A 111,014-nucleotide genomic window follows, 5' to 3' on the forward strand; every position below is an offset into this window, starting at 1 on the left:
TGGTCCACCCCCAGTCCATCATCCACTCCCTGGTGGAGTATGTGGACGGCTCCCAACTGGCCCATCTGGGCATGCCCGACATGCAGGTGCCCATTGCCCACTGCCTCGCCTTCCCCCGCCGCATCGAGGTGGACGTGCCCCGGCTCGATCTGGCCCGCGTGGGCAGCCTGACCTTCGAGGAGCCGGACCTGGCCGCCTTCCCCTGCCTCAGGCTGGCGCGCGAGGCATTTGATGCCGGACCGAGCCACCCGGTGGTGCTCAACGCGGCCAACGAGGTGGCTGTGGCCGCGTTCCTGGACGGACGCATGGGGTTTGCCGACATCCCTGCCACCATCGGCAACGCCCTTGACCGCCACCAGCCCATGGACGTATCCACCCCGGAGGCCGTGCTCGGCCTGGACCGGGCCGTCCGGGAGGAAATCCGCCACGCCCTCTGGCCTGACGCGGATTCATGCTTATCTCTTTCAAAGCCGCGATAACACAACAGCGGGCGGCCGCATGAGGATTCTATGCTGACAAGCGCAATAGCCATCGTCCTGGCCCTGGGCGGCCTGATCTTCTTCCACGAACTCGGCCACTTCGCCGTGGCCCGGCTGTTCGGCATGGGCGTTCGGTCCTTTTCCCTGGGCTTTGGCCCCCGGCTGGCCGGGTTTCGGTCAGGTGCCACGGAGTACAAGCTTTCGGCCATCCCGCTTGGCGGCTACGTCCAGCTGGCCGGAGAACAGGGCGAAGAGGAAGAGGACTTCCCGGACGACCAGCTCTTTTCCAAACGGCCCCCCTGGCAGCGGCTGTGCGTGGTGGCCGCCGGTCCCATCTTCAATTTCCTGCTCGCCTTCCTCATCTACTGGTTCCTGGCCCTGGCCCAGGGCCAGGGAGTGGTCATGCCCACGGTGGGCGAGGTCATGCCAGACAGCCCGGCCCTTGCCGCCGGCCTCAAGAAGAACGACCGGATCATCAGCATTGACGGCAAGCCCATTGATTCGTGGTCTGAAATGGTCGAGACCATCCGGGCTGGCAACGACACCTCCCTGCGCTTTGTGGTGCAGCGCGGCGACGAGTCGCTGAGCCTGGACGTGACCCCAAAGGTGAACACAGTCAAGAACCTGTTCGGCGAGGAAGTGACCGTGCCCATGGTCGGCATCGGCCAGGGCGGGGTCATCGAATACCGGCCCGTGGACGGCGTGGGGGCGCAGATCGCCCTGGTCCACACCTGGACCATGTCCACGGTGGTGGTCAAGGGGTTCGTCAGCATCATCGAGCGGCTCATTCCGGTGGAGTCCATCGGCGGCCCCATCATGCTCGCCCAGATGGTCCACAACAGCGCCCAGTCCGGGTTCTACGACCTGCTGGCCATGGTGGCCATCATCTCCATCAACCTGGCCATCATCAACCTGCTGCCCATCCCGGTGCTCGACGGCGGACACATCGTCTATTTCCTGCTGGAAATGATCTTCCGCCGCCCCATCAGCGACCGTTGGAAGGCGGCAGCCACCCGCGTCGGCATCCTCATCCTGCTGATGCTCATGAGTCTGGCCATTTTCAATGACGTTCGCCGCCTGCTCTCATAAGCCGCACGGCCTGACCCTGGCCATGGCCGGGGCCGAACAGCGCCTCCAGTTCGTCCTGGGAGAGCCGACAGCGGACGGATGGGTTCTGCTCGCCTCCCGCGAGTGGACCGTGCCGGGGCAGTCGCTGCGCTTCCTGGTGCCGGGCCTCAAGGAGACGCTGGACGGATTCGGCATCACCGCCCAGACCATCGACCGCATCGCCTGCGTGCGCGGCCCTGGAAGCTTCACCGGGTTGCGCCTGCTCCTGGCCGCTGCCCAGGGCATGAGCGCGGGCACGGGCGCGCAGTTGGCCGGGATCGACTACCTGCCCCTGCTGGCCGCAGGCCCCGGCCCGCTCCTCGACACCGCGCTCCACGTCCTGACCTATGCCCGGCGCGGACTGGTCTACCTCCAGAGCTTTGACGCCCCTTCCCTTGCCCCGCTCTCGCCCCTGTCCTCCTGCACCCTGGCCGAGGCGGCGCAGCGCATGGCCTCCCTGGGCAACACGGCCCACCTCATGGGCAGCGGATTGCGCAGGAATCCGGATTTCTTCGCCAGCCTCGTGGCCGAAACCCCAGGCTTCAGCCTGCTCCCGGCCCGATGGGACACCCCCTCCTGCGATCAACTCCTCGACGCGGCCCAAACAGCCCGCTACCAGACCGACCCCTTGGAACCGGCCTATGTGCGGCCTTCGGACGCCGAGACCAACCTGCCTCAGCTCGCCCGGAAACGCGGCCTCGACCCGGACGAGATGGACCAGCGACTCAAGACGCTCAGACAGAAACAAGCCTGACCACCTGATTTCACAGCCACCTGACAGGATTGAAGCACGAGACCCGCCGCCCCGGAGGGTGGCTTCGCCATTGCCTGCGCCCAAAAAAATCTCCCGGACGCTCTCTGAGCAGCTGCGTCAGAGGGCGTCCGGGAGCGTCCAGAAGCGTCCGGATGCGTCCGGAAGGACATGCGGGGGCGGAAAGCGGCCCGCAGGGATTACGGAGTGAGGCGGTCGGCGGTCTGCTCGATCTGGCGGCCCAGAGGGGTCTGAAGCGATATCTCGCGCTCCACCTTGGTGATGCCCTTGAGCACGGTGGAATGCCTGCGTCCGAGCTTGTCGCCGATGTCCTTGAGGGAGAGCTCGGTATGCTTGCGAGCCAGATAAAAGGCGGTGTTGCGGGCCAGGACCACCTGCCGCTTGCGGCTCTTGGATTTCAGTTCGTCCTCTGACAAATCGTAGCTCTTGCAGATGAATTCGACGATGTTGAAGAAATCCGGGGCGGAGTTGTAAACTGCGTAGTTGTCGAGCACTTCCCAGGCCAGGTTCAGGGTCACGGCCCGGTTGAGCAGTCGCGCCTTGAGGACCAGGTTGCTCAGGCAGCTCTCAAGCTGGCGGATATCCGTGGTGATCCGCTCGGCCAGCAGTTCGGAGACCTCCACCGGGACCGACACCTGGAGCTTGCGCGCCTTTTCGAGGACGATGCGGCGGCGGGTCTCAAGATCCGGACGGTTGATATGGGCCAGGAACCCGGAGCAGAACCGGGAGACAAGACGGTTGTCCACGCCGGAGAATTCCTTGGGCATGAAGGAACTGGTCAGGAGCACCTTGCACCCGCGCTCGCGCAGGGCCGTGAGGGTGCATAGCAGCTCCTCCTGCATCTTCTCCTTGCCCTGAAAGAAGTGGACGTCCTCAAGGAGCAACACATCGAGATTCTCGCGGAACTGCGCCTTGAACACGTCCACCTGCCGGGATTTGATGGCCAGCACCATGCGGGTGGCGAAATCCTCGGACGACAGACAGGCGACTTTGAGGTTTTTCCGATTGGCCGCCCGGCACAACTGGTTGCCCACCGAGTGGAGCAGGTGCGTCTTGCCCAGGCCGGGGCCGGAACTCAAAAAGAGGTGATCCGAGGAAAAGGCGCTGTCGCACAGGCTCTTGCTGGCCGCGCAGGCCAGTTCGTTGGACGGGCCGACCACGAAGTCGTCAAAGGAGAAGCGCCAGTTGTGGACCGGGATCGGTCGCGGTCCCTCGACAATGGGCAGCCCCAGGTGGGTGGCCCGCGGCTCTGCGGCCACGGCTCTGCCAACCGGGGCAACCGGTTTGGCCGCCTTTTCCAGGTTCGCCACGATGGTGATCTTCGGATCGCCGCCCATGACCTCGGCAGCGGCCTCCCGTATGACCTGGAGCAAACGGTCGCGCACCCAGTTGGCCACAAAGTCGTTGGGGGCGCTCAAGGTCAGCCTGCCGCCCTCGACAACGCCGTCGAGCGGTTTGATCCACACGGCGAACAATCCGGGGTTGAGACTCTTTTCAAGAGAAGTACGTATTTGCATCCAGGCAGCTTTCATCATGCAGAGTGAGATAGTTGATTGGCGCGGCCAAGACAATTCTTGAAATTCAAACGTGCGCACAAAGCCGGGTCAGGGTTCTCGACAGTCGCAACCGTCAGAGAAAAGACATAACAGCTTGGAATAACTACAGTATAACAAGAAACGGCTCATGCAGACGATTCCCGGTCTCAGCCCGGTGAAACAGGCGTGTGACAAGGCTTCCCAGCATCTTGAAATTTTCTAGATTTTCTAGTTATCAACAGCTTGTTTATTTCTTTTCAACAGCTATAAAGTCCTATTTCGACGAATTTTCGAAATTTCTGTGATTTTTCTCGCTGTCAGAAAATTTTTTATCACTTGACGCTCTTTCACCTAAAATGAGCGTTCATGCCCTACTCATTTTAACGACTCAGAATAATTGAAATAATTGCCACAGTATGAATAATCATTACCATCCGGTGAAGCCGGCATTATCTCCAGAAGGCTCATAACCCCGCACAGCGCAAGGGCTAGCTGACTCCGGCCCGTTATGAACACAAAAAATTCCTGAAAAATCGAGCAAAAAACACCTTGACACAAAATGTGCAAGGGTTTCCGAGTCCGCAAGGGGTGGGAAGAAATCCCAAGCTGTTGGAAATTTTCTATTGGCCGGGCGTGCGTGTCGGATACTTGCCACAGGCGAATTTTGGCGATTCCGGGCAATAGCCGAGCTGTTCGCACCGGGCTCCGCCGTTGATGAACAGGGCGGGCAGCGTCTCCTTGCAGATGGCCAGCATGGCGTCGGCCATGGCCCGGACCTCCCACTGCGCCCTGTTGCAACAGCGCAGGTGAAAGAAGTGGTGCAGGCTGCGGCAATTCATGGTCATGACGATCTTGGTCTCGGCAGCCTGGGGCAGGACAAACCGCGCATCCTCATTAGCCTTGGCTTTGCGCCCGTGGTCCACGAGGATGGCGCGCAGGTCGCTATAGGCGGACTGGACCTCGGCCATGAACCGCTCGAACCGTTCGCGCGCCTCTGGTATCCTGGCTATGGCCGGGGGCAGGATGTAGTCCATGTCGTTCTCGGCTACATAGCGCTGGCTTTGCTGCGAGTAGGACGCGATGCGGTGACGCACCACCTGGTGCGAGCAGGCCCTGGAGATGCCCTCCACGGCAAAGGTCAGGGAGACGTGCTCCACCGGGCTGTCGTGGCCGGACTCCATGGTCTTGCGCACGAAGTCCGCCTGGGTCTCGCGGTCGATCTCGCCGGAGAGGAGCCTGGGCCACATGTCGCCCACGAACCCGGCGTGGTAGCATTGCCGAAAGGCGGCGTAGATGAGCGACAGGGCATCCGGGGTCATGGACAGCAGTTCGACCCTGAGGTTCTTTTCGGGCATGGGCTGGGCTCCTCTTGGCAGGTGATGTTCACGCGGTGTCACTGTGTAGCGCAAACCGCTCCGGCTGTCACCTTCGACCAGCTTTTTGCCCTTGACGAGCCGCCTGGAATGGGAGCAAAGAGGCCTCATGGAAACCACATACCTCGTCAACATCCTTCAAGCGTCCATTGCTCCCTTTGTCCTCATTTCGGGCATTGGCCTGCTCGTGCTCTCCATGACCAACAGGATCGCCCGACCGACCGACCTCATCAGGCGGCTGCTCGACGAATTGCCGAACGCGCCAGAACGGGACGTGAAATTCCTCCTCAGCCAGGTGGCCGTGCTGCGCAAGCGCTGCTCCATCATGCGCTGGGCCATCTTCTACTCCATCATGGCCATCATCTGCGTCAGCTGCGTCACCCTGATCCTGTTCGCCAGCCAGGTTCTGAACATGCGCCTGTACTTCATGGTGGAGCTGCTGTTCGGGGGCGCGCTCGTCAGCCTGATCACCAGCCTGGTCTTCCTCCTTGAAGACATCCGCATCACCCTGCACTCCCTGGACATCGAAATCGAGCGCCGCAAGGGCAACCTGGGCTAGTAGGCGATCTTCTCCAGGGCGTCCTCCACCAGCGCCTCGGGCGGATTCGCCCCCTGGAGGATGAAGTGGAGCACGCCGTAGAAAACCGGCTCCATGACCGCCAGCCGGGCCGACAGTTCGCGCCACGCCTGTTCAACATCACCGGTTTCCAGCCCCGATTCCGCCTTGGTCGTCCTTTGGGCCAAGGTCCGCGAATCGACCATCAGGTAGAAGACCTTGCCCGCGCCGTGGATGCGCGGCTGGATGTCCTGGTCCGCCACCAGCGCATCGTCCAGGATGATGATGGCGGGCGGCCCGGCCAGTGCGGCCAGGGCCTCGCCGCCATCCGCAGGCCTGACCGCGCCCAGCCCGGTGCGCTCGGCCAGCAGCCCGGCCAGGAGCGCCCGGTTGCTGCCGGGCAGACCCACGAGAATGATCCGGCCCGTGTCCGCCCAGGCGTCCGGATAGTCCTCGCGCCGCTCCCCCCTGCCATGTTTTCTGGTCGCCCCGGCGTCCTCCACCTCGGCGACTTCCCTGATCATGTGGTCATATTGCATCTTCACGTGCTCCATTGTGACAAGAGTTCCCTTTGCGCAACCGAGGATATCAAGTAGAGTGGCGCAAACGCAAACGGTTTGAGGACGGCCATGCCCAAGGATCTGATACACTTCTCCATCGCCGAGCGGACAGCCGCGCTCCTGGACGGGACACGCCTCGCCCCCTGCCTTGCCGCCGAGCGCCACGGCCTGCTCCTGGGCGCGGTCCTGCACGACGCCCTGTTCTACGCCACCCCGCCGGGCGGCGCCCCCCTGGAGCGGCTGGCCCACAGGCTGCACGGCGCAAACGGCGAGGACACCTTTGCCCTGATCCGGCTGCTCACGGACCACGCCGCAGATGCCTGGGCCAGACAGGGCGCAACACTGCCGGTCGCCCTGCTCGTGGGCGCGGTCTCGCACCTGTATGCGGACGTGGCCATGCACCCCATGGTCTGGCACCTGAGCGGCGACTACTACTCGGCAGACCCCACTGCCAGGTCCGACGCCCGGCAACGCCACCGCGCCCTGGAATCGCTCATGGACATGGTCGCCTGTCCGGCAATGCTTGGCCGGGCGCGCTCCTCCCTGCGCCTGATGCTGCGCCGCTGCCCCAACCTGCTCGACCAGGGATTGCCCGTGGCCCGGCTGGGGACCATGGCCGACATGACGCCCGAGGCGGCCACCCGCGCCCTGGCACGGGCATGGCGCACCTTTGCCCTGTTCCAGGCCGCCTACTCGACACGCGCCCTGGCCAAGGCCGCCTTTGCCCTGCGCCCCTGGCTGCCGCGTCCGGCGGCGGAGCTGGCCGCCCTGGCCTACGCGCCTCAGCTCCTGGCCCAGGCCGCATTCCTGTCCGGGCCCATCCCCTATTGCCACCCGGTCACGGGCAAGCCGCGCACCGCCACCCTGGACGCGCTGATGGACGAGGCCGCGACCAGGGCCGCTGCCCTGTGCCAAAGGCTTGAACCCGCGATATTCGACCAGCAGCAGGCAGTCCCGGACGAAACCGGCCCTTCCATGGACACCGGGCAGCTTGGCGTGTCCACCCGCGACATGCGCCACTTCGCGGACCCGCCCTTCCCCAATCTCGCCTGACCAGCATCTTTTGCCGCGAGCGTTGCACTGGTCGGCCAAATGCCTTAGGCTCACGGTACTGAAAGACCTTCTGCACAGGAGTGCGCATGAAAAAGATCATTCTCATCGGCGTCGGGGCAGTGATAATCGCAGTTATCGCCATGATCGTTTTCGCCATCCTCAACCTCGGCTCCCTGGTCAAGGCAGCCATTGAGACCTACGGGCCGCAGATCACGAAAACCGAAGTCAGGCTCGATTCGGCAGACATCTCCATCCTTTCGGGCTCCGGCACCCTCAAGGGGTTTCTGCTCGGCAATCCCGAGGGATACTCCATGCCCAGCGCCCTGGAGTGCGCCACCATGCGCGTCACGATGGTTAAGGAGTCCCTGACCACGGACAAGATCATCATCGAGGAAATTTTCCTGGACGGCCCGGTGGTCAGCTACGAGAAGAAGGGCAACACCGACAACTTCAAGGCCATCCTGGCCAACATCAAGCAGACCGTGGCCAGCGAAAAGAAGGAAGCCAAGGCCGAAGACACCCCCACGGACACGGGCTCGGAAAAGACCATCCAGATCAATAATTTCATCGTCAGGAACGGACGGATCAATCTGGGCGGCTCGTTGCTCGACACCTTTGGCAGCGACAAGGGCCTGGGCATCCCCATGCCCGACATCCACATGAGGGACATCGGCAAGGAGAAGCAGACGACCCCGGCTGAGGCGTTCGCCATGATCCTGACCGAGATGACCGGCGACATCACGGGCACTGTCTCCCAGGTCGCCAAGCAACTCTCCGAGACCCTGAACAAGGCCGTGGAAGGCGCGGCCAGCGGGGCCGGCTCTGCGGGCGGTGCCATCAAGGGGCTGTTCGGCTCGGAATAACGGACGGCGCGGGCCGCGTCCCGGCACAGGGGCGCGGCCCTTTCATTACATTATACTATGGGCACCTTGCCTGCCCGGCGCTTCATGCGGTACTGGATTCCACCATGCCTACCCGCACACCATACACAGCCCATCCTCTGACCGGGCCGGACGGCCTCTTTGATGTCCGCCTGCTGGTGGGCGGCAAGACCTGGCACCTGTGGGGCCGCAACGGCCCCGGACAGGAGCGCGATCTGGCAGGGAGCATTGCCGACCAAGCCCTGCCGGTGCTCGTCGGCGCGGGCCTTGGCCACTGCCTGCGCGCCCTTGGCGGACGCCCGGTGGCAGTGGTGGACCGGGAGGCCGGAATCGAGGCGGTCACCGGCGTGCGCCGGGAGTTTGGCAATGCCCCCTCGGTGACCTGGATCGACGAGGCCACGCCGGAGGCGGTCATGGACCGCCTTGGCCGGTGGCAGGCCATGCACGGCCACGCGCCCCTGGCCCCCATCGTCATGCCTCTCTATCCGCGACTGGACAAGGCCTACTACGGCCCCATCGCCCAGGCCCTCAAGGCTGCGGCCCAGGCCGATTTCCGCAGCAAGGCCGCCTATCCGAAATTTCGCTCGACCATGCCGCGCGTCCTGTTCCTCGACTCCGGCTATTTCCTGTGCGGCGAGATTCTCGCGTCCATGGACCGGCTCGCCATCCCCCACCACGCCCTGACCCTGGACCGGCAGGCCAGGGGCAGCAGCGCATTCATCGAAGCCCTGCTGCACGGGATCGTCGAGTTCCGCCCGGATTTCGTCCTGACGGTCAACCACTTCGGCCTGGACCGCGAGGGCAGGCTGGCCGGGCTCCTGGCTGACCTCGGAGTGCCACTGGCCTCGTGGTTCGTGGACAACCCCGCGCTCATCCTCCACGACTACGCCCACCCCGGCACGGACAACACGGCCATCTTCACCTTTGACGCCGGAAACCTGGAGGCCATGCGCGCCAGGGGGTTCGCCCACGTCCACCATCTGCCACTGGCCACCGACCCGCAGCGTTTCCGGCCCGGCCTGTCGACCTCGGCCCCGGCAACCTGGGCGAGCGAGGTTTCCTTTGTAGGCAACTCCATGACCCGGCCCGTGGCCCAAACCCTGGACGACGCGGACCCGGATAACGCCCTGCGCGCCGGGTATCAGGCGGTTGCCGCCGCGTTTGGCGCGTCGGGCGAGACCGATGTGCGGACCTTTCTCGCGGCCCGGCACCCGGACTGGCGCGCGGCCCTCGACAGGCTGCCCACCCCGGAGCGCAGGCTGGCCCTGGAATCGCTCCTGACCTGGGAGGCCACACGTCAGTACCGGCTCGCCTGCGTCCGGGCCACCCTCGGCTTTGCCCCGCTCATCGTGGGCGACCAGGGCTGGAGCGAACAACTGGGCACGGACGCGGGCTGGCGTCACCTGCCCGGCCTCGGTTATTATGACGACCTGCCGCGCTTCTATCCCCTGTCCGCCGTCAGCCTCAACTGCACCAGCCGCCAGATGAAAGGGGCGGTCAACCAGCGGATCTTCGATGTCCCTGCCTGCGGCGGATTCGTGCTCACGGACCACCGGGAACAGATGGAAGATCTCTTCGACCTTGAAACCGAGGCCGCGGTCTACCGCAACCCGGAAGAAATTCCACACCTGCTGGCCGCGCTTCTGGCCGATCCGGCCCGCCGCAGCAAGATATCCATGGCCGCCCGCAAGCGCATCCTGGCCGAGCACACCTACGAGATGCGCCTGCGCCGCCTGCTCGCGGTCATGCGCGACACCTTCGCCTCCTAGTGTGGCGACCGCACAATGCGCAAAGCCGCATTGTGCTGTGGACCGCTCCGCCCAAAAACGTGGTTTTAGCTTGCTCACGCCGCCTATGGCAACAGAGCCGGACATTCGTCCGGCTCTTGTGTCGCACCTTTTGGTAGGGATCAAATTTGAGGGCGCTACACGCCCCCCCGGCTTCCGCTTTCACTCCCCCTGCCAGCCAGCGGCGCGGCTGTCTGCGCGCCCGCTTTCGAGACGCATTTCCAGCCACAAGCCTTCACGCAACCTTTGGAATAAAAAAAAACATTCACACAACCTAAAGTTTTCGCATGACCGGACGATCAGTAGGGCAACACAAGAGAGATTTGCCCGGCAATCCCCGCCGCCGGAAAAACAGATCTCAGGCAAGGAAGCCGAAACACTTTCAAGGAGGAAACTATGTCCCTTATCATCAACAACAACCTGATGGCGATGAACGCCGCCCGCAACCTCGGCACCTCTTACGGCGCCCTGGAACTGTCCACCAGGCGTCTGTCCTCTGGTCTGCGCATCACCCAGGCTGCGGACGACGCCGCCGGTCTGGCCGTCCGCGAGCTCATGCGCGCCGACATCAGCTCCCTGCAGCAGGGCATCCGCAACGCCAACGACGCCATCTCCCTCATCCAGACGGCTGACGGCGCCCTGGGCGTCATCGATGAAAAGCTGATCCGCATGAAGGAACTGGCCATGCAGGCATCCACGGGTACCTACAACTCCGACCAGCGCCTGATCATCGACTCCGAGTATCAGGCCATGGCCTCGGAAATCACCCGTATCGCCAACTCCACGGACTTCAACGGCATCTACCTGCTCAACGGCAACCTCTCCGGCACCCACGACGGATCGACCCTGGCTGTCACCGGTCAGTTGAAGGTCCACTTCGGTACCGGCAACGACTGCTCGGAAGACTACTACTACATCCAGATCAACAGCTCCACGGCCTCGGCCCTGGGTGTCGGCCTGGGTGCAGGCACCGGCGCAGGCGCGTCCATCTCGACCCAGGCGCTGGCCCAGCAGGCTCTTGACGTGCTGAACACCGCCATCATCTCCAAGGACAAGATCCGCGCCAGCCTCGGTGCCCTGCAGAACAGGCTGGAGAACACCGTGACCGTTCTGGAGATTCAGTCCGAGAACGTTGCGGCTGCGGAATCCCGCATCTCCGACGTGGACGTGGCCAAGGAAATGACCCAGTTCGTTCGCAACCAGATCATGACCCAGGCCTCCGTCTCCATGCTGGCCCAGGCCAACTCCCTGCCGCGGATGGCCCTGTCCCTCATCGGCTAGGCGTAACCCAGGTCGCAGACACTGCGCACACAGGCCGGGCCCTCCCTCAGGGGGCTCGGCCCTTTGATTTCAACAAGTTGGCACAATAGCTCTCTGGCACCGGGCTTGCATTCACCACGGCAACCCAGTGCAACCAGGAAAAAACTTCCGACAGGGACAACGCCATGGCAGACGGAACATACACTTCCGGCTCGATCAACTTCACCGGCCTTGGAAGCGGCACCGACTTCAACAAGCTCATCGATGGCCTGATCGATGTGGAACGCACCCGCATCACGAGGCTGGAGACGTGGAAATCGTCGTGGAAATCCAAGAACGACCAGTTCGCCAGCCTGAACACGCAGATGCTTTCCCTCAAGACGACCCTTGAGGATTTCGACACCATCAACGAGTTCCTGAAGAAAACGGTCACCAGCTCCGACACGGCCCGGCTCACCGCCAGCGCCGAAAGCACCGCGATGGAAGCCAACACCTCCATTGAGATCGGCCAGCTCGCCGCCAACGACGTGCACATCACGGCGTCGGGCACCAGCTCGCTCAAGACCGCCATCACCAGCTCCAACACGTCCTTCACCTTTTCCTACGCGGGCAAAAGCTACACCATCAACGACATCCCGGCGGGCACGACCCTGGAAGGATTCGTCAACCTCGTCAACAACCACCCCGACTCGCGCAATCTCATCCGCGCCTCCACGGTATACGACGGCTCGGTCTACCACCTCCAGTTGAGCGGCATGGGCCAGGGCAGCAAGAACCAGCTGGTCATCTCGGACGACGGAGGCCTCATCTTCGGCGGGTCGGACTTTCTGCAGAGCCAGGAGGCAGTCAACGCCCAGATCCGCGTCAACGGGTTCCCGTCTGCGGGCGGCGGCTGGATCGAGCGCTCGTCCAACACCATCAACGACGTGCTCGAAGGGGTCACCCTCAACCTCCGCGAAGCGGAGGTCGGCAAGACAATAAAGCTGACCACGGCCACCGACGCCTCCGGCATCAAGGACACCGTCAAAAAGTTCGTCGATGCGGTCAACACCGTCCGCGCCCAGATCATCAAGATCACCAGCGTGGAAGAGGATGACTCGGGAAAAGCCACGGGGTCCCTCCTCACGGGCAACTACGGCGTTGACATGATCGCCCAGAAAATCAAAAATATCACGGCAGAAATGGGTCTCGGATTCACGCCGTGGGATGCCGACACCATGACCGGCGACCGGCTCTCGGCCCTGTCCCAGCTTGGCATCATGACCGATGCCGAGCAGGGCTCGCCGACCTACGGCCTGCTCAAGATCGATGAGGAAGTCTTTGACAAGGCCATGAAGGAGAACGACCCCGAGGACATCGCCAAACTGTTCTCGGCCAAGAACTTCGGCGAAAGCCAATCCACGGATTTCACCTTCTCCTCGCTCATCGAAGGGACCACCAAGCCCGGCGCGTACGACGTGAAGATCGTCAGCGACGGCAGCAAGATCATCAGCGCCACCATCAACGGCGAGGAGGCGTCCATCGACGGATGGGAGATCACGGGCAAGACGGGCGATGCGCTCGGTATGGCCATCCGCCTGGACAACATTTCGGCGGGTACCCACAACGGGACCGTCACCGTCAAAACGGGCAAGGTCGGCGAAATGATCGACGAGCTCAAGCAACTGACCAAGCCCTACAACAAGTACACCTACGAAGGCGGTCCGCTGTCGGTCCTGCAGGACAACTACAAAGACATCATGGAGTCCATCGACGACAAGATCGCCTATGAGACGACGCGCATCAACAAGATGGAAACCAATCTCAAGCTCAAATTCTCGCGTCTGGACGCCCTGCTCGGCCAGTACGAACTGTTGCAGGGACAGCTTGAGTCTTCCATCGCCCAGTTGACAGCATAGGAAGATCAGGAGGATGACTGAATGACGAATCCCGCAAGGGCCTATCTCGCGACCCAGGTCGAGACGACCACCCAGGGCGAACTGCTGATCATGCTCTACGAGGCGGCTATCAAATTCCTCAAGCGCGCCAAGGTCGAGATCGACAACAAGGACTATGCGAAAAAAGGCATATACATCTCCAAGGCCATGGCCATCATCCATGAGCTGGCCGAGAGTCTGAACAAGGAAAAGGGCGGGGACATCACGCCCAGGCTCAACCAGCTCTACATGTTCTGCACCTCGCAGCTGATCAAGGCCAATATCCGCCTGGACAACAAGATGGTCGACGATGTCATCAAAATCCTGGATGGCCTGCGCTCGGCCTATGCCCAGATCGTGCCAGGGCACGACGGCAAAAAGACCCCGGCCCAGGCGGCGACCGGCCTCGGCCCGCTGCCGACGATCCCCAATGTCCCGGCCATGCCCAAGGCCCCGCCCTTGCGCCCCACCTCCTATGCGGGCATGAAGCCGGGCCAGCCGCAGGGAATGCCGACGCAGCCGATCACGCAGCCGATTGCTCCGCAACCGATGGCCCCACAGGCTGCTCCGCAACCGATGGCGCAACAGGCTGCTCCGCAGCTTCCAGCCCAGGACCAGGAAACTGCAACGCCGCCCGCTCCGCCCCAGGCCCAGCCGCAGCAACAGCCGCCGGTCCAGGCCCAGGAAACGGTCCAGCCGCCCAAACTGCGTTCTGCCGTCAACACGGCCCGGCTCCGTGCGGCCAACGCGTATAACAGCAACAACAGGTAATCACGGACCGGCCCGAAAGGGCCGTTTCCACGCTTGCAGTTTCACCCAACCCGGCTGGTTGTGTTTACAATACCGCCGCCTTGTGTCACCTTTCGCCCATGCCTGACACCCCTGTCCGCGTTCTGCACGTCGTCAGCTCTCTGGGGCTTGGCGGCACCGAAAAGGCGATGCAGCTGCTGGTCGCCCACCTGGACAGGTCCCGGTTCGAGCCAACCGTGTACAGCCCGGTGGACGGCGAGCGGGGCGTTCAGCTACGCGCGATGAGGATATCCACCCATGTGAGCGACGACCTGCTGACCGTACTCATGAAGGTCAGACCGGACATCGTCCACATCCACAGGGCCGGCTGGCCGGAACCCCACGCCCTCAGGTCCATCCGCCTCGCCAACGTGCCTGCGGTGGTAGAGACCAGCGTCTTTGGCAGACCCGACCCCAGCCCACAGGCAGGCGTCATCGACCACACCCTGTTCGTCTCGCGATTCTGCCTGGACCGGTTCGCCCAAACCACGGGCATCGACCCTGATCCGGCCCGCTACTCGGTCCTGTACAATCCGGTGGACACGGACTTTTTCGCCTCGGCCACGCCTGACGAGCGGGATTTCTCCATCCCGTCGGCAGGCCGCATCTCCCGCGCCGATCCAGGCAAGTGGTCCTGCCTCGCCCTCGACTTCCTGCCCGCCGTGGTCCGCGCCATCCCGGATTTCCGCTACCACGTCATCGGGAGCATCCCGGCGGCTGCCGCCTTTGTGCGCGAGCACGGCCTTGACCGCCATGTCGCCTTCCACGAACCCGTGACCACGGACCGGGAGATCGCCACATTCATGAACTCCATCTCCCTGCTGGCCCACGCCAACGACGCGGGCGAATCCTTCGGGCTGGTCATCGCCGAGGCCATGGCCTGCGGCCTGCCGGTGGTCACCCACCCCTGCTCCGGCCTCAAGGACAACGCCCAACTCGAACTGGTGGAGCACGGCGTCACCGGCCTGGTGGCCGCCACGCGCCAGGAATACGCGAAGGCCGTCATCTTTCTCCTGACCAATCCGGACGCAGCCCGGCGCATGGGCCAGGCCGGACGCGAAAAGGCCGCAACCCTCTACCGGGCGCAGACCATTGCCGCCAAGCTCGAAACCCTCTATCAGGAACTCACCATTCGCAAAGGAATCCACCGATGAACCCGACCCTCATCGCCTACCATACCGAGGCTGTCCTCGCCTTCGACTTTGCCGACGCCGCGCCTGTGGCCCGTGCGTCCCAGCCTGCGGGCGAGGACACCGAGACCTTTGTCCGGCGCACCCTGCGCATCGCCGGGAAAAGCGGCGCACAATGGCTCATCCTCTTCGGCATCGGCTCCGGCGAAGTTCCCCTGGCCCTGGAGGCCGCATTGCCGGACTGCCTGCAACTGGTCGTCTGCGAGGCCGACGCCGCGGCGGCACGGACCTTTCTCGCGGCCAATCCCGGCTGGAAGGACGGCTCGGGCAAGGGCTGCGTCCTGGCCGACAGCTCCCCGTGGACGCAACTCTATCTGCTCGCCCTGTCCGGCGCGACCCCACAGAACAGCACCACCGCGCTCTGCCCGGACCTTGACGGCGAGGAGCGCGCGCACTGCCAGGCCGTGCAACGGCTGTTCATCAGCGCGCGTCCCCATCAGGCCATCAACAGCTCCTACCTGAGCCACGTGGCAGTGCAGGCCCCGGACGTAAGCGTGGGCGTCATCCTCAGCCCGGACGAGCCGCAGCTCGACACCTTTTTCGGCCAGTTCCCGGACTGGGTAAAGGAGGTCGTGGTGGTCTGGGACGCAGAATGCGTCCCAAACCGGGAGTTCGCATGCGCCGCACCCATGCGCCATCTGGCCCGGCCCCTGGACGATTTCGCCGCCCAGCGCAACTGCATGCTCGACCACTGCACCGGCGACTGGGTACTCTATCTCGACGGCGACGAATGCTTCAGCGACGATGTCTGGAGCCTGTTCACGGCCATCATGCTCATCAAACGGCTTGAGGCGTGCTACTTCCCGCGCATGACGCTCTTCCCGGACGAGGACCACTGCAAGGTGGGGTTTGGCCTGTGGCCGGACCTGCAACTGCGCCTGTTCAGGAACCGGGAAGGCGTCCGGTTCAATCGCCCGGTCCACGAGCGGCTGACCAATATCACGGGCCGCGTTGCCCTGGCCCTGGACGCGCCCATCCTGCACTTGAGCCGGTTGCGCAAGACCCCGGAAGAACTGGCGGCCAAGCTGGAGCGGTTCCGCGAGGTGGGCGGCCAGCCCCACCGGCTCAACGCCGACTACCCGCACCTGCCGCGCAGCCTGTTCCCGGAGGCGGCCTTCATTTCCGGCTCGCTCCAGATGCTGCTGCTGGAGGAGAACCCGGCCTGAAACCGGTGCAGCGCATTGCACGCCGCTTGATTCTTCCATATAAAGTGGATACGAGCATGCAACATTGACCAAAACGTCTTTCAAGGGATGACGATGGAAATACTCTGCCCGGAATGCGGCTTCAGCCGCGAAGTGGACGAAACGAAGATACCGGCCCGCTCACAGGTTGCCACCTGCCCGAAGTGCAAGGCGAAATTCAAGTTCCGGGAGCTGCCGGAGGAAGAGTTCACGCTGGACGACCCGGACGCCGATGCCACGCAGGAACCGGCACGCGGCAGCGACGCCCAGGTGTCGCCTCCCCGCGGCCCGTCTGCAGAAAGACAGAAACAGCAGGCGTTTCAAGATTTTACTGGTGACGACGATGCTGACGACGATGTGGTCGAGAGCCTGGGCAAGGGACTGGACGCGGACCATGACGACGACATGCCCATTGATGACGACCTGCCCATTGACGATGACATGGTCCGCGACGAAGACCTGGACGACGACATGGGCAGCCGCCTGGACCACGACCTGGGTCACGACGCACACGAAGCGCCGCGCGCCGCAAAAGGCGCAGACTCCGGAGAGGAGCTCTGGGACAAGCTCGGCGACATGCGCCCGCCCACTCCCGGCCACGGGCCGCGCACCCCGGCCACGGGCAGTGAGGCCAAGACCAGTGCCGCTCCCAAGCCTATCCCGACGCCCAAACCCGCCCCCAAACCGGACTCCGGCCCCGCGCCTGTCCGGGAGCGCGAACCCGCTCCGGAGCAGACGCCGGTCCCCGGCTGGACAGGCGAATTCAACGCCGACTTCCCCGATCCCATGGACGATGCGGTCAAGGCCGGGCATGACAACCCAATGGATGCCGACGATGACAGCGGCTCCCTCGGCCTTTCCAAGGACAGCTACGCAGACGACGGGCAAGGCCCCAAGGTGCCGCCGCCCTTTGAGCAGCTTGACCGCTACGGATTTTTCCCCGGCCTGTTCATGACCATCAGGCTGATCCTGTTTTCGCCCCGGCTCTTCTTCTCGGTCATGCCCGTGGGCGGCGGGCTGGCCAAGCCCCTGACCTTCGCCATCCTGCTGACCATGATCCAGGGGCTGTTCCAGTATTTCTGGGAGTTGGCCGGACTATCCACCACTGCCATCGGCCCAGGCGGAGCCGATGGCGTCGACGGCTTCTCCGGCACGGCGGGCGCGCTGATGATGCTCTTGCTCATGCCCGCCTTCATCGCCGCCGGGCAATTCATAGTCACGGGCATCTACCACCTGCTGCTCATACTTATGCGGGCCGACAGCCAGGGATTCGAGGGCACCTTCCGCGCCCTGGCCTATGCCAATGCCCCGCTCATCATCGGCATCTTCCCCATGCCAACGGCGGGCATCGAGATCGGCTGGATGATCCTGGCCGCCATGTGGGGCCTTTCCCTGACCATCATCGGGCTCAGACACATCCACAGGGCGCCCTATTCCAAGGTGGTGCCCGTGGCCCTGATCCCCCTGCTGCTGGCCACCATTGGTGGCGTCATGGCCTTCTACAGCCAACTGGCGACCATCTAGGCGGGCGGCATGTTCGGCTGGTTCAGGGACAGGATCGAGACATGGAGGGCCAAGCGCAGGCTGGTCCGCGACATCGACCCGCGCGCCATCAAGCGCATGGCCCAGGAAATCCGCGACCTGGCCATGCTCGCAGCCCAGCTCGGCCCGCGCGGCAAGGACATCCGCACCCTCATCAGGAACATCCTGACCGAGATGGAACGCCTCTCGGATCTGACCGACCGCCCGGAATTCCGCAAGCTCTCCCCTGGCAAGCGCCTGCTGCTGCGCCAGGGGCTGATCGAGTCGCGCGAACAGCTCCTCGAATCCATCGAATCCAGCCCGTCGCCCACCCAGACGCTCCAATAGCGCAGCGCCCCCCGCCGGACGTGCCGGGCGGCATGCTCCTTGCTCACACCCCAGGCATGAACCGGGGAGCGTCGCCAAGTTGGCGCGCATCCCGCGGCGGCTGCAACCAATACCCGGTGTGAGTCATGAAAAAAACAATTCTTTTCGCTCTGTTGATCGCATTGTCCGCGTGTGCGCACATAGACCCGTCCATCACGGACCAGACCAAGGTCTACACCGACTCGCCTGTCAGGAAATCGCCACTCCAGGTGGCGGTCCACCCCAAGGGCAGGCAATACAGCCCGCTGACAGCCTATTTTCACTCCTTCATCATCCAGCAGGAAAACAGCGACTCCGCCCAGCTTTCCATCGCCTTTGCCCAGATATTCAGCAACGCCTGGCTTGAGGAGCGGCTGTTCACCGTCATGGAGTTCAATCCCGACAACACCTACCAGGGCGTGAACACCGCCCTGCAACGGGCAAAGCGGCTCGGCGCGGACCTGACCATTGTCGGCTTTGTGCCCTATTTCTACTCCGGGCACACCCTGGACGACACGGCCATCACCATCCAGATCAACATCTACGACACCAAAAGCGCCACCCTGCTGTGGACCATGCTCCAGGCCGGGCGCATCGAGACCAAGCGGCCCGATGACTACTTCTACTTCATGCACGAATACCGGATGACCGACGCGCCCTTCAACAAGATCATCCGCGCCATCGCGGCGGACATGGCCGTGCCCCTCAAGGGCTGGCTGCCCTCGCCCGACTCCAACTACAACTTCGCCCGCACGGCAAGCGACGTGACCGCCAACCTCACCGGCGCGCCCGTGGTAGTGCCTGCGGCGACGGGCCAGGACCTGCCCCCGGACATGTCCGCCCAAACCACACCCGCCCCGGCAGCGCCCACAGGCCCGGCAGCCGATCTGCTCCGCCCCCAGGTCAACGGCGTCAATCTCGACATCCAGTTCGACTTTGACAAGGACACCATCCGGCCTGAATCCTACCCCCTGCTCGATGCGCTGGGCGAGGCCCTGAACACGCAACAGCTCAAGGGACGCAGCATCATCGTCGGCGGCCACACCGACTCACGCGGCGACGACGCCTACAACCTCGCCCTGTCCAAACGACGCGCCAACGCCGTCAAGGCCTACCTCGTCAACAAGTGGGGCGTGGCCCAGGATCTGATCGAGGCCGTGGGCTTCGGCAAAACCAGACCCATAGCCGCAGGCTCCACCACCGAGGCCATGCGCAAAAACCGGCGCGTGGAGATCCGGCTGGCTGGATGACGTTCCCCCTTGCCTTCCGTTCTTGACATTTCGAGAACAATTCCTACATACTTCCCTGAACGCTAGGGGGGCGCGAAGCCCCCCTTTTTTGCGCTTTTACACTGCCCGCAATGTGTGCTACCTGACAGCTTCACTTCATCAGAGAGGTTACATCTACATGATAGGCATTTCAAAACTCTTTTGCGGCGCCGTCGAGCCGTCAGACGCTCTGCGCTATGGCCGCGAATCCGGGCAGCTGCCCTCCCACCTGCTCCAGTTCTCCAAGGACAAGAAGCCCGTGGTGGTCTGGAACATGACCCAGCGGTGCAATCTCAAATGTGTCCACTGCTACGCCCAGGCCGTGGACCCGAGCAGCCAAAAGGACCCCATCTCCAACGAAAAAGCCAAGGAAATAATTGACGATCTCGCCCAGTTCGGCGCGCCGGTCATGCTCTTTTCCGGCGGCGAACCCCTGGTGCGCGAAGACCTGGTCGATCTGGCCAAGTACGCCACCAGCAAGGGCATGCGCGCGGTCATCTCCACCAACGGCACGCTCATCACCAAGAGCAAGGCCAGGGAGCTCAAGGAAGTGGGCCTCTCCTACGTGGGCATCTCCCTGGACGGGGCCGAGGAGGTCCACGACAAGTTCCGCGGCGTCAAAGGGTCCTACAAACAGGCCCTCAAGGGCGTGGAGAACTGTCAGGCCGAGGGGCTCAAGGTCGGTCTGCGCTTCACCATCAACAAGCGCAACGTGCAAGGAATCCCCCACCTCTTCGACCTCATCGAGCAGCTCGAAGTGCCGCGCATCTGTTTTTACCACCTCGTCTACTCGGGCCGCGGCTCGGAGCTGATGAAGGAAGACCTGGACCACGCCGAGACCCGGCAGGCGGTGGACCTGATCATGGACCGCACCCGCGCCCTGTTCGACAAGGGACTGCCCAAGGAAGTCCTGACCGTGGACAACCACGCCGACGGCCCCTACCTCTACTACCGCATGCTCAAGGAAGACCCGGCGCGCGCCGCCGATGTGCTCGAACTGCTCAAGATGAACGAGGGCAACTCCTCGGGACGCGGCATCGGCTGCATCTCCTGGGACGGCAAGGTCCACGCCGACCAGTTCATGCGCCACATCACGTTTGGCAACGTGCTCGAACGCCCCTTCTCCGAGATATGGACAGACCCGAACATCGAACTGCTCCACAAGCTCAAGGACAAGCGCCCCCATGTCAAGGGACGCTGCGCCACCTGCCGCTTCCTCAACATCTGCGGCGGCAACTTCCGCGCCCGCGCCGAAGCCGTGTACGACGACTTCTGGGCCCAGGACCCGGCCTGCTACCTCACCGACGAGGAAATCACCGGCGAGAAGCTGTAGGCACCAAGGAGTGCCTCCGGCGCCCGGGGGAAGGGGGAAAAGACCCTTTGAAAAGGGTTCGTTTCCCCCTTCCCCCGGACCCCCATCCCCCTTTTTCCCATACTTTTTGGGACCGCTTCGCGGAGAGGGAGGGTGAACAGGGTGTGCACCGTTGGCGGACGGGCGGGGATGGTGTAGAGACAATTCAGGATCAATGATTTTGAGAGGGAGAATGCCATGATTCCTTCGGATTTTCATCGCGGGCGCAGGCTGCGGTCCAGCCTGACCCTGCGCGAGATGGTGCGCGAGAACGAGGTCAGGCCCCAGGATCTGATCATGCCCTATTTCGTGGCCGAGACAGACGACGAATCCTTCATCAAGGAAATCTCGTCCATGCCCGGCCAGTATCAGCTCTCGCTCAAGCAGCTGGAGAAGAAGGTGGGCGAGGCGGTGACAAACGGCCTTCGGTCCTGCATTCTCTTCGGCATCCCGGCGCAAAAAGACGAGACCGGCTCCCAGGCCTATGCCGATTCCGGCATCGTCCAGCAGGCCATCCGCCTGCTCAAGGACCGCTGGCCCGACCTCATGGTGGTGGCCGACACCTGCCTGTGCGAATACACCTCACACGGCCATTGCGGGCTGGTCAAAAACAACGAGGTGCTCAACGACCCGACCCTGAACCTGCTGGCGCGCACCGCCGTGGCCCAGGCCCGCGCCGGGGCCGACATGGTGGCCCCCTCCGACATGATGGATGGCCGCGTGGCCGCCATCCGCGCCGCGCTCGACGACGCGGGCTTCCTCAACACGCCGATCATGGCCTACGCAGTCAAATACGCCTCGGCCTTCTACGGTCCCTTCCGCGAGGCCGCGGAATCCGCCCCCCAGTTCGGCGACCGCAAGACCTACCAGATGGACCCGCCCAATGGCCGCGAGGCCATGCGCGAGGCCGCCGCCGACCTGATGGAGGGCGCGGACATCCTCATGGTCAAGCCGGGCCTGCCCTACCTCGACATCATCCGGCAGGTGCGCGACGCCTTTGACGCGCCCGTGGCCGCCTATCAGGTCAGCGGCGAATACTCGATGATCAAGGCCGCGGCAGCCAACGGCTGGATCGACGAGCGGGCCGTGGTCATGGAATCCCTGGTGGCCTTCAAGCGCGCCGGGGCCGACCTCATCCTCACCTATTTTACCGAAGACGTGCTCAAGACGCTCAAATAACGCCATGACCAAACACCAAGGACACCCCGGCGGCCACCCCCACGGCAAGGGCCATCCCGGAACCCGTCCCGGAACCCATCCGGGAGCGGAAACCGCGCCCAAACGGTTCCTCGACGACGGGGTCACGCCCATCTGCCGCCTCATCGCCTGGGAGGTGACCCGCTCCTGCAATCTCGCCTGCAAGCACTGCCGGGCCGAGGCGCACCCCGAACCTTACGAGGGCGAGCTTTCCACCACCGAGGCCAAGGCGCTCATCGACACCTTCCCGGACGTGGGCAGCCCGATCATCATCTTCACCGGCGGCGAGCCCATGATGCGCCACGACGTGTACGAGCTGATCGCCTACGCCAAGGCCAAGGGGCTGCGCTGCGTCATGGCCCCCAACGGTACGCTCATCACGCCCGAAACTGCGAAGATGATGAAGGATGCCGGTGTCGAGCGCTGCTCCATCTCCATCGACGCGCCCGAGGCCGCCCAGCACGATGAGTTCCGGGGCGAGCTCGGCGCTTTCGACGCCTCCATGCGCGGCATCCAGCATCTCAAGGACGCGGGCATCGAGTTCCAGATCAACACCACGGTGACCAAGAACAACCTCCACCTGTTCAAGGACATCTTCAACCTGTGCGAAAAGATCGGCGCGGCCGCCTGGCACATCTTCCTGCTCGTGCCCACGGGCCGGGCCGTGGAGCTGGGCGCCGAGATCATCGCCGCCACCGAGTACGAGGATGTCCTCAACTGGTTCTACGATTTCCGCAAGACCACAACCATGCAGCTCAAGGCCACCTGCGCGCCCCACTACCACCGCATCCTGCGCCAGCGGGCCAAGGAGGAAGGCATCCCGGTCAACTTCGAGACTTTCGGGCTCGATGCCGTCAGCCGCGGCTGCCTGGGCGGCGTAGGCTTCTGCTTCATCTCCCATCGCGGCCAGGTGCAGCCCTGCGGCTACCTCGATCTCGACTGCGGCAACGTCCGCACCACCCCCTTCCCGGACATCTGGAAATCCTCGCCCCAGTTCCTCAACCTGCGCAACCCCGATGTCTACGAAGGCAAGTGCGGCCACTGCGAATACGAACGCGTCTGCGGCGGCTGCCGCGCCCGCGCCCAGACCATGAACGGCCACTACCTGCGCGAAGAGCCCCTGTGCTCCTACGAGCCGAAAAAGGCGAAGAAATAATGTCTCCGACGGCTGGGGGAAAACTCTTGGAAGAGTTTTCCCCCAGACCCCCTTTCAGAACTTTTTAGGGCTCCGCCGCCTGAAAGGGAAAATGACAAAGGAAGACTGGATGGCGGCGGAGAGGGGCGCACGGACTCGGGAAGTCGCACCGCTCACTTGAGGAAAGAAGACGAAACGGCGCACACGGCATCCACAGGCTGGCAAGGTCGACCAGCGCCGTTTCACACAAAAAGTTTTGGAGAGTCTAGAGAACCTTTTTCAAAAGGTTCTCTGACCACCGGAGGCACAACCCCATGGACAGTTACGACAAGCGGATACTCGACATCATCCAGTCCCATTTCCCCTTGGTTTCGCGGCCTTATGACGAGGTCGGAAGGCAGGTGGGGTTGAGCGGGGACGAGGTGCTGGTCAGGGTGCGGGAGATGAAGAAATCCGGGCTCATCCGCAGGATGGGGGCCAATTTCAACTCGCACACGCTGGGGTGGCAGTCCACGCTGTGCGCGGCCTCGGTGCCCGAGGACAGGCTCGACGCCTTCGTGGCCGAAGTGAACAAGCATGACGGCGTGACCCACAACTATCTGCGCGAGAACGAGTACAACGTCTGGTTCGCGCTCATCGCGCCGGACATGGACGCGGTGGAGGCCATCCTCGCCTCCATCACCGAGGCCACGGGCATCAAAATCCTCAACCTTCCCGCCAGCACGCTGTTCAAGATCAAGGTTGATTTCAAGATGGACAAATAGGCGGAACTTGGGCAACAGGGGAAACATGGACATTTTCATCAAGGCCCTGCTGCTCGGCATTGCCGCCGGGATCATCGATGTCATCCCGCTGGTCTTCCAGGGATCGGGCTGGCAGATCTGCATCGCCACCCTGCTGCGCTGGCTGGGGCTTGGCATGATCATCACCTACGCCAGGATGCCCTTTGTAGGATGGCTCTCCGGGTTGCTCGTCGGGCTGCTCACGGGCATCCCCTTTGCCGTTCTCGCCTCAGAGGCCGCGCCTGCTACGGTGGTCCCGCTCCTGCTCACATCCCTGGTGCTGGGCGGCCTGCTGGGCCTTGCCGCGGACAAGCTCATCACCAGCCAGCCCAGGCGGAGATAACCGCGCCGGGCCGGGAAGAAGCGGGTCGAAAAACTTGCGCATCCGGGGCGGAGCGGGTACACCTCTCCCAGCAGACAATCCCTACCCGGAGCGAGCGCCATGATCCTTTCCCCTTCCATGCTGTCCTCGGATTTCGCCAACCTGCAATCCGAGCTGGCGGCCCTGAAACAGGCGGGCCTCACGTGGGTCCACCTGGATGTCATGGATGGCATGTTTGTGCCCAACATCACCTTTGGCCCGCCCATCATCAAGGCCATGCGCGCCCGGTCGGACCTGTTCTTTGACTGCCACCTGATGATCCGCGAGCCGGGCCGCTACATCCGCGATTTCGCCGATGCCGGAGCCGATCTCATCTGCGTCCACGCCGAGGCGTGCGACCACCTGGAACGCGTCTGCGCCCAGATCGCCGAGACCGGAGCCAAGCCCGCCGTGGCCCTCAACCCGCACACCCCGCTTGATGTCCTGCGCTATCTCATCCCGCAGCTTTCCATGGTCCTGATCATGTCCGTGAACCCCGGCTTCGGCGGCCAGAAATTCATCCCCTTTTGTATGGACAAGGTCCGCGAGCTCAAGGGCATGATCACCGCCGCCGGGAGCGGCACGCTCATCCAGGTGGACGGCGGCGTGACCCTCGACAATGCCCGCGAACTGGTCGAGGCGGGCGCGGACGTGCTGGTCTCCGGCTCGGCCTTTTTCGGCCACCCGCCCTACGATGTGCGGCACAGGGCGTTCCAGGACGCCTGCAAGTAACCTCCTTCCGGCTCACGCCGCCCTCCGGGGAAGGCAAGCCATCCGCATAGCGCAAAAAGAGAATCCATGGCCGTCGTCAGTCTTCGCGATATAGCAATCAATTTCACCGGCACGGCGGTGCTGGAACGGGTGTCCATGCAGATCGAGCCGGGCGAACGCGTCTGCCTGCTGGGACGCAACGGCGAGGGCAAGTCCACCCTGCTCTCCATCATCGAGGGCGTGCTGGCCCCGGACACCGGCAGCGTGGATTACGCCAAGGGCGCGCGGGTGGCCATGCTGCCCCAGGAGGTGCCCAAGGGCCTCGACGGCCTAGTCTACGACATCGCGGCCCAGGGCATGGGCGAGACCGGCAGGCATCTGAGCGCCTACCATCACGCCTCGCGCCTGCTGGCCGTCGCATCGGACGGGGATCAGTCAGGGCTGGTGGCCCGGTTCGAACACGCCCAGCATGCCCTAGAGGCAGCCGGAGGCTGGCCCGCCCATCAAGCCATCGAAACCGTGCTCTCGCACCTCAAGCTCGACGGCGACGCGCCTTTCGACTCGCTCTCCGGAGGCACCAAGCGGCGCGTCCTGCTCGCCCGCGCCCTGGTCAGCCAGCCAGACCTGCTCATCCTCGACGAGCCCACCAACCACCTGGACATCGAATCCATCAACTGGCTTGAGGATTTCCTGCTGCGCCAGAGCGCGGCAGTGCTCTTCGTCACCCATGACCGGGCGTTCCTCAGGCGGCTGGCCACACGCATCGTGGAGCTGGACCGGGGCAGACTCTTTAACTGGGACTGCGACTACGCAACCTATCTGGCGCGCAAGGAGGCAGACCTGGAGGCCGAGACCAAGCAGAACCACAACTTCGACCGCAAACTGGCCGAGGAAGAGGCGTGGATCCGCCAGGGCATCAAGGCGCGCCGGACCCGGAACATGGGCCGCGTGCGCGACCTGATCAAGCTCAGGGAGGAGCGGCGCGCCCGGCGCGAGCGCACCGGCTCGGCCAAGATGGTCATCCAGGAGGCCGAGCGCACGGGCAAGCTGGTGATCGAGGCCACGGACCTCTGCTTCGGCTTTGGCGACGCACCCCTTGTCAGCGACTTTTCCATGACCATCATGCGCGGCGACAAGGTCGGCCTGATCGGGCCCAACGGCGTGGGCAAGACCACCCTGCTCAAGCTCCTGCTGGGCGAGATCAAGCCCCAGGCCGGGTCCATCCGCCACGGCGTCAATCTCCAGATCACCTATTTCGACCAGCTTCGCGGCCAGCTCAACGAGCAGAAATCGGCCAGGGACAACGTGGCCGACGGCAACGACTTCATCGAGATCGGCGATGGCCGCAAGCACGTCATGGGCTATCTCAAGGATTTCCTCTTCTCGCCCGACCGGGCCAGGGTGCCGGTCTCGGTGCTCTCGGGCGGCGAGCGCAACAGGCTGCTGCTGGCCAAGCTCTTCACCAGGCCATCCAACGTCCTGGTCATGGACGAACCCACCAACGACCTGGACGCCGAGACCCTGGACCTGCTTGAGGAACTGCTCATGGACTATCCCGGCACCCTGCTGCTGGTCAGCCACGACCGCGCCTTCCTCAACAACGTGGTCACCTCGACCATTGCCTTCGAGGGCCAGGGCATGGTGGCCGAGTATGTGGGCGGCTATGACGACTGGCTCCGCCAACGCCAGGACAGGTCCGCCGAATCGGCCAGGGTGTGCCGCCCCAAGGCAGGAACGCAGGAAGCACCTGCAAAAAGGAAGCTGAGCTACAAGGAAAGATTCGAGCTTGAGCGGAAACAGGAAGCCCTCAAGGCCCTGCCCGTCCGCATTGAGCGGCTGGAGGCAGAGCTTGGGGCCATCCAGGCCCGGATGTCGGATGCCGACTACTACAAGACCCCCGGCAACACCATGACAGCCGATCAGGCACGGCTCGAAGCGGTTGAACTGGAGCTGAAAAATGCCTATAGCAACTGGGAAGAACTTGAAGCCGCCCTTGAGGGCGTCGAACTGGACTGAGAACACCATGGACACCATCACCATCCGCATGGTCGAGCCCGACGACCTGACCGCGTGCCACACCATCGAGGCGCGCTCGTTTCCGCCAGCCGAGGCGGCCTGGACCACGGCCCTGCGCACCCGCATCGAGACCTATCCCGAAGGCTATCTGGTGGCCGAGCTGGACAAGCGGGTGGTGGGCCAGATCAACAGCGGCTCAACCCACAAGGAAGACATCACGGACGAGGAGTTCAAGCATCTGGTGGGCCACGACCCGGACGGCGAGAACATCGTCATCTTCTCCCTCTCGGTGCTGCCCGAATACCGCAGCCAGGGCATCGCCAGCAGGCTGCTCGACGGCTTCATCAACCACGCCCGCGAGATGGGCAAAAGCAAGGTCATGCTCCTGTGCAAGCACGACCTCGTCCCGTACTACCAGCGGCGCGGCTTCATGGACGGCGGCCTCTCCTCCTCCACCCACGGCGGTGCCAGCTGGCATGTGATGAGCATGATGCTGTAGGCCCATCCGCCGGGCGCAACGCCAGATCCATTCCCGACAAAAACAGGCCGGGCCGGAATCATCCGGCCCGGCCTCTGTTTGACTTTTGTTGGCAAGGAGGGGCTGACTAGCTCAGCCAGTCGTCGTCCTCTTCGATGGGGGCAAAACCGCGACGCATGGTGTTTTCGCAGACCAGACGCGGGTCGAGAAACTGGAGCAGGTAGTCCGGGCCGCCCGACTTGGAGCCCACCCCGGACATCTTGAAACCGCCAAAGGCATGGCGCTCTACCAGCGCGCCCACGCTGGGCTTGTTCAGGTAGAGGTTGCCGACCCGGAACTCACGGGAGGCGCGCTCCAGGTTGGCCGGGCTGCGCGAGTAGATGGCCCCGGTCAGGGCGAAACGGCTGGAGTTGGCGATGTCGAGCGCCTCGCTCATGTCGCGGGCGCGCATCACGGCCAGGACCGGGCCGAAAACCTCCTCCTGGGCGATGCGGTGCTCCCTGGTGATGCCGTCCACGATGGTCAGGGGCACGTAACAGCCGCTGGCCTTGAGTTCGTCCGAGACCTCGCGCCTGACCAGCACATTGCCCTCCTGCTCCGCGATCCTGACATAGCGCAGGACGTTCTCCTGGGCGTGCTTGTCCACCACCGGACCCATGGCGTTGGCCGGATCCTCAGCCGGGCCGAGCTTGACGGAGTTGGCTGCCTCGGTCAGCCGCGAGACGAACTTATCGTAGATGGCGTCGAGCACGATGACCCTGGAGCAGGCCGAGCATTTCTGCCCCTGAAAGCCAAAGGCCGCGTAGAGCACGCCGAGCACGGCCTCGTCGAGATCCGCGTCGTCATCGATGATGATGGCGTTTTTGCCACCCATCTCGGCAATGACCCGCTTGCACTGCTGCTGGCCGGGGCCGACCTTGGCGGCGCGCTCCTGGATGCGCAGGCCGATCTCCATGGAGCCGGTGAAGGCGATGACCGCGACGGACGGGTGATCCACCAGATAGTCGCCGATGACCGATCCGCGCCCCGGCGTGTAGTTGAACACGCCAGCAGGCAGCCCGGCGGCCTTCCACATCTCCACCAGCCCCTGGCCCACGCAGGACGAGCTGCCTGCGGGCTTGTAGACCACCGGGCAGCCGGAGACGATGGCCGCCGAGACCATGCCCACCGAGATGGCCAGAGGGAAGTTCCACGGTGCGATGACCGCGGCCACGCCCTTGCCCTGGTAGAAGAGATGGCTCATCTCGCCCGGAGCCTGCCCCATGCGCCGGGGCTTGCCCAGGCGGATCATCTCGCGGGCGTAGTATTCGAGGAAGTCGATGGCCTCGGCCACGTCGGCATGGGCCTGATCCCACTGCTTGCCCACTTCGAGCACCTGGATGGCCGAGAAGTCGTGGATGTTGTCCTTGAGGTACTGGGCAGCCCGCAGCAGCACGGCGGCGCGCGCCTCGGGCGCCACGTCGCGCCAGGAGAGATAGGCGGCGGAAGCGGCCTCAATGGCCCTGTCCACCTCGTCCACGCCCGCCTGACAGACGCGGCCAATGATCTCGGCGGGGTTGGCCGGGTTGTAGGAGTCGAGGAAATCGCCGGTCTCCACGGCCTGACCGTTGATGAACAGCGGCACCGTGCCCCCTGCCCTGGCCCGCACCCGCTCGATGGCCGCCGGGAACGCCGTGCGCTCCGCCTCAAGAGTGAAATCAACCATGGGGAAGTTGCGGAATCTGCCAAGGCCCTCCTGGGAGGCGGGGGCCTTGCACTTGCTCTCCAGCTGGCGGCGCAGGGTGACCTCCGGATTCTCCAGCAGCCGATCCCGGTCTGTCTCGTCGGCAAAGGTCTGCTTGAGGAACGACTCGTTGGCCGTGTTCTCAAGCAGGCGGCGTACCAGATAGGCCATGCCGGGCAGCAGGTCGCCGTAGGGGCAATAGAGCCGGACGCGCCGGGCCACGTTCTTGAGCCCCTTGCGCACCGGCTCGGCCATGCCGTAGAGCACCTGGAACTCGTAGCGCTCTTCCGGAACCTTCAGGGCCGTGGCCAGCTCCATGACCGCCGCAATGGTGCGGATGTTGTGCGAGGCGCAGGCAAAGTGGCAGATGTCGCTGTTTTCGAGGATCACCTTTGACACGCGCTCATAGGCGGCGTCGGATTCGGGCTTGTAGGTCCAGACAGGCACGGGCCAGCCGTTCTGCTTGGCCATGACGGTCTCGTAGTCCCAGTAGGCGCCCTTGACCAGCCGGATGGAGACCGGGAACTGCTTCTCACGCGCCCAGGCCAGGAACTCGCTGACATCCTGGTCCACGCTCTTGAGATAGGCCTGGAAGACGATGCCCAGGTGGGGGTAGTCGGGATATTTGCTGCGCAGCCGCTTGTAGAGCTCGACCGTGGCCTCCTTGTACTTGAGCTGCTCCATGTCGATGCACAGGAAGCCGCCCATCTCCATGACCTTGCGGTAGACCGGCTCAATGCTGGCCAACATGCCCTCGGCAGTGCCGTCGAGGTCCACGGCCTTGGACTGGGAGTAGAAGGCCGAGGGTTTGACCGCCACGTTGACGCGGGGCGCGTGGCCCCAGTCCGCGTTGCCGCTGCCGCCGTCCAGGGCTGGCCATTTGTCCAGCTCCTTGTGGATGGCGTCGAGCACCTCCAGGTAGCCGTCGCGGTAGGCGGCGGATTCCGCCTCGCTGACCGTGGCCTCGCCCAGCAGGTCGATGACAAAGGCGAACCCGTCCTTGCGCAGCTTGCGGATGCCCTTGACCGCCTCCTTGGCCGTCTGGCCGATGATGAACTGGCGGGCCATGGACTCGATGTTCGAGCGGATGGTCATGTTCAGGACCTTGGCCACCAGCCCCCCGCCCAGCTTGGTCTTGGTGGCGCCCCATTTGAGCACGTCCGGGATGTTGGAGTCGTCGCCCGCAAAATATTCTTCGATATGGCGCGAGAGGGACTCCGAGGTGTTCAGGTATGGCAAAACATCAACAAATCGGAACATCTGGACCTTGAAATCCTCGTTTTTCATGGCCCAATCCATGACCTTTCCGGTCCACCACCCCTTATTGAAAACCGAAGGAGATTCGCCGGAAATGGACGCAAAAAACTCCCTGCCCCGAGTGATGATTCTCGGGTCCAGGGAGGAAATGTCTGTAGTCATCTGAGACTCCTTGAAGTAAGGCTATTCGTCGTTAACAGGAAGCGGGATGACGCGGGATTCCTTGACCGTGGTCAACACGATGGTCGAATTCGTGTCGCGAACCGCGCCAATGGTGCCGAACTTGGCCAGGGTGGCCTGGAGCGCCTCGGTATCCTCCACCCGCACCTTGACCAGATACGAGTCGCGCCCGGCAGTGTAGTGGACCTCAAGCACCTCGGGCAGCCGGGCGAGCTTTTCGCCCACCTCGGTGGCCCCCACGCCCTCTTCCACGCGAATGGACGTGAACGCGGTCAGGCCGCGTCCGAGCTTCTTGTGGTCCACGATGCACTCGTAGCCCTTGATGATACCGCTCTTGCGCAGCTTGCGGACACGCTCAAGCACGGCAGACGGAGCCTTGCCGACCTTGCGGGCGATTTCCGCGTTGGAGACCTTGCCGTCCTCCTGAAGGATATTCAGGATTTTAAGATCGAGGTCGTCAATTTTTCTGTTATTCATAGTTTAAAAAAATAATGTTCTTTTTTCTCTTTGTCAATAGGATGCGGGCCAGGCCGGGAAATTTTTCTCCCGCCGCACTTTTCATTTCGCAAGAGCTCAGATATCTTTGTCATTCCCATGAACCGGGCGGACCGCCCACAACCGGCCCCAGAGACACCATCGTGCCACAACACCCCCTGCCGCCGGGCCACCCCGGAGCTTCCGTCCTTGCCGTGACTGGCGCAGGTCAGCTGCGTTTTGAGATCAGGGGCAGGCTCGACGCACCGGGCACGGCCCATGTCTGGGACGAGGCGAGCCGGGTGGCCAGCGCCGGATCAGGCGGCGCGGTGGAGGCGGACTGCTCCGGCATCGAGTACATGGACGGCTCGGGCATGGCCCTGCTGCTCAAGCTGCGCGAGGTGGTGGCCGAGGCGGGCGGCACCCTGTCGCTGGTCAACCTTGCCCCACGGCACCGCCAACTCATCGACCTGACCGGGGACCGCCCGCTCCCGGGCTGGAACCCGGCAGACTCGGAGCGGCGCGGGCTGGCCGAGCGCGTGGGCCGGGCGACCCGGGACGCCCTGACCGGAATCCGCGAGATGGTCGAATTCGTGGGCGAGGCCTCGGTCATCATCACCCGGTCCCTGCTCCACCCCTCCAGGGTCCGCTGGAAGGACGTGCTGCTCTCCTGCGTCCATGTGGGCGTGGATTCCCTTTTCATCATCTCCCTGCTCGGCTTTCTGATGGGGCTGATCATGTCGTTCCAGTCCGCCATCAGCCTGCAGCGGTTCGGGGGCGAGATATTCGTGCCCAACATGCTCGGGCTGGTCATGTTCCGCGAGATGGGGCCGCTGGTCACGGCCATCCTGCTGGCGGCACGCTCCGGCTCGGCCTTTGCCGCCGAGATCGGGACCATGAAGATCAACGAGGAGCTTGACGCCCTGACCACCATGGGGTTGTCGCCCATGCGCTTCCTGGTGGTGCCAAAACTCCTGTCCGCCCTGGCCATGGTCCCGCTCATGACCTTGTTCTTCAATCTGGCCAGTCTGGTGGGCGGCGCGCTGGTCATGCTTTCCCTGGGGTTCCCCCTGGTGACGTTCACCTCGCGCGTGTTCAGCTATGTCCACTATAGTGATTTCTTCGGCGGCATGGCCAAGGCCCTGGTCTTCTCGATCCTGGTGGCGGGCGTGGGCTGCCTGCGCGGCATGCAGACCCGCAGCGGGGCCAGCGCGGTGGGGCTTTCCACCACCAGCGCAGTGGTCACGGGCATCATCTTCATCGCCTTTGCCGACGGCCTCTTTGCCGTGGCTTTCTACTACCTGAAGATATGAGGCAGGGCATGGAAACGGACATGGACACCACCCAACCGATCATCAGCGTGCGCAACCTCACCTGCGGCTACGACGACACGGCCATTGTCGAGGATGTCAGCTTCGACGTCATGCCGGGCGAGGTCTTCGTCATCCTCGGCGGGTCGGGCTGCGGCAAGAGCACCCTGCTCAAGAACATGATCGGCCTGTACACGCCCATGGCCGGGCAGGTGCTCATCGACGGGCGCGACCTCGTGCGCGCCAGCGGACGCGAGCGCGACGAGATCATCCGGAAATTCGGCGTCATGTACCAGATGGGCGCACTGTTCGGCTCCATGTCCCTCTTTCAGAACGTCATGCTCCCCCTGGAGGAGTTTACGGACCTGCCGCGCGAGGCCATGGCCATGATCGCCAAGTCCAAGCTGGCCATGGTCAACCTGGAGGGCGCGCTCTACAAGCTGCCCGCCGCCATCAGCGGCGGCATGAAGAAGCGGGCGGCCATCGCCAGGGCCATGGCCCTTGATCCCACGATCCTCTTTCTCGACGAGCCGGGGGCCGGGCTGGACCCCATCTCGTCCGCCGAGCTTGACGAACTCATCCTCAACCTGTCACGAACTCTTGGCATCACCTTTGTCATAGTCACTCACGAGCTGGAAAGCATTTACAAAACGGCTGATCGCGTTATCATGCTCGACAAGGACGTGCGCTCCATCGTTGCCCAGGGCGACCCCAGAACCCTGCGCGACACATCCGAAAACATCTACGTCAAGCGATTCTTCCACCGCATGCCCTCACCGGGCCGAAACGGCTCCGTGGCCGCCGCCCCGGCCTCTGAATAAGGACAGCAGATGATCAGGAAACAGGATTACTTCAAGCTTGGCGCGTTCATCATCGTCGGCACCACCATCCTCGTGGCCGTGATCATAATCCTGGGAGCGGGCAAATTTTTCAAGACCACCTACACCATCGAGACCTATTTCAACGAGTCGGTCAACGGCCTGGATGTCGGCTCGCCGGTCAAGCTGCGCGGGGTGAACATCGGGCGGGTGGTGGATATTGACTTCGTCCTCAACACCTATCCTGGAGCGAGCCAGGAAGAACGCCGCTACGTCTACGTCAAATGCGAAATCGAGCCGGACATCTTCGGCGAAATAAACAAGGAGAAATTCAGCGAGGCGGTGCGCGAGGAGGTAGCCTACGGCCTTCGCGTCCGGCCCACTTCCCTGGGCCTGACCGGCCAGCTCTTTCTCAACCTGACCTACGACAGCGATGACAACACCCCGCTCCTGCCCGTGGACTGGATTCCCATCAACAACTACGTCCCGTCCGTGCCGAGCACCATGGGCCGCATCGAGGCGACAGTGACCGCCATCAGCAAGACCTTGAGCGGCATCAGCCAGGAAGACCTCGGCGGCATCATCAAGGACATCAAGTCCATCACCGGAGCCATCGACGATTTCATCAAGGCCGAAGGCGGCAAGGAAGCGGGCCAGAAGGTGCTCTCCATCCTTGAGGAGACCCGGATGATCCTGGCCCGCACCAACCAGATACTGGCCGACCCGTCCACCACGCGGATCATTCCCCAGGCCGCCCAGGCCATCGCGGGCATCAACCGGATCGTCACAGAATCCGGTGACGAAGCGGTGGAGGCTGTCAGGGAGACGCGGGGGGCCATGGCCAGCTTCAGAACGGCCTCAGACGTGCTGGCAAAGACCCTGACCGACCCGCGCATGGACAAGGCCATGTCCGAGATCGCCCCGGCCCTGGAAAATATCGGCAGCGCCGCCCGCGACATGGCCGCAGCGGTGTCCAAGATCCACGCCCTGGCCAACCGGCTCAACGCCCTGACCGCCAGCGAGGAAGCGAACCTCCACGCCATCCTCGAAGACACCCGTGTGATCCTGGAAAACATCAAGGATATCAGCATCGAAGCCAAGCGCTACCCATCGGGCATGATCTTCGGCGGCCCGCCGAACCAGGCCAAACCTGAAACCGATTAACCGGAGCGCGACCATGAAGAAACCCCTCCTCCTGCTCCTTGTCGCGGTCCTGGCCCTGGGCTGCGCCGCCTGCGTCAAGATGGGCGGCAAGCCCCTGGACAAGCACTACTACCGCCTCGCCCCGGTCCGGGCGCAGTCGCTGCCAGCGCCGCAGGACGGCATCGTGCTCAACGTCCGCAGGCTGGCCGTGTCCGATCTTTACAACACCCGCGAGATCATCTACCAGCTGGCCGACGGGCGCATGGAGTCGGATTTCTACAACCTCTATTTCATCACGCCGGGCAGCATGCTCACCTCGGAGCTGCGCGACTGGCTGGCCGCATCGGGCCGGTTCTCGCACATCATCACCCCCGGCAGCATGGTCGTGCCCGACCTGATTCTGGAAGGTGCGGTCAACACCCTGTATGGGGATTTTTCGTCCACCCCGCCGGCAGCGGTCATGTCAATGCAGTTCTTCCTGGTGGATGAATCCACCCCGGACAACACCATCCTCTTTTCGAAAAACTACACGCAGCGGATTCCCTTAAGCCAGCCCACCGCGCAGGAACTGGTCCAGGCCCTGACCGAGGGCACCCGGACCATCTTCACGCAGCTGGAGAGCGACTTGGCGCAGGCACCGCTGAAAAGGTAACCCATGAGCAAGAAGAAACCCCTGTACAGGCCGGAAGAATTCGACGACCGCGAATTCGGTCCGAGCAAGTCCCAGCTCAAGCGCGACAGCGTGGAACTCCAGAACCTCGGCACGGAATTCGCCGCCCTGGGCGACAAGGTGATCCGGGAGGCCGAACTCCCCCCGGAACTGGAAGCGGCCCTGCTGCTCATCAAGGCCCTGACCAAGCACGAGGCCCGGCGCAGGCACATGCAATACGTGGGCAAGCTCATGCGCGCCTTTGACACCAGCCGCATCCGCCAAATCGTCGAGGCGGCCCGGCAGGGCCACGCCATCAGGAACGACTCCTTCCACAAGCTGGAAAAACTCCGGGACAGGCTGGTGGACGGCGACGACGACCTGGTGCAGCAAATCTTCGAGGCCCATCCGGACCAAGGCCAGCGACTGCGCCAGCTTGTCCTGGCCGCGCGCCGGGAAAAAGAAACAGACAAGCCCCCGGCCTCGGCCCGCGCCCTGTTCAAACTGCTGCACGCACTGCCCGCCACCGAGGATTAGGCCGCGCCCCGAAGCTTTCAACACGTGAACGCGGGCAAGAATAATCGCCCGCCCCCTTGACGCGGGCGGCTGCGGAATTATCTTCACTGCAATCGAACCAAACCGCAGCGAATCGCACCGGATAAGGAGATAGCATGGTCATTCACGAATATGCCGGAATCGTCACCGAGCTTGAGGATCACGACTGCCCGCATTGCGGCAAGCTCATGGAGCCCTGGCTCACCCCGCCTGAAACAGGCTGGGGCGTCATCCTGGTCTGCAGCAACAACGGCTGCCCCTTCTACCTCGACTCTGAAACGGACATCGAGAACAAGCGCGACGACTCCCATCTGGGCTGCCGCTTTGCCCTGGACCCCGGCAACAAGTACAAGCCCGTCAACGTCCTGGCCGTCTGCCCCCACTAAGCGCGACCCCCAGACACGATGAAACGGCCCCGCCCGGCATGCCTTGGCGGGGCCTTTGCTTTGTGCCTCCGTTAACCCAGGCCGATGACGACGATAACAAGAAATGATGGCTCGGCCCGTTCCCAAGCCGGTCCGCAGGTGATAGACCTGCCTACCCGCTGACAAAAGGAACATGCAATGTCGGATACGCAAGGCAAGGGTTTGGCGCTGCTGGCGCTGCTGCTGGCAGTGACGCTCTGGGCCAGTTCGTTCATCGTGCTCAAGGTGGCCTTCACCCGGTTCGACCCCATGGTGGTCATCTTCGGACGCATGGCCGTGGCCTCCCTGTGCTTTCTCTTCGTCTTCCGGCGGCTGGTCCGGACCGTGGAATACCGGCCCGGCGACTGGAAACTGCTCCTGTTCATGGGCGTGTGCGAGCCGGGTCTCTACTTCATCTTCGAGGCCATGGCCCTGACCTACACCGACGCCTCCCAGGCGGGCATGATCTGCGCTCTGCTGCCCCTCATGGTGGCGCTTGGCGCGCGCTTCCACCTGGGCGAGCACACCTCGCGGCGCACCTTCGCGGGATTTGCCCTGGCCATTGTCGGCGCGGTGGCGCTGTCCGCCGCCGCCACGCCCAGCGCCACCGCGCCCAATCCCGCGCTGGGCAATTTTCTCGAATTCCTGGCCATGGTCTGCGCCACCGGCTACATGGTCACCCTGAAGGGGCTCATGCCGCGCTACTCCCCCTGGTTCCTGACCATGATCCAGGCATTCATCGGCTCCATATTCTACTTCCCGCTGCTCTTCCTGCCGAGCACCGCCATGCCCACGACCTTCGATCCCCTCGGCATCGGCGCCATCCTCTTCCTCGGCGTGTTTGTGACCATCCTGGCCTACGGCTTCTACAACTTCGGCATGTCCAAGATCCCGGCCAGCCAGGCGTCCGCCTTTGTCAACCTGATCCCGGTCATCACCCTGGTCTTTGCCTGGTTCATGCTGGGCGAACGGCTCGCCCCGCTCCAATATGCGGCATCCGCCGTGGTCCTTACCGGGGTCTTTCTGAGTCAGGACCGGAAAGCGGCGCAACCGGCAACGGCCTGAGGAACACGGCCCGAAGCCGGTCCGGGTCCGCCCCGGGCATTGCCTCGGCCAGCAGCCGGGCCATGGCCCGCTCCCCGGCCTCGCCCACATCCAGGCTGTGGTCCGTGACAAAGGTGCGGATGTGTTCCCGGATGATTGCCTCGTCCATCTCCTGGGCATGGCGCCTGATGTAGCCCCACGCCCCTTGCGAGTTTGCCAGCGCCGCCAGCAGGCTTTGGCGGATCGCCGTGTTCATGGTCTGCGCCGCTCCCTGGCCCAGCGACCGCCGCATGGCAATGGCCCCCAGCGGGATGGGCAGGCCTGTGTGCGCCTCCCACCACGCCCCCAAATCGAGGATGCGCGCCAGCCCATGCTCGCCGTAGGTGAACCGCCCCTCGTGGATGACCACGCCCGCGTCCGCCCGGCCTGCGGCCACGGCAGGCATGACCTGGTCAAAGACCATGGGCGCGAGCCGCACCGAGACCCCGGCCTCGCGGCAGCACAGGCCAAAGAGCAGGGCCGCCGTGGTCCGCTGGCCGGGAATGGCCACGGTCTTGCCGTCGAGCGCAGCCAGACCGCCAGCCCCGGCCCGGCCCACCAGCACCGGCCCGACCCCGTACCCCATGGCCCCACCGGCCCGCAGCAGCACATAGGCGTCCAGAATCCCGGCCACCGCCGCTGCCGAGACCTTGACCACGTCCAGCCGCCCCTCGCTGGCCATGGCGTTGAGTTCCTCCACATCGGCCAGGGTCACGTCCAGACCGCCGGGCCAGGGGATGGTCCCTGCGGCCAGTGCATGAAATATGAAGGTGTCGTTGGGGCAGGGCGAAAAGCCGATCCGAAGCGCGTCAGGCATGGTATCCCTCTATATTTTCTACGCTCTTTTATCCTGTTGACAGGCCACCATGCCGGAGATACACATGGTGACCACCTGGTCACCATTAGCGCACCCGGCCCCGGAGGGCAAGAAGGACCAATATGGGAATGTCGCCCAACACATTCGAGAACCTGCCGGACGACAAGCGCGAGCGCGTGCTGGCCGAGGCCGCCCGAGAGTTTGCAGACCACGGCTACCATCAGGCCAGCGTCAACCGCATGGTCGGGCGGCTGGGCATCGCCAAGGGGTCGATCTTCAAGTATTTCGGCTCGAAGCAGGGAATCTTCGAATACCTTTTCGGCCAGACCGTGGCCGACTTCAAGAAACCCCTCAAGCAGATCAGGGACAGCGCGTCCGGCGACTTTTTCGAGCGCATCGGGCAGAGCCTGCTGGCCGGGGCCGAATTCATCACCGCCAATCCGCTCATCTACCGCATCTACCTGAAGATGGTCTACCAGGAGGGGTTCCCCCTGCGCGACAGATTCCTGGGCGAGATCAGGCAGGCTTCGGACAAGTACCTGCGCGGGCTGGTCACAGACGCCATGGCAACAGGCCAGCTGAGACCCGGCATCGACGCGGACATGGCCGTCCATCACCTGGACGCGGTCATGGACCGCTTCCTCCAGGCCTGCGCCATCCCGGCCCTGAACGCCAGGGGCGCGTCCCCTGGCAACACCCCGGACGCCCTCAGGACCAGAGCCGAAGCCGTGGTCGATTTCCTGCGCCATGGGCTCGGCGCGCACACCCAAACCCCGGAACACCAATGCAGATCCTGAAAAGCGATTTCTTCGACAACATGGGACTTGGCGACATCCGCACCAAGGTCGCCAACCGTGAGCGGCTGACCTTTGACGACGGCATGCGCCTGTTTAACTGCCCGGAGCCCCTGGCCGTGGGCGCGCTGGCCCAGCAGGTGCGCGCCCGGCTGCATGGCGACAAGGCGTTCTATGTGGTCAACCGCCACATCAATTACACCAACATCTGCGTCAACGGCTGCGCCTTCTGCGCCTACCAGCGCGAGGAAGGCCAGCCCGGCGGCTTTGTCCTCTCCCTGGACGAAGCGCTGGCCCGCATCGACGCCTCGCCGCTCCCACCCCGCGAGATCCACATTGTGGGCGGCTGCCATCCCCGCCTTGGCCTCGACTACTTTGAGGCCCTGCTCCAGGCCATCCGCCAGCGGCTGCCCGAGGCCGTGCTCAAGTGTTTCACCGCCGTGGAGATCGCCCATTTCGCCCGTCTCGAAAACATCGCCACCCGCGAGGTGCTTGAGCGCCTTCAGGCCGCCGGGCTGGGCATGCTCCCTGGCGGCGGGGCCGAGATATTCGCCCCAGCCGTGCGCGAGCGCATCTGTCCGCGCAAGTCCACCGCCGACCAGTGGCTCGCCATCCACGAAGAGGCCCACGCTCTGGGCATCAAGACCAACTGCACCATGCTCTTCGGCCACATCGAGGCGCGCGCCGACCGCATCGATCACCTCATCCGGCTGCGCGAGAGCCAGGACCGCAGCCACGGCTACACCTGCTTCATCCCCCTGCCCTTCCTGACCGAAAACAGCACATTGACCATCGACAAGCCCCTGACCGGCCTTGAGGAGCTGCGGACCATCGCCATCAGCCGGTTGATGCTCGACAACATCCCGCACATCAAGGCCTACTGGGTCATGCTCGGTGTCAAGCAGGCCCAGGCCGCGCTCAAATTCGGGGCCGACGATTTCGACGGCACCGTGGTCGAGGAAAAAATCGGCCACGAGGCCGGGGCCACCAGCGAACAGGGACTGACCCGCGCCGGGCTCGAAGCCATGATCCGGGGCTGCGGCTGCACCCCCATCGAACGGGATGCGTATTTCAACGAGGTATAGGAGTGCCTCCGGCGGCCAGGGGGAAGGGAAGGGGGAAACCCTTTGAAAAGGGCTCTCCCCCTTCCCTTCCCCCTGGATCCCCATCCCATCCCCTTTCCCAAACTTTTTGGCGGGGGGGGGGTGAAGGAGAACGAGAAGAAAGGAATGAAAGTGATAGAGAGAATTTTCAAGAAGGTTCTGGATGGGGAGCGGATCGGGGCGGACGAGGCCATGATTCTGCATGATCACGCGGAGCTGGCCGACCTGGGGTGGCTGGCCCACCGGGTGCGGCTGACCAAGCATCCCGAGCCGGTGGTCACCTATGTGGTGGATCGCAATATAAATTATTCAAACATCTGCGTGTGCTGCTGCAAGTTTTGCGCGTTCTACCGCGAGCCGGGGCAGGAGGGCGGATATGTGCTCTCGCTGGACGAGATCAGCCGCAAGATAGAGGAGACCCTCGCCCTGGGCGGCACGCAGATCCTCATGCAGGGCGGACATCATCCGCATCTGCCTCTGTCCTGGTATGAGTCGATGCTGGCCCATATCAAGGCCAACCACGACATCCACATCCACGCCTTTTCGCCGCCGGAGATCGTCTTCTGGAGCGAGCTTGAGCACATCCCGGTGGCCGAGGTCATCGCCCGGCTGCGTAAGGCAGGGCTCGATTCCATCCCCGGCGGCGGGGCCGAGATCCTGGTGGACGAAGTTCGCTCGCGGGTCGCGCCCAACAAGTGCCCGGCCCGACAGTGGCTGGCGGTCATGGAGGAAGCCCACGCCCAGGGGTTGCGCACCACCGCCACCATGATGTTCGGCCACCTGGAGACCGTCAAACAGCGCGTGGAGCACATGCTGGCCGTGCGCGACAGCCAGGACCGCACCGGCGGATTCACGGCCTTCATCCCCTGGACCTTCCAGCCGGACAGCACCGGGCTGGCCCACTGCCGCAAGCTGACCAGCGTCGAATATCTGCGCACCCTGGCCCTCTCGCGCATCCTGCTCGACAACGTGGACAACATCCAGGTCTCCTGGGTGACCATGGGGCCAAAGATCGCCCAGCTCGCCCTCTTCTTCGGCGGCAACGACTTCGGCTCGACCATGATCGAGGAGAACGTGGTCAGGGCCGCCGGGGTCTCCTTCAGCCTCTCGCGCAACGAGATCCACCGCCTCATTGAGGACGCGGGGTTCGCTCCCAGACAGCGGACCATGACCTATGGGCTGGTGGAGGCCCGGCCATGACCGTGCGCATCGGCAAGATCGGCTACCTCAACGTCCTGCCCATCTACCATCCCATCGAGTCCGGGATCATCGGCCACGGCTTCTCCATCGTCTCCGGGCCGCCCTCGGCCCTGAACCGGCTCATGGACGCGGGCCAGCTCGACATCTCCGCTGCATCAAGCATCGAATACGCGCGCCATCCGGAAAAATACTACCTCGTGCCGGACATCGCCATCGGCAGCCGAGGCCCGGTGCAGAGCGTGCTGCTCCTCAGCCGCTGCCCGGTCGAGGAACTGCACGGCCAGACCATCGTGGTCAGCGCGCAGACGCACACCTCGGCTGCCCTGCTGCGCGTCCTGCTGGCCGAGTGGCAGATCGAGCCGACCTTTGTCACCGGGGACGCCACGGCCATGCTCTCGACCGGCCACAGACCCCAGGCCATTTTGTGCATCGGAGACGAGGCGCTCAACCTGCGCTTTCACCCCGACTACCCGGTGCGCACCGACCTCGGCGAGGCGTGGCGCAACCTGACCGGGCTGCCTTTCATCTTCGGCGTCTGGATCGTGCAGCGCACCAGCTTTGAGCGCAACGGTCCGGCCATCAGGCAGGCCTGCGCCGCCCTGCTCGCGGCCAAATGCTGGGGCGAGTCCAATATTGCAGCCATGTGCGCCCTGGCCGCAGAGAGCAGTTGTCTGAGCCAGGCGGAAATGTGCTCGTACTTTGACGGGCTGGTCTATGACCTCGGTCCCGAGGAAATTGCTGGCATGACCCTCTTCTACCAGCGGCTGGCGCATAACGGCTTCATCGACGCGGTCCCTGCGCTGCATTTTCTCCCGTAATCCCGGCCCTGAAAACGCCAAAAGGCCCGGACGCTCACCGCCCGGGCCTCTATGGTGACAAATTCCAGCCGCTACCGGCTCAGGCAAAAATCCACAAACGCCTTGTACGCCGGGAACATCTGACGGCCCTTGTGATAGATGAGGTGGAACCGGCGGCGGCCCATCAGCTCGGGCACGTCGAGACGCACCAGGGCTCCGCTTTCCACCAGCTGCCGGGTGGCCAGTTCCGAGGTCACGCTGAGGCCCACGCCGCTCAGGACATGGGCAACCGCCTCGCAAGTGCCATCGACCCAACAGCGGACATTGATATCCTGCAAGCTCAGACCGATGCGACCCAGTGTATCCTCAAGGGCTTGCCGGGTAGCGGACCCTCTCTCGCGCATGACCCAGGGCAGCAGGGCCAATTGGCTGACAGGCACCGGCCCGGAGGAACGCGGCAACCAGGACGCGCCGCGAGAGGCCACGACCACGGTTTCGTCCTCAAGAAGCGCGTGCGCGGCCAGATCCTCGCCCTCCGGCTTGTGGCCGACAATACCCACCGGCCACTGGCCCTCCGTCACCTTGGCGATGACATCGCCGGAGTCGCTGGTATGCACAGTGAACGAGACCTGGGAATACTGCGCGCCAAAGACGGCCAAGTATTCCGGCAGCATGTGGTGGGCCGGAATGGTGCTGCACCCGATGACCAGCTCGCCCGCGACCGTGTCGCGCAGCACCTCAATGGAGGTCCGGGCCTGCTTGACGTTCTCGAAGATCGCCACCGCGCTGCGGTACAGGATTTCCCCGGCCTGGGTGGGAATGACTCTGCGCCCGAGACGGTCAAAGAGCTTAACCCCAAGCTCGGCTTCCAGATTGGCGACATGGGAGCTGATGGTCGGCTGCGAAAGGTACATCACTTCGCCAGCCTTGGAAAAATTCTGCAACTCGTAGACATTGTAAAACGCTTCGAGTTTACGGATGTCCATATGGCCCCCCCTGTCTGCAATCAAGACAGCCTCTGGCTGACAAAAAAAAAGGGCAGGTCCAAGACCTGCCCTTTGAGACTGACTTAGGCTTCCTTCGTGGTCCCGGATTCATCAGGCGCCGCGGCAGGGGCCTGCTCCGCCTTGTCAGCCGGTTCCTCGGCCTTCTTCTTGGCAGGGGCTTTCGCGGCTGCCTTCTTGGAGGTTTCCTTCTCAGGGGACGTCCCCTTCTCCTCCGCCTTGACGGGAGCGTCTGCGGCCTTCTTGGTCAGCTCGATGATGACCATGGGGGCGCAGTCGCCGGTACGGGGTTGGGAGAGCTTGACGATGCGGGTATATCCACCCTGGCCGCCCTCAAAACGGGGGCCGATCTCGTCAAAGAGACGCTGCACAAGCTGATGGCTGCCCAGGACCTTGTAGGCCTGGCGGCGGCAGTGCAGGTCGTCGCGAAGAGCCAGGGTGATGAGCTTGTCGACAACGCGACGCAGTTCCTTGGCCTTGACTTCAGTGGTGCGAATTTGCTCGTAGGTCAAAAGCGCACGGGCCATGTTCTTGAACATGGCGGTGCGGTGAGCACTGTCCCGATTGAGCTTGCACCCGGACTTTCTATGCCTCATTTTTCTCTTTCCTCTTCAACCATTCCTGGTATTTCTTGTCAAAATCCTCGACACCCATGCCGAATTTGAGGCTCATGGAATCCAGGACGCGACGGATTTCGTCCAGAGACTTGCGACCAAAATTCTTGGTCTTGAGCATGGCCTGCTCGGTGCGCTGAACCAATTCGCCAACCAGTTGGATGTTGGCCGCCTTCAGGCAGTTGGTGGCCCGAACGGAAAGTTCGAGTTCATCAATGCTCTTGAAGAGATTCGGGTTCAGGTCAATGGAGCTGTCCACTTCCTCCATGGTCTCGGAGGAAAGTTCATCAAAATTGATGAACACGGACAACTGGTCCTTGAGGATCTTGGCGCTGTATGCACAGGCATCCTCAGGGGTGACCGATCCGTCGGTCCACACTTCGAGGATGAGTTTGTCATAGTTGGTCATCTGGCCGACACGAGCCTGCTCCACGGAGTACGCGACCTTCTTGACCGGAGAGTAGCTGGCATCCAGAATAACGGCGCCGATCTCCTCGGTCAAACCTTCGTGCATGTCCGCAGGCACATAGCCCTTGCCCATGCGCACTTCGAGCTCCATCTTCAGGGGACGGTCCTCGGTCAGAGTGGCTATCAGCTGATCGGTGTTCAGAATTCTGACGTTCTGATTCTCCTGGATCATGCCGGCAATGACCTGACCCTTCTTATCGGCTTCAAGGACCAGTCTCTGGGGCTCGTCGGTGGTCATGGCAATGCGGACCTGCTTCAGGTTCAGCACAACCTCCGTCATGTCTTCGAGAACACCCGGCAGCGTCGTGAACTCGTGCTGCACTCCCTCTATGGAGGCGGCAACAATGGCACACCCCTGCATAGAGGAAAGAAGAACCCGGCGCATGGCGTTGCCAATGGTGGTGGCATAGCCGCGCTCAAGGGGTTCGCAAATGAACTTCCCGTATCTGATGTTCGACTTGCCGTCGCGCATCAGCTTCTCGGGTTTTACCAGTTCACTCCAGTTGCGGGTGTTGATGAGTTTGTCGCCGTTCTCAATAAGCATGAAGTCCCCTATTTACTTGGAGTACAATTCAACAATCAGCTGCTCGTTGATCGGGAACTGGATATTGTCCCGGCTCGGCATGGCCTTAACCGTGCCCTTGAAGTTGGCGCCGTCGGACTCAAGCCAGTCGGGGCAGCCACGGCGTGCGATGACTTCCTGGGCCTCATTGATCACGGGGATCTTGCGGGCTTCCTCGCGGACCTGGATGACATCCTCAGCCTTGACCTGCATGGACGGGACGTTCACCCGGCGGCCATTGAGCTGAAAGATGCCATGACGCACCAGCTGGCGGGCCTGGTCGCGGGAGTTGGCAAAGCCGAGGCGGAAGATCACGTTGTCGAGGCGACGCTCGAGGAGCATCAACAGGTTGTGACCGGTCACGCCCTTCATGCCGTCGGCGCGCTCGTAGTAGGCGCGGAACTGGCCTTCGAGGATGCCGTACATGCGGCGGACCTTCTGCTTCTCGCGAAGCTGGACGGCGTAGTCGCTCATCTTGTGGCGCATGCGTCCGGCGTGTCCCGGAGGGTAGGGACGCTTCTCGTACGCGCATTTATCGGTGTAGCAGCGATCGCCCTTGAGGAACAGCTTGGTCCCCTCACGGCGGCACAGCTTGCATTTTGCTTCAGTATATCTAGCCACGATTCATCTCCTTCATTAGACCCTGCGGCGTTTGGGCGGACGGCAACCATTATGGGGAATCGGTGTGATATCCCGAATGAAGGTCACCTTGAAGCCTGCGTTGCTGATGGCGCGCATGGCGGCCTCACGTCCGGAGCCGGGGCCCTTGACGTAAATGCCGACGGTGCGCATGCCGGAATCCTGAGCCCGTTTGGCCGCAGATTCCGCGGCCATCTGCGCCGCGAAAGGAGTGGACTTGCGGGAGCCCTTGAAGTGAGCGCCTGCAGAAGCCCAGCTGACGACATTGCCCTTGACATCGGTGAAAGTCACGATCGTGTTGTTGAACGTGGCTTTGACGTGTGCGATGCCAACGGGAATGATCTTCTTCTCTTTCTTTTTCCCAGATCGACGGGGTTTAGCCATTGCCTTGATCTCCGTTGAATAAAAGTCATTAAAAACGCGATTGCGGCTCACGCAGAGACGCACGCGCCATATTCATTCGTACCGGCGCTATTTCTTCTTGCGGCCCATGACCGAGCGGCGGGGACCCTTGCGGGTACGGGCGTTGGTCTTGGTTTTCTGCCCGCGAACGGGAAGACCGCGACGATGGCGCAGGCCGCGATAGCTGCCAATGTCCATCAAGCGCTTGATGTTGCTCGTGATATCACGACGCAGGTCGCCCTCGACCTTGTGGTTGTTTTCGATCTCGGTACGGATGACGTTGACTTCGTCGGCGGAAAGATCATCAGAGTTCTTTTGCCAGTCAACTTTGACGGTATCGAGAATCTGCAGGGCCATGGTCCGGCCGATGCCGTAAATGTATGTCAGCGCAATGTCCATGCGCTTGTTTCTCGGCAGATCAACACCAGCTATACGTGCCATAGTTATTACCCTTTATCCTTGACGCTGCTTGTGCCGGGGATTCTCACAAATGACCCGAAGCACGCCGTTGCGCCTGATGATTTTGCACTTGGAACACATTTTCTTAACAGAAGGTCTGACTTTCATGACCGACTCCAGACTGTCTTAATAAACATAATGCCTAAGCCCCAGTGGGGGCTGGCCATTGAAAACGAAGCTGCGATTAATACAGCGTTTCGATATAAAGAGCAAGCCCGAATCACACCCCTTAAAGGCTAGTCGGACAAACTCAGGATCCTGGGTCCATCGGAGGTGATGGCCACGGTGTGCTCGAAATGCGCGGACAGCTTCCTGTCCTTGGTCACCGCGGTCCATTTGTCCTCAAGGACTTCAACTTCGTGGCTCCCAACTGTGACCATCGGCTCAATGGCGAGCACCATGCCGGCTTTGAGAGGGATACCGGCCATGCCCTTGGGGACGAAGTTGGGGATCTCGGGCTTCTCATGGAGATGGCTTCCGATCCCGTGTCCGACAAATCGACGGACTATACCGAAGCCGAACCCTTCAACATATGACTGGATTGCCGCGGAAATGTCATAGAGGTTGTTGCCAGGCACGGCCTGTTCGATACCTATGTTAAGCGACTCACGGGTTATGTCCATGAGCTTTCTGGCCTCTGCGGAGACAGTCCCCACCGCGCAGGTGCGGGCGGAATCCCCGAAAAAACCCTCGTACACCACGCCCATGTCGAAGCTGACTATGTCGCCTTCGACCAGGATGCGCTCCCGCGAGGGAAAGCCGTGTACGATCTCCTCATTCACAGAACAACACAGGGCAAAGGGGAATCCCTGATAGCCCAGGAACGCCGGGCGAACCCCGTGCTCTTCGCACCTGGCCCGGCATATCTCCTCGAAGAGCATGGTCGGAACGCCTGGTTTGACGTTCTCTCCCAACTCGTCGAGAATCAGGGAGACAATGCGATTGGCCTCGCGCATGAGGCCAATCTCCTTCTCATTCTTGAGGAAGATTCCCCTGAATTTCTTCAAGACTATCTTCCCTTGCCAGCCTTGCCGAGCAAGCCCTCGTACTGACGCGAAATCAGATAGGACTCGATCCGCCCCATGAAGTCCATGGCCACACCGACCACGATCAGCAGCGAGGTGCCGCCGAAGTAGAAGGGCACGCCGAAGTTCGAGATCAGCAGCATCGGCAGAACGCAGACCGCGGACACATAGAAGGCGCCCCACAGGGTGATGCGGGCCAGCACCTTGTCGATGTACTCGCGGGTGCGCGCGCCCGGACGGATGCCCGGGATGAAGCCGCCCTGCTTCTGGATGTTCTCCGCTATTCCCTTGGGATCGAACATGATCGCCGTGTAGAAGTAGCAGAAGAAGATGATGATGCCGATGAACAGCAGGTTGTAGATTATGGAATCCGGGCTCAGAAAGGACGAGAAGTCCTGGAGCCACTGCACGCTGGAAAACTGCGCCAGCGTGGCCGGGAACATCAGAATGGACGACGCGAAGATCGGCGGAATGACGCCCGCGGTGTTGATCTTGAGCGGCAGATGTGTGGTCTGTCCGCCGAACATCCTGCGCCCCATCTGCCGCTTGGCGTAGTGGATGGGTATCCTGCGCTGGCCGCGCTCCATGAAGACGATGAAGCCCAGGGTGGCCACCATGAAGACCAGGATGAACAGGAGGATGAACAGCGAGATCTCGCCAAGGGTCATCAACTGCACGGTGTTGATGGCAGCGGCGGGAAGCCCGGCCACGATACCGGCATAGATGATCATGGAGATGCCGTTGCCGATGCCCTTCTCGGTCATCTGCTCACCAAGCCACATCAAGAAGACGGTGCCGGCGGTCAGGGTGAGGATGGTCATGAGCTTGAAGCCAATGCCGGGAATCAGCACCATGGGCGCCCCGGTGGGGCTGGACGCGCTCTCAAGTCCGGCGGCGATGGCAAAGCCCTGCACCACGGTGATGAGCACGGTCAGATACCGGGTGTACTGGGTGATCTTCTTGCGCCCAGCCTCGCCCTCCTCCTTCTGCAGTCGTTTCAGCTCGGGCGAAACGACTGTCAGAAGCTGGAGGATGATCGAAGCCGAGATGTACGGCATGATCCCCAGGGCGAAGATGGACATATTGGAAAGCCCGCCGCCCGAGAACATGTCGAATATTCCGAAGAGGGTATTCTGCGCATTGGCGAAAAAATCCGCCAACGCCGCACTGTCGACGCCGGGAATCGGGATGTGAATGCCCATCCGGTAGACAGCAAGCAAAGCGAACGTCCAGAGCAGCTTTTTCTTCAGCTCTGGCACCCGGGCAAGGTTCTCAACTCCTGACATCGCCACAATAACCCTTCCGATAGTCTATGAGTTATGCCTCGACGGCCTTGGCGTTGCCGCCGGCCTTGGCAATCTTTTCTGCTGCGGACGCGCTGAAGCGGTGCGCTTCGACGGTCACGGCCTTGTCGACCTCGCCCGTGGCCAGGATCTTGACTGCCGCGCCGTTCTTGACGACGCCGCGCTCGTACATGTCGGCCAGGGTGATCTCGTCCTTGCCGTCGAACATGGCCAGCAAACGGCCAATGTTGACGACTTCATATTCCTCGCGGAAAAGGTTCTTGAAACCGCGCTTGGGCAGGCGCCGGGCAAGGGGCATCTGACCGCCCTCGAAGCCGGGGCGCACGCCGCCGCCCGAACGGGCGTTCTGACCCTTGTGGCCCTTGCCGGCGGTCTTGCCGGTGCCGGAGCCGGAGCCGCGGCCTAAGCGCTTGCGGTTCTTTCTCTCTTCCGGGAACGGATACAGTTCATGAAGTCTCATGACTCGGTTACCTCCACCAGGTGTCTCACCTTATAGATCATACCCCTGATGACCGGATTGTCCTCATGGGTCTTTTCCTGCCGGATCCTGCGCAGGCCCAGGGAATCAAGGGTCTTGACCAAGCTGGGCTTGACCGCGATTCTGCTTTTGATCAATTTAACTTTCAACACGTCGATCTCCTTTACTTTCTCGGCGTGGACACCAAGACGCCGCGCATGGCGGAAACACTCTCGGCGCTACGCAGGGACTCAAGACCGGCGATAGTGGCACGCAGCACGTTGTGCGGATTGTTGGTGCCGATGGCCTTGGTCAGGATATCGTGGACACCAACTGCCTCCATGATGGCGCGAACCGGGCCGCCGGCAATGATACCGGTACCGCGGCTGGCGGGTTTGAGCATGACGCGGCCAGCTCCGTAACGGCCCAGAACCTCGTAAGGCAGGGTGCCGTCCAGCAGCGGAACGGTAATCATGTTCTTCCTGGCCCGCTCGGATGCCTTGCGGATGGCCTCGGGCACTTCGTTGGCCTTGCCCAGTCCATAGCCGACTCCACCTTCACCGTCACCGACGACCACCAGGCAGCTAAAGCTGAAACGGCGGCCACCTTTGACAACCTTGGCGACGCGATTGAGGTAGACGATTTTTTCGATCAGTCCACTTTCATTTTGTTCCATTGTACTTTCCTGGCTGCCTAGAATTTAAGCCCGCCTTCGCGGGCTCCGTCGGCAAGAGCTTTGACCTTGCCGTGGTAGATATACCCATTCCGGTCGAAGACAACGGACTCGATCTGCTTTTCGAGCGCCTTGGCGGCAATGTCCTTGCCCACCTTGGCTGCGGAGTCCTTGTTGGCCTTCAGTGTCTCGCCCGCCCTGTTCAGCACCTGGGTGCTGGACGAGGCGAGAGTGGCGCCGGTGACATCATCCACCAACTGAGCATAAAGATGCTGGTTGGAGCGGAAGACGACCAGACGGGGCCGCTCTTGCGTACCGGAGACTTTTTTCCTGATGCGGGGCTTGCGCAGAAGCCGCTGATCATTTTTGCTTTTACTCATGGCTCATCCCCCTACTTCGCGCCGGACTTACCAGCCTTGCGGCGGATAACTTCGTCGATATACTTGATGCCCTTGCCCTTGTAGGGTTCCGGCGGACGCACACGGCGGATTCGCGCCGCTACTTCACCGAGGAGCTGCTTGTCGATGCCCTGGAGAAGGAGCTTGCTCCCCTCCACACGGCCCTCGATCCCGGCGGGCAGGTCGAACTCGACCGGATGAGAGAAGCCGACGTTCAAAACGACCTTGGGGCCCTGCACGGACACCTTGTAGCCGACGCCGATAACCTCAAGCCCTTTTTCAAAGCCCTTGGAGACACCCTCGACGCAATTGGCCAGCAATGACCTGCGCAGGCCGTGCTGTGCACGGGCCTCGCGGGAATCGTCAACGCGGTTGACGACGACCTTGCCGTCCTCGATCTTGTACGCCACGGTCGGATGGACCGCAGTGCTCAAGGTTCCTTTGGGACCCTTGACCTGGATCTCGGAGGCTCCAACAGACACCTCAACACCCGAAGGTATTTCGATGGGATTTTTTCCTATACGAGACATTTTGGAACCTCACTACCAGATTTCACACAGCAGTTCGCCGCCGACGTTGGCCTCTTTGGCCTTGGCGCCTTCGAGCAACCCCTTGGAGGTGGACACGATACAAATACCGACGCCATTCTGCACGCGGGGGATGTCAGAAGCACCAACATATACGCGGCGACCGGGCTTGCTGACCCTTTTCAGGCCAGTGACAAGCGGTTTCCCGTCTGCGTATTTGAGGGTAATACTGATGTCCCTGTTCTCGACAGCGTAGTCGGCGATATACCCTTCTTGCTTCAAAATACCCGCAATGGATGTTTTCATCTTGGAAAGCGGAACAACGACACCGGAGTGGTGCGCGCCGTAGGCGTTCCGAATGCGGGTCAACATGTCGGCTACAGGATCAACAACAGCCATTTCGATTCTCCTTGATTACCAGCTCGCCTTGCGAACACCAGGGAGTTCGCCAGCGAGAGCCTTGTTGCGGAAGCAGATACGGCAGAGGCCGTAGCGCCTCAAAAAAGCCCGAGGACGGCCACAAATCGGGCACCGATTGTATGCGCGAACCTTGAACTTGGGTTTGCGGCGTGCCTTAACGCGTATGCTTGTTTTGGCCACTTTCCGTCCTCCTACTTTTTGAAGGGCATGCCAAGGAGGTCGAGAAGCATCTTGCCTTCCTTGTCCGTCTTGGCGGTGGTGCACACAGTCACGTTCATGCCCTTGACCAACTCAACTCTGTCGATGTCAAGCTCGGGGAATATGGTGTGTTCCTTGATGCCCATGGTGAAGTTGCCGCGACCGTCGAAACCGCGGTCGGGAACGCCGCGAAAGTCGCGGACACGGGGCAGCGCGAAGCTCACGAGCCTGTCATAGAAGTCCCACATGGCGTCGCCGCGCAGCGTGACGCGGGTACCGATGGGCATGCCCTCGCGCAACTTGAACTGAGCGATGGACTTCTTGGCCTTGGTCACCACGGCCTTCTGCCCTGCGATGGCGGTCAGCTCTTCCACGGCGGGTTCGATGAGCTTGCTGTTCTGGCTCGCCGCACCCAGGCCGATGTTCAGGGAGATCTTCGAGAGTTTCGGGATCTCCATGGAGGAACTGTAGCCAAACTCCTTGAGGAGTTCAGGGACTACCTTTTCAGCATATACTTTTTCCAGACGAGTCATAGGTACACCTTACTTGAAGATTTCGTTGCATTTCTTGCAGAAACGAATCTTCTTGCCGTCTTCGGTCTTTTTGTACCCGATCCGCGTGGGCTTGGTGCACGCATCGCACACCACAGCCACATTGGATACATGGATCGGGGCTTCCTTCTCAATAATCCCGCCGGGCTGCTGGGCATAGGGATTGGCTTTGGTGTGACGCTGGACCATGTTGACTTTCTCAACCAGGACGGTGTCCTTCTTGGGCAGAATCTTGAGCACCTTGCCGATCTTCCCCTTGTCCTTCCCGGCGATGACCATGACCTTGTCGTCTTTACGTATCTTGGTCTTCATCTGCATATCCCCTTACAGGACCTCGGGAGCGAGGGAAACGATCTTCATGAAGCCGGCTGCACGCAGCTCGCGGGCCACAGGTCCGAAAATTCGGGTACCCACGGGCTCGCCGTTGTTGTTGAGCAGCACAGCGGAATTGCTGTCGAACTTGATGAAAGAGCCGTCGGAACGACCGACTTCCTTCTTGGTCCGAACTACCACCGCCTTCATGACCGCGCCCTTCTTCACTTTGGAATGGGGCATGGCCTCTTTGACGGACACTACAATAATATCGCCGACGCTGGCATAGCGGCGCTTGGAACCGCCGAGCACTTTGATGCACGCGACCCTTTTGGCCCCGGAATTGTCAGCGACGTCGAGGTTGGATTCAACCTGTATCATGGTATTTCCTCCTAACCCTAGACGGCCTTTTCGAGGATCTGAACCAGGTGCCACCGCTTGCGGCGGCTCATGGGCCTCGATTCGACAATCTGCACCTTGTCGCCAACACCGCAGTCGTTGGCCGGATCATGGGCCATGAACTTTTTGCGGCGGCGGATGTACTTCTTCAGCAGCGGATGCTTGACCAGGGTCTCGACGCGGACGACAATGGTCTTGTCTCCCTTGTCGGAAACGACCAGGCCGGTAAGCACTCGCCTGTTGCCTGTGTGTTTGAACTCAGCCATTGTTTACGCTCCCTGTCGTTCCTGCTGGATAGTCAGGATACGCGCGATGGTCTTTTTGACGCCGCTCAGCTGCCGGGTGTTCTCAAGCTGCGCGGTGGCGTGCTTGAAACGCATGCCGAACAAATCCTTGCGGGATTCGGTCAGCTTTTCGGTCAGCTTGGCGTCATTCAGTTCACGAAGTTCCTTGGAAGTCATCTTACAGACCCTCCTTCACAACGATGCACGTCTTGATCGGCAGCTTGTAGGAAGCGCGCTTGAGAGCCTCCTTGGCCAGTGCGATGTCGACGCCTTTGACTTCGTACATGATACGGCCCGGTCTCACCGGCGCAACCCAACCGTCGGGGGCGCCTTTACCCTTGCCCATGCGGACTTCCGCGGGCTTGGAGGTGACGGGGACATCCGGGAAGATGCGTATCCAGACCTTACCACCGCGCTTGATGTGACGCATGATGGCGACACGAGCGGATTCAATCTGCTGGCTGGTGATCTTTCCGTGCTCCAATGCCTTCAGCCCGATATCGCCGAAGGACACACTGTTACCCCGTTGGGCCTTGCCTCTGTTGCGGCACTTCTGCCGCTTTCTGAATTTCACTCTTTTTGGAGCAAGCATTACTGTTCCACCTCTTTGTCCAGAATCTCACCCTTGAAGATCCAGACCTTGACACCGATGACGCCGTAGGTCGTGTGAGCCTCGGCAAAACCGTAGTCGATGTCGGCACGAAGAGTGTGCAGCGGCACACGCCCATCACGGTACCATTCGCCACGCGCGATTTCGGCCCCGGCAAGGCGGCCTGCACACGCGACTTTGATACCCTCGGCGCCGAATTTCCTGGCAAGGCCCACCGTACGCTTCATGGCACGGCGGAAGGCAATTCTGCGTTCGAGCTGCTGGGCAATACTCTCAGCTACGAGCTGAGCTTCAACCTCCGGTCGACGGATCTCGTTGACCTCAATGGTGAATTCAGTTTGATACTTGTTGCGCAATTCATCACGCAACTTCTCTATCTCTACACCTTTGCGACCGATGACAATTCCCGGACGCGCAGTGTGGATGATCAGACGGATCTTTCCGCCGGCGCGCTCGATCTCAAGCCGCGCAATGCCGGCCTGAAAGAGCTTTTTCTTGACGAACTTGCGAATCTGATCGTCCTGCAGAACAAAGGCAGGATAATCCTTTTTGCTGTACCAGCGGGACAGCCAGTTCTTGTTATACCCCAGACGAAAACCGTAAGGATGTACTTTCTGTCCCATAACTACATTTCCTTCACTACGATGGTAATATGGCTCGTGCGCTTCCTGATGCGGTAGGCGCGGCCCATGGCGCGCGGCTGGATACGTTTCCAGCTCGGTCCTTCATTGACCATGACCGTATCGACGATCAGGGAGTCCACGTCCACTCCGGGCATCTGCTCCGCATTGGAAATAGCGGAGAAGAGCACCTTGCTGAGGATCTTGGCGGCCTTCTTCGGGGTGAACCTCAGAATGTTCAGGGCATCCTCGACGCCCTTGCCCTTGATGTTCTCGGCAACGATGCGGGTCTTGCGCGGAGACACGCGAATGTATTTGGCGACTGCTTTGGCTTCCATTATGGTCTCCCCCTACTTCTTCTTGTCGGCGGCATGGCCGAAGTAGGTGCGGGTGGGCGAGAACTCGCCGAGTTTGTGGCCGACCATATTCTCGGTCACGAACACCGGGATGAACTTGCGGCCATTGTGGACGGCGAAGGTCATGCCGACCATCTCGGGGATGATCGTGGAGCGGCGCGACCAGGTCTTGATCACGCGGCGATCCTGATTTTCGCCAGCCACTTGGACTTTCTTTATCAGGTGGCCGTCGAGAAACGGGCCCTTCTTAAGAGATCTTGGCATTACTTATACTCCTACTTCTGTCCGCGGCGTTTGACGATAAGCTTCGCAGAAGCCTTCTTCTTGTTGCGGGTCTTGTAACCCTTGGCCGGGACACCCCACGGGGACACCGGATGGCGTCCGCCTGAACTGCGGCCCTCGCCACCACCCAGCGGGTGATCGACGGGGTTCATGGCCACACCACGGACCTTCGGACGACGGCCAAGCCAGCGATTGCGGCCAGCCTTGCCGATCTTGATATTCTCGTGATGAATGTTGCCGACCTGACCGACCGTGGCGCAGCATGCGGCCAGCACCTTGCGCACTTCGCCGGACGGCATACGCAGCAGGGCGTATTTGCCTTCCTTGGCGATGAGCTGGGCATAGGTGCCAGCGGCGCGGCAGAACTGGCCGCCACGACCGGGGTGCAGCTCGATGTTGTGCACGATGGTACCGGTGGGCACCATCTGAAGCTGCATGGCGTTGCCGGGCTTGATGTCGGCGCCTTCGCCCGCCAGGATGGTATCACCCTGGTTGAGGCCCACGGGAGCCAGGATATACCGCTTCTCACCGTCCGCGTAGTGCAGGAGCGCGATGCGGGCGCTGCGGTTCGGATCGTACTCGATCTCGGCGACCTTGGCGGGAACGCCAAGCTTGTTGCGCTTGAAATCAACGATACGGTACAGCGTCTTGTGCCCTCCGCCGCGACGGCGCGCGGTGATACGACCATTGTTGTTGCGGCCAGCCTTCTTGGTCAGACCTTTGGTCAGCGACTTCTCGGGAGTGGTCCGGGTGATCTCCGCGAAATCGGAGATCGTCTGGAACCGGCGGCCCGGAGAAGTAGGCTTCAGCTTACGGGTTGCCATGAGTTACACTCCCTCGAAGATTTCGATCTTGTCGCCAGCGGCAAGCTTGACGTAGGCCTTCTTGTAACCGGGGATACGCCCGGTGACGCGGCCAAACTTCTTGCGCGGCATGGCTTGTTTTCTGACGATGTTCACAGACTCGACTTTGACGCCAAAGGCTGCCTCGACGGCCTTCTTCACCTCGATCTTGTTGGAATCGGGGTGGACGTAAAAAGAGACGTGATTGGACTGCTCCTTGGCTTCGTTGGCCTTCTCGGAGACAACGGGCTTGAGCAAAATCTTGGAATAATCCATGACTATTTCAACCTCTCTTGAACGTCTTGGGCGGCGGCCTCGAACATCACCAGTTCGGGATACAGCAGCACGTCGTAAACATTCAGCTTGTCGGCCTCGATGACCTTGATGCCGGGCACGTTCCTGGCGGAAAGGGCCAGGTTGAGGTCGGCGTCCTTTAAGACGATCAGGGTCTTGCCGAGTCCGAGCTTCTCGACAACAGCCGCAAAGGCCTTGGTCTTGATCTCGGCGAGATCGATGGACTTGACCACCGTCACCTTGTCTTCGGCGACACGGGAGGACAGAGCCATCTGCAGGGCCAGCTTGCGGATCTTCTTGTTGACTTTGAACGAGTAGTCGCGGGGCTGCGGGCCAAACAGGACCGCACCGCCGCGCCACAGGGGCGAGCGCGAGGAACCGGCGCGAGCGCGACCAGTGCCTTTCTGACGCCAGGGCTTGCGTCCGCCGCCGCTCTTCATGCCGCGGGTCTTGGTGGCGTGGGTGCCGCTACGCTTTGCAGCGCGTTGGGCGCGGACCACCAGGTTGAGGATCTCGGGCTGAATTTCAACCTCGAAGACCTCAGGGGCCAGCTCTATATCGCCCACTTTCTGATTATTCTGATCTACAACTTGTAATTTTGCCATGACGTATACCTCCAGCCTCGGCTAACCGTTCTTGCGGATCATCACGAAGCCGTTGTTGGGTCCGGGCACTTGGCCCTTCACCACCAGGACATTGTCCTCGGGCCTTACGTCGACGATTTCCACGTTGCTCAAGGTCACACGCGCGTTGCCCATCTGGCCGGGCATCTTCTTGTTCTTCCAGACGCGACCGGGATAGGTGGCGTTACCGACAGAGCCGGGAACGCGATGCACCTTCTCGGCGCCGTGGGACGCGCGGGAGCCGGAGAAATTGTGACGCTTCATGACGCCCTGGAAACCCTTACCCTTGCTGGTGCCGGTAACCTTGACCTTTTCGCCCGCCGAAAAGATGTCGACGGTGATTTCCTGGCCAAGCTCGTACCCATCAACACCTTCCAGGGGGAATTCCCTGAGGTGGCGGTACATGTCCTTGCCGGCCTTGGCCATGTGGCCTTTCAAGGGCTTGTTGACCTTGCGTTCGGCGATGGTGTCATAGCCGAGCTGCAGGGCGTTGTAGCCTTCCTTATCCTGCGTCTTGATCTGCATGACCGGGCACGGCCCCGCTTCAATAACGGTGACGCAGCAAACGCTGCCGTCTTCCTTGAAGATACGGGTCATTCCCAGCTTTTTACCAAGTATTCCAAGCATCTTAGGCATAGCGGTTACTCCTAGAGCTTGATTTCGACATCCACACCGGCGGGAAGCGAGAGCTTGCCCAGGGCGTCGACGGTCTGCTGAGTGGGTTCAAGAATGTCCAGAAGACGCTTGTGAATGCGAATTTCGAACTGCTCACGGGACTTCTTGTCAACGTGAACAGACTTCTGAACAGTGGTACGATGCATGTCGGTGGGCAAGGGCACGGGGCCGGCAATTGCCGCACCGGTATTCCGGGCAGTGTCGACGATCTCGTTCACTGCCTTGTCAAGAATACGGTAATCGTATGATCTCAGTTTGATTCTGATGCGATCGCTCGCCATCGAAGCAGCCATAGTGCTTTCTCCTCAAAGGATTTATCTTCGCCCGCGCCCGAAAAATGAGGGCGCGCAATTTCGCAGCGGTCGGGTTGATTACTCTCAACTCGATGCTTCTGTCAAGCGAAGGGAAAATCCTGGCTCGTCGTTAATCTTTCTTGCTCATCAACTCTTCGGCCAAGCTGTTGGGCACCTTCTCGTAGTGATTGAACTGCATGGTAAACGTTGCCCGGCCCTGAGTCTTGGAACGGAGGTCCGTGGCATATCCGAACATCTCGGAAAGCGGGACGTAGGAACGCACCACCTGCACGCCCGGACGCGCTTCCATCTCGCTCACGCGGCCACGGCGGCCATTGAGGTCGCCCATGACATCGCCGAGGTACTCCTCAGGCGTGACCACTTCAACCGACATGATGGGCTCAAGCAACACCGGCTTGGCACCCCTGCACGCCTGTTTGACGGCCATGGAACCGGCAACGTAGAACGCCTGCTCGCTGGAATCGACCTCGTGAAACGAGCCGAAAACCAGCTTGACCTTGACATCGACCACCGGGAACCCGGCGACGATGCCGTTCTTGAGCGCATCCTTGATGCCCTTGTCAATGGCGGGGATATATTCCTTGGGAATGACTCCGCCCTTGATCTCGTCCTCGAACTCGTAGCCCTTCTCGGGGTTGGGCTCGACCTCGATGACAACGTGGCCGTACTGGCCGCGGCCACCCGACTGCTTGGCGTGCTTGACATCAGCCTTGTTCGGCGCGGAAATGGTCTCGCGATAGGCAACGCGGGGCGCGCCCACGTTGGCGTTGACGTTGAACTCCCGCAGGAGGCGGTCAACGATGATCTCGAGATGCAACTCACCCATTCCGGCGATCAGGGTCTGTCCGGTTTCCTCGTCGGTCTTGACGCGGAAGGACGGATCCTCCTTGGCAAGCTTGACAAGGGAGTTGGACAGGTTGTCGCGGTCGGCCTTGGTCTTGGGCTCAATGGCCACTTCGATAACCGGCTCCGGAATATCCAGAGATTCGAGCACCACAGCCTGCTTGAGGTCAGACAAGGTGTCGCCGGTGGCCAGGTTCTTGAGGCCGACGGCAGCGACGATGTCGCCTGCGTATGCCTCTTTTATCTCTTCACGCTTGTTGGCGTGCATCTTCAACAGTCGTCCGATGCGTTCCTTCTTGCCGGTGGCACCATTCATGAAGGTGGCACCGCTCTCGATGTGGCCCGAGTAGAGGCGCAGGAAGGTCAGGTGGCCGACAAAGGGGTCGGTCATGAGCTTGAAAGCCAGGGCGGCGAGCGGCTTGTCGTCGTCGCAGGGGCACTCGATCTCGTTGCCGGTGTTGGGGTCGATGCCCTTCATCACCTCGATGTCCAGCGGTGACGGCATGTAGTCCACAATCGCGTCCAGCAACTGCTGCACGCCTTTGTTGCGGAAGGCGGTGCCGCACAGCACCGGGCAGATGGACAGGGACGTGGTGGCCTTGCGCACACCCTCACGGATCTCGGCGGCGGTCAGCTCCTCGTCGCTCATGAACCTGTCGAGCAGCGTCTCGTCCTCTTCGGCAATGGCCTCAATCATCTCGGCACGCATCAGCTCGTACTGGTCCTGCAAATCTTCAGGAACCTCGGTGGTGATGTAGCTGGTGCCCTGATCCTTCTGATCATAGATGTAGGCCTTGCCCTCGATCAGATCGACCACGCCTTCGAACTTGTCCTCCGCGCCGATGGGAATCTGCACGGGGACAGCCTTGGCATTGAGTCGGGTCTTCATCATGGACACGCAGCGGTAGAAATCGGCACCGATGCGATCCATCTTGTTGACAAAGGCCATACGCGGAACGCGGTACCGATCGGCCTGACGCCAGACAGTCTCGGACTGGGGCTCGACGCCTGCCACGGAGTCGAAAACAGCCACGGCACCATCAAGCACGCGCAGGGCGCGCTCGACTTCCATGGTGAAATCAACGTGACCGGGCGTGTCGATGATATTGATGCGATAGTCACGCCAGAAGCAGGTGGTGGCGGCGGAAGTGATGGTGATGCCGCGCTCCTGCTCCTGAACCATCCAGTCCATGGTGGCTTCGCCGTCATGGACCTCGCCGATCTTGTGGGAAACGCCGGTGTAAAACAGAATGCGCTCGGTGGTCGTGGTTTTTCCCGCATCAATGTGGGCCATGATACCGATGTTGCGCTGCATTTTTCTGGGAACCTGTCTTGGCACAGTGATACTCCGGGTCTACCAGCGGTAGTGGGCGAAGGCTTTGTTGGCTTCGGCCATCTTGTGGGTGTCTTCCCGTTTCTTGACGGCGCCCCCACGGTTGTTGAAGGCGTCGAGCAGCTCGCCAGACAGGCGGGCGACCATGCCCTTCTCGCCGCGGCCACGCGAGTAGCTGATCATCCAGCGGATGGCCAGCGCGGTCTGGCGGTCGGGCCGGACCTCCATGGGCACCTGGTAGGTGGCGCCACCGACACGGCGGGACTTGACCTCCACCGACGGGCGGACGTTTTCCAGGCACTTCTCGAAGGCGCGCAACGCATCTTCGTTGGTCTTGTTGGCCAACGATTCAATCGCCTTGTAGAAAATTCTTTCCGCAGTGCTCTTCTTGCCGTCAAACATGAGACGGTTGATGAAGCGAGTGATGAGCTTGCTGCCGTATACGGGATCCGGCAGGATCTGTCGCCTGGTGACAGGACCTTTACGAGGCATTTCTAGACTCCTTGGTTTGTGGCCGGGGGAACATTATTTGGGGCAGCCTCTGCCCTACTTTGTCGTCCCACCCCGGGCATTAGGAAAAAAGCGTCAACCTATTTCGGGCGCTTGGTGCCGTACTTGGAACGACCGCGGCGGCGATCATCGACACCGGAGGTGTCAAGGGAACCGCGAACGATGTGGTAACGCACACCGGGCAAGTCCTTGACGCGGCCGCCACGGATCAGAACCACGGAGTGTTCCTGCAGGTTATGGCCTTCGCCGCCGATGTAGGCGGTGACTTCGATGCCGTTGGTCAGGCGGACACGGGCGACCTTGCGAAGCGCGGAGTTCGGCTTCTTCGGGGTCGTTGTGTACACCCTGGTGCAGACTCCGCGACGCTGCGGGCATTCCTGCAGGGCCGGGGTCTTTTTCCGCTTGGGCTGCGCTACACGCGCCTTGCGGATCAACTGGTTGATGGTGGGCATTCATCCTCCGAATCAATAGTTAATTCATTACCACACGCAAATATGCGCAAAGAGGACCGCTAGTAATCCAGATTCTCTGCCCTTGTCAAGCGGTTTGCCTGAGCCGGGCAGTGGCAGCGCGATCCCTTTTTGTCCAAAAGAGCTGGAGAGGCCGCGCCTCTCCAGTCTTTCCCATATCCAGAACACCGCAAAAGCGATGTTATAATCCTTATTCCATTTCGATCAGAAGCGGATTCGCCTCGATGTCTTCCAGGAACTTGTCGGGCCGCTCGGTCTGGTCGGGCACGATGATCCCGGCCTCGGTGTACCGGCGGAAGCCGGTGCCGGCAGGCACCAGCCTGCCGACGATGACGTTCTCCTTGAGGCCGCGCAGGTGGTCGCACTTGCCCCGCAGCGACGCCTCGGTCAGCACCTTGGTCGTCTCCTGGAAGCTGGCCGCGGAGATGAACGAGTCCGTGGACAAGGAAGCCTGGGTGATGCCCAGCACCAGCGTCTCGGCCACAGCCGGGGTGCCGCCCTCGGCCATGATCTTGGCGTTCTCTTCCATGAACCGCAGCTTGTCCACCTGTTCGCCGATGAGGAAGGTGGTCGAACCCGGCTCAAGGATGGACACCTTCTTGAGCATCTGGCGGACGATGATCTCAATGTGCTTGTCGTTGATGCTGACGCCCTGGAACCGGTACACGTCCTGGATTTCCTCCACGAGGTAGCGGGCCAGATACTTTTCGCCCTTGATGCGCAGGATGTCGTGCAGCTCGGGGCTGCCCTCGGTCAGCAGGTCGCCCGCCTCGACAAAGTCGGACTCCTGGACCGTGATGTGCTTGCCCTTGGGAATCAGGAACTCCCTCGGCTCGCCGGTCTCTGGAGTGACAACGACCTTGCGCTTGCCCTTGGTCTCGGAGCCGAAGGTGACGATGCCGTCGATGGAGGTGACAACGCCCATGTCCTTGGGCTTGCGCACCTCGAACAGCTCGGCAACGCGCGGCAGACCGCCGACGATGTCCTTGGTCTTGGACGATTCGCGCGGCTTGCGGGCGATGACATCGCCCGAGCGCACCGTGTCGCCGTCCTTGACCATGAGAATGGCGCCCACAGGCATGGCGAAGGTGGCGTCGATGGCCGTGCCCGCGCGCTTCTTGGGCCTGCCGTTCTCGCCCAGGATGGTCACTGCCGGGCGGAAGTTGGTGGTCCGGTATTCCATGATGGTATAGGACGCCTTGGAGGTGCGGTCCTCCTGGACGGTCTTGCCTTCGATGATGTCGGTGAAGCTGATGATGCCGGAGGCATCGACGATGAACGGCTCCATGTACGGATCCCATTCGGCCAGGGGAGCGCCCTTCTTGACCATCTGGCCCTCATCGACCAGCAGACGCGCGCCGGACGGCAGCACGTATTTCTCGCGCTCGCGGCCCTGCTCGTCCACGATGCCCACCTGGCAGCTCTTGCCGAGCACCATCTTGTGTCCGTCGGCGTTGACGACCGTGCGCATGCGCGAGCAGACCACGCGGCCCTGGTGCTGCGACTCGATGGACGAGGATTCGATTTCCTTGGACGCGGTACCACCGATGTGGAAGGTGCGCATGGTCAGCTGGGTGCCCGGCTCGCCGATGGACTGGGCGGCGATGATGCCGACCGTCTCACCGACGTTGACCAGATGCCCGCGGGCCAGATCGCGTCCATAGCACATGGCGCAGATGCCCTGCCTGGACTTGCAGGTCAGGCCCGAACGCATGGTGATGGAGTTCACGCCCGTGGCGTCGAGCTTGGCGGCGTAGTGCTCGTCGATCATGGTATTGGCGGGGATGACCATTTCGCCGGTCTCCTCGTCGTAGATCGGGAACATGGTCACGCGGCCCTTGACCCGCTCGGCCAGCCGCTCCTTGATCTCGCCGCCCTTGATGTAGTGGGTCAGCTCCAGGCCGTCCACGGTGCCGCAGTCCAGCTCGGACACGGTCACATCCTGAACGACATCGACCAGACGGCGGGTCAGGTAACCGGAGTTGGCGGTCTTGAGTGCCGTATCCGCCAGACCCTTACGTGCGCCGTGGGTGGAGATGAAGTACTGGAGGACCGAGAGTCCCTCGCGGAAGGACGCGGTGATGGGCGTCTCGATGATCTCGCCAGAGGGCTTGGCCATCAGGCCGCGCATGCCAGCCAGCTGGCGCATCTGGTCCTGGTTGCCTCGCGCGCCGGAGGTGGCCATCATGTAGATGGGGTTGAAGCTGGAGTTGACCTCGGTCCTGCCGGTCTTGGGATCGGTCAGGATGTCGGTGCTCATCTCCTGCATCATTTCATTGGAGATGTCGTTGGTCGTCTTGGTCCAGACGTCAACAACCTTGTTGTATTTCTCGGTCCTGGTGATGATACCGTCCTGGAACTGGTTCTCGATCTCCTCGACCTCGTTGTGGGCGGCCTCGAGCAGCCCGGCCTTGGCATCGGGAATCTTCAGGTCCTTGACGCCGATGGTCACACCGGCGCGGGTGGCGTATTCGTAGCCCAGGTCCTTGATGCGGTCGCACAGGATGACCGTGGCCTTGGTGCCTGCCAGACGGTAGGCTCCGGTGACCAGGGCGGCGATGTTCTTCTTGTTGAGCACGCAGTTGACCATGTCAAAGGGCATCTTCTCCGGCAGCAGCTCGCTGACGATGATGCGCCCGGTGGTGGTCTCCACGATCTTGCCGTCGATGCGCACCTTGATGCGCGCATGCAGGCCCACCACCCCGTGGTCGTGGGCGGAGATGACCTCAGAGGGATCAGAGAAGATCATGCCCTCGCCCCGCTCGAAGGAGCGCGGCGTGGTCAGGTAGTACAATCCGAGGACGATGTCCTGGGAAGGGTTGATGATGGGCGAGCCGTTGGAAGGGCTGAGGATGTTGTTGGTGGACATCATCAGCACGCGGCACTCGATCTGCGCCTCCACCGACAGCGGCACGTGCACGGCCATCTGGTCGCCGTCGAAGTCCGCGTTGTAGGCGGAGCAGACCAGCGGATGCAACTGGATGGCCTTGCCCTCGACGAGCAGCGGCTCGAAGGCCTGGATGCCCAGGCGGTGCAGGGTCGGGGCGCGGTTGAGCATGATCGGGTACTCGCGGACCACGTCCTCCAGGATATCCCAGACGACCAGGTCTTCGCGCTCGACCATTTTCTTGGCCGACTTGATGGTGGTGGCGATTTCGCGCTTCTCAAGTTCGGCGTAGATGAACGGCTTGAACAGCTCAAGGGCCATCTTCTTGGGCAGGCCGCACTGATGCAGCTTGAGCTTGGGGCCGACCACGATGACCGAACGGCCAGAGTAATCAACGCGCTTGCCCAGCAGGTTCTGGCGGAACCGGCCCTGCTTGCCCTTGATCATGTCGGACAGCGACTTGAGCGGGCGGCCATTGGTGCCGGTGATGGCGCGGCCACGGCGACCATTGTCGAACAGGGCGTCCACCGCTTCCTGCAACATGCGCTTCTCGTTGCGGATGATGATCTCGGGCGCACCGAGCTCAAGCAGCCGCTTCAAGCGGTTGTTGCGGTTGATGACGCGGCGGTACAGGTCGTTGAGGTCCGAGGTGGCGAAACGGCCACCGTCCAGGGGGACCAGCGGGCGCAGCTCGGGCGGGATGATGGGAATCACTTCCATGATCATCCACTCAGGCTTGTTGCCGGATTCGAGGAAGGCCTCGACAATCTTCAGCCGCTTGGTGATTTTCTTCTTCTTGGTCTGCGACCGGGTGGACTGCGACTCTTCGCGCAGCTCGATGCGCAGCGCGCTCAGGTCCAGGGCCTCCAGCATGACGCGGACAGTTTCCGCGCCCATGCCGACCTTCAGGGCGTCTTCGCCAAAATGGTCGATGACCTGGAAGTACTGGTCCTCGCTGACCACCTGATGCTTCTTGAGCGGGGTCTCGCCCGGATCAAGCACGATGAAGGAGTCGAAGTAGAGCACCTTCTCAAGGTCGGCCATGGTGATGTCGAGCAACGTGCCGATCTTGGACGGCAGCGTCTTCAAAAACCAGATATGGGCAACGGGCGCGGCCAGCTCGATGTGGCCCATGCGCTCGCGGCGGACCTTGGAGGCGATGACCTCGACGCCGCACTTCTCGCAGACGATTCCGCGATGCTTCATGCGCTTGTACTTGCCGCAGTTGCACTCATAGTCCTTGACCGGGCCGAAGATCTTGGCGCAGAAAAGGCCGTCACGCTCCGGCTTGAAGGTGCGGTAGTTGATCGTTTCCGGCTTTTTCACTTCGCCAAAAGACCACTCTCTGATGGTCTCGGGCGAGGCGATGGATATCTGGATAGCCTTCAGGTTACGCCCCTGGGCGGCGGCATTCGGCGCTCCACGCAAGGTGAACAGATCGTCCAACGTCATGGATATCCCCTAGAGTAAAAAGTTATCATATGCCCGGCCAGTCAAAGGACTGGCCGGGCTTATCACCGAAAATGTCCGGCCTTAAGCGATGTAGGGCCGCTGCGGGGCAGTGGACTGACGCTTGCGGTCCTCATAGTGCAGGGTCACATCCAGACCCAGCGACATGAGTTCCTTGACCAGGACGTTGAAGGATTCCGGCAGGCCGGCTTCCAGGAAGTTGTCGCCCTTGACGATCTTCTCGTACATCTTCACGCGGCCCTGCACATCGTCGGACTTGACGGTGAGGAACTCCTGCAGAAGATAGGCGGCTCCGTAGGCCTCCAGGGCCCAGACTTCCATCTCGCCCAGGCGCTGGCCGCCAAACTGGGCCTTGCCGCCCAGGGGCTGCTGCGTGACCAGGGAGTAAGGGCCGGTGGACCGGGCGTGGATCTTCTCGTCGACCAGGTGGTGCAGCTTGAGGATGTACATGACACCCACAGTGACACGGCTGTGGAAGGGTTCGCCGGTGCGGCCATCATACAGGATGAACTTGCCGTCGTCGGCGAGTCCGGCCTTCTCCAGCCAGCCCCAGATCTCTTCCTCGTTGGCGCCGTCAAAGACCGGGGTCTTGGCGACGATGCCCTTCCTGACCTTCTTGATGGCCTCCACAAGCTGCTCGTCAGACAGGGAATCGATGAGGATGTCCATGTCCTTGTCCTCGAAGAAGCCCTTGACATCCTTGCGCATGTCCTTGAAGGCGTTCTCCTCGTACATGGCATTGAGCTGCTCGCCGAGCTTGCGGCCCGCCATGCCCAGGTGCGTTTCCATGATCTGCCCGATGTTCATACGGGAGGGAACGCCAAGGGGGTTGAGCACGATGTCCATGGGCGTGCCGTCCTCGAAGAACGGCATGTCCTCTTCGGGCAGGATGGACGAGACAACACCCTTGTTGCCATGGCGTCCGGCCATCTTGTCGCCCACGCTGAGCTTGCGCTTCACGGCCACGTAGACCTTGACCATCTTGATGACGCCGGGCGGCAGGTCGTCGCCCTCGGTCACCTTCTCGCGCTTCACGTCGTAGAGGTTCTTGATGAAGTGAATGTGCTGATCATAGTCGGCCATGATCATCTTGATCTGCTCGTTGGGATCCTTGTCAAAGATGCCCAGCAGCTTCTTGACCGGCACAGAGTCGATGGCCTCGCGGTCCACCACGTCGCCGATCTTGCCGAGCAGGGCCTTCTTGTTCCCGGCCAGATCCTTCTTGTATGTCTCGCCCTTGACCGCGGCCCAGATCTTCTCCCGGGTGGCGTCGGTCAGGGACGCAATGTGTTTCATTTCCTTGGCGTCAAAGGCCGCCAGCTCGGCGTCCTCGATGGCCTTGGTGCGCTCGTCCTTGTCGCCGGAGCGGCGGTTGAAGACCTTTACGTCGACGATGGTGCCGGAGATTCCCGGCGGCACCTTGAGGGACGTGTTCTTCACATCGCGCGCCTTGTCGCCGAAGATGGCGCGCAGGAGCTTTTCCTCAGGCGTCAGCTGGGTCTCGCCCTTGGGCGTGATCTTGCCGACCATGATGTCGTCGGGCTTGATGCGCGCGCCGATGCGGATGATGCCGCACTCGTCAAGGTTCCTGAGCATCTCCTCGGAAACGTTGGAGATGTCACGAGTCACTTCCTCGGGTCCAAGCTTGGTGTCACGGGCGACGAGTTCGAATTCCTCGATGTGGATCGAGGTGAAGACGTCCTCCTTGACCATGCGCTCGGAGATGAGGATGGAGTCCTCGAAGTTGAAACCGCACCAGGGCATGAACGCCACGAGCAGGTTCTTGCCCAGGGCGAGTTCGCCGTCCTCGATGCCGGGGCCGTCGGCGAGCACGTCGCCCTTCTTGATCACCTGCCCCACCTGGACCCTGGGCCGCTGGCCAAAGCAGGAGTTCTGGTTGGACTTGTGCCATTTCTGGAACTCGTAGTGCTTGGCACCGCCCGAGTTGCCGTAGATCCCGTTGTCGTAGTTGACGATGACGCGCTCGGCATCGACGAAGTGGACCACGCCGTCCTCTTCGGCCAGGACACAGGCCCCGGAGTCGCGGGCGACCGGGCCTTCCATGTCGGTGCCGACCAGGGGCTGCTCAGCCTGGAGCAGGGGCACGGCCTGACGCATCATGTTGGAGCCCATGAGCGCGCGGTTGGCGTCGTCATGCTCCAGGAAGGGAATCAGCGCGGCGGAGATGGAAACCGTCTGGCTCGGGCTGATGTCCATGCAGGTCACTTCTTCGGCCAGGGTCAGCTGCACGTCGCCGCTGATGCGGGCGTTGACGCGCGGGTTGACAAAGGTGCCGGTCTCGTCAAGGGGTGCGTTGGCCTGGGCCACCACTTCCTTGGCCTCCTTGGAGGCGTCCATGTAATGGACCTCGCTCGTGACCTGCTTGTTCCTGACCATGCGGTACGGCGTCTCAATGAATCCGTAGTCGTTGACCTTGGCGTAGGTGGTCAGGGAGACGATCAGACCGATGTTCGGTCCTTCGGGCGTCTCAATGGGGCAGATGCGGCCATAGTGCGAGGTGTGCACGTCGCGCACCTCAAAGCCCGCGCGCTCGCGGGTCAGGCCACCGGGTCCCAGGGCGGACAGACGGCGCTTGTGAGTGACCTCGGAGAGCGGGTTGGTCTGATCCATGAACTGGCTGAGCTGGGATGTTCCGAAGAACTCCTTGAGCACTGCCGCGACCGGCTTGGGGTTGATCAGGTCGTGGGGCATGAGGGTGGCCACTTCCTGGAGGCTCATGCGCTCCTTGATGGCGCGCTCCATGCGCACAAGACCGATGCGGTACTGGTTCTCCACCAGCTCGCCCACGGGGCGCACCCGGCGGTTGCCCAGGTGGTCGATATCGTCAGCCGGGCCATGGGAGTCCTTCAGGCGAAGGAGTTCCTTGACGGCCAGGAGAATGTCCTCGTTGGTCAGGGTGCGGATGTTGAGGTCCACCTCCTGGTTCAGGCGCGAGTTGAGCTTGTAGCGGCCCACGCTGGAGAGGTCGTAGTAGTCCGCGCTGCGGAACAGGTTCTCGAAGAAGTTGGCCGCGATCTCCGGGGTCGGCGGCGAACTGGGCCGCAGACGGCGATATATCTCGATCTGGGCGGTCTCCAGGTCTGTGGTTTTGTCGAGCAGCAGGGTGTCGCGCAGGGAGGAGGAAACGTCGAGGCCGCGGGTGTGCAGCACGTTCAGTTCCTTGATTCCGGCCTCGCGAATCCTGGTGATCATGTCCTGGGTCAGCTCATCGGCGGCCTCGGCGATGACCTCGCCGTTCTTGTCAACGATGTCTGCGGCCAGGAACAGGCCCACAAGGGTGTCGGGATCGATCTCGACGGACTTGACGCCCGCGCGCACGATCTTCTTCCAGGCGCCCCTGGTGACGGGCGTGCCCTTGGCCACCAGGATCTGATCGCCGTCCTTGATGTCGGCAAAGGCTATTTCCTTGCGGAACTGCTCAGCCACCACGGAGCGCTGCACCTTGCTCTTGAGCAGGGTGTATGATTCGATGTCGTAGTAGTATTCGAGAATGTCCGAGCGCGACAGCCCCATGGCCTTGAGCAGGATGGTGGCGGGCATCTTGCGGCGGCGGTCGATGCGGACATACAGGATGTCCTTGTGGTCGAAGTCGAAATCGAGCCAGGAGCCGCGCATCGGGATGATGCGGCTCGAGTACAGCACCTTGCGGCTGGAATGGGACTTGCCCGAATCGTGCTCGAAGATGATGCCGGGAGAGCGCTGCAACTGGTTGACGATGACACGCTCGGTGCCGTTGATGACATAGGTACCCTTGTCCGTCATCAGCGGCAGCGTGCCGAAGTATATGTCTTGTTCCTTGATGTCGCGAATGGTGCGGTTGTCCGTTTCTTCGTCCACGTCAAAAACTACGAGACGGACAGTTATACGAATGGGCGTCTCGTAGGTCAAACCCTTGGAGATGCACTCATCGACGTCGTATTTTGGCTCACCGATTTCATATTTGACGAAATCAAGGCTGGCGGTCTTGTTGAAATCTTCAATGGGAAACACGGACCGGAACACGCTCTCAAGTCCGAAATCGCCACGGCTGGCGGGCGGAGTGCCCAGCTGGAGAAACCGCTTGTAGGAATCAACCTGAAGCTCCAGCAGGTGCGGGATGGGAAGCGTGTTGACGATGTTACCGAATTTTTTTCTGAGTTGACCCATTGTACCCTCATGCATGAGTGGTTGATGGTTGGGGCGGGAAGTCGTGTGCGCACTTGCTGCCCACTGTCGGCCACAGCGGCCGCGTGGATTCGGACGCTGCGTAAAAAGGTGCTAACCATGGCCGGGATACCGGTCCCGAAGCGCATGTGGAACGGGGAAACAGGCAATCGCCTCCGCCCACAGTGCCAAAGCCCGATGGCGAAACCGATCACCCAGTGTATATAGAGACAGAGCAAAGAGCGCAACACCCTTGTCACAGGGCGAGCGCTCTTTGCCTTGTTCAGCTTAAGTGACAGAAGTTACTTGATTTCAACTTCAGCGCCGGCTTCCTTCAGCTGCTTGGCAGCGTCGTCAGCCTCGTCCTTGGAAACGGCTTCCTTGATGGCCTTGGGGGCCTCGTCGACAACGGCCTTGGCCTCTTTCAGGCCCAGGCCGGTCAGGGCGCGGACAGCCTTGATAACGGCGATCTTGTTGGCACCTGCGTTGGTCAGCATGACGGTGAACTCGGTCTGCTCCTCGGCGGCATCGGCAGCAGCGGCAGCCGGGGCGAGCATGACGGCGGCAGCCGGGGCAGCAGCCTCGACACCGAAAACGTCTTCCAGCTCTTTGATGAACTTGGACAGTTCCAGAACGGTCATGTTGCCGATGAATTCGACAACTTGCTCTTTGGTGATGTCAGCCATGATAAATTCTCCTTACGAAAGATTCGCTTTGAACCTGGTTTACGCGGCTTCCTTCTGTTCCTTGATCGCAGTCAAGGCATAGAGGAACTTGCGTTCGATGTTTGCGAACAAGCACACGAAATTGCGCGGTACGGCCTGCATTGTGCCGAGTACGGAACTCAAGAGCTCAGGCTTACTGGGCATCTTGGCAAGTTCCTTCACGCCGTCGCTGTCAAGAAAATCCCCTTCAAGAGAGCCAAAACGCAGAGCGAACTTCTTGTTCGTCCTGTCAAATTCGGCCAGCGTCTTGGCCAGGGCGACAGGATCGTCGTACCCCAGCGCAATGGCGCAGTTCTCTTTGAGGTGTTCGCTCAATTCACCGTGATCGGTATCCTTGAGAGCCAACCGGGCCAGGGTATTCTTGACGACCTGGTAGTCCACCCCGACTTCGTAGCACTTGGCGCGGAGTTGAGTGATCTCCTCCACGGTCAGTCCCTTGAAGTCGGTGACGACGGCAATGCTTGCCCGCGCAGCTTTCTTGTGCAGCTGCTCGATGATCTGGGCTTTTTCTTGCCTGTTCATCCACCACTCCTCGTCGTTCGGCCCGGAAAGCAGGTCAAAGCGTTGTCTGAGCAGGGTATTAAGGGATCACAGCCCCACCTGCCGTCTCTGACTCAACTCTCCGTGCGATTATCTACAGGACGGCCCGCAAGGGGCCGTCCGGCATTCCGTATCAGCCAGTTTAGGCTTCGATAAACTTCCTGATGGCCAGGGGGTCGATCTTCACGCCAGGGCCCATGGTCGTAGCAACTGCCATGGCCTTCATGTAAGTGCCTTTGGCGCTGGAGGGCTTCATGCGCATGATCTGGGCCAGCAGCGTCTTCAGGTTCTCACACAGCTTCTCGGTGCCAAAGGAGACCTTGCCGATGGGTGCATGCAGCACACCGGCCTTGTCCACCTTGAACTCGACCTTGCCCGCCTTGAGCTCTGACACGGCCTTGACCACATCCATGGTCACAGTGCCGGTCTTGGCGTTGGGCATCAGGCCGCGCGGTCCGAGCAGACGCCCGATCTTGCCGACCAGGGCCATCATGTCCGGGGTGGCGACGGCCTTGTCGAAATCGAGCCAGCCGCCCTGGATCTTCTCAACCAGGTCGTCTGACCCGGCGTAGTCGGCTCCGGCGGCCTTGGCCTCGGCAATCTTCTCGGACTTGCAGAAAACTACCACGCGCACATCCTTGCCAAGCCCATTGGGCAGGCTGACGGCGCCTCTGATCATCTGATCCGAATACTTGGGATCAACGCCGAGGTTGATGGCAACGTCCACGGTCTCGTCGAACTTGGCGAAGGCGCCTTCGATGGCGGTCTTCACGCCTTCCTCGACCTGCACGCGCAGGTTCGTGTCCCTGTCGCCGACGGCGTTGCGGAATTTCTTTCCTTGCTTGGGCATTTGGTATTTCCTCTCTAGCCTTTGACTTCAAGACCCATGCTACGGGCAGTTCCCTCGATCTGCAGCATGGCCTTTGCGATGTCATTGGCGTTCAGGTCCGGCATCTTCATTTCGGCAATTTCGCGGATCTGGGCCTTGGTGACCTTGCCGACTTTTTCCTTGTTGGGCACACCGGACCCTTTCTCCAGCTTGGCGGCCTTGAGCAGCAGCACGGCAGCGGGCGGGGTCTTGGTGATGAAGTCAAAGGAGCGGTCTGCGAAGACCGTGATGACAACCGGGATTATAAGTCCCTTCTGTTCCTGCGTCCTGGCGTTGAACGTCTTGCAGAACTCCATGATGTTCACGCCATGCTGACCCAGCGCCGGACCGACCGGCGGGGAGGGGTTGGCGCTCCCGGCGGGAATCTGCAGTTTGATCTTTCCGATTTCTTTCTTGGCCATTGTATTCCTCGATGAGAAATTTCGCTGTTGCGAGTATTTCCAGGTTACCCTTTGTCCACCTGGACAAAATCAAGCTCCACCGGAGTCTGACGCCCAAAGATGGAGACGGAAACCTTGAGTTTTCCCTTGTCGTAATTGACTTCTTCCACAACACCGTTGAAACCGCTGAAGGGGCCGTCAATGACCCGAACCTCGTCTCCGCGTTCAAAATTGAACTTGGGACGCGGCTTTTCCTGGCGGCTCTCCATCATGTTGAGAATATTCTCCGCCTCGCTGTCACGCATGGGGGTGGGCCGGTTTTTGCCGCCCACAAAGCCGGTGACACGCGGGATGGACTGTATCAGATGCCAGGTGTCATCAGTCAAGGTCATCTTGATCATGATGTAGCCGGGATAGAACTTCCTGGTGGAAGTCTTGCGCTCCCCCTTGACCATCTCGACGACCTTCTCGGTGGGCATGACTACTTCCTCGATGAGGCCCTTGTCCTGCCCGGTCCGCATCATCTCCCTGACGGTCTGCTCCACGCGCTGTTCAAACCCTGAGTAGGTGTGAACGATGTACCAGCGTGTGCGGGGTGCTGCTTGTTCCAATGTGGCATCCATGTTTGATCCAGCCTTTGCTCAAGAGCTAGGGACTTAGGACAGTATGGCCTCGACGATCTTGGAGAGCGCCAGGTCAACAATGCCCAGGTAAAGAGCCACGACCAGGCTGACAATCAGCACGGCGACGCATGTGGTGATGGTCTCCTTGCGGGTCGGCCAGACAACCTTCTTGATCTCGACTTTGGACTCCTCAAGGAATTCGATGAACTCCCTGACCTTTCCGACCGGACCGGCTGCTATCGCCGTGGAGGGCTGCTTTTCGGCAGCAGTCTTGCCTTTTTTCTTGGCCATAACTTCTTTTCCCAAATTATTGAGCGGGTCGCGAAGCCTTGTCCTTGCTGGTCAAGGCCCCGTAACGCCCGCTTGCAAAAAACAGAGTTGGCAGGGGTAGAGGGATTCGAACCCCCAGCATCCGGTTTTGGAGACCGGCGTTCTAGCCGTTGGAACTATACCCCTGCTCTATCGAACCTACTTGGTCTCTCTGTGGACGGTGTGCTTCTTGTCCCAGGGACAATACTTGCTCACTTCCAGGCGACCGGTAGTATTCTTCTTGTTTTTCTGCGTCGCGTAGTTCTTACGCTTGCACTCGGTGCACTGCAGCTGAATGTTGATGCGCATGTGCTACTCCACGATCTCGGTGACGACACCAGCGCCAACGGTGCGGCCGCCTTCGCGGATGGCGAAACGCAGGCCGGATTCCATGGCGATGGGCGCGATGAGATCGACGTTGAAGGTGGCGTTATCGCCGGGCATGACCATCTCGACACCCTCTTCCAGAGTGACGACACCGGTGATGTCGGTCGTGCGGAAGTAGAACTGCGGGCGGTAGCCGGAGAAGAACGGGGTGTGGCGTCCGCCCTCGTCCTTGGAGAGGACGTAGACCTCGGCCTTGAACTTGGTGTGCGGGGTGATGGAACCGGGCTTGGCAGCAACCTGGCCGCGCTCGACTTCCTCACGCTTCACGCCGCGGATCAGCAGACCGACGTTGTCGCCAGCCTGGCCCTGGTCGAGGATCTTGCGGAACATCTCGACACCTGTGCAGGTGGTCTTGATGGTGTCCTTGATGCCGATGATGGCGATTTCCTCGCCGACCTTGACAACACCGCGCTCAATGCGGCCAGTGATGACAGTGCCGCGACCGGAGATGGAGAAAACGTCCTCGACCGGCATGAGGAAAGGCATGTCGATATCGCGCTTGGGCTCCGGGATGTAGGAGTCGCAGGCGGCGAGCAGCTCGTAGATGGGCTTGGCGTCCGGATCATCGACGCTCTCGCACTCCAGGGCCTTCAGGGCGGAGCCGAGGATGACCGGGATGTCGTCGCCGGGGAACTCGTACTTGCTCAGCAGCTCGCGGACTTCCAGCTCGACCAGCTCCAGCAGTTCCTCGTCGTCGACCATGTCGCACTTGTTGAGGAAGACGACCATGGCGGGCACGCCGACCTGACGGGCGAGCAGGATGTGCTCACGGGTCTGGGGCATGGGACCGTCGGTGGCGGCGCAGACCAGGATCGCGCCGTCCATCTGGGCGGCACCGGTGATCATGTTCTTGATGTAGTCGGCGTGACCGGGGCAGTCCACGTGTGCATAGTGGCGGTTCTCGGTCTCGTACTCGACGTGAGCGGTGGCGATGGTGATACCGCGCTCTTTTTCCTCGGGCGCCTTGTCGATCTGGTCGAAGGCAACGTACTCACCAAACCCCTTGAGGAAGGCGAGCTTGGTGATGGCGGCGGTCAGCGTGGTCTTGCCATGGTCGATGTGACCGATGGTACCGATGTTGACGTGCGGCTTGCTACGCAGAAATTTTGCTTTTCCCATTGTGATCCCCCTAACTAAAAGTTGTGTAGGTTTTTTATTACTTTAAATACTAAGCTAACACGGCATGAACTATGGAGCCCACGACCGGATTTGAACCGGTGACCTCATCCTTACCAAGGATGTGCTCTACCTGCTGAGCTACGTGGGCAAACGAGCCCACGCTTGTATATAGGAGTATGGATGGACAACGGCAGTGCTAGAGTAATGGAGCGGGAAACGGGACTCGAACCCGCAACCCTCAGCTTGGAAGGCTGATGCTCTAGCCAATTGAGCTATTCCCGCTCACTCTCCGTAGTCCATCAGCAGTTCTGAACTGCCTCCTACAGCGCGGCTTATAAAAAATCTGGTGGTGGGGGGAGGATTTGAACCTCCGAAGTCGTACGACGACAGATTTACAGTCTGTTCCCTTTGGCCACTCGGGAACCCCACCATTGTGTCTTTGGAGCTGGCGATGGGACTTGAACCCGCAACCGGCTGATTACAAATCAGCTGCTCTACCAATTGAGCTACGCCAGCTCGCCGGGAACGAAGTATATATCCGCCATGATGTCAAAAAGCAAGCGTTTCGTCGGCTTTTCCTATCGCAGGCGTTTGCACGCCGTGCGCTCGAAGACGGGCCGGTTTAAGTTGTTCGGTCCTGTTTTGTCAACCCTGACAGGCAATAAATTTCAAAATTATCATGAGCAACGACGCACCCTGCACGCAACGGTCCGTGGCGCGACCCTGCGACGGGCGGGGCTCGAATCCTTTGACTCGCTGCCCTTCTGCCATTATGAGCTTGTCCCATGAACGATTTCCGCATCACCCCCGGCGAGCCGTGGCTCGCGCCCCTGGCCGGTTACTCGGACCTGCCCTTCCGCCTGCTTGTCAAGCGACACGGGTGCGCCGTGGCCTGTTCCGAGATGGTCAGCGTCAAGGGCATGACCTTTGGCAACGAGGGCACCCAGCGGCTCATCGCCACCTGCCCGGAGGACGACCCCATGGTCCTCCAGCTCTTCGGGGCCGATCCGGACCTCTTCGGGCCGGTCATGGACTGGCTGGTGGACCTCGGCTACCGCAATTTCGACCTCAACGCGGGCTGCCCGGTGCGCAAGGTGCTCAAGTCCGGCAGCGGCGTGAAGCTCATGGAAGACCCGGACACCCTGGTCCGCATCGCCTCCGTAATGGTGGAGCGTGCCACCGCCCATGCTCGCGGTGGACAGGTGGGCGTCAAGTTCCGCCTGGGATTCGACAAGGGCAACGACACCTATCTGGAGCTGGCCAGAAGGCTTGAGGACGCGGGCGTCCACTGGGTCACGCTGCATCCGCGCTATGGCCGCCAGATGTTCGCGGGCCAGGCCGACTGGTCCAAACTCGGCCTGCTCAAGCGCGCGGTCTCCATCCCGGTGGTCGCCTCGGGCGACCTGTTCACCGCCGAGGACGGCGTGCGCTGCGTGGAGGAAACGGGCGTGGACGCGGTCATGTTCGCACGCGGGGCGCTCTACGACCCGGCCATCTTCGACCGCTACCGCACCCTGCTGGCGGGCGGACAGCCCGAGCCGCGCAGCGGCGAGTCTCTGGCCCGGATCGTGCGCGAACACATCCGCCTGACCCGCGAGTTCGAGGGCGATGGCCGTTCGTTTCGAAAGATCCGCTCCATCATCCCGCGCTACGCCAAGGGACTCCGAGGAATCCGCGCCCTGCGGGGCTCGCTGCTCGAATGCCGCGACTGGGAAGCCCTGGAAGAGGCTGCCGCCACCATCGCCGGGCTGGAACCCGCCGATAACGCCACCCCGGAAACGCTTGTTGACGGAATTTGCCAATAGCGGTTACAACCTCCCGTAATCGTCATCATTACTTTCGTACTCATTTTGCAAAGGAAGCGGTGCATCCATGTCCACCGAGACGAGCGAAATCCTGCTTGAAGCAGGGACCAACGAGCTGGAAATCGTCGAGTTCTACCTTGAGGAAATGCCCAAGATCGACGAGGACAACCCGTCCAGGCAGCGCGAAGGCAGCCCCAAGACACGCAAGGGCTACTTCGGCATCAACGTGGCCAAGGTGCTGGAAATCATCCGCATGCCCGAAGTCACCGAAATGCCCGAGGTCTCGCATGAGGCCGTGCTGGGCGCGTTCAACCTGCGCTCGCGGATCATCCCCCTGCTCGACCTCTCCAAATGGCTCAAGAAGCGGCGCGTGGAGAACGAGCCGCCCAAGGTCATTGTCACGGAGTTCAACCAGGTCACCTCGGCCTTCATGGTTTCGGGCGTCACCCGCATCCACCGCATCAGCTGGGAGGATGTCGAAGCGCCCAACAAATACGTCTCGGCCCTGTCGAGCGACTCCATCACCGGCGTGGTCAAGTTTGACGACCGCATCGTGTTCATTCTCGACCTGGAGCGCATCGTCTCGGAACTCAACCCGGAGATGCGGCTCAAGCTCGACGACACCGTGGAGTTCAACGCCGAGGAGCGCTACCGCGCGCTCATCGCCGATGATTCCCCGCTCATCCGCGAGATGATCTCAGACATGCTCGGACAGGCCGGGTTCCGGGTCGAAAAGACCAACAATGGCCGCGAGTGCTGGGACCGGCTCAAGGAGATCAAGCAGAGCGCCCAGGACGAAAGCCGCCCGGTGACCGATTTCGTCCAGGTGGTGGTCTCGGACATCGAGATGCCCATGATGGACGGCCACCACCTGACCCGGCGCATCAAGGACGACCCGGCCCTTCGGGACCTGCCGGTCATCCTCTTCTCGTCGCTGATCACCGACAAGCTGCGCTACCGGGGCGAGTCCGTGGGCGCGGACGACCAGATTTCCAAGCCTGAAATCACCTACCTCGCCCAGCGCGCCGCAGCGCTCATCGAGGCCCGCAAGCACAAGCGATAGGACTCCGGGTTCCGCCCGCAAGCAAAGACGGCCTTCGGAAGATTCCGAAGGCCGTCATGCTTTTGCGGATGCGGTGCGGTCAGCAGATGCGAGGCAACTGCTCGCCTTCGAGCATGCCCAGCAGCCGCTTGCCGCCCAGGTGGGTGATCAGCACCACCTTGCCAGGGTTGGCGTCGGTCATGGTGCCGATGCGGCAGGCGTCGCCGCCCAGCGGGTCGGCGCGCATGATTTCAAGGGCCTTTTCGGCATGCTCTCCTGGCAGGACGCACAGGAACTTGCCCTCGTTGGCAAGATAAAGCGGGTCCAGGCCGAGAATGGAGCAGCCGCCCGCCACCTCGGGCCGCACGGGCAGGGACGCCTCGTCGAGTTCGCAGCAGACGTTCGAACTCCAGGCGATCTCGTTGAGGGTGGTGGCCAGCCCGCCGCGGGTGGGATCGCGCAGCACATGGACCTCGGGGAGCTCGCGCACCAGCCTGACCAGCAGGTGGTTGAGGGACGCGCTGTCGCTCTCGACCCTGGCCTGGAAATCCAACCCCTCGCGGGTGCCGAGGATGGTCAGCCCGTGGTCGCCGATGGTGCCGGAGATGAGCACCGCGTCGCCGGGCCGGGCGCGGTCGCCGCTGGGGGCCGGGTCCACGATGATGTCGCCGATGCCGGTGGTGTTGATGAAAATCTTGTCCACAGCCCCCTTGGGCACCACCTTGGTGTCGCCGGAGACGATGAGCACCCCGGCCTCGCGCACGGCCTCGCCCATGGCGGCCACGATCTTCTCCAGATCGGCCATGGGCAGTCCCTCCTCGATGATGTAGGCGCAGGTCATGTAGCGGGGCACGGCCCCCATCATGGCCACGTCGTTGACCGTGCCGTGCACGGCCAGGGAGCCTATGTTGCCGCCGGGGAAGAAGATCGGGTCCACGGTAAAGGAATCCGTGCTCATGGCGATGCGCCCGGACACGCTCAACTCCGCCGCGTCGTTGAGCCGGTTGAGTTCGTCGTTGCCCAGATGCTTGAGAAAGAGTTCGGAAATGAGCCGCTGCGAGGCGCGACCGCCGCTGCCGTAATCGAGTAAGACCTTGTCGCTCATGGCTAGTCCAATTTGTATTTGTAATAGGCGGCGCAGCTGCCCTCGGTGGAGACCATGCACGGGCCGACGGGATTGGCCGGGGTGCAGGCCTTTTTGAACAACGGACACTCATCGGGCCGCTTGATGCCCTTGAGGATGTCGCCGCACTTGCAGCCGGGCAGGGGCGGGACCTCCTTGATGACGATGCCGAACTCCTTCATGGCGTCGAATTGCTCCCACTCGGGACGGATTTCGAGGCCGCTGCCGGGGATGAGGCCGATGCCGCGCCACAGGGCGTCGGACGGCGCGAAAACCGTGTACATGATCTCGCGCGCCTTGGCGTTGCCTCCGTCGCTGACGATGCGGGTGTAGTTGTTGACCACATGGGCCTCGCCCGCGTTGCGCCACTCGACCATCTGGAGCAGCGACTGGAGGATGTCCAGCGGCTCGAACCCGGTGATCACGGCTGACCTGCCATATTTTTCGGCGATGAACTTGTAGGGCTCAAGACCGATGATGGCCGAGACGTGGCCGGGCAGGATGAACGCCTCGATGCCCGCCTTCTCGTCGGCCAGGAGCACGTCCAGGGCGGCGGGCACGGTCTTGTGAAAACAGAGCACCCGCAGGTTCTCGACGCCCTGTTCGCGGGCCATCATCATGGTGGCGGCAATGGTCGGGGCCGTGGTCTCGAAACCCACGCCGATGAAGACCACCAGATCGCCCGGATTCTCACGGGCCAGCTTGATGGTGTCAAAGGGCGAGTAAACGACCTTGACCCTGGCGCCGTCGGCCTGGGCCTTTTTCAGGTTGCGCCCCTGGTGGCCGGGCACGCGCATCAGGTCGCCGAAGGTGGCCATGATGACCTTGTCCCTGCCCGCCAGGTCGAGAAAGGCGTTGACCTCGGACTCGTGGGTGACGCAGACCGGACAGCCAGGACCGCTCAGGTGGACGATCTCGTCCGGCAGCAGCGAGCGCAGACCGCTCTGGAAGATGGCCACCGTGTGGGTGCCGCAGACCTCCATGAAGCGCAACCCGCCCGAGAGCTCGGCGCGCAGCCGCTCCAACACCTTCCCGCACAATTCGGGATCGCGAAATTTATTCAGCAATTCAAAGCTCAAACCATCCCCCCCGCATTGAAAGTGTCACCCCGGCCTTGGGGTCAGGACTCTCCATATACCGATTGCATCCAACGGGCAAACAAAATCCCGGCACGCACGCCTGAACCGAAACATCGCCCCTTTTGCTCCCCCCTGCCGGACACCGGGCAGCAGCCGGACCTCTCAGAAACCGGGCCAGCGTCATGACGCCAACGCCTTGAATTACAATATACTATGCCATGATGCTTCCTTTTTTTGTGAACATATGTTCAATTTACCCTTGACACATAGACATATGAGCATATCCTCATTTGTACAGGCCGACCGCGCCGCTGCGCGCGCGGCAACCCGGATTCTCCGGGTTCGGCCCCAACAACGGAGGTCATCATGCCTTACTGCAACAAACGAGGAGTGAACGGTCCCCGATTCGCGAACACTACCGAGGCCGCCCCCCTGGGCCAGGGAGCCGGATACGGGTTTGGCCGGGGCAACTGCCCCGGACGGGGACAGGGAATGGGACGCGGCATGGGCTGCGGCCAGGGACGCAGCTTTGGCCAGGGCTTTGGCAAAGGTTTTGGCCCCGGTGCCATGACCGGACAGGGAGTTGCGCGCGGCCAGGGCGCCGACGGCTACGCCTCACAGATCATGAACCGGGCCATGGCCCAGGACATCGCGACCAGCGTTCCGGGCCAGGGACGCGGATTCGGCAGGGGCTTCGGCTCTGGAACCGGACTTGCGAACGGTCCGGGAAGCGGGGCCGGATTCGGCGCTGGCTGCCAGATCCGGCGCAGGCGGCGTGCCCGGATATGCACCACCGATCCCGGAAACGTCTAGGATCGACGCTGCCCTTACCCAGACCATCCTGGCCCCAACAATTCAGCAGAAAGGAGCATCCGATGAAAGTGGCAGTGACAAGCGAGGGGCCGACCCTCGATTACCAAGTCGATCCGCGCTTTGGCCGCGCCGGCGGGTTCGTCGTCGTGGACACCGAGACCATGGAAACCACCTATGTGGACAACGGCAGCTCCCAGGCGCGGCCACAGGGCGCGGGCATCCAGGCCGCCGAGAACGTGGCCAACGCAGGCGCCCAGGTAGTCCTGACCGGCTATGTCGGCCCCAAGGCGTTCACGGCCCTGGCCGCCGCCAAGATACGGATCGGCCAGGACGTGGACGGCATGACCGTGCGCGAGGCCGTGGAGAAATACATCCGGGGCGAGGTGGCCATGGCCGACGCCCCCAATGCCCAGGAAGGCGGCAAGCGCTAGCAGGCCGCATGCAGTCTCGTTGCCAAAACGCCAGGTCGGGGTGGAAATGCCATCTTTCCCGGCCCGGCGTGCTTTATTTTTTCCCCGCCTGCTGGTAGGTTGAATCCGCTGGACGCAATGACGCCTCCGGCCAGATGAACGGTGCCGACCCGATGGGCGGCACTGACCATGAACGGTGCCGACCAACCTGACATGAGCGCTCCCAAGACATCCCCGCCTCCGGGCCACGAGTTCCGCTCGCCGCTGCCCGCCCCGCCGCCCGTGGTCTGCGACCCGACCCTCGGTGTCCCGGACGACAGCCGGTGCATGGAGCACTGGAGCGCCTTTGCCATGCTCGACAATGTGGCCGCCCACAGTCTGGTGGTGGCCCGGGTCGCCACCTTTCTGGCCGCGCGCGCCAGGGAGCTGGGCATGAACGTGGACGTGCCCACCGTGCGCGCCTCGGCCATGCTCCACGACATCGCCAAGTCCTACTGCATCCGCCACGGCGGCAACCACAGCCAGCTCGGCGGCGCGTGGACCGTGGCCCTGACCGGCAACCCGGCCATCGCCACCGGCGTCACCCACCACGTCTGCTGGCCCTTTGACATGGATCTGGACAAATATTTCACGCCGTTGGCAGTCATCTACGCGGACAAGCGGGTCCGCCACGACACGCTGGTTGGCATCGGGTCCCGCTTTGTGGACCTGAACGACCGGTACGGAGCCACCGACTTCATCCGTGAGCGGATCGAGTGCACCAGGGCGCAGGCCGTGGAACTCGAAACCCTGCTCTGCGACACCCTCGAGGTAGACCTGAATGCATGTGATTTTGATAGCGGGCGGCTGGTCTGACGAACGGGAGGTTTCACTCTCAGGAGCCAAAAAGATTCGGACTGCCCTGGAGGAACTGGGACACCGCGTCACCTTCTTCGACCCGGCGCAGGATTTTCGCCATCTGGTGCGCACCGCGCGCGAGGCGGATTTCGCCTTCATCAACCTGCACGGCACCCCCGGCGAGGACGGCCTGATCCAGGCCATGCTCGACAAGGCGGGCTGCCCGTATCAGGGAGCCGGGGCCGCCGCCTCCTATCTGGCCCTGGACAAGGGGGCGTCCAAAGAGGTCTTCGAGACCCTGGGCATCGACACCCCGCCGTGGCAGTTCATCACCCCCACCCAGGGCGCGGACACGCCGCTGGCGCTGCCGCTGCCGGTTTTCGTCAAGCCCAACAAGGGCGGCTCCAGCCTGGGCATGAGCCTGGTCCGCACTGCCGGGGAGTTCCCCTCGGCCCTTTCGAAAGTCTTTGCCATGTGCCAGTCCGCCCTGGTGGAAATCTTCATTCCCGGCGTGGAGCTGACCTGCGCCGTGCTCGGCGACCGCCCCCTGCCCCTGATCATGATCACGCCCAAGGCGGGCGCGCCCTTTTTCGACTATGAAAACAAATACGCCGCCGACGGGGCCGAGGAGGTCTGTCCCGCGCCCGTGTCCGACGCGGTCACGCGGCTGGTCCAGGAGCGGATGCTCGCGGCCCACAACGCCCTGGGGCTGACCGGCTACAGCCGGGGCGACTTCATCCTGGCCGCAGACGGAACCCCGTACCTGCTTGAAATCAACACCCTGCCGGGCATGACCCCCACCAGCCTGCTGCCGCGCGCCGCCGGGCAGGTGGGCCTCTCCTTTGCCGCCCTGATCAGCGAGCTGATCCGCCTCGGCCTTGAAGAAAGGGGCCGCTAGCGTGGTCTCTGCCGTCAGCGCGGCCCTGGCCGCCTACGACGCCCTCTGGAAGTGCGCCATCCCGCTACTCAAGCTCAACCACCGGCTGCGCGACGGCTGGGACCAGCGCACCCTGACGGGCGGCCTGCCTGCCCAGGCCCACCTCTGGGTCCAGGCGGCCAGCGGCGGCGAGGCGTATCTGGCCTGGGAGGTGCTCAAGGGACTTGTCTCGCCGCCGGGCCAGCCCCTGCGCGTGCTCGCCACCTCGACCACCCGGCAGGGATACGAGACCCTGTGCCGAGCCGCGGACGACATAGCCGGGCGCAAGACCGGCGTGGCCGTGCAGCCCTGGTATTTCCCCCTGGACGCGCCTTCGATCATGCGCCGGGCCGTGGCCCGGGTCCGGCCCGACTGCGCCCTGATCCTCGAAACCGAGCTGTGGCCGGGTTTTCTCGATGCCTGCCGCAGGCACGGTACGCGCGTCCTGCTGGCCAACGGGCGCATGACCACCCGGAGCCTGGGCGGCTATCTGGCCTGGCCCGCCCTGTTCCGCGCCCTGGGACCGGATCGGATCATGGCCGTGTCAGGGACCGACGCCAGCCGCTTTGCCACCCTATTCGGTCGCGAGCGCGTCCAGATCATGCCCAACATCAAGTTCGACCGCATGGCCGCAGCCAGACCCTCGACCCGCAAGGACAACCCCCTCAGCCACGTGATCCCGGCCAAGGCGCAATTCGTGGTCTTCGGCTCGGTGCGCAAGGAGGAACTGGCCGAGGCGACCGGACTGGCCGCCGACCTGCTGCGGACCAGACCCTCAGCCATCATCGGCCTGTTTCCGCGCCACATGCACCACATCCCCCTGTGGCACAAGGCGCTCGACCGGGCCGGACTGACCTGCGCCCTGCGCTCCGGCCTGACCGACCCGGCTGCGCCCGGCACCGTGGTGCTCTGGGACACGTTCGGCGAGCTGGTCCCGGCCTACGGCCTTGCCAAGGCGGCCTTTGTGGGCGGCTCCCTCGCGCCGGTGGGCGGGCAGAATTTCCTGGAGCCCATCACCTGCGGCGTGACCCCGGTCATCGGGCCGCACTGGAAGAACTTCGCCTGGGTCGGCAGTGAGATATTCGACACCGGGCTGGCCGTGCGGGCAGCCGGTCGGGCCGCCGCCCTGGCCGCCCTGCTCCGGCTCCTTGACGAAACGCCCCGGCGTGCCGATGTATCGGCCAGGGGCCAGGCCTACATCGCGGACCGCCAGGGCGGCGCGATGGCCGTGCGCAAACAGGTTGCCGATTTTCTCAATAAGGATTAACAACCCTCTGCACGAGACGAGATGAGCATATTCCCCGAGTGTCACGGAATCATCCCGGCGAGGTACGAATCCTCCCGGTTTCCGGGCAAGCCCCTGGTCGAGATCAAGGGCAGGCCCATGTTCTGGCACGTCCACAACCGGGCCAGCCGCTGCCCGCAGCTTGGCAGCGTCACCCTGGCCACGGACGATGCGCGCATCTTTGACGCCGCCCGCAGGCTCGATGTGCCGGTGGTCATGACCGGCAGCCACCACCAGAGCGGCACGGACCGGGTGCTGGAGGCCGCGCAGCTGCTCGGCATCGCGCCCGATGCCGTGGTGGTCAACATCCAGGGCGACGAGCCCTGCCTTGAGCCGGAGATGCTGACCGAACTGTTGACCCCGTTCAGGTCGCCCGGAGTGCGCGTGGCCACGCTGGCCACACCCATCGGCCCGGACAAGGCGGGATCGCCGGACCGCGTCAAGGTGGTCCGGGCGCGCAATGGCCGGGCGCTCTATTTCTCGCGCGCCGTGGTCCCCTATGACCGGGACGCCGCGCCCGGAGGCTATCTGCTCCATATCGGACTGTACGCCTTTCGCATGGAGGCCCTACGACGATTCGGGCAGCTTGAGCCTAGCCCGCTCGAACTGCGGGAAAAACTCGAACAGCTCCGCCTGCTCGAAGACGGCATGGACATTTACGTGACCGAGACGAGGCACGCCTGCCACGGGGTGGACAGGCCCGACGACCTCGAAATAGTGAAGCATATTCTGGAGAACGACTGATGAAAGCAATCCTGGCCCTTGAAGACGGCACCATATTCAGGGGAACGAGTTTCACCGGCCAAGGCGAGGCCAGCGGCGAGGTCATCTTCAACACCGGCATGACCGGCTATCAGGAGATCCTGACCGACCCCTCCTACACCGGGCAGATGGTCGTCATGACCTACCCGCTCATCGGCAACTACGGCGTCAACCCCGACGACGTGGAGTCCAGCAAGGTCCAGGCGGCGGGATTCATCGTCAAGGAGTGCTGCAAGAAGCCGAGCAACTGGCGCGCCACCATGTCGCTGCCTGAGTACCTGGCCCAGGCCGGAGTCATGGGCATCGAGGGCATAGACACCCGCGCCCTGACCCGCCACCTGCGCATCCACGGCGCCCAGCGGGGCTTCATGGCCACCGGCGACGCCAAGCCCGACGAGCTGGTGGACCGGGCCAGAGCCATCGAAAGCATGGAAGGACTCAATCTGGCCGACCGCGTCTCCTGCGACAAGCCCTACACCTGGGACGGCAAAGGCCCGGTCTTTATCGACAATCTCACTGATTTTTCCTGGGCGGGCACCGGCCCGAAACTCGTGGTCTACGACTTCGGCATCAAATGGAACATCCTGCGGCTGCTGGCCGGGCAGGGGTTCGACATGCTGATGGTCCCCTCCTGCTTCAGCGCGGCCCAGGTGCGCGATCTGGGCCCGGACGCGGTGTTCCTGTCCAACGGCCCCGGCGACCCCGCCGCCGTGAGTTCGGCGGTGGAAGCGACCCGCGATCTGGCCACCGATCTGCCCCTGGCTGGCATCTGCCTGGGCCACCAGATCCTCGGCCTGGCCATGGGCGGCAAGACCTTCAAGCTCAAGTTCGGCCACCATGGCTGCAACCATCCGGTCATGGACCTGCACACCGAGAAAATCGAAATCTCCTCCCAGAACCACGGCTTTTGCGTGGACATCAAGGGGTTGAATTTTCTCGAAGCCACGCATATGAATCTCAATGACAGAACCCTCGAAGGGTTCAGGCACCGGGACAAGCCGCTGCTGGCCATCCAGCACCATCCCGAGGCCGGCCCAGGCCCTCACGACAGCCGCTATTTCTTTGCGCGTTTTCGTGATATGGTCAGGGACAGCACCGGAAAATAGACCGCCCAGGCGGAAACCGGCACCACAGCAAAGAGCAGGTACGCATGTCCTCAGAACTGGTCAAAGCTCGAAAAAAACTGAACTCGGTCACCACCATGCTCAAAAAGGGCAAGTACATGACCGCCATCCAGGGGATTCATGACGGCCTCATCCTGCTGCTCAAGACCCCGACCATCAAGTCCGAGCGAGACGAGTTCGAGGAACTCCTGAAAAAGGTCACCTACAGCCTCAGCACCGACGCCGAGCTGCGCAAGCTCTACCCCCTGGTCATCAGCTACGAGCCGGGCAAGGAGCGCGCCCTGCTCGACGCCATGCGCGAACTTTTGCAGGAATTGCAGAAGGTTCTCAACGAAGAGGTCCAGGATGACATGCAGGCCATTCTGGGCAGAAAGCGGGACGGGCTCGACGCGGGCCAGAGCCTCCTGGATCAGGAGGACTGGGACGGGGCCAAGGAGCTTTTCGATGCCCTGGTCAAGGAGTTCGGCAGCGACACGGACCTCAAGGCCGACATCGCCGACCGCTACCTCAACGCGGGCCGGTTCAAGGAAGCCTTTCACATGCTCGACGACGCGTTGCGGGACGACCCCAACGCCATACACCTGTACAACCGAATCGGCATGGTCCTGCGCAAGATGAAGGACTATGACACGGCGGAAAAGTACTATCTCAAGGCCCTCAGCCTGAGCCACAGCGACGAATATCTGCACTACAACGTGGGTCGCCTCTATTACGACTGGCGTAAATGGGCCAAGATGGCCAAGGCCGCCGAGGCCGCGGTCAGCCTCAACCCCGACTTTGCCGAAGCCGTCAAGATGCTCAAATTCGCCAGAAAGAAAATGGCCGAATAGCCGGACAGCACCTCACGACCCTTTATAAATGGCGGCCCAGGCCGCCATTTGTCTTTACAGGTTGACAACTCCCTGGTAGACACCCCTTCCCCTTTCCGGGGAGTGGGAGAAACGCATGAATTACTGGTCGGAATTAGGATGGATGGCCGTACCGATGAGCGGAATCGAGATCGGTTTCGCGCTGCTTATGTGCTACATCTCGCATGTCATGGACAAGAAAAAAGGGTGATCGGACGGTGCGCCGTCCCTGCGCCCGGCGCACCCCTTTTCCCTTGACCCCGCGCCGGGGTCAGGGGAAAACGTTTCATGGGCGGCCCATTTCGGCCCGGCCCGAAACCCTGCGGCGCGGCATGCCAGACACCCTTCTCACGCCTTCGGGCAACCCGGACTCAGCCACCCGCCATACGGCCACGGACATCCTCGTGCTTGGCAGCGGCCTGGCCGGTCTGCGCGCAGCCTGGGCCGCCCGCGAGGGCGCGCCGCACCTGCGGGTGACGGTGGCCTGTCTCAAGAGTGCCCCGTCCGGCTCGTCTTTCACCAACCGCAACAACGCCCTGGGCGTCCAACTGCTCGACACCGAACCCCGCCAGTCTGCCTTTTGCCACGAGGCCATAGCCCTGGGCAGGCCGGGATTCGTCAACAAGAAGCTGGTGGAAATTCTTGCCAGCGAGAGCCAGGACCGGGTCCGCGAGATGGAAGCCCTTGGCCTACGCCTTCGCCGCAACCCGGATGGGTCTCTGGCCCGTTTTCCCGGTTGCGGCAGCCACGATCCACGAGCGGCCATCTTCCATGACCTGAACGGCGCATTCAATCAATACAGAATCAAGACAGATAGTTGCGGTGTCGATTTTTCAATCGGCACCGAAATCCTCGGCATTGTGACGGACGCGGGCGCAGCCAGGGGAGCCTGGGGATGGGACGCTGGCGAAAGCGCGTTCACCGCCGTCCGGGCCAGGGCGGTGATCCTGGCCTTGGGCGGCCCGGCCCCGCTCTTTGCCCGGCATCAGGCAGGCGGGGCCAATCCGGGATTGAGCCTTGGGCTGCTGGCCGACGCCGGGGTAAAAACCGCCAACGAGCCCTTTCTCCAGTTCATGTGGGGGCGCGAGGACGCGTCCTTTCTCAACCCGGCGTCGCTGCTGGCTCCGGGCCACGGGCTGCGGATGCCCGACGGCTCGCGCCTCGACGCCGGGGAGGCCCTTGGCCCGACCCTGCCGAAACTGCGCGCGCTACGCCTTGCCCACTGCCCCGCCTTCCATCACCAGCCCCAGGCCGCCCTGGACCGACTGCTGCTCCACGGGCTGCACCAGGACGGGTTCGCCAGGGTCGAGACCCCGAACGGCGTGATCAAGGCCGGACTCTATGCCCACGCGGGCAACGGCGGGTCCGTGGTGGACGAGCATGGCCAAACCTCGCTGCCCGGCCTGTTCGCCATCGGCGAGTGCGCCACAGGCATGCACGGGGCCAACCGGCTGGGCGGGGCCATGGTCCTGGCCACCCAGGTCTTTGGCCGCAGGGCCGGGCTGGCCGCGGCCCGGTACGCCGCTGGCGCGGACCTCATGGACGCGAGCCTGTTTCGCAATTGGTGCGATGAAAGCACCCGACAATGCGGGGCAATGGGAAATGGCAGGAGGACCAGACAGGCCATTGGCCGCGACCTGAGCCGGTACGCGCTTTTCGGCGGAACGCCCGGCGACAGGCGCGGGCTTGAAGACTTCCGAACCCGGCTGACTGGGCTGGTCCGGTTGCCCGACCGGCGGACCCGGCTCGCGGCCCTGACCGCCCTGCTCGTGTCCAGGCCCACAGACGATCCGTTTCAGTACACTCCCTGACCGGCAACGACCGGTTCGGGGCGTCAGCCCAATGTGGCGAGAATGTCGGCGGCCTGCAACAGATCGTCGGCCACGAAGTCTGCGCTGTCGCGGCACCGGGCCTCGTGCTCTCCCCCCTTGCCGGTGCGCACCAGGATGGTCGCGGCTCCCACGGCCCGACCCAGGAGCATGTCCACATCCTTGTCGCCGATCATGACGCTCTCGTGGGGATCAAAACCAAGCGACCGGGCCGCCTGCTCCATGAGGCCGGGCGCGGGCTTGCGGCAGCCGCACGCGGCCTCGGGCTCGTGGGGGCAGAAGAATATCCCGTCAAGGCGCACCCCCTGGGCCAGAAGCAGCTCGGCCATGCGCGCGTTGCAGGCAAGCACCGACGCCTCGTCGTAGTAGCCGCGCCCCACCCCGCTCTGGTTGGTGAGCACGGCCAGCCCCCAGCCCAGCTCGCGCATGCGGCGCATTCCCTGGGCCGCGCCGGGCAGCAGCTCCACCCCTGCCGGGTCGTGCAGGTAATGCCGGTCAAAGATGATGGTGCCGTCGCGGTCAAGCAGAACGTATCGTCCGGCCATGGGTCACGCCTTTGCCAGGGCCAGCAGCCGGACCATGTCCAGAGCGGCCTGGAAGCTCCTGACGGACGCCTTGCCCGTGCCCACCAGATCATAGCCCGTGCCGTGATCGGGCGAGGTGCGGGGATGGGGCAGGCCGAGGGTGACGTTGACCGCCTGGCTGAAGTGCAGGAGCTTGAGCGGGGCCAGCCCCTGGTCGTGATACATGGCCAGCACCGCCGGATAATCGCCCCTGGCCGCGAAGTGGAAGAGGGTGTCCGCAGGGAACGGACCGGCCACGTCGAGCCCCTCCAGCCGCGCCGCCTCGATGGCGGGCATGATGATCTCGTCCTCTTCGCTGCCGATGCGCCCGGACTCGCCCGCGTGGGGATTGAGACCGCATACGGCCACCGGCCCGACAAGGCCCAGGGTAGCGACGAACCGGGCCGTCAGCCGCAGACAAGCCAGGATGCGCTCCTGCGTCACCAGACCGGGCACGTCGCGCAGGGGCGGATGGGTGGTGACCAGACTCACACGCAGCACCTGCGGGGCCGGCCCCTCAGGATCGGGCTTAAAGGCGGCACCCGCTTCCGGATCATGGCCGCACAAATGCATGCACACCCCGTCCGCACCTGCGCCCAGCCGCTCGGCCAGAAATTCCGTGTGTCCGGGGAAGTCGAACCCGGCGGCCTGGAACATGGCCTTGTTCAGGGGGCAGGTGAGCAGACCGTGGGCCAGCCCGGCCTTGAGCAGACCGATGGCCGCCTCCAGGCTCGTCCCGGCGGCCAGGCCGCCCTGCACAGTGGGCTCACCGGGCGGGAACTCCAGCCCGATGAGCGCGGGCGGCTCGTGGAGATAGACTCCGGCCTCCTGCCGACCAATGGTCTCGGGGTTTTCCAGGACTTCAAAGAATGCAGGCAGATCAAGCCGTTTCAATTCGCGATGGAGCGGAGCCGCCGGGCCGAGCAGAAGCACACGCTCGTCGCCGCGCCTGCGGGCCTGGGCAAAATGCCTGACCACCAGTTCGGGGCCGAGGCCGCACGGGTCACCCATGGTCACGCAAAGGGTCAGCATAGTCATATCCACCTGATGTGTTTAAGGATCATGGAAGAGTTACTCCGCCCGCCAAAGTTCCCGGTCTTTACGCCGGACGCGCCAGCCGGGCCATGAAATCGGCCAGGATGCGCTCGTGATCAAAGGCGGTGCGCGGCCAGCGGCCCAAGGGAAAGACCCTGGCCAGGCTCGCGTCGTCGCCCGCCCGGAGCGCGCCGATGTCGCGCGCAAGGCCGGTGTAGACCACGCTCATGGTATGCTGCCTGGGATCGCGCGCCGGGTCGGAATACACGCCGAGCAGCCCGGTCAGGATCACGTCAAGCCCGATCTCCTCCCGGCATTCGCGCACGGCGGCCTGCTCGCAGGTCTCGCCGTAGTCCACGAACCCGCCGGGCAGCGCCCAGCCCGACGGCGGGTTGGCCCGCTCGATAAGCACCACCCCGTCATCCCCGCCGGTCAGGCCGGGTACGAAGACGACCACATCCACGGTGGGCACAGGGTTGCGGTACACGATCACGTCGCCGCTGCAATGGGGACACGGTTTTTTCAGCTCCACAGGGACACTCCTCAACGGCAAGACTCAGGCCGCGACCAGACACGGATTCACCCCGCCCTGCCACCGCCCTTGCCCCATGTTGTGGCCCAAGGGGCAGGCCAAGTCAAACCCCATCCGCACCGGTGGCCTGACCCTGGCGCGAGACACACGCCGCTGACCGGCGCATCAGAAGGATAAAGAAAGGAAGCCGCGACAGGCCCAGAGCGGCCCGCCTATTGAGGGGCGGCGATGGTGACTGAAAAGCCCTTGTCGCAGAGCTTCTTGACGGACACCGCGCCCTCGCGCAGCACTTCGAGCCGGGTGGCACCGAGCACGCGGATGACCGTGGACGGCTTGCCGCCCTTGGGCCATGGCGGATCGACGTAGACTGCGCCCGCCAGCTCGACGAGCCTGGGGGAGAGGTCTTCGGGCAGGGCCACCGGCACTTCGCCGCTCAGGTTGGCGCTGGTGGCCACGATGGGTTTGCGCAGTCGGCGCGAAAGTTCGGAGGCAAAGGGATGGCCGCTCCAGCGCACCGAGGTGTAGCCGTCCTCGTCGGACAAACAGGACGGCAGTTCGGGCAGCGCCTTGACCAGGATGGAGAGCGGGCCGGGCCAGAAGGAACTGGCAAGCTCTAGCAGAGCCGCTGGCCTGTCGTCCGTGACCAGCCCGAGCATGTCCACCCCGCCGATGATCAGCGGCAGCGGCTTGACCGCGGAGCGCCCCTTGATGTCCATGACCTTCTCGCAGGCGGCCTCGCTGGTGGCATCGCACCCCAGCGCGTAGAGCGTCTCGGTCGGATAGACGACCACGTCGCCTGCGGTCATGGCCTTGAGTAGATTCTGCACGCGTCCCTCCATTCCTTGTTCTGACCGAATGGCCTTTGCCGCCGGGCGCGGCTGCGGGGCCGGGCATGGAAACTTGGCGGAATATGTATACCTGAACGGGCTGTGTTTCAATTAAAAAAACCCGCCCGCGCCTCGCCGGGCTTATGCCCAGCGCCTGATTATCCTCAACTACATCATCCTTAACTGCATCATCCTCAACTGCATCATCCTCAACTGCATCATCCTCAAATTCATTGTCCCCGCTTCATTGTCCCCGCTGCACGGTCCGCCACTCGGCCCGCAGCGCGGCCAGCTCCTCGTCGCTGAACGAGGGGGCGTCGTAGAGGCCTGCCCGCTTCCGCTGGGTGAAGGCCTCGTAGAGGATGATGGCGGCGGCCACCGAAACATTGAGGCTCTGGACCATGCCCTGCATGGGGATGTAGACCTCGTCGGGCACCAGGGCGGCCAGTTCCGGCGAGGTGCCCCGGTGCTCGTTGCTCAGGATGATGGCCGTGGGGATGGTGAAGTCGAAGTCCATGACCGGCCTGGCCGTGGCCGAAAACCCGGTGCGCAGGATCTGCCCGCCATCATGAGCCGAACCGCCGCCCCCGACCAGATTGCCGACCATGGTCGCTGCGTCCACATGGCGGATGAGCCGTATCCACTTCATGGCCGAGCCCGAGCTCTTCTTGCCCAGGTCCGGCCACTGCGAGGTGGTGTAGTAGAGATGAACATCGGACACGCCAAAGGCGTCGCAGCTGCGCAGCACGGCGGAGACGTTGTGCGGGTCCCAGATATTGTCCATGACCAGGGTCAGGTCTTTTTGCCTTCTGGCGAGCACTTGGTCGATCCGCTGTTTTCTCTTGTCGGATATTTCGCTTTGCATGCCGGTTTGGTACCTGATCTTCATGCCGTTATGCAAGCCGCCCGCGCACACGGCGCGCATTCGGCGCACTTCGGCTTGAGGCATTATTTTTTGCAGCTATTTATTGACAAATTTTTCCATTACATAGGAAAACAATGGTGATGATTTTACATGTCTGAGAATCAGGGGACACCGATGCGAGCACTCATAGTCGAGGATGAATTCCTGAGCCGGAAGGTTCTGAAATCTTTCCTCATGACCCTCTTCGAGGTTGAGATCGTGGTCAACGGACGCGAGGCCATAGAGGCATTCAAGCTGGCCCACAGGGAAAACCAGCCCTATGGCCTCATCCTCATGGATATCATGATGCCCGAGGTGGACGGCATCGAGGCCCTCAAGCAGATCAGAAAACTGGAGGCCGACGAAGACCTGCGGCCACGGGTCAAGGTGATCATGACCACGGCGCTGGACGATCCGCAGACGGTCATGAGATCCTTCTACGACGGCGAGGCCTCGGCCTACATTGTCAAGCCCGTGGTCAAGGAAAAGCTCTACAAGGAGCTTGAGAAGCTCAATCTTCTTACCAAGTAGACAGGGAAAAGAGCATGAGCGACGACCCGATGGTCGAGGAGTTCTTCTCCGAGGTCAACGACAAGTACTATCCCCAGGTAATGGAGGGGCTGGAACTGCTCGAAGTCAGCGAGGTGGCTCAGGGCATCGAGATTCTTTCACGCCCCCTGCACACCATCAAGGGCGTGACCGGCTTCATGGTCGGATTCGAGCCAGCCTCACACTTCACCCACAAGATCGAGGATTTCCTGAAAAAGGTGCAGTCCGGAGATGTGGAGCCGACCCAGTACAACCTGACCCTGCTCTCGCGCGGGATCAACATGATCTTCCAGGTGCTCGAACAGCTCCGGGACGATGCCGTGGACGAGGAGGAACAGGAGGAAGTCCTGGCGCTCATCACCGAGGCGTCAAGCAGCGGCCCGGTGGCTGCCGCAGAGACCGGGGCAGGAGTCACAGTGGAGACACGCGACTCCGTGACCATCATCCGGGTGCGCGACCATCGCGTCCATCTGGACCGACAGTTCAAGCCCGTCATCTCGGCCATCATGGGGGTCGAGCCCGGCGACAAAATCCTGATCGACCTGACCGGCGTGCTCACCTTCGGCTCCACTGCCTGGGCCATGGTGGCCAGCATGGGTTCCACCTTCAAGATCGCGGCCTGCGGACTGAGCCCCGCCGCCAAGCAGACCTTCTACGCCTGGGGATTTGATACCACCATCGCCGTCTATCCCGACGAAGACACCTATTTCACGACCCAGTAAGGAGATTCCATGCAGGACAGCATCAGCAAGTGCATAGAAGACATCGAGAAACAGATTCTCGACGTGGCCAGCTCCGGCTCCGGTGCCGGAGAAGCGGTCAATGCGCTCGGCCTGTCCCACATGAAGCTCTCCAGCGCGAGCGTCATCACCATTCTCGACATGCTGACCGACGGCATCACCCCGGTCAACGATGATATCGTCACGGCCATGCTCGGCGTGTGCGAGGCGCAAAAGCGGTTCCTCTTCGCCGTGGGCGGCCTGCTCCACACCGACGCAACATCCCTTGGCAGGAACGCACCCAGGAGCAAGGCCATAGCCAGGCCGGACTTCGAGGACGAGGCCGAGGCGGCCAGGGCCTTCATGGACCCCGCAGCCATGGCCGAAGGGGAGCCAAAGTGCGACCTCGATGCCCAGGAGACAGGGGAGCAAGCCGACCCGGAGCAGGAGTCCGAACCGGACGTCAAATGCGACCCCAAGACCAAGGGCGGCACACCCGCAACCCAGGCCATCTCGTCCATCCGCGTGCCCACGGACCGGCTGGACCGGGTCATCGAGCTGGTGGGCAAGCTCATGGTCACCTACGCGGTCATCGCCCAGGGCGGGGCGCGCAATCTCGCCCAGATGGCCGCGTCGCTGCGCGAGCTCGACAACGTCATCAGCCGCTTGCAAAAAGAGGTGGACGCCATCCGACTGGTGCCCCTGAAACAGATTTTCATGCCCATGCACCGGCTGGTCAGGAGCCTGAGCCAGAAGATCGGCAAAAGACTCGAATTCACCGTGCAGGGCGATGACCTGGCCCTGGACAAGACCATTGTCGAGAGTCTCAACGAGCCCCTGGTGCACCTGCTGCGCAATGCGGTGGACCATGGCCTGGAGACCACCGAGGGCCGCAAGCAGGCAGGCAAGGACGAGACCGGCAACGTCATCCTCGCGGCCTGGCGCAAGGGCGACACCGCCTTTATCCAGGTGCGCGACGACGGACGCGGACTGGACCCGGACCGCATCCTGAACAAGGCCCTGGAAAAAGGACTTGCCGACCCGGACAAGCACTACGAGACAGCGGAAATCCTCCAGTTCGTGCTCCAATCGGGCTTCTCCACAGCCGAGACTATCACCGATGTCTCCGGGCGCGGCGTGGGCATGGACGCGGTGGTCAACTCCATCCGCAACACCCTTGACGGCGACATCGCCATCGAGAGCACGCTGGGCAAGGGCGCGGCCTTCACCATCTCCATCCCCCTGGACCGCTCGGCCAACGAGGGCATCGTGGAAGCCCTGGTCTGCAAGGTGGGCGGCGACACCTTCATCGTCCCCAGCCGCGACGTGGTCGAGATATACATGCCCAAGATCCACGACGTGGTGGAGCTACCCGACGGGCGCGAAACCGTGGACGTGCGCGGCGAGGTCCACTCGCTGCTGCGGCTGGCCGACCTGCTGGGGCTCACCCCGGAGGTGACCGACATCGAGATGGCCCAGGCCATCGTGGTCCGGGTGGGCGACTACAAGGCCGCCATCCTGGTGGACGAAGTCCTCAGGCAGCAACAGGTGGTCATCACCGGCTTCACCGTGCCGGTCGAGGAAATCTTCCATGTGCCCATCCTCGGCTACGGCATGATGGGCGAATCCGACGCCCTGGTCATCGACACCGAGGAAATCCTGCAATACTTCCAGGAACGGCGCGCCATGGCGCGAACATCTTGACTTGGCCACCCCTGTGGGCATAGTTAGCCAGTCTCAGGTGTCCACCAAGGATTGAAAAGGGAATCCCGTGCAAATCGGGAGCGGACCCGCCGCCGTGACGCTCTCATGAACCGTCTTCATTCATGCCACTGGGAAGGCCCGGGAAGGCGAAGACGGGAGGAGCCAGCCGGAAGACCTGCCTGAGCCCGTTTCCACGGTCTGCCTCCGATGGCACGAGGGCTTGCCATCCATAGGTATTTGAAGGGAAAAATACGGTTCCCCTTCCTCGCTGCCGCATGCGGGGAAGGGGCGTTTTCTTTTCCCGCCAACCAGCCCCTCCCGACGAGGAGGAATCATGACTCGTTCCCATTTCCACATTCCTGCCTGCATCCTGACCTACGCACTCTCCCTTGCCTTTGTCTGCCTGTTCTCTCTGCCCGCCCGGGCCGGACACGGCCACAGCGGCCCGGTCAGGCAGGCCATTGTCCTAGCCGCCTTCGGCACCTCCTACCCCGAGGCCCTCGGCTCCATCCTGAACATCAGGACGCGGGTGGAGCTGGCCAACCCCGGCATCCCGGTGCGCCTCGCCTTCACCTCAAGCACCATCCGCTCCATCTGGCACGAGCGGCGCGACGATGCGGCCTGGATCAAGGACAACCCCGGCGTGCCCGCAGAAGTGTTGTCCGTGAAAACGCCCCTGGCCACCATCGCCGACCTGCAAAACGAGGGCTTCCGCGACATCACGGTCCAGTCGCTGCATGTCTTTGCGGGCGAGGAGTTCGAGGACCTCAAAGGGCTCATGATCGCGCTCGACTCCATACGCACGGTCAAGGCCAAGTCCGCCCCCTTTGCCGCCCTCCGCCTGGGCCGTCCGGCGCTGGGCATGCCCGGCGACGCCTACCCCTACACCGACGACATCGCCGCCGGGGTCAAGGCCCTCAAGGCGGACGTGGACCGGGCCAAGACCATGCGCGCCGCCCTGATCTACATGGGCCACGGCAACGACTTCTTCTCCACCGGCATTTACGCGGAATTGCAGAAACAGATGAACGAGGCCTACGATGTGCCCGTGTTCGCGGCCTGCGTGGAGGGCTATCCCGCCTTTGACGACATCCTGGCCGGACTCAAGGCGGCCAAGGTGAAAAAAGTCCTGCTCAAGCCGCTCATGGTGGTGGCGGGCGACCACGCCTCCAACGACATGGCGGGCGACGAGGACGACGCCTGGAAGATCATCCTGACCAAGGCCGGGTACCAGGTCACCACCGACCTGACGGGCCTGGGCGCTAACGACGCCTGGGCCGACCTCTATGTGGACCATCTCAAGGACGCCATGAGCCAGTCCGGACTGCTCCGCTAGACGACCATGACCACCGCCCCCCGCCCATACCCGCGCCAAAAGGCCCGGACCGGACTGACGCTCCTGCTGCTCGCGGCAGGGCTGTGCGTCCTTGCGGTCGCGGCCACGGGCATGGGGTTCATCGCCATCACTCCGGGCGAGGTGCTCGCCATTGTCTGGGGCTGGCTGCGGGGGGCGGCGGATTCCCTGGACCCGCTCACAGCGGGCGTGGTCCTTGAGGTGCGGCTGCCGCGCATCCTGACCTCGATCTTCGTGGGCGCGGCCCTGGCCGTGGCGGGCGCGGTCTTCCAGGGGCTGCTGCTCAACCCGCTGGCCGATCCCTTCACCCTGGGAGTGTCGTCGGGCGCAGCCTTTGGCGCGGCCCTGGCCCTGCTCCTGGGGCTGACCTTCCTCGGCCCGGCCACCCTGATCCTGACGGCGTTCATCGGCGCCTGCCTGACCCTGCTGGCGGTCATCGCCATGGCCGGGCGCGACGGCGAGCTCTCGCCGGTCAACCTGATCCTCTCCGGGGTCATCGTCTCGGCCATCCTCTCGGCGGGCTTGAGCTTCATCAAGTATCTGGCCGACGAGCGCGTGGCGGTCATCGTTTTCTGGCTCATGGGCAGCTTTGTCTCGCGCACCTGGGGCGACGCCCTGCTCACCGGCGCGGTCTGCCTGCCCGGCTTCGCCGTCTGCCTCCTCCTGGCCCGCGACCTGAACATCATGAGCCTGGGCGCGCTCCAGGCCAGGAGCCTGGGCGTGAACACGGGCCGGGTTCGCCTCGTCCTGCTGCTCACGGCCTCGCTCATGAGCGCGGTCTGCGTCTCGGTGTCGGGGGTCATCGGCTTTGTCGGGCTGGTGGTGCCGCATCTGATGCGGCTGGTGACCGGGCCGGACAACCGCTGGCTGCTGCCCGCCTCCGGGCTGTGCGGAGGCATGCTCCTGCTGGCCGCGGACACCCTGACCCGGGCGGTCCTGCCCCACGAGGTGCCCATCGGGGTGCTCACGGCCCTGATCGGCGGGCCGGTCTTCTGCTGGCTGTTCAGCCGCACCCGCGCCGGGAGGCGGCATGACTGAGGCCGTCACCTACACCGCGCGCGCCCTCGGCTTCGCCCATGGCCCCACGCCGGTCCTGCGCGGGCTCGACCTTGAGTTTGGGCCAGGGTTGTTCCACGCCGTGGTCGGTCCCAACGGCAGCGGCAAATCCACCCTGCTCGACCTCCTGGCCGGATTCAAATCGCCCTCTTCTGGCAGCGTGCTGATCAACGGCGCGCCGGTGTCCGAGGTACGCCCGGCGGCCATGGCCCGGCTGACCGCCTTGGTGCCGCAGGGGTTTGACTGCAACTTTCCCTTCACGGTGCGCGCGACCGTGCTCATGGGCCGCCACCCGCACATCCCCCGGTTCTCGCGCCCCTCGGACGCGGACATGGCCGCTGTCTCTTCGGCCATGGAGGCCACGGACGTGGCCCATCTGGCCAGCCGCACCCTGGCCGAGCTTTCGGGCGGCGAACGCCAGCGCACCGTGGTGGCCAGGGCCCTGGCCCAGGCCACGCCGGGCCTCTTGCTGGACGAGCCCACTTCGAGTATGGACATCCGGCACGGGCTGGCCGTCATGGCCGAACTTGGCCGGCTGGCCCGCCAGGATGGGCGCACGGTGGTCGCCGTGCTCCACGACCTCAATCTGGCCGCCACCTGCTGCGACCGCATCGTCATGCTCGCCCACGGCGCGGTCCACACGCAGGGCAGCCCGGATGCCACTCTCACCCCCGAAACCATCCGGGCCGTGTTCGGCGTCCGCGCCCTTGTCAGCCGCAGCGGCTCCGGCCCCATGACCATTGCCTACGATCCCAAGGACCACGCATGACACGCTCTCCCTGCTCCCGTTCTTTCGCCGCCCTGGCCCTGACCCTGTGCGCCGCCCTGCTCCTGTCGGCCCCCGGCCCGGCCCGCGCCCAGACCGTCAGGGACGACACGGGCCGCACCATCCCGGTGCGCGGGCCGTTCACCCGCATCATCTCGCTCTATGCGGCCCACACCGAAAACCTCTTCAAGCTCGGCCTGGACGAGGCCATCATCGGCGTCACCGAAAACGAGGACTTCCCGTCCACCGCCCTGGAAAGGCCGACCTTCAACGCCCGCGACGGCGTGGAGAAATTTCTGGCCGCCAAGCCCGACCTCGTGCTCATCCGGCCCATGCAGCAGACCGCCCATCCCGGCCTGTGGACCGCCCTTGAGCGTCACGGCGTCGCCGTGGCCGCCCTGCAGCCCGGCACCATCCCGGAGATGTACGATTACTGGCGCACACTCGGCATCCTGACCGACAGGGAAGTGCAGGCCGAGAGCATGATCGGCGAGTTCAAGGACGGCCTGAGCCTCGCCCGCCAGCGGCTGGAGAGCATCCCCCAGCAGCGGCGGCCCGGCGTCTTTTTCGAGTCCATCCACCGCAAGGTCGCCACCTTCTCCCCTGGCTCCATGCCCATCTTCGTGCTGGAGACCGCAGGCGGACGCAATGTGGCCGACGACGCCCGGCCACGCCATGACACCAACATCGCTGACTACGGCCTGGAGCGCATGTTGGCCAAGGCCCCGGCCATCGACGTGTACCTGACCCAGTATGGCGTGATGAACACGGTGACCATCATGGAAATAGCCACTGGCCCGGCGGCCTCACGCATCAAGGCGGTGCGCGACCGCAACATCTTCCTGGTGGACGAGCGGCTGGTCTCGCGGCCCACCATGCGCCTGCTCGCAGGCATTGAGACCGTGTACCAACTGCTCCACCCCACCACCGGCGACTAGCGACCCGGCACAACACAGACCCCGGCACGGTTGCGAGTCGGCGGGAGAACACAACGCATGACAGATAAAGGCACCCTCTACGGCATCGGAGTCGGCCCCGGAGATCCGGAACTGCTCACCCTCAAGGCCATCAAGGCCCTGGGCCGGGTGGACGTGATCTTTGCCGCAGCCTCCACCAAGAACGACTACTCCACGGCCTACGACATCGCCCGCCCCCACCTCAAGCAGGGCGTGCGCGTGGAGAACCTCGGCTTTCCCATGACCAAGGACGAGGCTGAACTCAACGCGGCCTGGCAGGCCAACGCCAAGGCCGTGGCCGCTGTCCTGGACCAGGGGCTCGACGCCGCCTTCCTGACCCTGGGCGACCCCCTGACGTACTCCACATACGGCTACCTCCAGCGCACCCTGCTGGCCATCGACCCGGCCATCCGGCTTCAGGCCATTCCGGGCATCACCTCGTTCCACGCGGCTGCGGCCAGGATCGGGCTGGTCCTGTGCGAATCCAAGGAATCGCTGCTGATCACCTCGGGCGTGTCCGACCCGGACCGGCTCGAAGCCCAGCTTGACGTGGCCGACAACGCTGTTATCCTCAAGGCCTACAAAAACTTCGAGGAGATCCGGTCCACGCTGGAGCGGCTCAGGCTGTCGGACAAGACCGTGCTCGTGTCGCGCCTGGGCATGGAGGGAGAATCCATCCTCATGGACATCAAGGATGCGCCCGCCACGCCGCACTATTTCTCGCTGGCGCTGGTCAAGAAAAACACCGGGAAATAAGAGCACCGGAACATGAAGAAAGCCATTGTCCTCGCCGCCTTCGGCTCCCGCCACGAAAACTCCGTGGCCTCCCTGGCCCACATCACACAGCGCGTGCGCCGGGCGCACCCGGACACGCCCGTGTGCCTGGCCTACACCTCGCGCACCATCCGGGGCCACATGGCAGAAGCGGGCGAGGCCGTGGAGTCCGTGCCCGACGCCCTGAGCCGACTGCTGGGCGAGGGCGTCACCCACGTGGTCGTCCAGTCACTGCACCTCATCCCCGGTGCCGAGTTCCACGGGCTGCTCGAACTGGCCAACGATCTGGTCCTCAAAAATGGCGGATTCAGCCGGGTCGAGGTGGGATTCCCCCTGGTGGCTGGCGAGGCCGGAGTGGACAGGGTGGTGGACGCCATCCTGGCCGAGACCCTGGCCGAGACCATGGGCGGGCGCGATGAACACGACGCCGTGCTCTTCATGGGCCACGGCACCAAGCACGACGGCAATGTCTATTACGACTGTCTGCATCAGGCCTTCCAGGCCCGCGACAGCGCCGTGCACATGGGGGCCATGGAGGCCGAACCGGGCATCGACGCCATCATCGAGCGGTTCACGGAAAGCGGCGTGAAACGGGCCTATCTGCTCCCGTTCCTCTTTGGCGCGGGCTGGCACGCGGCGCGCGACATGGTGGGCGAGGGCGAGGCCAGCTGGAAATCCCGGCTCGAAGAGGCAGGCATCGAATGCGTGGCCGTGCTCAAGGGCGCGGGCGAATACGACTCCCTGGTGGACATCTGGCTGACCCACCTGGACGACGCCATGCGCCGCCTGTCGCGCTGCTAGCCGGGACCGGCCAGGTGACCGACGAACAGCTGACCAAGGCCGTCAAAGAGGTCTTTGACATGCGCCCCTACTTCATCCAGGATCGGATCAACCTGCGCCGCCCCATCTTTCAGCTGACCACCAACTACGGCCATTTTGGCCGCGAACGCCCGGAGTTCACCTGGGAGATGACCGAAGCGGTGGACGACCCGCGCACCGCCTGCAAGATAGAGCGCGGCAAGACATCACACGCATACAAGAGGCGGAAGCTCCATGCTTCCGCCTTTTTGTTGACAAAAGAGTTTAGCAACTATACACATTGGCCATGCGCAGCCTGAAAGAAATGAAGACGGAATTTGCTCACCTGGGTGACACTCTTAATAAATTCATAGCGATAAGCAAGAAACCAATGGATTTTGGAGTGGGGATACTCATCAACCCGTCCGAAATCCATGCCGTGGCCAAGCTCTGCGATCACGGCCCCATGAGCCTGACCGAACTGGCCGACAGGGCCTTCGTGTCCAAGGGTGCCATGTCCCAACTGGTGGCCCGGCTGGAGAAGAAAGGGCTCGTATACAGGGAAACGGCTCCGGACAACCAGTCAAAACAGATCCTGCACCCTACGGAACTGGGGAAAAAGGCCCAAAATGGCCACATTGAATTCCACATGGATCACGACCGTGAATTCTTCTCCTACGTGGCCTCCATGCCGAACGGGGAATACGCTGTCTTCAGGGAGCTCTGTAGGCAGATGAACCGTTGGATGGACAACTATCTCAAGTAATATTTTTTGCACCAAGTGTTAAGATGCTTAACACAACAGGAGGCACCCATGCCCTTCCCGACCCCAAAAACATCACTGGCCCCGGTCGAGCATGTGCTCATGGAATCCATCAGCGCCCAGGCAATCATCGACGCCGTGCGCATGAACCTGTTCGACCACTTGAGCAGCCAGCCCATGCCCGCGGCGGTACTGGCAAAAGCCATGGAACTGAAGACCGAACCGCTGGAAGCCATGCTGGACGTTCTGGTGGACCGCCACCTGCTCACTCTGGATGGAAAAATCTACGCCAACACCGAGATGACCGAGGAATACCTGGTGAGCGCCTCACCGCTGTACCAGGGCAAGGCGCTGAGCTTGCAGCACGGGCACAACGAACTGCTCCGCAAGAGCCTGCCCACCCTGCTCAAGGGCGGCACCATGGAACGGGAAAAAACCGACGAAAGCTGGGCCGAGGCGGATACCATGGACGGAACCCTCCAGCACGCCCTCAACGGCCAGCTCCAGATGGCGGTCGCCTATCTGAAGGAGCTGCCGGAGTTCGCCTCCTTCCGCACCATGGCGGACATCGGCGGCAACCATGGGCACTATTCCATGGAACTGCTGGAGCACAACCCCGACCTGACCAGCGCCATCCTGGACCTGCCCAACGTCACCGCACCGGCCATGCAGCGCTGCACCGCCCTGGGCTACGGCGACCGCATCACCTGCGAGCCCTTTGACCTGCGCAGCGACGAACTGCCCGAGGAGGCCTACGACTTCGTGTTCACCTCCCATATCCTCTACGGATGCGTGGACGATCTGGAAAATGTCTTCAGGAACATCCACCGCTCGCTCAAGGCCGGAGGGTGCTTTGCTTCGCACCACCTGTCTCGGGAAGGGGGAGCAAGCCGCCTCTACCAGACCAGCGTGGAACTGATCACCCGGCTCATGGGTTATAAGACCCACTTCCTCTCCGGGCGAGACCTGGAAGAACCGCTCACGGCCGCTGGTTTCGGCAACTTCACCCACACCTTTACCGGCTGCGACGGCCAGACACTCCTTTTGGTAGCACGCAAGCTGTAAGACCACAGGGGCGGAGGCTCGGTCCTCCGCCCCTTTTGCCTTCCAGGCCCGGCCCGCAGCGGGCGGCGAGATGCTCATTTACAGCCGGGTGGGCATGGGCTAGTCTGCGCGCCACAAGGAACCGCATCGTGAGCATACTGATACGCACCCCGGACGGCGGTCGGCTGGCCCTTGAGCCGCGCCCCGGCGACACCCTGGCCCGGACCATCTTCCTGAGCCGCCTGTGGCACGGCGTGCCCCTGTGCTCGGGTCTGGGCAAGTGCGGCCTGTGCCGCGTGCGCTACGTTGCCGATCCGCCCGCGCCCACCCGCGAGGAGCTGAAAAAGCTCGGCCAGACCAGCCTGGACCAGGGCTGGCGGCTCTCCTGCCTGCACCCCTCCGAGCCGTGCGAGGTGGAAATCCCCACCCCGGTGCGCAGCCTGCGCGCCATGCGCACCCTGGCCCCGGCCAGCGGCGACTTTGCCCTGGCTGTGGACCTCGGCACCACCAGCATCCACTGGACCGCGCTCTCAGGCGACACACCCGTGGCCACGGGCCAGGAGCTGAACCCGCAGACCGGCCTGGGCAGCGAGATCATGTCCCGGCTGGCCGTGGCCGCCACCGCCGAAGGGCGCTTCGTGCTGCGCGGCCTGATCCTTGACCGGCTGGCCGAGATCGCCACCATGGCCGCCCGCAACATGGGGGGCGTCTGCACCGCCCTTGCCGTGTCCGGCAACCCGGCCATGACCTATATTCTGCTGGGCATGAAGCCCGACGGGCTTGCCAGCGCGCCCTACGCCCTGACCTACGCGGGCGACGACGAGCGAAAACTCGGAGCCGGGCTGCCCCCAGCCTACATCCCCCCGCTGCTCGCCCCCTTTGTGGGCGCGGACATCAGCGCCGGGCTGACCGCCATCGAGTACGGAGACGAACCAAAATTTCCCTTCCTGCTGGCCGATCTCGGCACCAACGGCGAGTTTGTCCTGGCCCTGTCGCCGAGAAAACGGCTGGTAGCCAGCGTGCCCATGGGCCCGGCCCTGGAGGGCGTGGGCCTCTCCTGTGGCCGCACCGCAGGCCCCGGCGCCATCACCGCATTCCGGCTGACCCCCAAGGGCCTCGCGCCCGTGCGCTTCGAGGGGGATTCGGCCAACGGACCGCCCACCGGCATGACCGGCACTGGCTATCTTTCCCTGACCGCCCTCCTGCTCCGCCACGGCGTGCTCGACGACACGGGCCACTTCGCCACCGGCTCCACCCCGCTGGCGGCCCGGCTGGCGGCCCGGCTGACCACCCTGGCGGGCGAGCCCGCCCTGGCACTCGATGACGCCCTCCTGCTCCCGGCCTCGGACGTGGAGGAAATCCTCAAGGTCAAGGCGGCCTTCAACCTGGCCATGTCCGCCCTGCTGGCCGAGGCAGGGCTGGCCCCGGCCCGGCTGGCCGTCCTGCACATCGCCGGAGCGCTGGGCGAGCATGTCTCCCTGGACGACCTGGAGACGCTGGGCTTCCTGCCACCCGGCCTGGGAGCCAGGACAATCAAGGCGGGCAACACCTCGCTCAAGGGCACCGGGATGCTCGCGACCGATCCCGGCGCGCGGGCCTTTGCCCGGACGCTACCGGACACCATAACCGCGCTCGATCTGGCCGCCGACACCACGTTCGGCGACCGGTTCATGCAAAGGATGCGCTTCACCTATGTCGATTGACAGCCTTTTTCCCAACATCACGGCCGAGAACGAGGCCGAGCTGGAGCGGTTCGGCGAGATCCTCAAGCACATCTGGCCGCTCAAGGCCAAGCACCGCGAGCAGCTCAAGTATGACATCCGCGACATGTCGCGCAGCCTGACCAACGAACGCTCCGAGCGGCGGCTCGACTACATGGGCGACGCCCGGTTCCTCTCGCCCTACCTGTGCTATTTCCTGCCGTGGAACCTGTACCGCATGTCGCGGCTGTTCAGCGGCATGGAGCTGGACATCCCTGAAGACGGCGAGATCGTGGACCTCGGCTCCGGGCCGCTGACCGCAGTCATCGCCCTGTGGATGTCGCGGCCCCACCTGCGCAGCCGCAGGCTGACCTTCACCTGCATGGACCGCGTGCCCAAGGCCATGCAGGCGGGCCTCCAGCTCTTCAACGCCGTGGCGGGCGACACCCCGTGGCGCGTCAAGACGGTCAAGGCGGCCTTCACCGACCGCATTCTGCGCAAGGCGGATCTGATCGTGGCCGCCAACGCCTTCAACGAGCTGGACTGGTCGGGCAGGACCGCCCGGCCCCAGGCCGAAAAGCTCGCCCGGCACATGACTGGCGCGTGCAAGGACACGGGCCGCATCCTGCTCGTCGAGACCGGCGTGCGCCTGACAGGCCGGATCATTGCCGAGATGCGCGGCCAGTTCATGGCCCACGGATTCAAGCCCATCGCACCCTGCCCCCACGCCGTGGAGTGTCCCATGCCGGCCACCGGCAAAAACGCACCCTGGTGCCATTTCAACTTCTCGGTCAAGGGCGCGCCCAAGTGGCTCGAACTGCTCTCGTCCGAGGCGCGGCTGGACAAGACCGGGGTGTCCATCAACTTCCTCTACCTCTCGCGCAAGGGGGCCAAGGATTTCGGCGCGGTGCGCCTCATCTCCGAGCCGTTCTCCCTGCACGGCGGCAACGGGCAGTACGCCTGCTCGGACAAGGGGCTGACCCTGGTGGACTACGGCCCCAAACACCGCCCCCTGTTCCCCGGACAGGCCATCATCCCGGAGTGGCCCGCCACCCCCGGAACCGACCTCAAATCCGGCGCGCTGGTGCTGCCTTACAAGCCCGCCATCCAGGAAAAATGATCCTCACCGACCTCGGACTCATAGGCTACGCCCAGGCTGAAGCGATCCAGCTCGAAACGCTGGAGAGAGTCACGGCGGGCGAGCGCGGCAACACCCTCTTTGTGCTGGAGCACCCCAGGGTCATCACCCTGGGCCGCCAGGGCGGGGCGGAAAACCTGCATGTGGACGCGTCCTTTCTGGCCGCCCAAGGCATTGAGCTGGCCCGCACGGCGCGCGGGGGCAACATCACCTGCCACTTCCCCGGCCAGCTGGTGGCCTATCCCATCTGGCGGGTGGAGAAACGGCCCGGCGGCATGCGCAAATTCTTCCACGACATGGAGGAGGCGGTCATCGCCACCTGCGCCGCTTTCGGCGTCGAGACCACGCGCCGACCCGGCCACCCCGGCGTCTGGGTGGACGAAATGCGCAAAATATGCTCCATGGGCATCGGCGTGCGCCGCTGGGTCACCTATCACGGCCTGGCCCTCAATGTGGGCCGCGACGTGAGCCTGTTCAACATGATAACCCTGTGCGGCATCCAGGGCGCGCGGCCCACCTCTCTCAGCGCCGAGGCCGGACACGACATCACCATTAAGGAAGTCAAACATGTCTTTATCCGGGAATTCAGAAAAGCCTTTGCGGATTCCGCCCTGGCTGCGGATCAAACTCCCCAGCAGTGAGCGGTTCTCCTGCACCGAAGGGCTCATCGACGACCTGCGCCTGAACACGGTCTGCCAGAGCGCCAAATGCCCCAACAAGTGGGAATGCTTCTCAAGAAACGTGGCTACGTTCCTGATCATGGGCAGCGTGTGCTCGCGCAACTGCGCCTTCTGCAACATCGCGCCGGGCCGCCTGGAGCCCCTGGAAGCGGACGAGCCCGCCCGCGTGGCCGAGGCCGCCCGCAGGCTCGACCTCAAGCACGTGGTGGTCACCTCGGTCACCCGTGACGACCTGCCCGACGGCGGGGCCGGACATTTCGCGGCCACCATCCGAGCCGTGCGCCAGACCCTGCCCAAATGTACCGTGGAAGTGCTTATCCCCGACTTTCTGGGCGACGAGGCCGCCCTGCGCACCGTGCTCGACGCCCGGCCCGACGTGCTCAACCACAACCTGGAAACCGTGCCGTCCCTGTATCCGGCCATCCGCCCCCAGGCCGACTATCGCCAGAGCCTGACGCTGCTGGCGCGGTCCAAGGTGCTGGCCCCGTCCATCCCCACCAAGAGCGGCATCATGGTCGGGCTGGGCGAAACCGATGCCCAGATCCTGCCCGTGCTCGACGACCTGGCCGCCGTCAACTGCGACATCGTCACCATCGGCCAGTACATGCGCCCCACCCGCCAGCACCCCCCGGTGGCCCGCTATGTGGAGCCCGCCGCCTTTGACGCCTACGCCGCCCAAGGTCAGGCACGCGGCATCCGCCACGTCTTCAGCGCCCCCCTGGTCCGCTCCAGCTACAACGCGGCCCAGTTCGTGTAGACAGGCGGCACAGAGAGAGAAAATTCACCTGACACCGCCGCCGCTGGCGGCGTGGACGCCCCCTGCCCATTGGTGAGGAGCGCATCGGGTTGCCTCTGGCCGGGAGGATCAGGCCAGGCCCGATGCGCGACACTGCTCCAATCCCCAGCGGTCCAATATCCGCACCTCCTTGCCCTCGATTTTCAGCAGACCCGCTTCGCTCATCTTCCTGAGGGAGCGGGACAGGGCTTCGGGCGTGGCCCCAATGATCTTGGCAAGCTCGCGGTGAGTGATGGACAGCGTCATGACGTCTCCCTCGGCAGAGGTCAGGACATAGGCGGCCAGACGGGACGGCAGCTGCCTGAGCGACAGCGCGTCGATCATGTCCATGGCCTCCTTGAGGCGTCGTGACATGACCCGCAGGATCATCAGCAGCATTCCCGGATCCTCCGCCACAAGCCTTTCCAGCTCTCCGGGAGGAACAACCAGCACCGTGCTCGGCTCCAGCGCGGCCAGATTGGCCGGAAGCTGACCGTCGGAAAACACCGAACAGAGACAAAACGGTTCTCCGGGACCGAAAATGAAGATCGTCTGCTCCCGCCCTTCCTCGGACATCCTGAACAGCTTCACCCGCCCCGCAACCAACAGGTGCAACCCCTGGGCTGCCGCCTGTTCGCTGAAATACAGCCCGCCTGCCGGGATCGTCTCGATATTCGCCGCCCGCGCCAGCCGCTCGATCTGGTTCATCGCCAGATGGGAGAACAACGGCAGTGTGCTGATGATTTCAACGATTGTGGTTGTGTCCATTTTTTTCGCCCGTGTTGATCGAGATCAATGCCGCCCCGGCCTCCCTGGGGCATGGTGCAGTCACAACAGCACGCAACCAGGAGGTGTCCCATGCCCGCTTACGACGTTCAATGCCCGTATTGCCACGCTCCGCAGCACACGGAGCACCCCGGCGGCTATGCCCCGGTGTATGTGAATTGTCCGGCCTGTGAAAAGCGCTTCATCCTCGAACCGGTCGCAAGCGGAGTCAAGACCTACCGACTGAACGAGGCTCCCTGCTGCTCGGATCCGGACTGCCGGGCAACGGAGATGGGCGACAGCGGCAACGACTGACCTCAACCTGAACAGAACAAGGAACACAATGAGCAAGTATCAGTTCATCATCTCCGCCGGACCTGAAAACCCGGTGCGCGCCACCCGATCCGTCATGTTCGCCACCAAAGCGGTGGACGATGGGCACGAGGTCTCCCTCTTCCTGGTGGACGACGCCGTCTACCTGACCAACCCGGCCCTGACAGAGCATGTCCGGGCCGCCACCGGCGACACGCTCATGCAGTATCTCCAGGTCATCCTGGACCAGAACATCGAAGTCATGGTCTGCCTGCCCTGCGCCAAGGCCCGGGGCATCAACGAATCCGCCCTGCCAAGCCACTGGCGGCTGGCAAAAGGCATTGAAGTCATCCGTCGCAATGAGGATGGCTGGAATACCTGGACTTTCTAACAGGGAGCGCCCCATGTGGTCTTTTCTGCAAACCATCACGAAAAAACTGACTCTGGTCATCCCGACAATGATGGCCCTTGGATTCCTCTACGGCATCAGCGCAGAGGCCGGCTGGCTCAAGGCCATGATCATACCCTTCACCTTCCTCATGGTCTACCCGATGATGGTCACCCTGAACATCAAAAAGGTCTTTGAGGGCGGCGACATCAAGGCGCAGGGCATCACTTTGGGAGTGAACTTCCTGTTCACGCCGTTTCTGGCCTGGGGCATGGGGCTCGCCTTTTTTGCCGACAAGCCGTACATGGCCCTTGGCCTGCTCCTGGCCGGGCTGGTCCCAACCAGCGGCATGACCATTTCCTGGACCGGTTTTGCCAAGGGCAACATGGCCGCAGCCGTGAAAATGACCGTTGTCGGGCTTGTGGCCGGATCGCTGGCTACCCCGTTCTATGTCCGGGCGCTCATGGGCGCGGCCATTGAGGTGGACGTTACAGCCGTGTTCAGCCAGATATTCTTCATCGTCTTCCTGCCCATGACCCTGGGTTTCATCACCCAGCGCCTCCTGGTCCGCAAATTCGGCCAGGAGCACTTCCAGAAGCGACTCGGCCCGCGGTTCCCGGCGCTGTCCACCATCGGGGTGCTGGGGATCGTGTTCGTGGCCCTGGCCCTCAAGGCGCGCACCATCGCCGCATCGCCGGAGCTGCTCCTGACCATCCTCCTGCCGTTGGTCCTGCTGTACGGCATCAACTTCACCATCAGCACCGTGATAGGCAAGCGGCTGCTGAGTCGCGGCGATGCCATCGCCATGGTCTACGGCACCGTCATGCGCAACCTGTCCATCGCCCTGGCAATCGCCATGAACGCCTTTGGCGAGAAGGGGGCGGATGCGGCCCTGGTGGTCGCTGCCGCATACATCATCCAGGTGCAGTCCGCCGCCTGGTATGTGAAACTCACCCCCCGCCTGTTTGGCCCGGCAGCGGCCACATCGGCCCCGGCCTGAACGGATTCCAAGGAGGAATGCCATGCTCCCGAACATCAAGAACATTCTCTATGCCACTGACCTCTCGGCCAATGCCCGGCTGGCTCTGGGCTTCGCGGCGGTCCTGGCCGACAGGCACGACGCCGAGGTCACTGTCCTCCACGTGCTCCCGGATTCCCTTGAGCTGCTCAGCGAAGAGGCCGGAATGGACCTGGCCCAGACCTTTGGCGAAAAGGCTGCGTACTGGATCGACAAAGGGGAAAAGGACAAGGCCATTCAAGCCATCCATGAACGTCTGGAAGGCATTGCCAGGGAAGAATTCACGACCCCCGGCAGCCCCGCTCACCTCGCCGGGGCCAGGATCAAGGTGGTCTGCGGTGATGCAGCGCAACGCATCGTGGCCGAAACCGAGAGCGGAAACTTCGACATGGTTGTCATGGGCACCCACGGCCAGACCGGCCTGATGGGCATCCTGCTCGGCAGCGTGGCCACAGAGACAATCCGTCACTGCAAGATCCCGATCCTGGTCGTTCCCCTGCCTGAATAGCCCCTCACGCCGCCTCACGGCAGGCGGGATGCCCTTCCCGCCTGCCGTGGGCCAAGGAGCATTCAGAATGGACGCAGCCCAGGCCCGGCAGCCTTGAGGTATCCCCCGGAGGAGCCGGATCTGGGCGTCGCGACCCGCGCCGTTCATGGCGTTTTGGCGGCTACACCAGCCAGTCGCGGATGCGCAGGTCGATGCTGGGGATTCCGCGGAAGCGGTCGATCTTGGGGGTGAAGGCAAAGCGCATGGCCTGCCCCTGGGTGTTGCGGGGAAATTCGCGGCCCATGCGCCACGCCTTGCCGGGCAGTCTGGCCCCGGTCTGTGCATCGGCCAGCACGAGCTTGACGTGTTCGTTCTCGCGGCCAAAAAGCCGGTACTCGGCCACGGTCACGGGCGCGGAGGCAAAGACCGGCTCCGGGTTGCCAAGGCCGAAGGGTTGCAGCAGTTCCAGCTCGTTGAGCAGGGTGTTGGTGATCTCGGCAAAGGGGAGCTGGCGGTCGAGCTTGAGGGTCGGGGTCAGCGGCTCCGGGCCGAGCTGGCTGATGACAAACGCGTTGAACTGCTCACGCAGGGCGGCCAGATTCTCCGGCACAAGGGAGAGCCCGGCGGCCTGCTTGTGTCCGCCGAAACCGGCCAGCAGCGGGCTGACCGCCTTGAGGCTCTCGTGCAGGTCAAACTCCGAAATGCTGCGGCCAGAGCCTTTGATCAGGCCGGTGTCTTGGCGCGAGCAGAGCATCAGGGTGGGCCGGTAGTACCGCTCCACCACGCGCGAGGCCACGATGCCGATGATGCCCGGATGCCAATGGTCGGCGTGGAGCACCAGTCCGGCCATGCGCTTCATGGTCTCGGCCTGGGCAAAGGCCTCGTCCGCGATCTCCTGCTCCTGGCGGCGGCGCTCCATGTTGATGGCGTTGAGCTCCTCGGCAATGGGCATGGCTTCGTCGAAACTCTTGGCCAGGAGCAGGGAGAGCGCCTTGCCAGGATCGCCCATGCGCCCGGCAGCGTTGACCCTCGGAGCGAGGTTGAAGCCGATCTGCCCGGCCCCCAGCTCGGCCTTGCGCTCGTAGTCGCTGACCACCTTGAGGGCGGCCATGCCGGGCCGGGCCGCCTCCTTGATGACCAAAAGGCCGTTCTTGACCAGGATGCGGTTCTGCCCGGTGAGCCGGACCACGTCGGCCACGGTGCCAAGGGCCACCAGATCGAGCAGCGGACGCACGTCCGCCTGTTCGCCCGGCAGCATCCGGTTGAGGGCGCAGACGAGCATGAAGGCCACGCCCACCCCGGCCAGATCGTCGCAGGGGCCGCCCTCGCGCAGCCGGGGGTTGCACACGGCGTGGGCATCGGGCAGCGCATCGCCGGGCAGGTGGTGGTCCGTGACCGCCACGAGCATGCCCAGCTCGCGGGCGCGGGCCACCGGGCCGATGTCGGAGATGCCGCAGTCCACGGTCAGGAGCATCTGCGCGCCGGCCTGGGCCAGTTGCTCCACGCCGGGGATGTTCATGCCGTACCCTTCCTCCATCCGGTTGGGCAGATGGTGCATGGCGCTGATGCCACGCAGGGCGAGAAACTCCTTGATCAGGGCCGTGGCCGTGATGCCGTCCACGTCGTAGTCGCCCCAGA

Annotated in this window: 122 protein-coding genes, 5 tRNA genes, 1 pseudogene and 1 riboswitch (2 of these 129 only partly in view); of the genes and pseudogenes, 65 read left to right on the plus strand and 63 right to left on the minus strand. The window is 62.9% G+C overall.

Going from position 1 to position 111,014, the window contains the following annotated elements; all coding sequences use genetic code 11:
• The 3 genes in view from dxr to tsaB are tightly spaced (at most 30 nt apart) and all read left to right on the plus strand, a layout consistent with a single transcriptional unit that may run on beyond the window.
• Window positions 1–479 carry the 3' end of a 1-deoxy-D-xylulose-5-phosphate reductoisomerase gene (gene dxr, locus DAES_RS11030; protein ID WP_013515104.1) on the plus strand. It extends 766 nt beyond the left edge of the window, so 479 of the gene's 1,245 nt are visible here — the last part of the coding sequence; its start codon lies off the left edge, out of view; the stop codon is at window positions 477–479.
• A gap of 30 nt (window positions 480–509) precedes the next feature.
• A complete protein-coding gene (gene rseP, locus DAES_RS11035; protein ID WP_013515105.1) occupies window positions 510–1,568 on the plus strand; it encodes an RIP metalloprotease RseP in 1,059 nt (352 codons plus the stop codon).
• A complete protein-coding gene (tsaB, locus tag DAES_RS11040) occupies window positions 1,543–2,340 on the plus strand; it encodes a tRNA (adenosine(37)-N6)-threonylcarbamoyltransferase complex dimerization subunit type 1 TsaB (RefSeq protein ID WP_013515106.1) in 798 nt (265 codons plus the stop codon). Before rseP ends, tsaB begins: the two co-directional genes overlap by 26 nt.
• Window positions 2,341–2,537: 197 nt before the next feature.
• Here tsaB and dnaA read toward each other — a convergent pair whose 3' ends face one another.
• The gene (gene dnaA, locus DAES_RS11045; protein ID WP_013515107.1) at window positions 2,538–3,893 is read right to left on the minus strand and encodes a chromosomal replication initiator protein DnaA; all 1,356 of its coding nucleotides are present in this window, start codon (window positions 3,891–3,893) and stop codon (window positions 2,538–2,540) included.
• A 620-nt stretch (window positions 3,894–4,513) separates the two neighbouring features.
• Window positions 4,514–5,248, minus strand: coding sequence for an FAD-dependent thymidylate synthase (gene thyX, locus DAES_RS11050; RefSeq protein ID WP_013515108.1), 735 nt, complete (start codon window positions 5,246–5,248; stop codon window positions 4,514–4,516).
• A gap of 127 nt (window positions 5,249–5,375) precedes the next feature.
• Between thyX and DAES_RS11055 the strand changes: the two genes are divergently transcribed.
• On the plus strand, window positions 5,376–5,825 hold the full coding sequence (locus tag DAES_RS11055; RefSeq protein WP_013515109.1) for a DUF2721 domain-containing protein: 450 nt from the start codon (window positions 5,376–5,378) through the stop codon (window positions 5,823–5,825).
• Here DAES_RS11055 and DAES_RS11060 read toward each other — a convergent pair.
• Window positions 5,822–6,361 carry a hypothetical protein gene (locus DAES_RS11060; RefSeq protein ID WP_013515110.1) on the minus strand — a complete coding sequence of 180 codons (540 nt, stop codon included), beginning with the start codon at window positions 6,359–6,361 and terminating at the stop codon, window positions 5,822–5,824. The genes DAES_RS11055 and DAES_RS11060 overlap by 4 nt on opposite strands.
• Window positions 6,362–6,451: 90 nt before the next feature.
• On the opposite strand from DAES_RS11060, the gene DAES_RS11065 reads away from it, so the two are divergent.
• The 19 genes from DAES_RS11065 to DAES_RS11155 all read left to right on the plus strand — a co-directional run bounded on the left by DAES_RS11065 (window position 6,452) and on the right by DAES_RS11155 (window position 27,649).
• The gene (locus tag DAES_RS11065) at window positions 6,452–7,435 is read left to right on the plus strand and encodes a zinc dependent phospholipase C family protein (RefSeq protein ID WP_013515111.1); all 984 of its coding nucleotides are present in this window, start codon (window positions 6,452–6,454) and stop codon (window positions 7,433–7,435) included.
• Between the two features lie 86 nt (window positions 7,436–7,521).
• Window positions 7,522–8,298: an AsmA family protein gene (locus DAES_RS11070; protein WP_013515112.1), complete on the plus strand. Its 777-nt coding sequence runs from the start codon at window positions 7,522–7,524 to the stop codon at window positions 8,296–8,298.
• A 104-nt stretch (window positions 8,299–8,402) separates the two neighbouring features.
• Entirely contained in the window at window positions 8,403–10,085 is a 1,683-nt protein-coding gene (locus DAES_RS11075; RefSeq protein WP_013515113.1) for a CgeB family protein, read from the plus strand.
• Window positions 10,086–10,499: 414 nt separating this feature from the next.
• On the plus strand, window positions 10,500–11,384 hold the full coding sequence (locus DAES_RS11080; RefSeq protein ID WP_013515114.1) for a flagellin N-terminal helical domain-containing protein: 885 nt from the start codon (window positions 10,500–10,502) through the stop codon (window positions 11,382–11,384).
• Window positions 11,385–11,548: 164 nt separating this feature from the next.
• Window positions 11,549–13,261, plus strand: coding sequence for a flagellar filament capping protein FliD (gene fliD / locus DAES_RS11085; RefSeq protein WP_013515115.1), 1,713 nt, complete (start codon window positions 11,549–11,551; stop codon window positions 13,259–13,261).
• 21 nt (window positions 13,262–13,282) lie between these two features.
• Window positions 13,283–14,050, plus strand: coding sequence for a flagellar export chaperone FliS (fliS, locus tag DAES_RS11090; RefSeq protein ID WP_013515116.1), 768 nt, complete (start codon window positions 13,283–13,285; stop codon window positions 14,048–14,050).
• 98 nt (window positions 14,051–14,148) lie between these two features.
• Complete coding sequence (locus DAES_RS11095; protein ID WP_013515117.1) at window positions 14,149–15,222, plus strand: glycosyltransferase family 4 protein; 1,074 nt, start codon at window positions 14,149–14,151, stop codon at window positions 15,220–15,222.
• Window positions 15,219–16,424, plus strand: coding sequence for a glycosyltransferase (locus tag DAES_RS11100; RefSeq protein WP_013515118.1), 1,206 nt, complete (start codon window positions 15,219–15,221; stop codon window positions 16,422–16,424). Before DAES_RS11095 ends, DAES_RS11100 begins: the two co-directional genes overlap by 4 nt.
• Before the next feature lie 93 nt (window positions 16,425–16,517).
• Window positions 16,518–17,966 (plus strand): YIP1 family protein, encoded by a 1,449-nt coding sequence (locus tag DAES_RS11105; RefSeq protein WP_013515119.1) that lies wholly within the window; start codon window positions 16,518–16,520, stop codon window positions 17,964–17,966.
• A gap of 9 nt (window positions 17,967–17,975) precedes the next feature.
• The gene (locus DAES_RS11110) at window positions 17,976–18,311 is read left to right on the plus strand and encodes a hypothetical protein (RefSeq protein ID WP_013515120.1); all 336 of its coding nucleotides are present in this window, start codon (window positions 17,976–17,978) and stop codon (window positions 18,309–18,311) included.
• Window positions 18,312–18,436: 125 nt separating this feature from the next.
• Window positions 18,437–19,579: an OmpA family protein gene (locus DAES_RS11115; protein ID WP_013515121.1), complete on the plus strand. Its 1,143-nt coding sequence runs from the start codon at window positions 18,437–18,439 to the stop codon at window positions 19,577–19,579.
• Window positions 19,580–19,736: 157 nt separating this feature from the next.
• Window positions 19,737–20,930 (plus strand): 12,18-didecarboxysiroheme deacetylase, encoded by a 1,194-nt coding sequence (gene ahbC / locus DAES_RS11120; RefSeq protein ID WP_013515122.1) that lies wholly within the window; start codon window positions 19,737–19,739, stop codon window positions 20,928–20,930.
• 216 nt (window positions 20,931–21,146) lie between these two features.
• Complete coding sequence (hemB, locus tag DAES_RS11125) at window positions 21,147–22,127, plus strand: porphobilinogen synthase (protein ID WP_013515123.1); 981 nt, start codon at window positions 21,147–21,149, stop codon at window positions 22,125–22,127.
• Between the two features lie 4 nt (window positions 22,128–22,131).
• The gene (gene ahbD, locus DAES_RS11130; RefSeq protein ID WP_013515124.1) at window positions 22,132–23,301 is read left to right on the plus strand and encodes a heme b synthase; all 1,170 of its coding nucleotides are present in this window, start codon (window positions 22,132–22,134) and stop codon (window positions 23,299–23,301) included.
• Window positions 23,302–23,594: 293 nt separating this feature from the next.
• Window positions 23,595–24,044: a siroheme decarboxylase subunit alpha gene (gene ahbA, locus DAES_RS11135; RefSeq protein ID WP_013515125.1), complete on the plus strand. Its 450-nt coding sequence runs from the start codon at window positions 23,595–23,597 to the stop codon at window positions 24,042–24,044.
• A gap of 25 nt (window positions 24,045–24,069) precedes the next feature.
• The gene (locus tag DAES_RS11140; protein WP_013515126.1) at window positions 24,070–24,405 is read left to right on the plus strand and encodes a hypothetical protein; all 336 of its coding nucleotides are present in this window, start codon (window positions 24,070–24,072) and stop codon (window positions 24,403–24,405) included.
• A 99-nt stretch (window positions 24,406–24,504) separates the two neighbouring features.
• Window positions 24,505–25,155, plus strand: coding sequence for a ribulose-phosphate 3-epimerase (gene rpe / locus DAES_RS11145; RefSeq protein WP_013515127.1), 651 nt, complete (start codon window positions 24,505–24,507; stop codon window positions 25,153–25,155).
• Between the two features lie 66 nt (window positions 25,156–25,221).
• Complete coding sequence (locus DAES_RS11150; protein ID WP_013515128.1) at window positions 25,222–27,150, plus strand: ATP-binding cassette domain-containing protein; 1,929 nt, start codon at window positions 25,222–25,224, stop codon at window positions 27,148–27,150.
• A gap of 7 nt (window positions 27,151–27,157) precedes the next feature.
• Window positions 27,158–27,649, plus strand: a complete 492-nt coding sequence (locus DAES_RS11155; RefSeq protein ID WP_013515129.1) for a GNAT family N-acetyltransferase — start codon at window positions 27,158–27,160, stop codon at window positions 27,647–27,649.
• Window positions 27,650–27,755: 106 nt separating this feature from the next.
• On the opposite strand, the gene DAES_RS11160 is transcribed toward DAES_RS11155, so the two are convergent.
• Both DAES_RS11160 and DAES_RS11165 read right to left on the minus strand, forming a co-directional pair.
• Window positions 27,756–30,770: a proline dehydrogenase family protein gene (locus DAES_RS11160; RefSeq protein ID WP_013515130.1), complete on the minus strand. Its 3,015-nt coding sequence runs from the start codon at window positions 30,768–30,770 to the stop codon at window positions 27,756–27,758.
• A gap of 21 nt (window positions 30,771–30,791) precedes the next feature.
• A complete protein-coding gene (locus DAES_RS11165) occupies window positions 30,792–31,265 on the minus strand; it encodes an Lrp/AsnC family transcriptional regulator (RefSeq protein ID WP_013515131.1) in 474 nt (157 codons plus the stop codon).
• A gap of 161 nt (window positions 31,266–31,426) precedes the next feature.
• Here DAES_RS11165 and DAES_RS11170 point away from each other — a divergent pair, with 161 nt between their 5' ends.
• From DAES_RS11170 to DAES_RS11200, 7 genes are all read left to right on the plus strand, one after another.
• Window positions 31,427–32,575, plus strand: coding sequence for an ABC transporter permease (locus DAES_RS11170; RefSeq protein WP_236608405.1), 1,149 nt, complete (start codon window positions 31,427–31,429; stop codon window positions 32,573–32,575).
• 20 nt (window positions 32,576–32,595) lie between these two features.
• Window positions 32,596–33,393, plus strand: a complete 798-nt coding sequence (locus DAES_RS11175; RefSeq protein WP_041271751.1) for an ABC transporter ATP-binding protein — start codon at window positions 32,596–32,598, stop codon at window positions 33,391–33,393.
• Between the two features lie 9 nt (window positions 33,394–33,402).
• The gene (locus DAES_RS11180) at window positions 33,403–34,554 is read left to right on the plus strand and encodes an MlaD family protein (protein ID WP_013515134.1); all 1,152 of its coding nucleotides are present in this window, start codon (window positions 33,403–33,405) and stop codon (window positions 34,552–34,554) included.
• 13 nt (window positions 34,555–34,567) lie between these two features.
• Window positions 34,568–35,185, plus strand: coding sequence for an ABC-type transport auxiliary lipoprotein family protein (locus tag DAES_RS11185; protein ID WP_013515135.1), 618 nt, complete (start codon window positions 34,568–34,570; stop codon window positions 35,183–35,185).
• 3 nt (window positions 35,186–35,188) lie between these two features.
• Window positions 35,189–35,719 (plus strand): ribosome biogenesis factor YjgA, encoded by a 531-nt coding sequence (yjgA, locus tag DAES_RS11190; protein ID WP_013515136.1) that lies wholly within the window; start codon window positions 35,189–35,191, stop codon window positions 35,717–35,719.
• A gap of 134 nt (window positions 35,720–35,853) precedes the next feature.
• The gene (locus DAES_RS11195) at window positions 35,854–36,123 is read left to right on the plus strand and encodes a hypothetical protein (RefSeq protein WP_013515137.1); all 270 of its coding nucleotides are present in this window, start codon (window positions 35,854–35,856) and stop codon (window positions 36,121–36,123) included.
• A gap of 177 nt (window positions 36,124–36,300) precedes the next feature.
• Entirely contained in the window at window positions 36,301–37,206 is a 906-nt protein-coding gene (locus tag DAES_RS11200; protein WP_013515138.1) for a DMT family transporter, read from the plus strand.
• On the opposite strand, the gene DAES_RS11205 is transcribed toward DAES_RS11200, so the two are convergent.
• Window positions 37,151–38,041, minus strand: a complete 891-nt coding sequence (locus DAES_RS11205; protein ID WP_013515139.1) for a 1,4-dihydroxy-6-naphthoate synthase — start codon at window positions 38,039–38,041, stop codon at window positions 37,151–37,153. The two genes, DAES_RS11200 and DAES_RS11205, sit on opposite strands and share 56 nt — an antisense overlap.
• 128 nt (window positions 38,042–38,169) lie before the next feature.
• On the opposite strand from DAES_RS11205, the gene DAES_RS11210 reads away from it, so the two are divergent.
• From DAES_RS11210 to DAES_RS11225, 4 genes are all read left to right on the plus strand, one after another.
• A complete protein-coding gene (locus tag DAES_RS11210; RefSeq protein ID WP_157864851.1) occupies window positions 38,170–38,838 on the plus strand; it encodes a TetR/AcrR family transcriptional regulator in 669 nt (222 codons plus the stop codon).
• A complete protein-coding gene (gene mqnE / locus DAES_RS11215) occupies window positions 38,826–39,920 on the plus strand; it encodes an aminofutalosine synthase MqnE (RefSeq protein ID WP_013515141.1) in 1,095 nt (364 codons plus the stop codon). The genes DAES_RS11210 and mqnE overlap by 13 nt, the downstream gene beginning before the upstream one ends.
• Window positions 39,921–40,064: 144 nt before the next feature.
• Window positions 40,065–41,138: a cyclic dehypoxanthinyl futalosine synthase gene (mqnC, locus tag DAES_RS11220; RefSeq protein ID WP_041271754.1), complete on the plus strand. Its 1,074-nt coding sequence runs from the start codon at window positions 40,065–40,067 to the stop codon at window positions 41,136–41,138.
• Window positions 41,135–41,956, plus strand: a complete 822-nt coding sequence (locus DAES_RS11225) for a menaquinone biosynthetic enzyme MqnA/MqnD family protein (protein ID WP_013515143.1) — start codon at window positions 41,135–41,137, stop codon at window positions 41,954–41,956. The genes mqnC and DAES_RS11225 overlap by 4 nt, the downstream gene beginning before the upstream one ends.
• A 71-nt stretch (window positions 41,957–42,027) precedes the next feature.
• On the opposite strand, the gene DAES_RS11230 is transcribed toward DAES_RS11225, so the two are convergent.
• The 48 genes from DAES_RS11230 to DAES_RS11455 all read right to left on the minus strand — a co-directional run bounded on the left by DAES_RS11230 (window position 42,028) and on the right by DAES_RS11455 (window position 74,412).
• Window positions 42,028–42,921: a selenium metabolism-associated LysR family transcriptional regulator gene (locus DAES_RS11230; RefSeq protein WP_013515144.1), complete on the minus strand. Its 894-nt coding sequence runs from the start codon at window positions 42,919–42,921 to the stop codon at window positions 42,028–42,030.
• A gap of 83 nt (window positions 42,922–43,004) precedes the next feature.
• Window positions 43,005–43,535: a 50S ribosomal protein L17 gene (gene rplQ / locus DAES_RS11235; RefSeq protein ID WP_013515145.1), complete on the minus strand. Its 531-nt coding sequence runs from the start codon at window positions 43,533–43,535 to the stop codon at window positions 43,005–43,007.
• On the minus strand, window positions 43,525–44,565 hold the full coding sequence (locus tag DAES_RS11240) for a DNA-directed RNA polymerase subunit alpha (RefSeq protein ID WP_013515146.1): 1,041 nt from the start codon (window positions 44,563–44,565) through the stop codon (window positions 43,525–43,527). Before DAES_RS11240 ends, rplQ begins: the two co-directional genes overlap by 11 nt.
• A gap of 12 nt (window positions 44,566–44,577) precedes the next feature.
• The gene (gene rpsD / locus DAES_RS11245; protein WP_013515147.1) at window positions 44,578–45,204 is read right to left on the minus strand and encodes a 30S ribosomal protein S4; all 627 of its coding nucleotides are present in this window, start codon (window positions 45,202–45,204) and stop codon (window positions 44,578–44,580) included.
• Window positions 45,205–45,219: 15 nt separating this feature from the next.
• Entirely contained in the window at window positions 45,220–45,606 is a 387-nt protein-coding gene (gene rpsK, locus DAES_RS11250) for a 30S ribosomal protein S11 (RefSeq protein WP_013515148.1), read from the minus strand.
• 87 nt (window positions 45,607–45,693) lie between these two features.
• The gene (gene rpsM / locus DAES_RS11255) at window positions 45,694–46,065 is read right to left on the minus strand and encodes a 30S ribosomal protein S13 (RefSeq protein WP_013515149.1); all 372 of its coding nucleotides are present in this window, start codon (window positions 46,063–46,065) and stop codon (window positions 45,694–45,696) included.
• A gap of 12 nt (window positions 46,066–46,077) precedes the next feature.
• Window positions 46,078–46,191, minus strand: a complete 114-nt coding sequence (rpmJ, locus tag DAES_RS17360) for a 50S ribosomal protein L36 (RefSeq protein WP_013515150.1) — start codon at window positions 46,189–46,191, stop codon at window positions 46,078–46,080.
• 128 nt (window positions 46,192–46,319) lie between these two features.
• Window positions 46,320–47,090, minus strand: coding sequence for a type I methionyl aminopeptidase (map, locus tag DAES_RS11260; RefSeq protein ID WP_013515151.1), 771 nt, complete (start codon window positions 47,088–47,090; stop codon window positions 46,320–46,322).
• Between the two features lie 2 nt (window positions 47,091–47,092).
• The gene (gene secY, locus DAES_RS11265) at window positions 47,093–48,400 is read right to left on the minus strand and encodes a preprotein translocase subunit SecY (RefSeq protein ID WP_173358456.1); all 1,308 of its coding nucleotides are present in this window, start codon (window positions 48,398–48,400) and stop codon (window positions 47,093–47,095) included.
• Between the two features lie 25 nt (window positions 48,401–48,425).
• Window positions 48,426–48,872 carry a 50S ribosomal protein L15 gene (gene rplO / locus DAES_RS11270; RefSeq protein WP_013515153.1) on the minus strand — a complete coding sequence of 149 codons (447 nt, stop codon included), beginning with the start codon at window positions 48,870–48,872 and terminating at the stop codon, window positions 48,426–48,428.
• Window positions 48,869–49,042 (minus strand): 50S ribosomal protein L30, encoded by a 174-nt coding sequence (gene rpmD / locus DAES_RS11275; RefSeq protein ID WP_013515154.1) that lies wholly within the window; start codon window positions 49,040–49,042, stop codon window positions 48,869–48,871. The genes rplO and rpmD overlap by 4 nt, the downstream gene beginning before the upstream one ends.
• 11 nt (window positions 49,043–49,053) lie before the next feature.
• Complete coding sequence (gene rpsE / locus DAES_RS11280; protein WP_013515155.1) at window positions 49,054–49,545, minus strand: 30S ribosomal protein S5; 492 nt, start codon at window positions 49,543–49,545, stop codon at window positions 49,054–49,056.
• Window positions 49,546–49,562: 17 nt separating this feature from the next.
• On the minus strand, window positions 49,563–49,922 hold the full coding sequence (rplR, locus tag DAES_RS11285; RefSeq protein WP_013515156.1) for a 50S ribosomal protein L18: 360 nt from the start codon (window positions 49,920–49,922) through the stop codon (window positions 49,563–49,565).
• Window positions 49,923–49,933: 11 nt separating this feature from the next.
• A complete protein-coding gene (gene rplF / locus DAES_RS11290) occupies window positions 49,934–50,470 on the minus strand; it encodes a 50S ribosomal protein L6 (protein WP_013515157.1) in 537 nt (178 codons plus the stop codon).
• 12 nt (window positions 50,471–50,482) lie between these two features.
• Entirely contained in the window at window positions 50,483–50,866 is a 384-nt protein-coding gene (rpsH, locus tag DAES_RS11295; RefSeq protein WP_013515158.1) for a 30S ribosomal protein S8, read from the minus strand.
• 15 nt (window positions 50,867–50,881) lie between these two features.
• Window positions 50,882–51,067: a type Z 30S ribosomal protein S14 gene (locus DAES_RS17365; RefSeq protein ID WP_013515159.1), complete on the minus strand. Its 186-nt coding sequence runs from the start codon at window positions 51,065–51,067 to the stop codon at window positions 50,882–50,884.
• Between the two features lie 11 nt (window positions 51,068–51,078).
• Entirely contained in the window at window positions 51,079–51,618 is a 540-nt protein-coding gene (rplE, locus tag DAES_RS11300; RefSeq protein ID WP_013515160.1) for a 50S ribosomal protein L5, read from the minus strand.
• Between the two features lie 9 nt (window positions 51,619–51,627).
• On the minus strand, window positions 51,628–51,948 hold the full coding sequence (rplX, locus tag DAES_RS11305; protein WP_013515161.1) for a 50S ribosomal protein L24: 321 nt from the start codon (window positions 51,946–51,948) through the stop codon (window positions 51,628–51,630).
• 12 nt (window positions 51,949–51,960) lie between these two features.
• The gene (gene rplN, locus DAES_RS11310; RefSeq protein ID WP_013515162.1) at window positions 51,961–52,329 is read right to left on the minus strand and encodes a 50S ribosomal protein L14; all 369 of its coding nucleotides are present in this window, start codon (window positions 52,327–52,329) and stop codon (window positions 51,961–51,963) included.
• A gap of 17 nt (window positions 52,330–52,346) precedes the next feature.
• Entirely contained in the window at window positions 52,347–52,613 is a 267-nt protein-coding gene (rpsQ, locus tag DAES_RS11315) for a 30S ribosomal protein S17 (protein WP_013515163.1), read from the minus strand.
• Window positions 52,614–52,616: 3 nt separating this feature from the next.
• Complete coding sequence (gene rpmC / locus DAES_RS11320) at window positions 52,617–52,808, minus strand: 50S ribosomal protein L29 (RefSeq protein WP_013515164.1); 192 nt, start codon at window positions 52,806–52,808, stop codon at window positions 52,617–52,619.
• A 1-nt stretch (window position 52,809) separates the two neighbouring features.
• On the minus strand, window positions 52,810–53,223 hold the full coding sequence (gene rplP, locus DAES_RS11325) for a 50S ribosomal protein L16 (RefSeq protein ID WP_013515165.1): 414 nt from the start codon (window positions 53,221–53,223) through the stop codon (window positions 52,810–52,812).
• Window positions 53,223–53,864 (minus strand): 30S ribosomal protein S3, encoded by a 642-nt coding sequence (gene rpsC, locus DAES_RS11330; protein ID WP_013515166.1) that lies wholly within the window; start codon window positions 53,862–53,864, stop codon window positions 53,223–53,225. Before rpsC ends, rplP begins: the two co-directional genes overlap by 1 nt.
• 2 nt (window positions 53,865–53,866) lie before the next feature.
• Window positions 53,867–54,199: a 50S ribosomal protein L22 gene (gene rplV / locus DAES_RS11335; protein WP_013515167.1), complete on the minus strand. Its 333-nt coding sequence runs from the start codon at window positions 54,197–54,199 to the stop codon at window positions 53,867–53,869.
• A 12-nt stretch (window positions 54,200–54,211) separates the two neighbouring features.
• Window positions 54,212–54,481 (minus strand): 30S ribosomal protein S19, encoded by a 270-nt coding sequence (gene rpsS / locus DAES_RS11340; protein ID WP_013515168.1) that lies wholly within the window; start codon window positions 54,479–54,481, stop codon window positions 54,212–54,214.
• A gap of 11 nt (window positions 54,482–54,492) precedes the next feature.
• Window positions 54,493–55,323 carry a 50S ribosomal protein L2 gene (gene rplB, locus DAES_RS11345; RefSeq protein WP_013515169.1) on the minus strand — a complete coding sequence of 277 codons (831 nt, stop codon included), beginning with the start codon at window positions 55,321–55,323 and terminating at the stop codon, window positions 54,493–54,495.
• Window positions 55,324–55,326: 3 nt separating this feature from the next.
• Entirely contained in the window at window positions 55,327–55,617 is a 291-nt protein-coding gene (gene rplW, locus DAES_RS11350) for a 50S ribosomal protein L23 (RefSeq protein ID WP_013515170.1), read from the minus strand.
• A gap of 2 nt (window positions 55,618–55,619) precedes the next feature.
• Entirely contained in the window at window positions 55,620–56,240 is a 621-nt protein-coding gene (gene rplD / locus DAES_RS11355; protein WP_013515171.1) for a 50S ribosomal protein L4, read from the minus strand.
• A gap of 21 nt (window positions 56,241–56,261) precedes the next feature.
• Complete coding sequence (gene rplC / locus DAES_RS11360; protein WP_013515172.1) at window positions 56,262–56,894, minus strand: 50S ribosomal protein L3; 633 nt, start codon at window positions 56,892–56,894, stop codon at window positions 56,262–56,264.
• A gap of 11 nt (window positions 56,895–56,905) precedes the next feature.
• Complete coding sequence (gene rpsJ / locus DAES_RS11365) at window positions 56,906–57,226, minus strand: 30S ribosomal protein S10 (RefSeq protein WP_013515173.1); 321 nt, start codon at window positions 57,224–57,226, stop codon at window positions 56,906–56,908.
• Window positions 57,227–57,356: 130 nt separating this feature from the next.
• Window positions 57,357–59,429 (minus strand): elongation factor G, encoded by a 2,073-nt coding sequence (fusA, locus tag DAES_RS11370; RefSeq protein WP_041271423.1) that lies wholly within the window; start codon window positions 59,427–59,429, stop codon window positions 57,357–57,359.
• Between the two features lie 15 nt (window positions 59,430–59,444).
• Window positions 59,445–59,915 (minus strand): 30S ribosomal protein S7, encoded by a 471-nt coding sequence (rpsG, locus tag DAES_RS11375; protein ID WP_013515175.1) that lies wholly within the window; start codon window positions 59,913–59,915, stop codon window positions 59,445–59,447.
• Window positions 59,916–60,013: 98 nt separating this feature from the next.
• Window positions 60,014–60,385, minus strand: a complete 372-nt coding sequence (rpsL, locus tag DAES_RS11380) for a 30S ribosomal protein S12 (protein ID WP_013515176.1) — start codon at window positions 60,383–60,385, stop codon at window positions 60,014–60,016.
• A 208-nt stretch (window positions 60,386–60,593) separates the two neighbouring features.
• On the minus strand, window positions 60,594–64,742 hold the full coding sequence (rpoC, locus tag DAES_RS11385) for a DNA-directed RNA polymerase subunit beta' (RefSeq protein WP_013515177.1): 4,149 nt from the start codon (window positions 64,740–64,742) through the stop codon (window positions 60,594–60,596).
• Between the two features lie 81 nt (window positions 64,743–64,823).
• Window positions 64,824–68,927, minus strand: a complete 4,104-nt coding sequence (gene rpoB, locus DAES_RS11390; RefSeq protein ID WP_013515178.1) for a DNA-directed RNA polymerase subunit beta — start codon at window positions 68,925–68,927, stop codon at window positions 64,824–64,826.
• 299 nt (window positions 68,928–69,226) lie between these two features.
• Entirely contained in the window at window positions 69,227–69,610 is a 384-nt protein-coding gene (gene rplL / locus DAES_RS11395) for a 50S ribosomal protein L7/L12 (protein ID WP_013515179.1), read from the minus strand.
• Between the two features lie 39 nt (window positions 69,611–69,649).
• Window positions 69,650–70,171, minus strand: a complete 522-nt coding sequence (rplJ, locus tag DAES_RS11400) for a 50S ribosomal protein L10 (RefSeq protein ID WP_013515180.1) — start codon at window positions 70,169–70,171, stop codon at window positions 69,650–69,652.
• Window positions 70,172–70,331: 160 nt separating this feature from the next.
• Entirely contained in the window at window positions 70,332–71,039 is a 708-nt protein-coding gene (gene rplA / locus DAES_RS11405; RefSeq protein WP_013515181.1) for a 50S ribosomal protein L1, read from the minus strand.
• Window positions 71,040–71,053: 14 nt separating this feature from the next.
• Window positions 71,054–71,479, minus strand: coding sequence for a 50S ribosomal protein L11 (rplK, locus tag DAES_RS11410; protein ID WP_013515182.1), 426 nt, complete (start codon window positions 71,477–71,479; stop codon window positions 71,054–71,056).
• Between the two features lie 44 nt (window positions 71,480–71,523).
• Window positions 71,524–72,081: a transcription termination/antitermination protein NusG gene (nusG, locus tag DAES_RS11415; protein WP_013515183.1), complete on the minus strand. Its 558-nt coding sequence runs from the start codon at window positions 72,079–72,081 to the stop codon at window positions 71,524–71,526.
• Window positions 72,082–72,114: 33 nt separating this feature from the next.
• Complete coding sequence (secE, locus tag DAES_RS11420; protein WP_013515184.1) at window positions 72,115–72,372, minus strand: preprotein translocase subunit SecE; 258 nt, start codon at window positions 72,370–72,372, stop codon at window positions 72,115–72,117.
• Window positions 72,373–72,460: 88 nt separating this feature from the next.
• Window positions 72,461–72,537: transfer RNA gene (locus tag DAES_RS11425), tRNA-Trp, on the minus strand.
• 12 nt (window positions 72,538–72,549) lie between these two features.
• Complete coding sequence (gene rpmG, locus DAES_RS11430) at window positions 72,550–72,699, minus strand: 50S ribosomal protein L33 (RefSeq protein ID WP_013515185.1); 150 nt, start codon at window positions 72,697–72,699, stop codon at window positions 72,550–72,552.
• A gap of 3 nt (window positions 72,700–72,702) precedes the next feature.
• The gene (gene tuf / locus DAES_RS11435; protein WP_013515186.1) at window positions 72,703–73,896 is read right to left on the minus strand and encodes an elongation factor Tu; all 1,194 of its coding nucleotides are present in this window, start codon (window positions 73,894–73,896) and stop codon (window positions 72,703–72,705) included.
• 72 nt (window positions 73,897–73,968) lie between these two features.
• A tRNA-Thr gene (locus DAES_RS11440) sits at window positions 73,969–74,044 on the minus strand.
• Between the two features lie 57 nt (window positions 74,045–74,101).
• Window positions 74,102–74,178: transfer RNA gene (locus DAES_RS11445), tRNA-Gly, on the minus strand.
• A gap of 62 nt (window positions 74,179–74,240) precedes the next feature.
• Window positions 74,241–74,326, minus strand: a tRNA-Tyr gene (locus DAES_RS11450).
• 10 nt (window positions 74,327–74,336) lie between these two features.
• Window positions 74,337–74,412 (minus strand) — tRNA-Thr (locus tag DAES_RS11455).
• A 269-nt stretch (window positions 74,413–74,681) separates the two neighbouring features.
• Here DAES_RS11455 and DAES_RS11460 point away from each other — a divergent pair.
• Together DAES_RS11460 and DAES_RS11465 are read left to right on the plus strand one after the other, a co-directional pair.
• Entirely contained in the window at window positions 74,682–75,701 is a 1,020-nt protein-coding gene (locus DAES_RS11460; protein ID WP_013515187.1) for a tRNA dihydrouridine synthase, read from the plus strand.
• 67 nt (window positions 75,702–75,768) lie between these two features.
• Window positions 75,769–76,764: a chemotaxis protein gene (locus DAES_RS11465; protein WP_013515188.1), complete on the plus strand. Its 996-nt coding sequence runs from the start codon at window positions 75,769–75,771 to the stop codon at window positions 76,762–76,764.
• A gap of 79 nt (window positions 76,765–76,843) precedes the next feature.
• Here DAES_RS11465 and hypE read toward each other — a convergent pair whose 3' ends face one another.
• Window positions 76,844–77,848, minus strand: a complete 1,005-nt coding sequence (gene hypE / locus DAES_RS11470) for a hydrogenase expression/formation protein HypE (RefSeq protein ID WP_013515189.1) — start codon at window positions 77,846–77,848, stop codon at window positions 76,844–76,846.
• Window positions 77,849–77,850: 2 nt separating this feature from the next.
• Window positions 77,851–78,933 carry a hydrogenase formation protein HypD gene (hypD, locus tag DAES_RS11475; RefSeq protein WP_013515190.1) on the minus strand — a complete coding sequence of 361 codons (1,083 nt, stop codon included), beginning with the start codon at window positions 78,931–78,933 and terminating at the stop codon, window positions 77,851–77,853.
• A gap of 378 nt (window positions 78,934–79,311) precedes the next feature.
• On the opposite strand from hypD, the gene DAES_RS11480 reads away from it, so the two are divergent.
• From DAES_RS11480 to DAES_RS11520, 9 genes are all read left to right on the plus strand, one after another.
• A complete protein-coding gene (locus DAES_RS11480) occupies window positions 79,312–79,758 on the plus strand; it encodes a hypothetical protein (RefSeq protein WP_013515191.1) in 447 nt (148 codons plus the stop codon).
• Window positions 79,759–79,820: 62 nt separating this feature from the next.
• A complete protein-coding gene (locus tag DAES_RS11485) occupies window positions 79,821–80,189 on the plus strand; it encodes a NifB/NifX family molybdenum-iron cluster-binding protein (protein WP_013515192.1) in 369 nt (122 codons plus the stop codon).
• A gap of 192 nt (window positions 80,190–80,381) precedes the next feature.
• Window positions 80,382–81,023, plus strand: a complete 642-nt coding sequence (locus DAES_RS11490; protein WP_083808648.1) for an HD domain-containing protein — start codon at window positions 80,382–80,384, stop codon at window positions 81,021–81,023.
• Window positions 80,989–81,903: a D-alanine--D-alanine ligase family protein gene (locus DAES_RS11495; RefSeq protein WP_013515194.1), complete on the plus strand. Its 915-nt coding sequence runs from the start codon at window positions 80,989–80,991 to the stop codon at window positions 81,901–81,903. Before DAES_RS11490 ends, DAES_RS11495 begins: the two co-directional genes overlap by 35 nt.
• A gap of 1 nt (window position 81,904) precedes the next feature.
• The gene (locus DAES_RS11500; RefSeq protein WP_013515195.1) at window positions 81,905–83,188 is read left to right on the plus strand and encodes a 3-deoxy-D-manno-octulosonic acid transferase; all 1,284 of its coding nucleotides are present in this window, start codon (window positions 81,905–81,907) and stop codon (window positions 83,186–83,188) included.
• A gap of 21 nt (window positions 83,189–83,209) precedes the next feature.
• Entirely contained in the window at window positions 83,210–83,950 is a 741-nt protein-coding gene (gene kdsB, locus DAES_RS11505) for a 3-deoxy-manno-octulosonate cytidylyltransferase (protein WP_013515196.1), read from the plus strand.
• On the plus strand, window positions 83,950–85,074 hold the full coding sequence (carA, locus tag DAES_RS11510) for a glutamine-hydrolyzing carbamoyl-phosphate synthase small subunit (RefSeq protein ID WP_013515197.1): 1,125 nt from the start codon (window positions 83,950–83,952) through the stop codon (window positions 85,072–85,074). The genes kdsB and carA overlap by 1 nt, the downstream gene beginning before the upstream one ends.
• A 44-nt stretch (window positions 85,075–85,118) precedes the next feature.
• On the plus strand, window positions 85,119–85,922 hold the full coding sequence (locus DAES_RS11515) for a tetratricopeptide repeat protein (RefSeq protein ID WP_013515198.1): 804 nt from the start codon (window positions 85,119–85,121) through the stop codon (window positions 85,920–85,922).
• 350 nt (window positions 85,923–86,272) lie between these two features.
• Window positions 86,273–87,751, plus strand: coding sequence for an FAD-binding protein (locus tag DAES_RS11520; protein ID WP_013515200.1), 1,479 nt, complete (start codon window positions 86,273–86,275; stop codon window positions 87,749–87,751).
• 23 nt (window positions 87,752–87,774) lie between these two features.
• On the opposite strand, the gene gmhB is transcribed toward DAES_RS11520, so the two are convergent.
• The 5 genes from gmhB to DAES_RS11545 all read right to left on the minus strand — a co-directional run bounded on the left by gmhB (window position 87,775) and on the right by DAES_RS11545 (window position 91,591).
• Complete coding sequence (gene gmhB / locus DAES_RS11525; RefSeq protein WP_013515201.1) at window positions 87,775–88,314, minus strand: D-glycero-beta-D-manno-heptose 1,7-bisphosphate 7-phosphatase; 540 nt, start codon at window positions 88,312–88,314, stop codon at window positions 87,775–87,777.
• A 3-nt stretch (window positions 88,315–88,317) separates the two neighbouring features.
• Window positions 88,318–89,364 (minus strand): 4-hydroxythreonine-4-phosphate dehydrogenase PdxA, encoded by a 1,047-nt coding sequence (gene pdxA / locus DAES_RS11530; RefSeq protein ID WP_013515202.1) that lies wholly within the window; start codon window positions 89,362–89,364, stop codon window positions 88,318–88,320.
• 67 nt (window positions 89,365–89,431) lie between these two features.
• Window positions 89,432–89,899, minus strand: coding sequence for an NUDIX domain-containing protein (locus DAES_RS11535; RefSeq protein WP_013515203.1), 468 nt, complete (start codon window positions 89,897–89,899; stop codon window positions 89,432–89,434).
• A gap of 212 nt (window positions 89,900–90,111) precedes the next feature.
• A complete protein-coding gene (locus tag DAES_RS11540) occupies window positions 90,112–90,726 on the minus strand; it encodes an L-threonylcarbamoyladenylate synthase (RefSeq protein WP_013515204.1) in 615 nt (204 codons plus the stop codon).
• Between the two features lie 244 nt (window positions 90,727–90,970).
• A complete protein-coding gene (locus DAES_RS11545; protein WP_041271758.1) occupies window positions 90,971–91,591 on the minus strand; it encodes a TrmH family RNA methyltransferase in 621 nt (206 codons plus the stop codon).
• A gap of 174 nt (window positions 91,592–91,765) precedes the next feature.
• Between DAES_RS11545 and DAES_RS11550 the strand changes: the two genes are divergently transcribed.
• The 16 genes and pseudogenes from DAES_RS11550 to lipA all read left to right on the plus strand — a co-directional run bounded on the left by DAES_RS11550 (window position 91,766) and on the right by lipA (window position 106,388).
• A complete protein-coding gene (locus tag DAES_RS11550; protein WP_013515206.1) occupies window positions 91,766–92,161 on the plus strand; it encodes a response regulator in 396 nt (131 codons plus the stop codon).
• A 14-nt stretch (window positions 92,162–92,175) separates the two neighbouring features.
• A complete protein-coding gene (locus tag DAES_RS11555) occupies window positions 92,176–92,901 on the plus strand; it encodes an Hpt domain-containing protein (RefSeq protein ID WP_013515207.1) in 726 nt (241 codons plus the stop codon).
• 9 nt (window positions 92,902–92,910) lie between these two features.
• A complete protein-coding gene (locus tag DAES_RS11560; RefSeq protein WP_013515208.1) occupies window positions 92,911–94,602 on the plus strand; it encodes a chemotaxis protein CheA in 1,692 nt (563 codons plus the stop codon).
• Between the two features lie 18 nt (window positions 94,603–94,620).
• A riboswitch (cobalamin riboswitch) is annotated at window positions 94,621–94,799 on the plus strand.
• 137 nt (window positions 94,800–94,936) lie between these two features.
• Window positions 94,937–95,938: a sirohydrochlorin cobaltochelatase gene (locus tag DAES_RS11565; protein ID WP_013515209.1), complete on the plus strand. Its 1,002-nt coding sequence runs from the start codon at window positions 94,937–94,939 to the stop codon at window positions 95,936–95,938.
• A 6-nt stretch (window positions 95,939–95,944) separates the two neighbouring features.
• Window positions 95,945–96,994 carry a FecCD family ABC transporter permease gene (locus DAES_RS11570; RefSeq protein ID WP_013515210.1) on the plus strand — a complete coding sequence of 350 codons (1,050 nt, stop codon included), beginning with the start codon at window positions 95,945–95,947 and terminating at the stop codon, window positions 96,992–96,994.
• The gene (locus tag DAES_RS11575) at window positions 96,987–97,781 is read left to right on the plus strand and encodes an ABC transporter ATP-binding protein (RefSeq protein ID WP_013515211.1); all 795 of its coding nucleotides are present in this window, start codon (window positions 96,987–96,989) and stop codon (window positions 97,779–97,781) included. The genes DAES_RS11570 and DAES_RS11575 overlap by 8 nt, the downstream gene beginning before the upstream one ends.
• Window positions 97,778–98,716 carry an ABC transporter substrate-binding protein gene (locus DAES_RS11580; protein ID WP_013515212.1) on the plus strand — a complete coding sequence of 313 codons (939 nt, stop codon included), beginning with the start codon at window positions 97,778–97,780 and terminating at the stop codon, window positions 98,714–98,716. The genes DAES_RS11575 and DAES_RS11580 overlap by 4 nt, the downstream gene beginning before the upstream one ends.
• Before the next feature lie 57 nt (window positions 98,717–98,773).
• Complete coding sequence (gene cobI / locus DAES_RS11585; RefSeq protein ID WP_013515213.1) at window positions 98,774–99,490, plus strand: precorrin-2 C(20)-methyltransferase; 717 nt, start codon at window positions 98,774–98,776, stop codon at window positions 99,488–99,490.
• Between the two features lie 12 nt (window positions 99,491–99,502).
• The gene (locus DAES_RS11590; RefSeq protein ID WP_013515214.1) at window positions 99,503–100,309 is read left to right on the plus strand and encodes a sirohydrochlorin cobaltochelatase; all 807 of its coding nucleotides are present in this window, start codon (window positions 99,503–99,505) and stop codon (window positions 100,307–100,309) included.
• Window positions 100,288–100,518, plus strand: a pseudogene (locus tag DAES_RS17985) (methionine adenosyltransferase domain-containing protein); the annotation flags it as partial. The gene DAES_RS11590 and the pseudogene DAES_RS17985, both read left to right, overlap by 22 nt.
• Window positions 100,519–100,697: 179 nt before the next feature.
• Complete coding sequence (locus DAES_RS11600) at window positions 100,698–101,072, plus strand: MarR family winged helix-turn-helix transcriptional regulator (protein ID WP_236608407.1); 375 nt, start codon at window positions 100,698–100,700, stop codon at window positions 101,070–101,072.
• Window positions 101,073–101,120: 48 nt separating this feature from the next.
• Window positions 101,121–102,134 (plus strand): methyltransferase, encoded by a 1,014-nt coding sequence (locus DAES_RS11605; protein ID WP_013515216.1) that lies wholly within the window; start codon window positions 101,121–101,123, stop codon window positions 102,132–102,134.
• A 128-nt stretch (window positions 102,135–102,262) separates the two neighbouring features.
• Window positions 102,263–103,816 carry an ASKHA domain-containing protein gene (locus DAES_RS11610; RefSeq protein ID WP_013515217.1) on the plus strand — a complete coding sequence of 518 codons (1,554 nt, stop codon included), beginning with the start codon at window positions 102,263–102,265 and terminating at the stop codon, window positions 103,814–103,816.
• Window positions 103,806–104,933 carry a small ribosomal subunit Rsm22 family protein gene (locus DAES_RS11615; RefSeq protein ID WP_013515218.1) on the plus strand — a complete coding sequence of 376 codons (1,128 nt, stop codon included), beginning with the start codon at window positions 103,806–103,808 and terminating at the stop codon, window positions 104,931–104,933. Before DAES_RS11610 ends, DAES_RS11615 begins: the two co-directional genes overlap by 11 nt.
• On the plus strand, window positions 104,930–105,592 hold the full coding sequence (gene lipB, locus DAES_RS11620; protein ID WP_013515219.1) for a lipoyl(octanoyl) transferase LipB: 663 nt from the start codon (window positions 104,930–104,932) through the stop codon (window positions 105,590–105,592). The genes DAES_RS11615 and lipB overlap by 4 nt, the downstream gene beginning before the upstream one ends.
• Entirely contained in the window at window positions 105,519–106,388 is an 870-nt protein-coding gene (gene lipA, locus DAES_RS11625; protein ID WP_041271428.1) for a lipoyl synthase, read from the plus strand. The genes lipB and lipA overlap by 74 nt, the downstream gene beginning before the upstream one ends.
• Before the next feature lie 108 nt (window positions 106,389–106,496).
• On the opposite strand, the gene DAES_RS11630 is transcribed toward lipA, so the two are convergent.
• The gene (locus DAES_RS11630; RefSeq protein WP_013515221.1) at window positions 106,497–107,174 is read right to left on the minus strand and encodes a Crp/Fnr family transcriptional regulator; all 678 of its coding nucleotides are present in this window, start codon (window positions 107,172–107,174) and stop codon (window positions 106,497–106,499) included.
• A gap of 90 nt (window positions 107,175–107,264) precedes the next feature.
• Here DAES_RS11630 and DAES_RS11635 point away from each other — a divergent pair, with 90 nt between their 5' ends.
• From DAES_RS11635 to DAES_RS11650, 4 genes are read left to right on the plus strand one after another with little or no spacing between them, the layout of a single operon-like run.
• Window positions 107,265–107,486, plus strand: coding sequence for a hypothetical protein (locus tag DAES_RS11635; protein ID WP_013515222.1), 222 nt, complete (start codon window positions 107,265–107,267; stop codon window positions 107,484–107,486).
• A 28-nt stretch (window positions 107,487–107,514) separates the two neighbouring features.
• Window positions 107,515–107,874, plus strand: a complete 360-nt coding sequence (locus DAES_RS11640) for a DsrE family protein (RefSeq protein WP_013515223.1) — start codon at window positions 107,515–107,517, stop codon at window positions 107,872–107,874.
• Between the two features lie 13 nt (window positions 107,875–107,887).
• Window positions 107,888–108,871, plus strand: coding sequence for an arsenic resistance protein (locus DAES_RS11645; protein ID WP_013515224.1), 984 nt, complete (start codon window positions 107,888–107,890; stop codon window positions 108,869–108,871).
• 22 nt (window positions 108,872–108,893) lie between these two features.
• Window positions 108,894–109,397, plus strand: a complete 504-nt coding sequence (locus tag DAES_RS11650; protein WP_013515225.1) for a universal stress protein — start codon at window positions 108,894–108,896, stop codon at window positions 109,395–109,397.
• A gap of 160 nt (window positions 109,398–109,557) precedes the next feature.
• Here DAES_RS11650 and recJ read toward each other — a convergent pair whose 3' ends face one another.
• Window positions 109,558–111,014, minus strand: the 3' portion of a protein-coding gene (gene recJ / locus DAES_RS11655; protein ID WP_013515226.1) for a single-stranded-DNA-specific exonuclease RecJ. 247 nt of this gene lie beyond the right edge of the window; the window shows 1,457 of its 1,704 coding nt (coding positions 248–1,704); the start codon falls outside the window, past its right edge; the stop codon is at window positions 109,558–109,560.

The sequence above is a fragment of the Pseudodesulfovibrio aespoeensis Aspo-2 genome, assembly GCF_000176915.2.
GTDB lineage: Bacteria > Desulfobacterota > Desulfovibrionia > Desulfovibrionales > Desulfovibrionaceae > Pseudodesulfovibrio > Pseudodesulfovibrio aespoeensis.

Excerpts from the sequence above, each read along its gene's own strand:
- rseP (WP_013515105.1), top strand. The coding sequence starts at position 510 with ATGCTGACAAGCGCAATAGCCATCGTCCTGGCCCTGGGCGGCCTGATC.
- tsaB (WP_013515106.1), top strand. The coding sequence starts at position 1,543 with ATGACGTTCGCCGCCTGCTCTCATAAGCCGCACGGCCTGACCCTGGCC.
- dnaA (WP_013515107.1), bottom strand. The coding sequence starts at position 3,893 with ATGATGAAAGCTGCCTGGATGCAAATACGTACTTCTCTTGAAAAGAGT.
- thyX (WP_013515108.1), bottom strand. The coding sequence starts at position 5,248 with ATGCCCGAAAAGAACCTCAGGGTCGAACTGCTGTCCATGACCCCGGAT.
- DAES_RS11055 (WP_013515109.1), top strand. The coding sequence starts at position 5,376 with ATGGAAACCACATACCTCGTCAACATCCTTCAAGCGTCCATTGCTCCC.
- DAES_RS11060 (WP_013515110.1), bottom strand. The coding sequence starts at position 6,361 with ATGCAATATGACCACATGATCAGGGAAGTCGCCGAGGTGGAGGACGCC.
- DAES_RS11065 (WP_013515111.1), top strand. The coding sequence starts at position 6,452 with ATGCCCAAGGATCTGATACACTTCTCCATCGCCGAGCGGACAGCCGCG.
- DAES_RS11070 (WP_013515112.1), top strand. The coding sequence starts at position 7,522 with ATGAAAAAGATCATTCTCATCGGCGTCGGGGCAGTGATAATCGCAGTT.
- DAES_RS11075 (WP_013515113.1), top strand. The coding sequence starts at position 8,403 with ATGCCTACCCGCACACCATACACAGCCCATCCTCTGACCGGGCCGGAC.
- DAES_RS11080 (WP_013515114.1), top strand. The coding sequence starts at position 10,500 with ATGTCCCTTATCATCAACAACAACCTGATGGCGATGAACGCCGCCCGC.
- fliD (WP_013515115.1), top strand. The coding sequence starts at position 11,549 with ATGGCAGACGGAACATACACTTCCGGCTCGATCAACTTCACCGGCCTT.
- fliS (WP_013515116.1), top strand. The coding sequence starts at position 13,283 with ATGACGAATCCCGCAAGGGCCTATCTCGCGACCCAGGTCGAGACGACC.
- DAES_RS11095 (WP_013515117.1), top strand. The coding sequence starts at position 14,149 with ATGCCTGACACCCCTGTCCGCGTTCTGCACGTCGTCAGCTCTCTGGGG.
- DAES_RS11100 (WP_013515118.1), top strand. The coding sequence starts at position 15,219 with ATGAACCCGACCCTCATCGCCTACCATACCGAGGCTGTCCTCGCCTTC.
- DAES_RS11105 (WP_013515119.1), top strand. The coding sequence starts at position 16,518 with ATGGAAATACTCTGCCCGGAATGCGGCTTCAGCCGCGAAGTGGACGAA.
- DAES_RS11110 (WP_013515120.1), top strand. The coding sequence starts at position 17,976 with ATGTTCGGCTGGTTCAGGGACAGGATCGAGACATGGAGGGCCAAGCGC.
- DAES_RS11115 (WP_013515121.1), top strand. The coding sequence starts at position 18,437 with ATGAAAAAAACAATTCTTTTCGCTCTGTTGATCGCATTGTCCGCGTGT.
- ahbC (WP_013515122.1), top strand. The coding sequence starts at position 19,737 with ATGATAGGCATTTCAAAACTCTTTTGCGGCGCCGTCGAGCCGTCAGAC.
- hemB (WP_013515123.1), top strand. The coding sequence starts at position 21,147 with ATGATTCCTTCGGATTTTCATCGCGGGCGCAGGCTGCGGTCCAGCCTG.
- ahbD (WP_013515124.1), top strand. The coding sequence starts at position 22,132 with ATGACCAAACACCAAGGACACCCCGGCGGCCACCCCCACGGCAAGGGC.
- ahbA (WP_013515125.1), top strand. The coding sequence starts at position 23,595 with ATGGACAGTTACGACAAGCGGATACTCGACATCATCCAGTCCCATTTC.
- DAES_RS11140 (WP_013515126.1), top strand. The coding sequence starts at position 24,070 with ATGGACATTTTCATCAAGGCCCTGCTGCTCGGCATTGCCGCCGGGATC.
- rpe (WP_013515127.1), top strand. The coding sequence starts at position 24,505 with ATGATCCTTTCCCCTTCCATGCTGTCCTCGGATTTCGCCAACCTGCAA.
- DAES_RS11150 (WP_013515128.1), top strand. The coding sequence starts at position 25,222 with ATGGCCGTCGTCAGTCTTCGCGATATAGCAATCAATTTCACCGGCACG.
- DAES_RS11155 (WP_013515129.1), top strand. The coding sequence starts at position 27,158 with ATGGACACCATCACCATCCGCATGGTCGAGCCCGACGACCTGACCGCG.
- DAES_RS11160 (WP_013515130.1), bottom strand. The coding sequence starts at position 30,770 with ATGACTACAGACATTTCCTCCCTGGACCCGAGAATCATCACTCGGGGC.
- DAES_RS11165 (WP_013515131.1), bottom strand. The coding sequence starts at position 31,265 with ATGAATAACAGAAAAATTGACGACCTCGATCTTAAAATCCTGAATATC.
- DAES_RS11175 (WP_041271751.1), top strand. The coding sequence starts at position 32,596 with ATGGACACCACCCAACCGATCATCAGCGTGCGCAACCTCACCTGCGGC.
- DAES_RS11180 (WP_013515134.1), top strand. The coding sequence starts at position 33,403 with ATGATCAGGAAACAGGATTACTTCAAGCTTGGCGCGTTCATCATCGTC.
- DAES_RS11185 (WP_013515135.1), top strand. The coding sequence starts at position 34,568 with ATGAAGAAACCCCTCCTCCTGCTCCTTGTCGCGGTCCTGGCCCTGGGC.
- yjgA (WP_013515136.1), top strand. The coding sequence starts at position 35,189 with ATGAGCAAGAAGAAACCCCTGTACAGGCCGGAAGAATTCGACGACCGC.
- DAES_RS11195 (WP_013515137.1), top strand. The coding sequence starts at position 35,854 with ATGGTCATTCACGAATATGCCGGAATCGTCACCGAGCTTGAGGATCAC.
- DAES_RS11200 (WP_013515138.1), top strand. The coding sequence starts at position 36,301 with ATGTCGGATACGCAAGGCAAGGGTTTGGCGCTGCTGGCGCTGCTGCTG.
- DAES_RS11205 (WP_013515139.1), bottom strand. The coding sequence starts at position 38,041 with ATGCCTGACGCGCTTCGGATCGGCTTTTCGCCCTGCCCCAACGACACC.
- DAES_RS11210 (WP_157864851.1), top strand. The coding sequence starts at position 38,170 with ATGTCGCCCAACACATTCGAGAACCTGCCGGACGACAAGCGCGAGCGC.
- mqnE (WP_013515141.1), top strand. The coding sequence starts at position 38,826 with ATGCAGATCCTGAAAAGCGATTTCTTCGACAACATGGGACTTGGCGAC.
- mqnC (WP_041271754.1), top strand. The coding sequence starts at position 40,065 with ATGAAAGTGATAGAGAGAATTTTCAAGAAGGTTCTGGATGGGGAGCGG.
- DAES_RS11225 (WP_013515143.1), top strand. The coding sequence starts at position 41,135 with ATGACCGTGCGCATCGGCAAGATCGGCTACCTCAACGTCCTGCCCATC.
- DAES_RS11230 (WP_013515144.1), bottom strand. The coding sequence starts at position 42,921 with ATGGACATCCGTAAACTCGAAGCGTTTTACAATGTCTACGAGTTGCAG.
- rplQ (WP_013515145.1), bottom strand. The coding sequence starts at position 43,535 with ATGAGGCATAGAAAGTCCGGGTGCAAGCTCAATCGGGACAGTGCTCAC.
- DAES_RS11240 (WP_013515146.1), bottom strand. The coding sequence starts at position 44,565 with ATGCTTATTGAGAACGGCGACAAACTCATCAACACCCGCAACTGGAGT.
- rpsK (WP_013515148.1), bottom strand. The coding sequence starts at position 45,606 with ATGGCTAAACCCCGTCGATCTGGGAAAAAGAAAGAGAAGAAGATCATT.
- rpsM (WP_013515149.1), bottom strand. The coding sequence starts at position 46,065 with ATGGCACGTATAGCTGGTGTTGATCTGCCGAGAAACAAGCGCATGGAC.
- rpmJ (WP_013515150.1), bottom strand. The coding sequence starts at position 46,191 with ATGAAAGTCAGACCTTCTGTTAAGAAAATGTGTTCCAAGTGCAAAATC.
- rplO (WP_013515153.1), bottom strand. The coding sequence starts at position 48,872 with ATGAGACTTCATGAACTGTATCCGTTCCCGGAAGAGAGAAAGAACCGC.
- rpsE (WP_013515155.1), bottom strand. The coding sequence starts at position 49,545 with ATGGAACAAAATGAAAGTGGACTGATCGAAAAAATCGTCTACCTCAAT.
- rplR (WP_013515156.1), bottom strand. The coding sequence starts at position 49,922 with ATGAGTAAAAGCAAAAATGATCAGCGGCTTCTGCGCAAGCCCCGCATC.
- rplF (WP_013515157.1), bottom strand. The coding sequence starts at position 50,470 with ATGTCTCGTATAGGAAAAAATCCCATCGAAATACCTTCGGGTGTTGAG.
- rpsH (WP_013515158.1), bottom strand. The coding sequence starts at position 50,866 with ATGGCTGTTGTTGATCCTGTAGCCGACATGTTGACCCGCATTCGGAAC.
- rplE (WP_013515160.1), bottom strand. The coding sequence starts at position 51,618 with ATGACTCGTCTGGAAAAAGTATATGCTGAAAAGGTAGTCCCTGAACTC.
- rplX (WP_013515161.1), bottom strand. The coding sequence starts at position 51,948 with ATGAAGACCAAGATACGTAAAGACGACAAGGTCATGGTCATCGCCGGG.
- rplN (WP_013515162.1), bottom strand. The coding sequence starts at position 52,329 with ATGATACAGGTTGAATCCAACCTCGACGTCGCTGACAATTCCGGGGCC.
- rpsQ (WP_013515163.1), bottom strand. The coding sequence starts at position 52,613 with ATGGCTGAGTTCAAACACACAGGCAACAGGCGAGTGCTTACCGGCCTG.
- rpmC (WP_013515164.1), bottom strand. The coding sequence starts at position 52,808 with ATGACTTCCAAGGAACTTCGTGAACTGAATGACGCCAAGCTGACCGAA.
- rplP (WP_013515165.1), bottom strand. The coding sequence starts at position 53,223 with ATGCTTGCTCCAAAAAGAGTGAAATTCAGAAAGCGGCAGAAGTGCCGC.
- rpsC (WP_013515166.1), bottom strand. The coding sequence starts at position 53,864 with ATGGGACAGAAAGTACATCCTTACGGTTTTCGTCTGGGGTATAACAAG.
- rplV (WP_013515167.1), bottom strand. The coding sequence starts at position 54,199 with ATGGAAGCCAAAGCAGTCGCCAAATACATTCGCGTGTCTCCGCGCAAG.
- rpsS (WP_013515168.1), bottom strand. The coding sequence starts at position 54,481 with ATGCCAAGATCTCTTAAGAAGGGCCCGTTTCTCGACGGCCACCTGATA.
- rplB (WP_013515169.1), bottom strand. The coding sequence starts at position 55,323 with ATGGCAACCCGTAAGCTGAAGCCTACTTCTCCGGGCCGCCGGTTCCAG.
- rplW (WP_013515170.1), bottom strand. The coding sequence starts at position 55,617 with ATGGATTATTCCAAGATTTTGCTCAAGCCCGTTGTCTCCGAGAAGGCC.
- rplD (WP_013515171.1), bottom strand. The coding sequence starts at position 56,240 with ATGGCAAAATTACAAGTTGTAGATCAGAATAATCAGAAAGTGGGCGAT.
- rplC (WP_013515172.1), bottom strand. The coding sequence starts at position 56,894 with ATGCCTAAGATGCTTGGAATACTTGGTAAAAAGCTGGGAATGACCCGT.
- rpsJ (WP_013515173.1), bottom strand. The coding sequence starts at position 57,226 with ATGGCTGCTTCGATGGCGAGCGATCGCATCAGAATCAAACTGAGATCA.
- rpsG (WP_013515175.1), bottom strand. The coding sequence starts at position 59,915 with ATGCCTCGTAAAGGTCCTGTCACCAGGCGACAGATCCTGCCGGATCCC.
- rpsL (WP_013515176.1), bottom strand. The coding sequence starts at position 60,385 with ATGCCCACCATCAACCAGTTGATCCGCAAGGCGCGTGTAGCGCAGCCC.
- rpoC (WP_013515177.1), bottom strand. The coding sequence starts at position 64,742 with ATGACGTTGGACGATCTGTTCACCTTGCGTGGAGCGCCGAATGCCGCC.
- rpoB (WP_013515178.1), bottom strand. The coding sequence starts at position 68,927 with ATGGGTCAACTCAGAAAAAAATTCGGTAACATCGTCAACACGCTTCCC.
- rplL (WP_013515179.1), bottom strand. The coding sequence starts at position 69,610 with ATGGCTGACATCACCAAAGAGCAAGTTGTCGAATTCATCGGCAACATG.
- rplJ (WP_013515180.1), bottom strand. The coding sequence starts at position 70,171 with ATGAACAGGCAAGAAAAAGCCCAGATCATCGAGCAGCTGCACAAGAAA.
- rplA (WP_013515181.1), bottom strand. The coding sequence starts at position 71,039 with ATGCCCAAGCAAGGAAAGAAATTCCGCAACGCCGTCGGCGACAGGGAC.
- rplK (WP_013515182.1), bottom strand. The coding sequence starts at position 71,479 with ATGGCCAAGAAAGAAATCGGAAAGATCAAACTGCAGATTCCCGCCGGG.
- nusG (WP_013515183.1), bottom strand. The coding sequence starts at position 72,081 with ATGGATGCCACATTGGAACAAGCAGCACCCCGCACACGCTGGTACATC.
- secE (WP_013515184.1), bottom strand. The coding sequence starts at position 72,372 with ATGGCCAAGAAAAAAGGCAAGACTGCTGCCGAAAAGCAGCCCTCCACG.
- rpmG (WP_013515185.1), bottom strand. The coding sequence starts at position 72,699 with ATGCGCATCAACATTCAGCTGCAGTGCACCGAGTGCAAGCGTAAGAAC.
- tuf (WP_013515186.1), bottom strand. The coding sequence starts at position 73,896 with ATGGGAAAAGCAAAATTTCTGCGTAGCAAGCCGCACGTCAACATCGGT.
- DAES_RS11460 (WP_013515187.1), top strand. The coding sequence starts at position 74,682 with ATGAACGATTTCCGCATCACCCCCGGCGAGCCGTGGCTCGCGCCCCTG.
- DAES_RS11465 (WP_013515188.1), top strand. The coding sequence starts at position 75,769 with ATGTCCACCGAGACGAGCGAAATCCTGCTTGAAGCAGGGACCAACGAG.
- hypE (WP_013515189.1), bottom strand. The coding sequence starts at position 77,848 with ATGAGCGACAAGGTCTTACTCGATTACGGCAGCGGCGGTCGCGCCTCG.
- DAES_RS11480 (WP_013515191.1), top strand. The coding sequence starts at position 79,312 with ATGCCTTACTGCAACAAACGAGGAGTGAACGGTCCCCGATTCGCGAAC.
- DAES_RS11485 (WP_013515192.1), top strand. The coding sequence starts at position 79,821 with ATGAAAGTGGCAGTGACAAGCGAGGGGCCGACCCTCGATTACCAAGTC.
- DAES_RS11490 (WP_083808648.1), top strand. The coding sequence starts at position 80,382 with ATGAGCGCTCCCAAGACATCCCCGCCTCCGGGCCACGAGTTCCGCTCG.
- DAES_RS11495 (WP_013515194.1), top strand. The coding sequence starts at position 80,989 with ATGCATGTGATTTTGATAGCGGGCGGCTGGTCTGACGAACGGGAGGTT.
- kdsB (WP_013515196.1), top strand. The coding sequence starts at position 83,210 with ATGAGCATATTCCCCGAGTGTCACGGAATCATCCCGGCGAGGTACGAA.
- carA (WP_013515197.1), top strand. The coding sequence starts at position 83,950 with ATGAAAGCAATCCTGGCCCTTGAAGACGGCACCATATTCAGGGGAACG.
- DAES_RS11515 (WP_013515198.1), top strand. The coding sequence starts at position 85,119 with ATGTCCTCAGAACTGGTCAAAGCTCGAAAAAAACTGAACTCGGTCACC.
- DAES_RS11520 (WP_013515200.1), top strand. The coding sequence starts at position 86,273 with ATGCCAGACACCCTTCTCACGCCTTCGGGCAACCCGGACTCAGCCACC.
- gmhB (WP_013515201.1), bottom strand. The coding sequence starts at position 88,314 with ATGGCCGGACGATACGTTCTGCTTGACCGCGACGGCACCATCATCTTT.
- pdxA (WP_013515202.1), bottom strand. The coding sequence starts at position 89,364 with ATGCTGACCCTTTGCGTGACCATGGGTGACCCGTGCGGCCTCGGCCCC.
- DAES_RS11545 (WP_041271758.1), bottom strand. The coding sequence starts at position 91,591 with ATGCAAAGCGAAATATCCGACAAGAGAAAACAGCGGATCGACCAAGTG.
- DAES_RS11550 (WP_013515206.1), top strand. The coding sequence starts at position 91,766 with ATGCGAGCACTCATAGTCGAGGATGAATTCCTGAGCCGGAAGGTTCTG.
- DAES_RS11555 (WP_013515207.1), top strand. The coding sequence starts at position 92,176 with ATGAGCGACGACCCGATGGTCGAGGAGTTCTTCTCCGAGGTCAACGAC.
- DAES_RS11560 (WP_013515208.1), top strand. The coding sequence starts at position 92,911 with ATGCAGGACAGCATCAGCAAGTGCATAGAAGACATCGAGAAACAGATT.
- DAES_RS11565 (WP_013515209.1), top strand. The coding sequence starts at position 94,937 with ATGACTCGTTCCCATTTCCACATTCCTGCCTGCATCCTGACCTACGCA.
- DAES_RS11570 (WP_013515210.1), top strand. The coding sequence starts at position 95,945 with ATGACCACCGCCCCCCGCCCATACCCGCGCCAAAAGGCCCGGACCGGA.
- DAES_RS11575 (WP_013515211.1), top strand. The coding sequence starts at position 96,987 with ATGACTGAGGCCGTCACCTACACCGCGCGCGCCCTCGGCTTCGCCCAT.
- DAES_RS11580 (WP_013515212.1), top strand. The coding sequence starts at position 97,778 with ATGACACGCTCTCCCTGCTCCCGTTCTTTCGCCGCCCTGGCCCTGACC.
- cobI (WP_013515213.1), top strand. The coding sequence starts at position 98,774 with ATGACAGATAAAGGCACCCTCTACGGCATCGGAGTCGGCCCCGGAGAT.
- DAES_RS11590 (WP_013515214.1), top strand. The coding sequence starts at position 99,503 with ATGAAGAAAGCCATTGTCCTCGCCGCCTTCGGCTCCCGCCACGAAAAC.
- DAES_RS11600 (WP_236608407.1), top strand. The coding sequence starts at position 100,698 with ATGGATTTTGGAGTGGGGATACTCATCAACCCGTCCGAAATCCATGCC.
- DAES_RS11605 (WP_013515216.1), top strand. The coding sequence starts at position 101,121 with ATGCCCTTCCCGACCCCAAAAACATCACTGGCCCCGGTCGAGCATGTG.
- DAES_RS11615 (WP_013515218.1), top strand. The coding sequence starts at position 103,806 with ATGTCGATTGACAGCCTTTTTCCCAACATCACGGCCGAGAACGAGGCC.
- lipB (WP_013515219.1), top strand. The coding sequence starts at position 104,930 with ATGATCCTCACCGACCTCGGACTCATAGGCTACGCCCAGGCTGAAGCG.
- lipA (WP_041271428.1), top strand. The coding sequence starts at position 105,519 with ATGTCTTTATCCGGGAATTCAGAAAAGCCTTTGCGGATTCCGCCCTGG.
- DAES_RS11630 (WP_013515221.1), bottom strand. The coding sequence starts at position 107,174 with ATGGACACAACCACAATCGTTGAAATCATCAGCACACTGCCGTTGTTC.
- DAES_RS11635 (WP_013515222.1), top strand. The coding sequence starts at position 107,265 with ATGCCCGCTTACGACGTTCAATGCCCGTATTGCCACGCTCCGCAGCAC.
- DAES_RS11640 (WP_013515223.1), top strand. The coding sequence starts at position 107,515 with ATGAGCAAGTATCAGTTCATCATCTCCGCCGGACCTGAAAACCCGGTG.
- DAES_RS11645 (WP_013515224.1), top strand. The coding sequence starts at position 107,888 with ATGTGGTCTTTTCTGCAAACCATCACGAAAAAACTGACTCTGGTCATC.
- DAES_RS11650 (WP_013515225.1), top strand. The coding sequence starts at position 108,894 with ATGCTCCCGAACATCAAGAACATTCTCTATGCCACTGACCTCTCGGCC.